103 protein-coding genes (1 of these 103 running past the window's edge) are annotated in these 112,913 nt (G+C 68.4%); 60 read left to right on the forward strand and 43 right to left on the reverse strand.

All coding sequences use genetic code 11. The annotated features are described in order from the left end of the window. The 5 genes from glgX to glgA all read right to left on the reverse strand — a co-directional run. Positions 1 to 1,547, reverse strand: a 1,547-nt coding sequence (gene glgX, locus A6745_RS15695) for a glycogen debranching protein GlgX (RefSeq protein ID WP_066131263.1), incomplete at its 3' end; no start/stop codon positions are given. 6 nt (positions 1,548 to 1,553) lie between these two features. After that, positions 1,554 to 3,803, reverse strand: coding sequence for a 1,4-alpha-glucan branching protein GlgB (glgB, locus tag A6745_RS15700; protein ID WP_082853101.1), 2,250 nt, complete (start codon positions 3,801 to 3,803; stop codon positions 1,554 to 1,556). 211 nt (positions 3,804 to 4,014) lie between these two features. Beyond that, on the reverse strand, positions 4,015 to 7,368 hold the full coding sequence (treS, locus tag A6745_RS15705) for a maltose alpha-D-glucosyltransferase (protein WP_082853102.1): 3,354 nt from the start codon (positions 7,366 to 7,368) through the stop codon (positions 4,015 to 4,017). Between the two features lie 18 nt (positions 7,369 to 7,386). Further along, a complete protein-coding gene (locus A6745_RS15710) occupies positions 7,387 to 10,668 on the reverse strand; it encodes an alpha-1,4-glucan--maltose-1-phosphate maltosyltransferase (RefSeq protein ID WP_066128961.1) in 3,282 nt (1,093 codons plus the stop codon). A gap of 15 nt (positions 10,669 to 10,683) precedes the next feature. Continuing rightward, on the reverse strand, positions 10,684 to 12,243 hold the full coding sequence (gene glgA, locus A6745_RS15715) for a glycogen synthase GlgA (RefSeq protein ID WP_066128964.1): 1,560 nt from the start codon (positions 12,241 to 12,243) through the stop codon (positions 10,684 to 10,686). Positions 12,244 to 12,440: 197 nt separating this feature from the next. Here glgA and A6745_RS28730 point away from each other — a divergent pair, with 197 nt between their 5' ends. Then, positions 12,441 to 12,644, forward strand: a complete 204-nt coding sequence (locus tag A6745_RS28730) for a hypothetical protein (protein ID WP_197488171.1) — start codon at positions 12,441 to 12,443, stop codon at positions 12,642 to 12,644. A gap of 339 nt (positions 12,645 to 12,983) precedes the next feature. Here the strand turns inward: A6745_RS28730 and A6745_RS15720 are convergent, their stop codons facing one another. From A6745_RS15720 to A6745_RS15755, 8 genes are all read right to left on the reverse strand, one after another. After that, a complete protein-coding gene (locus A6745_RS15720) occupies positions 12,984 to 13,259 on the reverse strand; it encodes a hypothetical protein (protein ID WP_066128969.1) in 276 nt (91 codons plus the stop codon). A 201-nt stretch (positions 13,260 to 13,460) separates the two neighbouring features. After that, on the reverse strand, positions 13,461 to 14,213 hold the full coding sequence (locus A6745_RS15725) for an alpha/beta hydrolase family protein (RefSeq protein WP_066128974.1): 753 nt from the start codon (positions 14,211 to 14,213) through the stop codon (positions 13,461 to 13,463). Beyond that, on the reverse strand, positions 14,197 to 15,333 hold the full coding sequence (locus A6745_RS15730) for a DUF3182 family protein (RefSeq protein WP_066128977.1): 1,137 nt from the start codon (positions 15,331 to 15,333) through the stop codon (positions 14,197 to 14,199). The genes A6745_RS15725 and A6745_RS15730 overlap by 17 nt, the downstream gene beginning before the upstream one ends. Beyond that, complete coding sequence (locus A6745_RS15735) at positions 15,330 to 16,412, reverse strand: lysylphosphatidylglycerol synthase domain-containing protein (RefSeq protein WP_156513422.1); 1,083 nt, start codon at positions 16,410 to 16,412, stop codon at positions 15,330 to 15,332. The genes A6745_RS15730 and A6745_RS15735 overlap by 4 nt, the downstream gene beginning before the upstream one ends. Before the next feature lie 19 nt (positions 16,413 to 16,431). Continuing rightward, a complete protein-coding gene (clsB, locus tag A6745_RS15740; protein ID WP_066128982.1) occupies positions 16,432 to 17,649 on the reverse strand; it encodes a cardiolipin synthase ClsB in 1,218 nt (405 codons plus the stop codon). Then, positions 17,646 to 18,422, reverse strand: a complete 777-nt coding sequence (locus A6745_RS15745; protein ID WP_066128990.1) for an endonuclease/exonuclease/phosphatase family protein — start codon at positions 18,420 to 18,422, stop codon at positions 17,646 to 17,648. Before A6745_RS15745 ends, clsB begins: the two co-directional genes overlap by 4 nt. A 223-nt stretch (positions 18,423 to 18,645) precedes the next feature. Beyond that, entirely contained in the window at positions 18,646 to 19,095 is a 450-nt protein-coding gene (locus A6745_RS15750; RefSeq protein ID WP_156513423.1) for a MarR family winged helix-turn-helix transcriptional regulator, read from the reverse strand. Positions 19,096 to 19,098: 3 nt separating this feature from the next. After that, complete coding sequence (locus A6745_RS15755; RefSeq protein ID WP_066128996.1) at positions 19,099 to 20,706, reverse strand: MDR family MFS transporter; 1,608 nt, start codon at positions 20,704 to 20,706, stop codon at positions 19,099 to 19,101. 231 nt (positions 20,707 to 20,937) lie between these two features. Here A6745_RS15755 and A6745_RS29570 point away from each other — a divergent pair, with 231 nt between their 5' ends. The 3 genes from A6745_RS29570 (at position 20,938) to A6745_RS15770 (ending at position 26,342) form a co-directional block, all read left to right on the forward strand. Next, a complete protein-coding gene (locus A6745_RS29570; RefSeq protein WP_082853103.1) occupies positions 20,938 to 24,108 on the forward strand; it encodes a response regulator in 3,171 nt (1,056 codons plus the stop codon). Beyond that, entirely contained in the window at positions 24,093 to 24,959 is an 867-nt protein-coding gene (locus A6745_RS15765) for a CheR family methyltransferase (RefSeq protein WP_066129000.1), read from the forward strand. The genes A6745_RS29570 and A6745_RS15765 overlap by 16 nt, the downstream gene beginning before the upstream one ends. Positions 24,960 to 25,133: 174 nt before the next feature. Next, positions 25,134 to 26,342 carry a hybrid sensor histidine kinase/response regulator gene (locus A6745_RS15770; protein ID WP_066129003.1) on the forward strand — a complete coding sequence of 403 codons (1,209 nt, stop codon included), beginning with the start codon at positions 25,134 to 25,136 and terminating at the stop codon, positions 26,340 to 26,342. Here A6745_RS15770 and A6745_RS15775 read toward each other — a convergent pair. From A6745_RS15775 to A6745_RS15790, 4 genes are all read right to left on the reverse strand, one after another. Further along, entirely contained in the window at positions 26,269 to 27,168 is a 900-nt protein-coding gene (locus tag A6745_RS15775; protein ID WP_066131272.1) for a DUF72 domain-containing protein, read from the reverse strand. The genes A6745_RS15770 and A6745_RS15775 overlap by 74 nt on opposite strands. A 273-nt stretch (positions 27,169 to 27,441) precedes the next feature. Further along, positions 27,442 to 27,864, reverse strand: coding sequence for a T6SS amidase immunity protein Tai4 family protein (locus A6745_RS15780; protein WP_197488172.1), 423 nt, complete (start codon positions 27,862 to 27,864; stop codon positions 27,442 to 27,444). Next, complete coding sequence (locus tag A6745_RS15785; RefSeq protein WP_231886030.1) at positions 27,861 to 28,301, reverse strand: type VI secretion system amidase effector protein Tae4; 441 nt, start codon at positions 28,299 to 28,301, stop codon at positions 27,861 to 27,863. The genes A6745_RS15780 and A6745_RS15785 overlap by 4 nt, the downstream gene beginning before the upstream one ends. Before the next feature lie 254 nt (positions 28,302 to 28,555). Next, the gene (locus A6745_RS15790; RefSeq protein ID WP_066129009.1) at positions 28,556 to 29,239 is read right to left on the reverse strand and encodes a DUF2242 domain-containing protein; all 684 of its coding nucleotides are present in this window, start codon (positions 29,237 to 29,239) and stop codon (positions 28,556 to 28,558) included. A gap of 307 nt (positions 29,240 to 29,546) precedes the next feature. Between A6745_RS15790 and A6745_RS15795 the strand changes: the two genes are divergently transcribed. The 9 genes from A6745_RS15795 (at position 29,547) to A6745_RS15835 (ending at position 40,851) form a co-directional block, all read left to right on the forward strand. Next, positions 29,547 to 32,027, forward strand: a complete 2,481-nt coding sequence (locus tag A6745_RS15795; RefSeq protein WP_066129012.1) for a penicillin acylase family protein — start codon at positions 29,547 to 29,549, stop codon at positions 32,025 to 32,027. Positions 32,028 to 32,494: 467 nt separating this feature from the next. Continuing rightward, positions 32,495 to 33,736, forward strand: coding sequence for a SpoIIE family protein phosphatase (locus A6745_RS15800; protein WP_066129016.1), 1,242 nt, complete (start codon positions 32,495 to 32,497; stop codon positions 33,734 to 33,736). 5 nt (positions 33,737 to 33,741) lie between these two features. Continuing rightward, positions 33,742 to 34,305, forward strand: a complete 564-nt coding sequence (locus A6745_RS15805; RefSeq protein WP_156513463.1) for a SiaB family protein kinase — start codon at positions 33,742 to 33,744, stop codon at positions 34,303 to 34,305. 20 nt (positions 34,306 to 34,325) lie between these two features. After that, positions 34,326 to 34,715: a DUF1987 domain-containing protein gene (locus A6745_RS15810; RefSeq protein WP_066129023.1), complete on the forward strand. Its 390-nt coding sequence runs from the start codon at positions 34,326 to 34,328 to the stop codon at positions 34,713 to 34,715. An 8-nt stretch (positions 34,716 to 34,723) separates the two neighbouring features. Then, on the forward strand, positions 34,724 to 35,494 hold the full coding sequence (locus A6745_RS15815; RefSeq protein WP_066129027.1) for a GGDEF domain-containing protein: 771 nt from the start codon (positions 34,724 to 34,726) through the stop codon (positions 35,492 to 35,494). A gap of 192 nt (positions 35,495 to 35,686) precedes the next feature. Then, a complete protein-coding gene (locus A6745_RS15820; protein WP_082853105.1) occupies positions 35,687 to 36,883 on the forward strand; it encodes an HlyD family secretion protein in 1,197 nt (398 codons plus the stop codon). Between the two features lie 88 nt (positions 36,884 to 36,971). After that, the gene (locus A6745_RS15825) at positions 36,972 to 38,561 is read left to right on the forward strand and encodes a DHA2 family efflux MFS transporter permease subunit (protein ID WP_066129030.1); all 1,590 of its coding nucleotides are present in this window, start codon (positions 36,972 to 36,974) and stop codon (positions 38,559 to 38,561) included. Between the two features lie 11 nt (positions 38,562 to 38,572). Beyond that, a complete protein-coding gene (locus A6745_RS15830; RefSeq protein ID WP_066129033.1) occupies positions 38,573 to 40,174 on the forward strand; it encodes an efflux transporter outer membrane subunit in 1,602 nt (533 codons plus the stop codon). Then, positions 40,171 to 40,851, forward strand: a complete 681-nt coding sequence (locus tag A6745_RS15835; RefSeq protein ID WP_066129037.1) for a TetR/AcrR family transcriptional regulator — start codon at positions 40,171 to 40,173, stop codon at positions 40,849 to 40,851. The genes A6745_RS15830 and A6745_RS15835 overlap by 4 nt, the downstream gene beginning before the upstream one ends. A 3-nt stretch (positions 40,852 to 40,854) precedes the next feature. On the opposite strand, the gene A6745_RS15840 is transcribed toward A6745_RS15835, so the two are convergent. Both A6745_RS15840 and A6745_RS15845 read right to left on the reverse strand, forming a co-directional pair. After that, positions 40,855 to 41,859, reverse strand: a complete 1,005-nt coding sequence (locus tag A6745_RS15840) for a Bug family tripartite tricarboxylate transporter substrate binding protein (protein ID WP_066129040.1) — start codon at positions 41,857 to 41,859, stop codon at positions 40,855 to 40,857. Positions 41,860 to 41,880: 21 nt separating this feature from the next. Next, positions 41,881 to 42,933: a Bug family tripartite tricarboxylate transporter substrate binding protein gene (locus tag A6745_RS15845; RefSeq protein ID WP_082853106.1), complete on the reverse strand. Its 1,053-nt coding sequence runs from the start codon at positions 42,931 to 42,933 to the stop codon at positions 41,881 to 41,883. Between the two features lie 357 nt (positions 42,934 to 43,290). Between A6745_RS15845 and A6745_RS15850 the strand changes: the two genes are divergently transcribed. From A6745_RS15850 to A6745_RS15895, 10 genes are all read left to right on the forward strand, one after another. Continuing rightward, on the forward strand, positions 43,291 to 44,193 hold the full coding sequence (locus A6745_RS15850) for a LysR family transcriptional regulator (protein WP_066129046.1): 903 nt from the start codon (positions 43,291 to 43,293) through the stop codon (positions 44,191 to 44,193). Between the two features lie 174 nt (positions 44,194 to 44,367). Next, positions 44,368 to 46,014 carry a thiamine pyrophosphate-binding protein gene (locus A6745_RS15855; RefSeq protein WP_066129049.1) on the forward strand — a complete coding sequence of 549 codons (1,647 nt, stop codon included), beginning with the start codon at positions 44,368 to 44,370 and terminating at the stop codon, positions 46,012 to 46,014. A 56-nt stretch (positions 46,015 to 46,070) separates the two neighbouring features. Continuing rightward, positions 46,071 to 46,829: a succinate dehydrogenase/fumarate reductase iron-sulfur subunit gene (locus tag A6745_RS15860; protein ID WP_066129050.1), complete on the forward strand. Its 759-nt coding sequence runs from the start codon at positions 46,071 to 46,073 to the stop codon at positions 46,827 to 46,829. Between the two features lie 3 nt (positions 46,830 to 46,832). After that, positions 46,833 to 47,168, forward strand: a complete 336-nt coding sequence (locus tag A6745_RS15865; RefSeq protein ID WP_066129052.1) for a succinate dehydrogenase — start codon at positions 46,833 to 46,835, stop codon at positions 47,166 to 47,168. Next, positions 47,165 to 47,512, forward strand: a complete 348-nt coding sequence (gene sdhC, locus A6745_RS15870; protein WP_066129053.1) for a succinate dehydrogenase, cytochrome b556 subunit — start codon at positions 47,165 to 47,167, stop codon at positions 47,510 to 47,512. Before A6745_RS15865 ends, sdhC begins: the two co-directional genes overlap by 4 nt. Before the next feature lie 2 nt (positions 47,513 to 47,514). Then, complete coding sequence (locus tag A6745_RS15875; RefSeq protein ID WP_066129056.1) at positions 47,515 to 49,290, forward strand: L-aspartate oxidase; 1,776 nt, start codon at positions 47,515 to 47,517, stop codon at positions 49,288 to 49,290. A gap of 48 nt (positions 49,291 to 49,338) precedes the next feature. Continuing rightward, entirely contained in the window at positions 49,339 to 50,298 is a 960-nt protein-coding gene (locus A6745_RS15880) for a fumarate hydratase (protein ID WP_066129059.1), read from the forward strand. Then, positions 50,268 to 50,954, forward strand: coding sequence for a fumarate hydratase C-terminal domain-containing protein (locus tag A6745_RS15885; RefSeq protein WP_066129063.1), 687 nt, complete (start codon positions 50,268 to 50,270; stop codon positions 50,952 to 50,954). Before A6745_RS15880 ends, A6745_RS15885 begins: the two co-directional genes overlap by 31 nt. A gap of 70 nt (positions 50,955 to 51,024) precedes the next feature. Further along, entirely contained in the window at positions 51,025 to 51,861 is an 837-nt protein-coding gene (locus A6745_RS15890) for an amidohydrolase family protein (protein ID WP_066129066.1), read from the forward strand. Positions 51,862 to 51,988: 127 nt separating this feature from the next. Continuing rightward, positions 51,989 to 52,870 carry a LysR substrate-binding domain-containing protein gene (locus tag A6745_RS15895; protein WP_066129069.1) on the forward strand — a complete coding sequence of 294 codons (882 nt, stop codon included), beginning with the start codon at positions 51,989 to 51,991 and terminating at the stop codon, positions 52,868 to 52,870. Positions 52,871 to 52,940: 70 nt separating this feature from the next. On the opposite strand, the gene A6745_RS15900 is transcribed toward A6745_RS15895, so the two are convergent. Beyond that, the gene (locus A6745_RS15900; RefSeq protein WP_066129072.1) at positions 52,941 to 54,455 is read right to left on the reverse strand and encodes a CoA-acylating methylmalonate-semialdehyde dehydrogenase; all 1,515 of its coding nucleotides are present in this window, start codon (positions 54,453 to 54,455) and stop codon (positions 52,941 to 52,943) included. Between the two features lie 125 nt (positions 54,456 to 54,580). On the opposite strand from A6745_RS15900, the gene A6745_RS15905 reads away from it, so the two are divergent. Together A6745_RS15905 and A6745_RS15910 are read left to right on the forward strand one after the other, a co-directional pair. Further along, positions 54,581 to 55,330: an IclR family transcriptional regulator gene (locus A6745_RS15905; RefSeq protein WP_066129076.1), complete on the forward strand. Its 750-nt coding sequence runs from the start codon at positions 54,581 to 54,583 to the stop codon at positions 55,328 to 55,330. Between the two features lie 227 nt (positions 55,331 to 55,557). Next, positions 55,558 to 56,358 carry a GntR family transcriptional regulator gene (locus tag A6745_RS15910; protein WP_066129079.1) on the forward strand — a complete coding sequence of 267 codons (801 nt, stop codon included), beginning with the start codon at positions 55,558 to 55,560 and terminating at the stop codon, positions 56,356 to 56,358. A 24-nt stretch (positions 56,359 to 56,382) separates the two neighbouring features. Here A6745_RS15910 and A6745_RS15915 read toward each other — a convergent pair whose 3' ends face one another. The 4 genes from A6745_RS15915 to A6745_RS15930 are packed head-to-tail and all read right to left on the reverse strand — an operon-like array spanning position 56,383 to position 62,180. Continuing rightward, positions 56,383 to 57,723, reverse strand: a complete 1,341-nt coding sequence (locus tag A6745_RS15915) for an amidase (protein ID WP_082853107.1) — start codon at positions 57,721 to 57,723, stop codon at positions 56,383 to 56,385. Positions 57,724 to 57,752: 29 nt separating this feature from the next. Further along, positions 57,753 to 59,198: an MFS transporter gene (locus A6745_RS15920; protein ID WP_082853108.1), complete on the reverse strand. Its 1,446-nt coding sequence runs from the start codon at positions 59,196 to 59,198 to the stop codon at positions 57,753 to 57,755. Continuing rightward, positions 59,195 to 60,544: an amidase gene (locus A6745_RS15925; RefSeq protein WP_082853109.1), complete on the reverse strand. Its 1,350-nt coding sequence runs from the start codon at positions 60,542 to 60,544 to the stop codon at positions 59,195 to 59,197. Before A6745_RS15925 ends, A6745_RS15920 begins: the two co-directional genes overlap by 4 nt. Before the next feature lie 7 nt (positions 60,545 to 60,551). After that, the gene (locus A6745_RS15930; RefSeq protein ID WP_197488173.1) at positions 60,552 to 62,180 is read right to left on the reverse strand and encodes an ABC transporter substrate-binding protein; all 1,629 of its coding nucleotides are present in this window, start codon (positions 62,178 to 62,180) and stop codon (positions 60,552 to 60,554) included. Between the two features lie 21 nt (positions 62,181 to 62,201). Between A6745_RS15930 and A6745_RS28735 the strand changes: the two genes are divergently transcribed. The 7 genes from A6745_RS28735 to A6745_RS15960 all read left to right on the forward strand — a co-directional run bounded on the left by A6745_RS28735 (position 62,202) and on the right by A6745_RS15960 (position 67,706). Then, the gene (locus tag A6745_RS28735) at positions 62,202 to 62,363 is read left to right on the forward strand and encodes a hypothetical protein (protein WP_156513425.1); all 162 of its coding nucleotides are present in this window, start codon (positions 62,202 to 62,204) and stop codon (positions 62,361 to 62,363) included. A 101-nt stretch (positions 62,364 to 62,464) separates the two neighbouring features. Further along, entirely contained in the window at positions 62,465 to 63,547 is a 1,083-nt protein-coding gene (locus tag A6745_RS15935; protein WP_066129082.1) for an ABC transporter ATP-binding protein, read from the forward strand. Continuing rightward, positions 63,544 to 64,530, forward strand: coding sequence for an ABC transporter ATP-binding protein (locus A6745_RS15940; protein ID WP_066129085.1), 987 nt, complete (start codon positions 63,544 to 63,546; stop codon positions 64,528 to 64,530). The genes A6745_RS15935 and A6745_RS15940 overlap by 4 nt, the downstream gene beginning before the upstream one ends. Then, the gene (locus tag A6745_RS15945) at positions 64,524 to 65,477 is read left to right on the forward strand and encodes an ABC transporter permease (RefSeq protein ID WP_066129088.1); all 954 of its coding nucleotides are present in this window, start codon (positions 64,524 to 64,526) and stop codon (positions 65,475 to 65,477) included. Before A6745_RS15940 ends, A6745_RS15945 begins: the two co-directional genes overlap by 7 nt. Next, positions 65,474 to 66,382 (forward strand): ABC transporter permease, encoded by a 909-nt coding sequence (locus A6745_RS15950; RefSeq protein ID WP_066129091.1) that lies wholly within the window; start codon positions 65,474 to 65,476, stop codon positions 66,380 to 66,382. Before A6745_RS15945 ends, A6745_RS15950 begins: the two co-directional genes overlap by 4 nt. A gap of 31 nt (positions 66,383 to 66,413) precedes the next feature. Next, on the forward strand, positions 66,414 to 67,037 hold the full coding sequence (locus tag A6745_RS15955) for an isochorismatase family protein (RefSeq protein ID WP_066129094.1): 624 nt from the start codon (positions 66,414 to 66,416) through the stop codon (positions 67,035 to 67,037). 174 nt (positions 67,038 to 67,211) lie between these two features. Continuing rightward, positions 67,212 to 67,706 carry an arsenate reductase ArsC gene (locus tag A6745_RS15960; RefSeq protein WP_066129099.1) on the forward strand — a complete coding sequence of 165 codons (495 nt, stop codon included), beginning with the start codon at positions 67,212 to 67,214 and terminating at the stop codon, positions 67,704 to 67,706. 76 nt (positions 67,707 to 67,782) lie between these two features. On the opposite strand, the gene A6745_RS15965 is transcribed toward A6745_RS15960, so the two are convergent. Then, positions 67,783 to 68,391 carry a TetR/AcrR family transcriptional regulator gene (locus A6745_RS15965; protein WP_066131285.1) on the reverse strand — a complete coding sequence of 203 codons (609 nt, stop codon included), beginning with the start codon at positions 68,389 to 68,391 and terminating at the stop codon, positions 67,783 to 67,785. A gap of 99 nt (positions 68,392 to 68,490) precedes the next feature. Between A6745_RS15965 and A6745_RS15970 the strand changes: the two genes are divergently transcribed. Further along, entirely contained in the window at positions 68,491 to 69,231 is a 741-nt protein-coding gene (locus tag A6745_RS15970) for an SDR family NAD(P)-dependent oxidoreductase (protein WP_066129102.1), read from the forward strand. A 59-nt stretch (positions 69,232 to 69,290) separates the two neighbouring features. Here A6745_RS15970 and A6745_RS15975 read toward each other — a convergent pair whose 3' ends face one another. Further along, positions 69,291 to 69,932, reverse strand: a complete 642-nt coding sequence (locus A6745_RS15975; protein ID WP_066129105.1) for an HD domain-containing protein — start codon at positions 69,930 to 69,932, stop codon at positions 69,291 to 69,293. Between the two features lie 114 nt (positions 69,933 to 70,046). On the opposite strand from A6745_RS15975, the gene A6745_RS15980 reads away from it, so the two are divergent. From A6745_RS15980 to A6745_RS28740, 3 genes are all read left to right on the forward strand, one after another. Then, positions 70,047 to 71,006 (forward strand): GlxA family transcriptional regulator, encoded by a 960-nt coding sequence (locus A6745_RS15980; protein WP_066129109.1) that lies wholly within the window; start codon positions 70,047 to 70,049, stop codon positions 71,004 to 71,006. A gap of 140 nt (positions 71,007 to 71,146) precedes the next feature. Beyond that, positions 71,147 to 71,593: a hypothetical protein gene (locus A6745_RS15985; RefSeq protein WP_197488174.1), complete on the forward strand. Its 447-nt coding sequence runs from the start codon at positions 71,147 to 71,149 to the stop codon at positions 71,591 to 71,593. Positions 71,594 to 71,609: 16 nt separating this feature from the next. Then, positions 71,610 to 71,786 (forward strand): hypothetical protein, encoded by a 177-nt coding sequence (locus A6745_RS28740; RefSeq protein ID WP_156513426.1) that lies wholly within the window; start codon positions 71,610 to 71,612, stop codon positions 71,784 to 71,786. A gap of 54 nt (positions 71,787 to 71,840) precedes the next feature. Here A6745_RS28740 and A6745_RS15990 read toward each other — a convergent pair whose 3' ends face one another. Both A6745_RS15990 and A6745_RS15995 read right to left on the reverse strand, forming a co-directional pair. Continuing rightward, complete coding sequence (locus tag A6745_RS15990; protein ID WP_197488175.1) at positions 71,841 to 72,905, reverse strand: sensor histidine kinase; 1,065 nt, start codon at positions 72,903 to 72,905, stop codon at positions 71,841 to 71,843. Positions 72,906 to 73,290: 385 nt separating this feature from the next. Next, positions 73,291 to 73,977, reverse strand: a complete 687-nt coding sequence (locus tag A6745_RS15995) for a GntR family transcriptional regulator (RefSeq protein ID WP_066129115.1) — start codon at positions 73,975 to 73,977, stop codon at positions 73,291 to 73,293. Between the two features lie 263 nt (positions 73,978 to 74,240). Between A6745_RS15995 and A6745_RS16000 the strand changes: the two genes are divergently transcribed. The 3 genes from A6745_RS16000 (at position 74,241) to A6745_RS16010 (ending at position 76,720) form a co-directional block, all read left to right on the forward strand. Next, complete coding sequence (locus tag A6745_RS16000) at positions 74,241 to 74,666, forward strand: carboxymuconolactone decarboxylase family protein (RefSeq protein WP_066129118.1); 426 nt, start codon at positions 74,241 to 74,243, stop codon at positions 74,664 to 74,666. 56 nt (positions 74,667 to 74,722) lie between these two features. Then, positions 74,723 to 75,646 (forward strand): NAD(P)-dependent oxidoreductase, encoded by a 924-nt coding sequence (locus tag A6745_RS16005; RefSeq protein WP_066129121.1) that lies wholly within the window; start codon positions 74,723 to 74,725, stop codon positions 75,644 to 75,646. Between the two features lie 102 nt (positions 75,647 to 75,748). After that, positions 75,749 to 76,720, forward strand: coding sequence for a Bug family tripartite tricarboxylate transporter substrate binding protein (locus A6745_RS16010; RefSeq protein ID WP_066129124.1), 972 nt, complete (start codon positions 75,749 to 75,751; stop codon positions 76,718 to 76,720). 14 nt (positions 76,721 to 76,734) lie between these two features. Here A6745_RS16010 and A6745_RS16015 read toward each other — a convergent pair whose 3' ends face one another. Beyond that, a complete protein-coding gene (locus tag A6745_RS16015; protein WP_066129127.1) occupies positions 76,735 to 77,634 on the reverse strand; it encodes a LysR family transcriptional regulator in 900 nt (299 codons plus the stop codon). 108 nt (positions 77,635 to 77,742) lie between these two features. Between A6745_RS16015 and A6745_RS16020 the strand changes: the two genes are divergently transcribed. The 6 genes from A6745_RS16020 to A6745_RS16045 all read left to right on the forward strand — a co-directional run bounded on the left by A6745_RS16020 (position 77,743) and on the right by A6745_RS16045 (position 82,992). Then, positions 77,743 to 78,612, forward strand: coding sequence for an amidohydrolase family protein (locus A6745_RS16020; RefSeq protein WP_066131289.1), 870 nt, complete (start codon positions 77,743 to 77,745; stop codon positions 78,610 to 78,612). A gap of 42 nt (positions 78,613 to 78,654) precedes the next feature. Then, positions 78,655 to 79,206 (forward strand): carboxymuconolactone decarboxylase family protein, encoded by a 552-nt coding sequence (locus A6745_RS16025; protein WP_066129130.1) that lies wholly within the window; start codon positions 78,655 to 78,657, stop codon positions 79,204 to 79,206. A gap of 49 nt (positions 79,207 to 79,255) precedes the next feature. Continuing rightward, positions 79,256 to 80,056 carry an SDR family NAD(P)-dependent oxidoreductase gene (locus tag A6745_RS16030; protein ID WP_066129133.1) on the forward strand — a complete coding sequence of 267 codons (801 nt, stop codon included), beginning with the start codon at positions 79,256 to 79,258 and terminating at the stop codon, positions 80,054 to 80,056. Beyond that, positions 80,040 to 80,993: an SMP-30/gluconolactonase/LRE family protein gene (locus A6745_RS16035; RefSeq protein ID WP_066129136.1), complete on the forward strand. Its 954-nt coding sequence runs from the start codon at positions 80,040 to 80,042 to the stop codon at positions 80,991 to 80,993. Before A6745_RS16030 ends, A6745_RS16035 begins: the two co-directional genes overlap by 17 nt. A 45-nt stretch (positions 80,994 to 81,038) precedes the next feature. After that, complete coding sequence (locus A6745_RS16040) at positions 81,039 to 82,001, forward strand: Bug family tripartite tricarboxylate transporter substrate binding protein (protein WP_066129139.1); 963 nt, start codon at positions 81,039 to 81,041, stop codon at positions 81,999 to 82,001. A gap of 265 nt (positions 82,002 to 82,266) precedes the next feature. Then, positions 82,267 to 82,992 carry a 4'-phosphopantetheinyl transferase family protein gene (locus A6745_RS16045; protein ID WP_197488176.1) on the forward strand — a complete coding sequence of 242 codons (726 nt, stop codon included), beginning with the start codon at positions 82,267 to 82,269 and terminating at the stop codon, positions 82,990 to 82,992. A 33-nt stretch (positions 82,993 to 83,025) separates the two neighbouring features. Here A6745_RS16045 and A6745_RS16050 read toward each other — a convergent pair whose 3' ends face one another. Further along, positions 83,026 to 84,393: a heavy metal sensor histidine kinase gene (locus tag A6745_RS16050; RefSeq protein WP_066129142.1), complete on the reverse strand. Its 1,368-nt coding sequence runs from the start codon at positions 84,391 to 84,393 to the stop codon at positions 83,026 to 83,028. After that, positions 84,390 to 85,088: a heavy metal response regulator transcription factor gene (locus tag A6745_RS16055; protein WP_066131293.1), complete on the reverse strand. Its 699-nt coding sequence runs from the start codon at positions 85,086 to 85,088 to the stop codon at positions 84,390 to 84,392. The genes A6745_RS16050 and A6745_RS16055 overlap by 4 nt, the downstream gene beginning before the upstream one ends. Positions 85,089 to 85,370: 282 nt before the next feature. On the opposite strand from A6745_RS16055, the gene A6745_RS16060 reads away from it, so the two are divergent. Together A6745_RS16060 and A6745_RS16065 are read left to right on the forward strand one after the other, a co-directional pair. Continuing rightward, entirely contained in the window at positions 85,371 to 86,393 is a 1,023-nt protein-coding gene (locus A6745_RS16060; RefSeq protein ID WP_066129145.1) for a LysR family transcriptional regulator, read from the forward strand. Positions 86,394 to 86,441: 48 nt separating this feature from the next. Then, positions 86,442 to 86,750, forward strand: a complete 309-nt coding sequence (locus A6745_RS16065) for a DUF4148 domain-containing protein (RefSeq protein WP_066129146.1) — start codon at positions 86,442 to 86,444, stop codon at positions 86,748 to 86,750. Between the two features lie 48 nt (positions 86,751 to 86,798). Here the strand turns inward: A6745_RS16065 and A6745_RS16070 are convergent, their stop codons facing one another. From A6745_RS16070 to chrA, 4 genes are all read right to left on the reverse strand, one after another. After that, complete coding sequence (locus A6745_RS16070) at positions 86,799 to 87,902, reverse strand: porin (RefSeq protein WP_066129149.1); 1,104 nt, start codon at positions 87,900 to 87,902, stop codon at positions 86,799 to 86,801. Positions 87,903 to 87,914: 12 nt separating this feature from the next. Beyond that, positions 87,915 to 89,078, reverse strand: coding sequence for a DUF1624 domain-containing protein (locus tag A6745_RS16075; RefSeq protein WP_066129152.1), 1,164 nt, complete (start codon positions 89,076 to 89,078; stop codon positions 87,915 to 87,917). 210 nt (positions 89,079 to 89,288) lie between these two features. Then, positions 89,289 to 89,933, reverse strand: a complete 645-nt coding sequence (locus A6745_RS16080; RefSeq protein ID WP_066129154.1) for a hypothetical protein — start codon at positions 89,931 to 89,933, stop codon at positions 89,289 to 89,291. Positions 89,934 to 90,004: 71 nt separating this feature from the next. Beyond that, entirely contained in the window at positions 90,005 to 91,228 is a 1,224-nt protein-coding gene (gene chrA, locus A6745_RS16085; RefSeq protein ID WP_066131295.1) for a chromate efflux transporter, read from the reverse strand. 136 nt (positions 91,229 to 91,364) lie between these two features. On the opposite strand from chrA, the gene A6745_RS16090 reads away from it, so the two are divergent. Beyond that, a complete protein-coding gene (locus A6745_RS16090) occupies positions 91,365 to 91,757 on the forward strand; it encodes a Rieske (2Fe-2S) protein (protein ID WP_066129157.1) in 393 nt (130 codons plus the stop codon). Between the two features lie 72 nt (positions 91,758 to 91,829). Here A6745_RS16090 and A6745_RS16095 read toward each other — a convergent pair whose 3' ends face one another. Beyond that, positions 91,830 to 92,633 carry an alpha/beta fold hydrolase gene (locus tag A6745_RS16095; protein ID WP_066129159.1) on the reverse strand — a complete coding sequence of 268 codons (804 nt, stop codon included), beginning with the start codon at positions 92,631 to 92,633 and terminating at the stop codon, positions 91,830 to 91,832. Positions 92,634 to 92,888: 255 nt separating this feature from the next. Here A6745_RS16095 and A6745_RS16100 point away from each other — a divergent pair, with 255 nt between their 5' ends. After that, positions 92,889 to 93,473, forward strand: a complete 585-nt coding sequence (locus A6745_RS16100) for a GTP cyclohydrolase II (RefSeq protein ID WP_456236471.1) — start codon at positions 92,889 to 92,891, stop codon at positions 93,471 to 93,473. 72 nt (positions 93,474 to 93,545) lie between these two features. On the opposite strand, the gene A6745_RS16105 is transcribed toward A6745_RS16100, so the two are convergent. Both A6745_RS16105 and A6745_RS16110 read right to left on the reverse strand, forming a co-directional pair. Beyond that, the gene (locus A6745_RS16105) at positions 93,546 to 94,475 is read right to left on the reverse strand and encodes a pyridoxal-phosphate dependent enzyme (protein ID WP_066129164.1); all 930 of its coding nucleotides are present in this window, start codon (positions 94,473 to 94,475) and stop codon (positions 93,546 to 93,548) included. 40 nt (positions 94,476 to 94,515) lie between these two features. Continuing rightward, positions 94,516 to 95,454, reverse strand: coding sequence for a DMT family transporter (locus A6745_RS16110; protein WP_066129168.1), 939 nt, complete (start codon positions 95,452 to 95,454; stop codon positions 94,516 to 94,518). 336 nt (positions 95,455 to 95,790) lie between these two features. Between A6745_RS16110 and A6745_RS16115 the strand changes: the two genes are divergently transcribed. Further along, positions 95,791 to 96,804 (forward strand): XdhC family protein, encoded by a 1,014-nt coding sequence (locus A6745_RS16115; protein ID WP_066129171.1) that lies wholly within the window; start codon positions 95,791 to 95,793, stop codon positions 96,802 to 96,804. A 5-nt stretch (positions 96,805 to 96,809) separates the two neighbouring features. Here A6745_RS16115 and A6745_RS16120 read toward each other — a convergent pair whose 3' ends face one another. From A6745_RS16120 to A6745_RS16140, 5 genes are read right to left on the reverse strand one after another with little or no spacing between them, the layout of a single operon-like run. After that, positions 96,810 to 97,355, reverse strand: coding sequence for a MarR family winged helix-turn-helix transcriptional regulator (locus A6745_RS16120; protein ID WP_082853112.1), 546 nt, complete (start codon positions 97,353 to 97,355; stop codon positions 96,810 to 96,812). A 44-nt stretch (positions 97,356 to 97,399) separates the two neighbouring features. Next, entirely contained in the window at positions 97,400 to 97,918 is a 519-nt protein-coding gene (locus tag A6745_RS16125) for an aromatic-ring-hydroxylating dioxygenase subunit beta (protein ID WP_066129174.1), read from the reverse strand. Positions 97,919 to 97,932: 14 nt separating this feature from the next. Next, on the reverse strand, positions 97,933 to 99,222 hold the full coding sequence (locus tag A6745_RS16130; RefSeq protein ID WP_066129176.1) for an aromatic ring-hydroxylating dioxygenase subunit alpha: 1,290 nt from the start codon (positions 99,220 to 99,222) through the stop codon (positions 97,933 to 97,935). A 25-nt stretch (positions 99,223 to 99,247) separates the two neighbouring features. Then, entirely contained in the window at positions 99,248 to 100,522 is a 1,275-nt protein-coding gene (locus A6745_RS16135) for an NAD(P)/FAD-dependent oxidoreductase (RefSeq protein WP_066129183.1), read from the reverse strand. A 3-nt stretch (positions 100,523 to 100,525) separates the two neighbouring features. Further along, positions 100,526 to 100,837 (reverse strand): non-heme iron oxygenase ferredoxin subunit, encoded by a 312-nt coding sequence (locus A6745_RS16140; protein ID WP_066129185.1) that lies wholly within the window; start codon positions 100,835 to 100,837, stop codon positions 100,526 to 100,528. Between the two features lie 373 nt (positions 100,838 to 101,210). Here A6745_RS16140 and A6745_RS16145 point away from each other — a divergent pair, with 373 nt between their 5' ends. The 10 genes from A6745_RS16145 to A6745_RS16190 all read left to right on the forward strand — a co-directional run. After that, positions 101,211 to 102,296 carry a TRAP transporter substrate-binding protein gene (locus tag A6745_RS16145; RefSeq protein WP_066129188.1) on the forward strand — a complete coding sequence of 362 codons (1,086 nt, stop codon included), beginning with the start codon at positions 101,211 to 101,213 and terminating at the stop codon, positions 102,294 to 102,296. A 41-nt stretch (positions 102,297 to 102,337) separates the two neighbouring features. Then, positions 102,338 to 104,767 carry a xanthine dehydrogenase family protein molybdopterin-binding subunit gene (locus A6745_RS16150; protein WP_066129192.1) on the forward strand — a complete coding sequence of 810 codons (2,430 nt, stop codon included), beginning with the start codon at positions 102,338 to 102,340 and terminating at the stop codon, positions 104,765 to 104,767. Next, entirely contained in the window at positions 104,764 to 105,651 is an 888-nt protein-coding gene (locus tag A6745_RS16155) for an FAD binding domain-containing protein (protein ID WP_066129195.1), read from the forward strand. Before A6745_RS16150 ends, A6745_RS16155 begins: the two co-directional genes overlap by 4 nt. Further along, entirely contained in the window at positions 105,648 to 106,838 is a 1,191-nt protein-coding gene (locus A6745_RS16160; RefSeq protein WP_066129198.1) for a xanthine dehydrogenase family Fe-S subunit, read from the forward strand. The genes A6745_RS16155 and A6745_RS16160 overlap by 4 nt, the downstream gene beginning before the upstream one ends. A gap of 66 nt (positions 106,839 to 106,904) precedes the next feature. After that, complete coding sequence (locus A6745_RS16165; protein ID WP_066129201.1) at positions 106,905 to 107,912, forward strand: ABC transporter substrate-binding protein; 1,008 nt, start codon at positions 106,905 to 106,907, stop codon at positions 107,910 to 107,912. Further along, positions 107,909 to 108,697 (forward strand): ABC transporter ATP-binding protein, encoded by a 789-nt coding sequence (locus tag A6745_RS16170; protein ID WP_066129203.1) that lies wholly within the window; start codon positions 107,909 to 107,911, stop codon positions 108,695 to 108,697. The genes A6745_RS16165 and A6745_RS16170 overlap by 4 nt, the downstream gene beginning before the upstream one ends. After that, positions 108,694 to 109,482 (forward strand): ABC transporter permease, encoded by a 789-nt coding sequence (locus A6745_RS16175; RefSeq protein WP_066129206.1) that lies wholly within the window; start codon positions 108,694 to 108,696, stop codon positions 109,480 to 109,482. Before A6745_RS16170 ends, A6745_RS16175 begins: the two co-directional genes overlap by 4 nt. A 46-nt stretch (positions 109,483 to 109,528) precedes the next feature. Then, positions 109,529 to 110,167, forward strand: a complete 639-nt coding sequence (locus tag A6745_RS16180) for a TRAP transporter small permease subunit (RefSeq protein WP_082853113.1) — start codon at positions 109,529 to 109,531, stop codon at positions 110,165 to 110,167. A gap of 2 nt (positions 110,168 to 110,169) precedes the next feature. Then, positions 110,170 to 111,831 (forward strand): TRAP transporter large permease, encoded by a 1,662-nt coding sequence (locus tag A6745_RS16185; RefSeq protein WP_066129211.1) that lies wholly within the window; start codon positions 110,170 to 110,172, stop codon positions 111,829 to 111,831. Between the two features lie 141 nt (positions 111,832 to 111,972). Further along, positions 111,973 to 112,913: the 5' portion of an amidohydrolase family protein gene (locus A6745_RS16190; RefSeq protein WP_066129214.1), read on the forward strand. The gene runs 13 nt beyond the window's last position; only the first 941 of its 954 coding nucleotides appear in the window; its start codon is at positions 111,973 to 111,975; its stop codon lies beyond the right edge, outside the window.

Below are 112,913 nucleotides of genomic sequence, written 5' to 3' on the forward strand. Positions count from 1 at the left end.
AACAGCGTGGCCAGCATCGAGCGCTGCACGCGGGCGCGCAGGTCCAGGATGCCGCCGTCCTCGGTCGGGCCTTCCGCGCCCCAGTTGCGGCTGTAGTTCTCGCCGTGGCCGTCGCGGTTCTCTTCGCCGTTGGCTTCGTTGTGGCGCTGCTCGTAGGCGGTGATGTCGTGCAGCGTGTAGCCGTCGTGCGAGGCCACGAAGTTGATGCTGGCCCAGGGGCGGCGGTGGCGCTTGTCGAACAGGTCGGCGGAGGCGGTGAGCCGGCCGGCCAGTTCGCCGCGCATGCCTTCGTCGCCGCGCCAGAAGCGGCGCACGCCGTCGCGGTAGCGGTCGTTCCATTCCGCGAAGCCGGGCGGATGGCAGCCCAGTTGATAGCCGTCGGGGCCGATGTCCCAGGGTTCGGAGATCAGCTTCAGGCGCGACAGGGTGGGGTCCTGGAGAATGGCGTCGAAGAAGCCCGAGCCGGGATCGAATCCGGTGCCTTCACGGCCCAGCGTGGTGCCCAGGTCGAAGCGGAAGCCGTCCACCTGGTAGGACTGCGCCCAATAGCGCAGCGAGTCCATCACCATCTGCAGCACGCGCGGGTGCGACAGGTTGACGGTGTTGCCGCAGCCCGTGTCGTTGATGAAGTAACGCTCCTCTCCGGGGATCAGCCGGTAGTAGCTGGCGTTGTCCAGGCCGCGCCACGAGAGCGTCGGCCCCAGTTCGTTGCCCTCGCAGGTGTGGTTGTAGACCACGTCCAGGATGACTTCCAGGCCGGCCGCGTGCAGCCGGCGGACGGCGCGGCGCAGGTCGTCGCCGCCGCCCGGCGCATAGCGTGGTTCGGGCGCGAAGAAGTTCAGCGTGCTGTAGCCCCAATAGTTGCTGAGGTTGCGTTCGACCAGGAAGCGGTCCTGCAGGAACGCATGCGTGGGCATCAGTTCGACGGCCGTGACGCCGATGCGCTGCAGGTGTTCGATGAACCAGGGGTCGGACAGCGCCTCGGCGGTGCCGCGCAGCGGCGGCTCCAGGTCGTCGCGCTGCATCGAGGAGCCGCGCACGTGCATCTCGTAGATGACGGTGTTTTCCCAAGGCGTGCCCGGCTGCGACGTGCGGCCCCAGTTGAAGGCCTCGTCCACCACCACGGCCTTCGGCATGGCGGCGGCGCTGTCGCGGCGGTCCATGGCCAGGTCGGCGCGCGGGTGATTCATGCGGTAGCCGAACAGCGCATCGTTCCAGCGCAGCGTGCCCTTCATCTGGCGCGCGTACGGGTCCAGCAGCAGCTTGTGGGGATTGAAGCGATGGCCCGCGTCGGGCTCGTAGGGACCATAGGCGCGCAGGCCATACACCAGTCCCGGCCGCGCGCCGGGCAGATAGCCGTGCCAGACTTCGTCGGTGCATTCCGGAAAGTCCAGGCGCTGCAGTTCCTTGCGGCCCGAGGCGTCGAAGATGCAGAGCTGCATGCGCGTCGCGTTGGCCGAGAACACGGCGAAATTCACACCCAGGCCGTCGCTGCTGGCGCCCAGGGGATAGGGCCGGCCGGCCGTCAATCGTGAGGAGGAGGGCATTTGTTCTTATCCTTCGTGGCGCAGCAACAGGGTGGACATGGGGGGAAGGGTCAGGGACAGCGATTGCGCCTGGCCGTGGGCGGGGACGTCGCCGGTGCGAACCCGGCCGCCATTGCCCATGCCGCCGCCGCCGTAGGGCTCGGCATCGCTGTTGAAGCGCTCGGCCCAGACGCCAGCCTGCGGCACGCCCACGCGGTAGTCGTGGCGCGCCACCGGCGTGAAGTTGCTGACGGCCAGCAGGTGGCGGCGTCCGTCGGTGCGCACGAAGGCCAGCACGCTGTTGGCGTTGTCGTCGCCGACCATCCAGGCAAAGCCGTTGGGATCGGCATCGCGCTTGTGCAGTTCGGGCAGGTCGCGGTAGAGCAGGTTCAGGTCGGCCACGGCGCGCTGCAGGCCGCGATGGCCGGGGCGGTCCAGCAGGTGCCAGGCAACGAACCCGTCGTGGTTCCATTCGGTGTCCTGGCCCAGCTCTGCGCCCATGAACAGCAGCTTCTTGCCGGGATGCGCCCACATGAAGCCGTAGTAGGCGCGCAGGTTGGCCAGGCGCGCGGCGTCGTCGCCCGGCATCTTGCGCAGCAGCGAGCCCTTGCCGTGCACCACTTCATCGTGCGACAGGGGCAGGATGAAACGTTCGGAATAGGCGTAGATCAGCCCGAACGTCATGTCGTTGTGATGATGGCTGCGGTGGATGGGGTCGTGCGACATGAAGCGCAGGGTGTCGTGCATCCAGCCCATGTTCCACTTGTAGTCGAAGCCCAGTCCGCCCTCGGCCACGGGCGCGGTCACGCCGGGCCAGGCCGTGGATTCCTCGGCGATGGTCATGGCGCCGGGGCATTCGCGCGCCACGGCCAGGTTCAGGTCGCGCAGGAAGGCCACGGCCTCCAGGTTCTCGCGGCCACCGTACTGGTTGGGAACCCATTCGCCCGCCTTGCGGCTGTAGTCGCGATACAGCATCGAGGCCACGGCATCCACGCGCAGGCCGTCGATGTGGTAATGGCGCAGCCATTCCAGCGCGCTGGCCACCAGGAAAGCCTTCACCTCGTTGCGGCCATAGTTGTAGACCATGGTGTGCCAGTCGGGGTGGTAGCCCTCGCGCGGGTCGGCGTGCTCGTACAGCGCCGTGCCGTCGAACTGCACCAGGCCGTGCGCGTCGTTCGGAAAGTGGGCGGGCACCCAGTCCAGGATCACGCCCACGCCGGCCTCGTGGCAGCGGTCGACGAACATCGCGAACTCGGCCGGCGTGCCGTACCGCGCGCTCGGGGCGAACAGGCCCAGCGGCTGGTAGCCCCACGAGCCGCCGAAGGGATGCTCGGCCACCGGCAGCAGTTCCACGTGCGTGAACCCCATGGCGCGCGCATAGCCCGGCAGCTTGGCGGCCAGGCGCGTCCACAGGCTGCCCGGCCCCGGCTCGTCCACCCACGAACCGACGTGCAGCTCGTAGATCGACATCGGCGCATCGGGGGCCTGGCGGGCCGCGCGGCCGCGCATCCAGTCCTCGTCGGTCCAGTGGAAGGCGCGGGCGTCGGGCACGACCGACGCGGTGGCGGGCGATTCTTCCGTGGCGCGCGCCAGCGGATCGGCCTTCATGTGCTGGGCGCCGTCGGCGCCGGTGATGGCGTACTTGTAGCGCGCGCCGGCCGGCACGCCGGGGATGAAGATTTCCCAGACGCCTGCCTGGTGGCGGCGGCGCATGCCGTGCCGGCGCGCGTCCCAGCCGTTGAAATCCCCGACCACGGCCACGCGCCTCGCATTGGGCGCCCACACCGAGAACCGCACGCCGCTGATTTCCGCCAGGCACATCGGATGCGCGCCCAGCGAGTCGGACAGGTGCAGCCAGGAGCCGCCGGACAGCAACTGCAGGTCGCTGTCGGAGATGGACGGGCCGAAGGCGTAGGGATCGTGCGCGAGCTGCTCGTGGCCACCGTGCGTGATGAGCAACTGGTAGGCCCCCGGGTCGCCGGGATGCAGCGCGTCGATACGGGCGGCGTACAACCCCTCGGCCTGCTGCGCCAGTGCGATCGAGGTGCCATCGGGCAGCACGGCGCGTACGGCGCTGGCCTCGGGCGCCAGCACGCGCAGGATGCCCTGGCCGTCGACCCGATGGGGACCCAGCACGCCGAACGGGTTGTCATGGGTGCCTGCCTGCAGGGCTTGCACCTCGGACTGCGGCAGCCCGGGTGCTTGCCCATGCGGCGCTGGTCCGGCCGGCGCGGCCCCGCCGGAAGCATCGGACTGAGGGGCGGACGTGCAAATCATGTCGCCCCCTTGGCGCTGCGCGCCGTTTCCCCGAGGGGGATTTCGAACTTCGGGCGGCCGTGCGTTGGCATGCTGCCCCCTTGGCGCCATGCGCCGTCCCCCCGCGGGGGATATGTGAACTTCGGGCGGCCGTGCGTTGGCATGTTGCCCCCTTGGCGCCATGCGCCGTCCCCCCGTGGGGGATATGTGAACTTCGGGCGGCCGTGCGTTCTCATGGTTGACGTTCCTCGTCGATGGCGGCGTCCAACAGCGCCGAGCGGCACAGCTCGCCCAGCGCGCAAAGGGGTATGGAGATCCAGGTGGGGCGGTGCAGGACTTCGTAGCGGACCTCGTAGGCGGCCTTCTGGATCTGCGCCAGGCGCAGCAGGTCGCGTTCGATGCCCTCGGGCGCCTGTATCGAAGCCGCCGCCTCGCGGTAGCCGGCCAGGAAGGCCTGGCCCGCGCTCTGGCGGAAGCGCTCCAGCAAGGCCTCGCGGCGCTCGTGAGAGGCCGTGGCATGGCCGTCGGCATCCACCGCGCCGGCCGCGAAATCGGTGGGCGCGCCGCCCAGCGGATCCGCGCGCGACAGCGTGGCCGACGCGTAGTCGAACGAGCGCAGCATGCCGGCCACGTCGCGATACGGGCTGGCGCGGCCGTGCCGCTGGTCCGCCGTGGCGGCGGGCTCGCCCTCGAAGTCGATCAGATAGGCATCGGTCTGGGCGATCAGCACCTGGCCCAGGTGGAAGTCGCCGTGGATGCGCAAACGCGGCAGGCCGATCTCGGCCTCGGCCAGGCGCCGCAGCATGGCGGCGATGCGGTCGCGATGCTCGAACAGCCATTGCACGCAGGCGTGCGACGCGGGTTCCAGATCGTCCCGCACCTGTTTCAATGCCTTCAGCGCGCGGTCCAGTTCGGCCACCGCCTCGTCGCCCGCGTGGCGCGCCTGGGCCGCGCTGGCCTTGGCCGGCCGGAAGGCCTCGGGCGCCTCCTCGCGCGCCAGCACGGCGTGCAGCTCGCCCAGGCGGCGGCCGATGGTCGTGGCCATCGTCGCGTAGCCGTTCAGGCTCTGTTCGAATTCATCGGCGTCCGACCCGGACAGCGTGGCGTTGTCCAGCGCGCGTTTCAGGAAATCCAGGCTCCAGCCCCAGGCATCGCCCTGGTTGATGATGTACTGGTGCATCAGCGCGACGGTCTGCGCCGGGGCGCCCGCGCCCGTGCGGCGGATCTCGCCCAGCAGCGCGGGCGTGTTGGCATAGCCCGCCCGCGTCAGGTGGCGCGTCATCTCGGCCTCGGGCGTGTCGCCGTGCTGGACGGTGCGCAGCAGCTTGAAGACGGCCTGGCCGCCGACGACGACCGAGCTGTTCGACTGCTCCGCGGTCACCCAGCGCAGTTCGGCATCGCCGGGCAATTCCCACCCCGGTTCGGGCAGGAATTCCAGCGCACCGTCGGCGCCGTCCAGCAGCAGGGTTTCGCCCGCCGCCAGCAGGGACACCAGGCGGCGCACGAAGGCCGGCTCGTACATGGCGTCGCACAGCGTGCCCACCTGGGCCACGCGGCGCACCTTCGCCAGCGCCTGCTGCGGCGTCTGCTCGGCGGTCCAGTACACGGCCAGGGGCAGCAGGTAGCGCTTGCCGTTGTCGCGTTCGATCTCGGCCAGGTACAGGTCGGTGTCGGCCGCCAGCCACTGGGCGTGGGTCAGCCGCACCGGCTCGTCCGCCTTCTGCACGCCCGACCAGCGCTGGCGCGCCAGATAGGCCGGCAGAATCTCGGTTTCCAGCACGCGTCGCGACGGGTCGGTGAAGGCCAGGCCCTTGCCGCGCAGCACCAGCGTGGGGTACTCGGCCGGCGCCTGCTCGGGGGGCAGCGTCTGCCACGAGGGCGGGGCCACGTCCTGGCGCAGGTCCATCCAGTAGAAACCGTAGGGCGGCAGCGTCAGGCGGTAGGGTTGGTCCGTCACCTCCGGGAAGGGGGTGTTGCCCAGCATCTCCACCGGCGTGCGGCCGATGTAGTCGGGCAGCTTCAATTCCAGGGGCTGCGCGGTATTCGACAGATTCGCCACGCACAGGATGGACGTGTCCTCCCAGGTGCGCAGATAGGCCAGGATCTTGCGGTTGCCCGGATAGATGAAGTGCAGCGCGCCGCGGCCGAAGGCCTGTGTCTGGCGCCGCGTGGCCAGCATGCGGCGCGTCCAGTTCAAGAGCGAATGCGGATCGCGCTGCTGGGCCTCGACGTTGACGGACTCATAGCCGTACAGCGGTCCGCGCAGCGGCGGCAGCACCAGGCGCTCAGGGTCGGCGCGCGAGAATCCGCCGTTGCGGTCGGACGACCATTGCATCGGCGTGCGCACGCCGTCGCGGTCGCCCAGGTGGATGTTGTCGCCCATGCCCAGCTCGTCGCCGTAGTACAGCACGGGCGTGCCCGGCATCGACAGCAGCAGGCTGTTCATCAGCTCGACGCGGCGGCGGTCGCGTTCCAGCAGCGGCGCCAGCCGGCGGCGGATGCCCAGGTTGATGCGGGCGCGCCGGTCGGCGGCGTAGATGTTCCAGAGGTAATCGCGCTCTTCGCTGGTCACCATCTCCAGCGTCAGCTCGTCGTGATTGCGCAGGAAGATCGCCCACTGGCAATTGTTGGGGATGTCCGGCGTCTGGCGGATGATGTCGGTGATGGGAAAGCGGTCTTCCTGCGCGATGGCCATGTACATGCGCGGCATCAGCGGAAAGTGGAACGACATGTGGCACTCGTCGCCGTCGCCGAAGTACTCCTTGGCATCCTCCGGCCACTGGTTGGCCTCGGCCAGCAGCATGCGGCCGGGATACTCGGCCTGGATCACGGCGCGGATCTGCTTGAGCACCGCGTGCGTCTCGGGCAGGTTCTCGTTGTTGGTGCCTTCGCGCTCCACCAGATAGGGCACCGCGTCCAGCCGCAGCCCGTCCACGCCCATGTCCAGCCAGAAGCGCATCACCGACAGCACTTCCTTCAGCACCTGCGGATTGTCGTAGTTCAAGTCGGGTTGGTGCGAATAGAAACGGTGCCAGTAATAGGCGCCCGCGACGGGGTCCCAGGTCCAGTTCGACTTTTCCGTGTCCAGGAAGATGATGCGGGTGCCGGCGTAGGCCTTGTCGTCGTCCGACCACACATAGAACTTGCGCGCCGCCGAGCCCGGCTTGGCGGCGCGGGCGCGCTGGAACCACGGATGCTGGTCGGACGTATGGTTGACCACCAGCTCGGTGATCACGCGCAAGCCCCGCGCGTGCGCGGCGCGGATGAAGCGGCGCACATCGGCCATCGAGCCGTAGTCCTCGTGCACGCCGCGGTATTCGGCGATGTCATAGCCGTCGTCGCGGCGCGGCGACGGGTAAAAGGGCAGCAGCCAGACGGCGGTGACGCCCAGCTCGGCGATGTAATCCAGCTTTTCCAGCAGGCCCGCGAAGTCGCCCACGCCATTGTTGTCGGCGTCGAAGAACGACTTCACATGCAGCTGATAGATGATGGCGTCCTTGTACCAGAGGTCGCCGGCGCCATGCTGGGAGGCAGGCGCGGCGGCGGACGGCGCGGGCAGGGCGGGGGAGGTCTTGCGGTGGGTCATGCGGGCAGTCTCCCTGGTTCAGTCGGGCGCGGTCAGGCGCCATATGCGGTAAGGCCTGCCGGGATGCAGCGCGATATCCGACCGGCCGTCGTGCCAGACGGCGGCGCCGCCATCGAGCAGGTCTTCGGCCTGCACGGTGTCCCGGCCGCTGCGCACGGGCGCGTCGAACGGCACTTGCAGGCCCGTGTGCTGGACGTTGTAGGGATCCAGGTTGATGGCGGCCAGCAGCGTGCTGCCCCCGTCGGCGGTGGCCTTCATGAAGCTGAGGATGTGCGGATTGCCGTTGGGCACGGTGCGGTAGCCGCGCTGCGACCACAGCGCCGGATTGGCCTGGCGGATCGCGTTCAGCTGCGCGATCTCGGCCTTGATGTTGCCCGGCGCGTCCCAGTCGCGCTGGCGCAGCTCGTACTTTTCAGAGTCCAGATACTCTTCTTTGCCGGGCACCGGTTGCCATTCGCAAAGCTCGAAACCGCTGTACAGGCCCCACGACCCGGCCCCCAGCGCCGCCAGCGCCGCGCGCGCCAGGAAGGCCGAGCGCGCGCCGCATTGCAGGTAGTAGGGATTGATGTCGGGCGTGTTGACGAAGAAGTTGGCGCGGAAGAAGTCGGCCACGGGTTCGCCCGCCAGTTCTTCCAGATAGGCGGCGATCTCGTGCTTGTCGTTGCGCCAGGTGAAGTATGTGTACGACTGGGTGAAGCCTATCTTGGCCAGCCGGTACATCATCTTGGGCCGCGTGAAGGCTTCCGACAGGAAGATCACGTCGGGATGGCGCATGTGGATGTCCGCGATCATCCATTCCCAGAAGGGCAGGGGCTTGGTGTGCGGGTTGTCCACGCGGAAAATGCGCACGCCGTGTTCGGCCCAGAACAGCACCACGTCGCGCAGCGCGCGCCACAGCGGCAGCACGCGCGCGCGCTTGGCCGTGTTGCGGTAGAAGCTGACGTTGACGATGTCCTCGTACTTCTTCGGCGGATTCTCGGCGTAGCGGATGGTGCCGTCGGCGCGCCGCGTGAACCATTCGGGACGCTGCGCCAGCCAGGGATGGTCGGGCGAGCACTGGATGGCGAAGTCCAGCGCCAGTTCCATGCCGTGTTCGCGCGCGGCCTGCACCAGACGCAGGAAGTCGTCCAGCGTGCCCAGTTCGGGATGGATGGCGTCGTGGCCGCCGTCCGGCGAGCCGATGGCGTAGGGGCTGCCGGGATCGTTCTCGCCCGCCTGCAGGCTGTTGTTGGGGCCCTTGCGGTGCGCGCGGCCGATGGGGTGGATCGGGGGGAAATACAGCACGTCGAAGCCCATGGCGCGCACGTCGGGCAGGCGGGCCTGCACGTCGTCGAAGGTGCCGTGGCGGCCGGGCGTGGCGGATTGCGAACGCGGGAACAGTTCGTACCAACTGGAGAAGGCGGCCGCGCGGCGATCCACCCAGAGCGGGTAGGGGCTGGGGCTTTCATAGAGGAAAGGGCGCGGCGCCACGGCATCCATCGCACGAGCCAGTTCCAGGTCGAGCATGATCGCGACCAGGCTGTCCTGGACCGCATCGGACAGGGCAACCAGGGGTTCGTCCTTGCCGGCGCCGGCGCTTTCGCCGTCCGCCCTCGCTGCCCGAGCCGCCTCGGCCAGCGCCGCCAGCGCAGCGTCCACGCGATTGCGCGCCTCGTCGTGGTGCTGCCGGCCCGCCAGCAGCGCTTCGCGCAGCTTGATGGCGCCCTCGCGCAGTTCCAGCTCCAGCCGCAGACCCGCCGCATGCTTCTTGCGCAGCTCGGTGCGGTAGGTTTCCCATTCGTCCATCCAGGCCACGACGCGGAACTCGTGCGGCCCGTTGCGCCGGGGAAGCACCTCGGCCTGCCAGCGATCATTGTCCACGAAACGCATCGGCGCCACCTGCCACGCGGTCTCGTCGGTGGCGCGCCACTGGATCTCGGCGGCCAGTTGGTCGTGGCCGTCCACGAAAATGTCGGCCTGCACGCGGACCGTCTCGCCGACCACGCACTTGGGACTGAGCGCGCCGTGCTCGATGACGGGACTGACCGCTTCCACGGCGATGCGGGGGGTCTGGCGCGGATCGGGCCTGCCGGTGGCGGGGCGGGTATGGGCTTCGGAGGGCTGAGGCAGGCCGTCGGTGTTCTCCAGCCTGAATCCGCCTGGCGGCAGCAGCGCGGACCCGGGGTCCTGCAGGGTATGCAGCAACGCGCCGGGCAGCAGGCTGGCCGCGCCGCTCCAGCCGGCGCGGGCAGGGCCGGTGTCGTCGGGATTGATCAGCAGCGCGTGCGCGGCGCCTTCCTTGGCCGCGCCGTTGCGTACGCCATCGCGCAGCAGCACCGTGCAATAGCCGCGGTCGCCGACCGCCAGGCGCATCGTGCCGCGCAGCGGGGTCTCCGCCCGCCAGCGCACGGCCTGGCCGGCCACGTCCCACTGGGTATCGCCACGCGGCATGACCATGATGCCGTCGCCGCTGACCGCCGCCGCCCACATGGCACGCTCGAAGCGCCGCGGGTCGGCCTGCTCGAAGGGCGCCTCGGGCATGGCGATGACGGGTGCGACCGCGCGCAGGCGCAGGTCCTCCTGCGCCAGCCACGGCGCGCGCAGGTTCCACCAAGGCAGGGAGGAATACACCGCGTCGAACCCGGCCTGGCGCAGGTCCTGGACCTGCCAGGGATCCAGGCCCGGCGTCCAGGCGAAGAAGCGCGCATCGGAGAACTCCTGGCGCAGCGGCGCCAGCAACTGACGCCAGGCCTCGCCGCCCAGGTGATGCGGATCCAGGCAACGGAAGCCCTTCACGCCGCAACGTATCCAGCGCGACAGGCGGTCTTGCCACTGATGCAGGAACGCGGGCGCGGGCGGCCCGTCGCGCAACCGCAGCACTTCCCATTCGGCGGCCGGCTGCCGCGGATCGCGGTCGTGGTCATCGGCCTGGGTGCGGAACCACGCGGGATCCAGCGTGCCCGGCACGGCGTCCACGGCCACGCGATCGACCATCAGGTCCAGCGCCAGGTCCAGGCCGTGGCGCGCGGCGGCGTCCACCAGCTTGCGCAGCGCGGCTTCCATGGAGAGTCCGGCCTGCAAGGCGGGATCGCATTGATCGGCGTCCAGCGGCGCGAACGAGCGCCCGCCCTCGGGCAGGCGCCACAGCGGCGCGCACATCAGCATGTCGAAGCCTGCGGCCCGCGCGCGCGCACACACGGCATTCCAGGCGGTGTCGTCGTCCGGCGCGCCGATGTCGGCGGCATGGACATAACAGATACGCCACGCACCCGGCGCGGCATACGACGGGCGAACGGCAGGAGCGGGCTGCGCAGCGGTCATCTCGACAATCCCCGGTTACGCGGCGGCTTGCAACGGCGCGACGCCGAGGTCGGGCGCGTGCTGCGGCAGCGGCGCGGCGGGAGCGACCTGGCGCAGGCGAGCCGCGGGCACGCGCGACGTGGCGGGCCAGGCGGCCAGGCGCGCGTACAGGTCGGCATACTGCTGCACCGGTTGGCGCCAGCTGAAATCCGCCGTCATGCCGTTGGCCTGCATGCCACGCCACAGCGTGGACTGGCCATACAGTCGCACGGCGCGGCCGATGGCCTCGGCCATGGCCTGCGGCGTATCGCCATCGAACAGGATGCCGTTGGCCTGGTGCTCGCCGTCGCGCGGATCGCGGATGGTGTCGGCCATGCCGCCGACGCGCGAGCCGATGGGCAGGGTGCCATAGCGCATAGCGTACAGCGGGGTCAGCCCGAACGGTTCGAAACGGCTGCCGTGCAACAGGATGTCGGCGCCGGCATGCAGGCGGTGGGCGGTGTGCTCGTCGTATCCGATGCGCACGGCGCAACGCTCCGGATACTGCGCTTCGATCTCCTGCAACTGGCGCTCGATGGCCGGATCGCCCTGGCCCAGGATCACCACCTGCAGATCGGGATGCGCTTTCAGTACCCGCGGCAGCACTTCCACGACCACGTCGGCCATTTTCTGGTGCGTCAGGCGGCTGCCCATGGCCAGCAGCGGGCCGTCCACCTCGTCGGACAGGCCAAAGGCCAGGCGCAGCGCCGACTTGCAGCGGCGCTTGTTGCGAAGATTGTCCACGTCATAGCGGCAGCGGCCCAGCGCCGGATCCTCGGCAGGGTTCCACAGCACGTCGTCGATGCCATTGGGCACGGGAAGCAGTTCGGCGCTGCGGGCGCGCAGCAGGTCGTCCAGGCCGCAGCCGAATTCCGGCGTCAGGATCTCGCGGGCATAGGTGTGGCTGACCGTGGTGACGCGGTCGGCATAACGGATGCCGGCCTTCATGAAGCTCATCCTTCCCCAGAACTCCACGCCGTCCGGACCGCAATAGTCGGCCGGCACCCCCAGGTCGTGCGCCTGGTCCAGGTCGAACAGGCCCTGGAACGCCAGATTGTGGATGGTGAATACCGTCTTCACATAGCGCAGTCCGACGGCACGGACCAGCAGCGGCACCAGGCCGGCATGCCAATCATGGGCGTGCACGACGTCGGGCCGGCGGCGCCCGGGCAATCCCAGGCACAGCCGCACGGCGGCGTGCGCCAGCGCGGCGTAGCGCATGGCGTTGTCGGGGTGGTCGACGCCGTTTTCGTCCACATACAGGCCGGCGCGGTCATACAGCGCGTCGTTGCGCAGGGCGTGGACCGCCATGCCGGTGTCGCGGCAGTAGCCGCGGTGCAGCGTGGCTTCCCCGCCCGGCAGTCCGGACAGGCGTTCCGGCGGGTGCGTCTCGCGCAAATTGTCGAGTACGCCACGGTACGCGGGCAGCAGCAGTTCCACCGATGAGCCTGCGTCTCGGAGGGCGCAGGTCATGCCCGTCACCGCATCTCCCAGGCCACCGGATTTGGCGAGGGGAAAGGCTTCCGAGGCCACCATCAGCGTGTTGAGCGTCACCATCGTGTCTTCCTTGGAAAAAGGGCCTCGAAAAGGGCGAGGCGAAATAGGCCGGTAGCGCTGTAGAGCAAACAGCGTGCCTGCGGCCGCACAGGGGGACACGTCGGACGGGTGGCGACAGGAATTTGTCAGATCAACGATACGAAAACTTCTTGAATACGGAATGGTTGATACGTATGTGTCGTCAATCCAGGAATTTCATGCTTTTTTTACTTTTGCTGTTTTTTTGTACAGCCAGCGGCGCATCCCGCATTCTCTTGCCTGGCGGCAAGCACGTTCCCCAAAATGCGGCGGCGCGCCAATCGGCAGACGAGGGCGAGCCCTTGGCGATCGCGCGCAAACGGGTTTTTTGCGCGAAGAAGCAGAAAAACCCAAAAAAGTCCCGCGCCGCGGCGGCCGTGTGAAAAAGTTGCCCGCGCAGGGGCGTGTTGCACTGCGTTTGTAATTTTGACACTCGTGTCCAGTGCGGTTTCTTCCAGGCGAAACCCGAGGTCTGGCAAGGGGGGGCGCAGGGCGCGGTCCTTGCTCGCAGGCGCCGCCATTCCGGCCACGCTTCGCCGGCCATCGCGCCTCCCGTTTCTGGAGCGGCCCGCGCCAAGGTCGCCCACCTGCCGCACCCCGAGGACACGGCACGGGGGCAGCGTCTGGCGCGAAGCCATCATCATGGGTGTCAGTGGCGAGCCGCCCTGGTATGACGAAGCGTTCGGCAAGCGCGGCGGGGGAAGGCGCGGAACAGGAAGCCTTCAGGCGGCATCGCCGCCGTTTCTGACGGGATCGGGTCTGGCGTGGGAAACGCCCGCCTCATCTTCGTCGACGATCTCATCGGGCGCCACGTCGGCTGGCCTGCCACCGCGGCGCGGGTTCACGCTGTCCCGCTCGCCGGTGCCCTGGGCATCGGTGTCGCTGTCCATGCCCGGCGGCATGTCGCTGGCGGAGTCGGAAGAGTCGCTGGGGCCGACATTGGGTCGAACGGCCCTGTAGCGCGGCGAACTCAGGTCGGGGTCCGTGAAGGGATTCATGGCTGCTCCTTGGTGGGTCGCGGCCGGCCGCGGCCGGGTTCAGCGCAGTGAAGCAAGCCGCGTACCCGGCCCCGCCTCACGCAGGGGGGAAACCCCCCGCCGCCTGTCCCTGCCGCGGCGGGACCGCCGAGGCAGCCGCCCGAAAGCGGAAGGAGTGCGCCCGGGGGTCGCGGGGGCCTTGCGCGGCAAGGCAGCGGGCCTTCAGCCATTCCTTCCGCCCACCCGGGCTCCCACCACCATCTCGGTGATCCATCCGCTGAGGATCGACGTGTAGGCCTGCTGCGAGACTTTCTCGGTCAGGGCGTGGTCCGCGCCGTCCAGCCGCCGATGGGTCAGCGAGTGCGCCGCCATGAAAGCATTGCGGTAGCTCATGATGGTGGCATGCGGAATGAAATCGTCGTGTTCGGCCTCCACCAGAAGCACGTCCCCGCCGAACGCCTCGCACGCGCTCAGGGCCCGGTTGTCGGAGGGCAGCACGGGACCTTGCCGGTAATTGCGCAGGATGCCGCGATCGAAGCCCGCCTTGGGCATGGCCCAGGTATCGTCGCGATACAGCGCCGGCACGTGCAGGGCCAGCCACCGCACGTGCCGCAATCCGGTCAGGATGGCGGCCAGGTACCCCCCGTAGCTGCTGCCGACCACCGCGATGGCGGACGTGTCCACTTCGGGATGCGATACCAGCGTGTCGTAGGCTTCCAGCACGTCGCGCAGATTGTCTTCGGGCGTGACCTGCTGTTGCTGGGCCTCGGTCGCGGCGTGACCGCGCAGGTCGAAGGTCAGGCAGACGCAGCCCAGGCCCGCGATGCCGCGTGCGCGCTTCAGATCGAAGCGCTGGTCGCCGCCCCAGCCGTGCACGAACAGGATGCCGGGCATCTTGGCCGCCGGCGCCAGCAGGGTGCCCGCCAACTCCTGCCCATTGACCGCGATGCGGATTTCCTCACTCTGCGCCGCCATACGCCGTAACCCTTCCTGATTTGGAAATGAAGCCCACCGCGCTGTCTTCCGCGTGGAACACCAGCGCATCGTCCGCCGGGCGGGCGTGGCCGGAACCATAGCGTTCACGGGTCCGCGCCGTCACGCTGCGCAGCGCGGGGTCGGCCTTGAAGGCCTCCAGCGCGGCGATTTCGGCGAGGCTCGCGCCGCCCGCGCGCCACGACTGCTCCAGTACGCCCATGCGGCGCGCGCCCGTGGCGTCGGCGCCCAGCGCGACGTCGTAGTTGCGGCGCGAAGCCAGAATAGCCGGATAGTGGCGCTGGACGCACGTGTCGTAGTGGCGCGCCAACTGCACGGCCTGGCGTTCGTCGTCCGACAGGCCGCTGTCGAGCAATGCCTCGTAGCCGCCCCGCACCACCCGCAGGGTCGAGCCGCCATACACCTCGGCGCCGCTGTTGTCCCGCGTCACTTCCTGTGTGCCCACATAGACGGCCTGCCACCCGGGAACGCGGACACTGCCCACGCTGAAAGTCTGGACGTCGCCGGCCAGGTTGGTCTCGATCACCAGGCCGTGCGCGCGCACGTCGGCCGGATCGTAGCCCGCCAGCGCGGCCTGCAGCTGTCCGGCGTCGCGCACGACCGTCTGGCCTCGGCCGGCGTTGGCTTGCGGCAGTTTCAGCCGGATGGGGCCATCGCGCAGCAAGGCCAGGGCCGCGGCCGAGGCGTCCGCCAGCGAAAAGGCGGTGTAGCCGGGCAGCACCGCTTCGCCCAGCTCCTCGCCGAGGCCGGCGGCCCAGCCCGGCGGCTGCGCGTCGTGCGCGCGGTGCAGCGGGTGCGAGATGGCCTTGGTCGCGACGTAGGCGTAGGGCACGACTCCGCCATACAGATGATCTTCGCTGGCGATGCCCAGGGCGTCGGCCTGCGCCTGGCCGATCAGCGTATGCGCGGGCACGTAATACACGCGCCGTCCGCTCAGCGTGACGGCATCGTATTCGTCGTAGGCCGCATCCAGCAATCCGGCAAGACGCCTGGCCAGCACGGTATGGCTGGCGATCTCGTGCTCGGATGCCGACGAGCGGCGCGGATGCGCCACGGCGATGCCCGCCGCCTGCCCACGCTCCGGTTCGGGCAAGGGGCTCATGTCGAGGACTCCCGGTTTCGCTGCACCGCGCGCACACCCTGGCGCGCCTCCAGGATCAGGTAGGACGCGCCCGCGATGCACAGCGGCAGCAGGGCATAGAGCGCGCGATACACCAGCGCGGCGCCCAGCACCTGGGACGCCGGCAGTTGTCCCGCCAGGGCGCCCACGAAGATGGCCTCGGTCGTGCCCAGGCCGCCGGGAATCCGCACGATGACCGCCGCCATGCTGGTGCACAGCAGCACGCCCAGCACCGTGGGGTAGGGCACCTTGGCCTGCAGCAGCGTATACATGATGGCGCCCATCGTCGCCCAGGACAGGATCGCCAGGCCGCACTGGATCAGCGCGGTGCGGCCGCTCGGTATCACGATGCGGTGGCCGCGAACCGTCCAGTGCCGCCGCTTCATCCGCCAGCACGCGATGATGTAGGCCAGCCCGCCGGCCATCAGCACCACGCCGGCCGCGCGCAGGGCCGTGCCGCCGACGTTCCACGAAGACGGGATCGGCGTGACCCCGCTTGCGAACACCGCGCCCGCGATCAGCCCGTAGCCAATCCAGTTGGTGGTGACGCTGAATCCGGCGATGCGCAGGATGGTCGAGCGCCGCAGCCCCAGCAGGCTGGCGTACAGGCGCAGGCGCACCGCCAGGCCGCCGATCAGCACGCCCACGTTCAGGTTCAGTGCGTAGCTGATGGCCGCAATGCCCAGCACGCGGCCGGCGGGCATTTTCCTGTCGACATAGCGCCGCGCCAGCAAGTCGAAGCTGCCGTAGGCCACATACCCGACCACCACCAGTCCCGCCGCAAGCAGCAGCGTGGTGGACGGAATCGAATGAATGGCCTTGAGCACGGCTCGCCAGTCGACATTGCGCGCCAGGTTGAAGATCACCACCAGGGCGAACGCGGCCACCACCCAGATGAAGATATTGAACCAACGGGTCCAGCGGCCTTTCTTGCGCTGGCCGCCGGACTGACCGCCTCGTTGGGCGGTAAGCCTGTCCTGGGCGCCGCCATCGCGGCGCGCCGTCGCGGCGCTCATCGCCGGGGCGCCATTGGCAGGGTTGGCCGATGTGATGGTATTCATGTTGTTTGACCTCTGCCGCTCAGGGCGTCGAGCCGTTTTCCTGGGGCAGCGCGGCCAGGGTTTCCGCGTCCACGGACTGCAGGCGGGGCTTGTGGGCGGGCAACGAGCCCGCCCAGGCCGGAAACCGGCGCAGGAAGTGGAACACCACCACGCCGACCCACACTTTGCGCAGGCTGCGGGCCGACCGCGATGCCCGCGGCGCCAATTGGCAATGCTCCCGCAGCAGCGTGTCCAGCCTGGCCCTCAATGCCTGGTTCAAACCGGCGTCGTAGGCCACGACGTTGGCTTCGAGATTCAGCGCCAGGCTGAACGGGTCGAGGTTGCTGGACCCCACCGTCACCCACCTGTCGTCGATGCAGGCCACCTTGCCGTGCAGCGGACGGGTGCAATACTCATGGATCTCCACGCCCGCCTCGGACAGGTAGTCGTACAGCATGCGGGCGGCCACCTTCGCCGCCGGCATGTCCGGCTCGCCCTGCATGATCAACCGTACGCGCACCCCGCGCCGGGCGGCGTTCGCCAGCTCGCGCAGCAACCGGTAGCCGGGAAAGAAATAGGCGTTGGCAAGCAGGATGTCGCGCTTGGCCAGCCGGATCGCCGCACGGTAATGGCGCTCGATGTCGTCCCGGTGCCTGTCGTTGTCTCGTACGACCAGGCACGCCGCGGCCCGCTGGCCGCCGTCCCGCGGCGCCAGCGCGGCCCGCCCGCGGCCGGGCGCGCGCCGCGCCGGGGTGGCGAGCGCCTCGCGGGCATAACGGGCGATGTCGGCGGCCAGCGTGCCGCGCACGGCCACGGCATAATCCTGCTTGGCCTCCGGTCCGGAGGCCAGCAGGTGATCGGCGCCGAAGTTGATGCCGCCCACGAAGGCCAGCGTATCGTCGATGGCCACGATCTTGCGGTGCATCCGCCGGAACACATTGGTGCGCACGCCCAGGCGGCGCGGCTGCGGATCGAAGAAATGGAACCGTACCCCGGCCTCGACCAGGCCTTCCAGGAAATCGGCCGTCAGCGCCTCGCTGCCGTAGCCGTCCACCGTCACGTCCACGGACACGCCGCGCCCGGCGGCCGCGATCAGGGCCTCGCGCAGCGCGCGGCCCACCTCGTCGTCGAACAGGATGAAGGTCTCGACCAGCACTTCCTTGCGCGCGCGGCCGATCTCTTCCAGCACGCGCGGAAAGTACTCCTCGCCGTTCTCCAGCAATTCGAATTCCGTATCGTTGCGCCATTGGGGATTCATGCCGATACCTCCGCGGCAATGGGCACATGGTCGGACAGCTTCGACCAGGGTTGGCCCGACAGCGGCACCGGCTTGCAGTGCCTGACGTTCTTCACATAGATGCGATCCAGCCGCAGGACCGGCCAGCGGGCCGGGAAGGTCCGCGCCGGGCGCGGCCGCACGCCGTGGTGGATCTCGCGGACGCCGCAACCGTGCAGCACCCGGTCGGCCCGCAGCCGCCAGTCATTGAAATCCCCGGCGATCACCACGGGTTCGCCAGCGGGCAGGGTGGCGACGAAATCGCGCAGGCGGCGCAACTGCTCCTGGCGGTGCGTCTCCAGCAGCCCCAGGTGCACGCAAAGCAGGTGCACGTCGGTGTCATGCGGCCGGATCACGCAATGCAGCAGGCCGCGGGCCTCGTGCTTGCCGACGCTGATGTCGTGATTGTCGAAAGAAACGATGGGGAACTTGGACAACACGGCGTTGCCGTGGTGTCCGTCCGGATAGACGGCGTTGCGTCCGTAGGCGTGCGCCGTCCAGATCGTGTCAGCCAGGAATTCATAATGCGAGGTCTTGGGCCAGTCGGCCAGCCGCAGGGCATGCTGCTGGTGCTCGCCCGTGACTTCCTGGAGGAACACGATGTCGGCGCCGACCTGCCGGATGGCGTCGCGCAGCTCCGGCAGCATGAAACGGCGGTTGAAGAAGGTGAAACCCTTGTGGATATTGACGCTGAGCACCCGCAATTGCTGCGAGGGCCCGGCGTGGGATTTCTGCGGGGTATGTTGTTCTGGCATGCGCGCTCCGCGACCTGACTGGCCGACGACTCAGCAAGCCGCGTGCCCGCAATGCCGCGTCGCAGGGCGGGCAGCGCCTAAGCCCTTGAAATTGCTGCGCCGCGCAAGCTCGAGGGCGGCGTCGTGCCGCGCCCGCGCCGGGCGGACCGCTGCCTGTCGGCACGGCCCGCGGGCAAGCGAGGCGAATTTATTACCGCCGGCGGCGGTCAGGCGGGCCCCGGCGTCACGCCGCCGGCCGGCCCCGGCCCGAGGCGGCCTCGGCGTTGCGTTCCAGGGTGCTCAGGGCGTCGTTCAGCATCGCCACCTGTTCCGCGGACAGCCCCTCCAGCATTTCGCGGAAGAAGGCCGCGCGGCGCGGCAGGGCTTCCTCGACCACGTCGCGGCCCGCCTGGGTCAGCGAGGCATTGGTCAGACGGTTGTCGCCGGCGTCCACCGCGCGCTCGATCCAGCCCAGCTTCTGCATGGCCTGCAACTGCCGCGTCAGCGACGCGGGATCCAGCCGGCAACGTTCGGCCAGCACTTTCTGCGAGCTGCTGCCCAGTTCGTACAGGCTATACAGGATGCGCCAGCGCGGGAGCGGGTGCCCGACCCGGCTGCTGAACGTGCTCTGCATGGCGCGGTAGGTCTGGCCCACGTGCTGGACCACCAGCAGACCCTGTTGTGGTGTCGGCAATGCTTATTCTCCGGCGCTTTTCGGGCTCTGGGAACGGCCCGGAAGCGCCAAATGTACCCTGGGCGCGCGATACACGCACCAGAGGGCGGCCAGCGCCACCACCAGGGCGATCACCTGGCCCCCATGAATCGCCGTCACCAGCGCCTGGCGGGCGGTGTCCAGCATGGCCGTGCCGTCCACGCCCTGGCCGGCCCATTGCGTCAGCAAGCGGCCCTGCGTTTCGGCGTCGACCAGCACGCGCGGATCGGACAACTGTTCCAGGCTGGCGGCGTCCACCCTGCCGCCCAGCGTGGCCGCGGTACGGCTGGCATACAGATGGCTGACCACCGTGCCGACCACCGCCGTGCCGACCATGCCGCCGATCATGCGCAGCGATTGCAGCAGCGCCGTGGCGATGCCCAGATGGGCCCGGCCTGCCGCGTGCTGCGTGAAAATGGTCAGGGTCGGCATGACGAAGCCCATGCCCAGCCCGCCCAGCATCATGTAGAGGGCCAGCAGCCAGTGCGCCGTGGCGCGGTCGCTGGCCAGCACGCCCATGCACGACGCCGCAAGCAGCGCGAAGCCCGCGTACAGGATGTGGTTGGGATTGGCCAGGCGGGGGATCACGCGGCCGCCGGCGATGCTGCCCACCGTGATGAAGGCCGCCAGCGGCGTCACCAGCAGGCCCGCCTGCTGAGGCGACAACCCGAAGCCGCCCTGCATCAGCAGCGGCGCGTAGAACAGCAGGGTGAACATGGTGGTGCCCACCAGCAGCGCCATCATGAACAGCATGGCCAGGTTGCGGTCGCGCAGCATGCCGACGGGAACGATCGGATGATCGCAACGCTTCTCCCAGGCGTACAGTGCGAAGAATGCCGCTGCGCTGCCCACCGCCAGCAGGGTGACGGCGCCGCCCGCGTCATCCTGGGGCAGCAGTTCCACCAGCAGTTGCAGCGAGCCCAGGGCCGCCGTGATCAGCAGGGCGCCCGGCCAGTCGAGCCGGATCCTGCCGCCGCTGTGCTGGCGCAGGTGCGGCATGTGACGCAGCACGAACCACGCGCCCAACAGGCCGATGGGCAGGTTCACATAGAACACCGAACGCCAGCCGTACTGCTCGGTCAGGATGCCGCCCAGCGAGGGGCCGACGGCGTTGGCGATGCCGAAGGCCGAGGCCACCATCACCTGCCAGCGCAGCCGCACCCGGGTATCGGGAAACAGATCGGGGATACAGGCGAAGGCCGTGCCCACCAACATGCCGCCGCCCACGCCCTGCAGTGCCCGGGCCGCGACCAGTTGCGGCATGCTCTGGGCCGCGCCGCACAGCACGGAGGCCACGGTGAACAAGATGATGGCCGCCACCACGAAGGGTTTGCGGCCGTAGTAGTCGCCCAGCCGGCCGAAGATCGGCACGGTGATCACCGAGGTCAGCAGGTAGGACGTTGCCACCCAGGCATACAGGTTGAAACCATGCAGTTCCGACACGATCGTCGGCAGCGCCGTGCCCACCACCGTCTGATCCACCGCCACCAGCATGATCACGAAGCACATGCCCAGCATGGCCATCAGCGACTGGCGGAACGGCAATAGCTGGCCCGCCGAATGCGGGGCATCTAGGGTGATGGTTGGCGGCATTTGTGACAAATCAATAATTGACCGATCAACAATTATAGCGTTTTCCCGGATAGGGCTATTACCCGCTCGCGCAGGGGCGTCCGTTTCGCGCAACGATCCGGCGGACGCCCCGTCCGATTCTCACGCGGATGAGACGCGGCCACCGGCTGTGGCCGGCTTCGGCTACTATCCCCCTCACCCGGGCAGACGCCCAGGCGCGACCACGCGTCCGTTCCCGCAAAAAACACCGACATGCCGTATTCCCAACAGCAGAAGCAAGAAGACCTGACGATCGTGGCCGCGGTCTGGGGCCTCACCGCCGTCATCTTCACCCTGGACATGGTGGCGGTCACCGGCCTGACGGTCTGGGTCTTCTACGTGATTCCGCAGTTGCTGTCCGTCAAACAGCGCAACCGCAACCTGCCGTTGATGCTGGCCGCGGTGCAGGCCGTGCTGCTGATCGTGGGCCTGTTCCCGCTGGCCACGACCCTCGTCGAGGTCCGCGTCGCCAATCGGATCATCAACATCCTGTCCGTATTCAGCGTGGCCTACCTGGCCTACGCGGTGATCGGCGCGCGCGAGCGCACCGAGCGCCTCCTGTGGCTGCAGCGCGGGCAGTCGGACATGGCCGCCGGCATGCTGGGCGAACTGGAGCTGGCGTCCGTCGGGCGGGGCATGCTGCAGGTGCTGGCGCGCTACGTCAACGCCCAGGTGGCCGCGCTGTACACCCATGAGCAAGGCCGCCTGGGCTTCGTGTCCGGCTATGCCTTCGACGCCCCGGATGGCGATGCCGGCACCCTGGGCCTGGCCCGCGAGGTGGCGCGCGACGGCAAGCCCCTGGTCGTCGACGACGTGCCGTCGGATCACGTGCGCATCAGCAGCGGCACCGGCGCCGCCGCGCCGCGCCGCCTGCTGATCGCGCCGGTCACGGCCGAGGGCCGCATCGTGGGCGTGGTCGAGCTGGGCTTTGTCAGCACCGACATGGACATGGACCGCGTCATCGAGCTGATGCGCATCCTGGCCGAGGACATGGGACAGGCGCTGAGCGCCGCCATGTACCGCCAGCGCCTGAAGGACGCGCTGGAAGAGACCGAGCGCCAGCGCGAGACCCTGCAGACGCAGCAGGAAGAGCTGCGTGTCACCAATGAGGAACTGGAAGAGCAGAGCCGCGCGCTGCGCGATTCGCAAGGCCGCCTCGAAGACCAGCAGAGCGAGCTGGAACAGACCAATGTCCGGCTGGAAGAGCAGGCCAACCGGCTGGAACGTCAGAAGCAGGATCTGCTGCGCGCGCAGCGCACGCTGGAGGCCAACGCCGACGAACTGACGCGCGCCAACCGCTACAAGTCCGAGTTCCTGGCGAACATGTCGCACGAATTGCGTACGCCGCTGAACAGCTCGCTCATCCTGGCGCAGATCCTGTCCGGGCACGATTCGGCCGCGCTCAGCAGCGACGAGGTGCGCCGCTACGCCCAGACCATCCATGCCTCCAACCAGGACCTGCTGACGCTGATCAACGACATCCTGGACCTGTCCAAGATCGAGGCCGGCCACGTCGACATCGTGGCCGAGCCGGTGTCGGTGGCGAGCGTGCTGCGGCCGTTGCAGTCCGTCTTCGAACCCATCTCGCGCGATCGCGGGTTGGCGATGCACATCGAGATCGACGCCGATACGCCGGCCACCTTCACCACCGATTCGAACCGCCTGCAGCAGGTGCTGAAGAACCTGCTGTCGAACGCGTTCAAGTTCACCGAGAAGGGCAGCGTCACGCTGCGCGTGCGCCCCGCGGGCGCCGACAGGGTGGCCTTCGACGTGCGCGACACCGGCATCGGCATCGCGCCCGACCAGCAGGACATCATTTTCGAGGCCTTCCGCCAGGCCGATGGCACCACCAGCCGCAAGTACGGCGGCACCGGCCTGGGCCTGTCGATCTCGCGCGAACTGGCGCGCCTGCTGGGCGGCGAGATCCGGGTGGCCAGCGAGCCGGGGCGTGGCAGCACCTTCACGCTGGAAGTGGCCACGGATCTGGAGGCCGGCACCTATTCGCGCGATGGTGTGATGGAGAACGAGGCACCGGCCGTCACGCCGGCCGCCAAGGCCGCGGCCGAAGCCGAGATGGCGGCCATCGCGGCCGCCAGCGCCGCGGCCAGCAAGCCCGCGGTCACCGCCTACGCGCCCGGTGGCGCATCCAAGCCCGTGCCGGGCGCGCCGTTGCCGCGCCGCCTGGACGACGACCGCGAGCGCCGCCAGCGGCCGCGCCTGGTCCTGGTCATCGAGGACGACGAACGCTTTGCCGGGGTGCTGTACGAAGTGGCCCACGAACTGGATTTCGACTGCATCCATGCCGTCACCGGCGAGGAAGCCCTGGCCCTGGCGCGCAGCCAGCAGCCCAGCGGCATCCTGCTGGACGTGAACCTGCCCGACCAGTCCGGCCTGAGCGTGCTGGAGCGCCTGAAGCGCGATCCGGTCACCCGCCACATCCCGGTGCACATGCTGTCGGTCCACGATCACCTGCAGACCGCGCTGGAGCTGGGCGCGGTCGGCTATGCCCTGAAGCCCGTGGCGCGTGAATCCGTGCTGGAGGCCTTCCAGAAAGTCGAGGCCCGCCTGCAGCAGCAGGTGCGCCGCGTGCTGGTGGTGGAAGACGATGCCGTGCTGCGCGAAAGCATCGGCCTGATGCTGAAGGCCGGCGACGTGGAGATCACCACCACGGGCACGGTGGCCCAGGCCCTGGAATACCTGGCGGCCGGTCACTACGACTGCATGGTCATGGACCTGATGCTGCCCGACGCCTCCGGCTACGACCTGCTGGAGCAGATGGCCAACGGCGAGAAGTACGCTTTCCCGCCCGTCATCGTCTATACGGGGCGCGCCCTGACCCGCGACGAAGAGCAGCGCCTGCGCCGTTACTCGCGTTCGATCATCATCAAGGGCGCCAAGTCGCCCGAACGCCTGCTGGACGAGGTGTCGCTGTTCCTGCACCGCATCGAGGCGGCGCTGCCGCAGGACCAGCAGCGCCTGCTGGCCCAGGCGCGCCAGCGCGATGCCGTGTTCGAGGGCCGCCGCATCCTGCTGGCCGAAGACGACGTGCGCAACGTCTATGCGCTGTCCAGCATCTTCGAACCGCTGGGCGCCAAGCTGATCGTGGCGCGCGACGGCCGCCAGGCGCTGGACCGCCTGGCCGCGCACGATGACATCGACCTGGTCCTGATGGACCTGATGATGCCCGAGATGGACGGCCTGACCGCCATGCGCGAGATCCGCCGGCAGCCCGCCTACGCGCGCCTGCCCATCATCGCGCTGACGGCCAAAGCCATGGCCGATGACCGCCGCAGTTGCCTGGAGGCGGGCGCCAACGACTACATCGCCAAACCCATCGACGTCGAGAAACTGGTGTCACTGTGCCGAGTATGGATGCCGAAGTAACGCCCCCGAACGACGCGGCGGCGCCGGACGCGCGCCAGCAATCGCTGCCGGACATCGAACTGAAACTGCTGCTCGAAGGCATCTACCAGCGCTACCAGCACGACTTCCGCGACTATTCGCAGGCGTCGATGCTGCGCCGCGTGCAGAGCGCCATGGAGCACTTCGGCTGCGCCACGGTGTCGCGGCTGCAGGACCGCATCCTGCACGAGCCCGCGGTGTTCGCGCAGTCGCTGCAGTACCTCACGGTGCAGGTCAGCGAGATGTTCCGCGACCCGGCCTATTTCCTGGTGCTGCGCACGCAGGTGCTGCCGGTGCTGCGCACCTATCCGTCCATCAAGATCTGGGTGGCGGGCTGCAGCAGCGGCGAAGAGGTCTGGTCGCTGGCCATCCTGCTGCATGAAGAGGGCATGCTGGAACGCAGCCTGATCTACGCCACCGACATCAACACCGACGCGCTGAAGGCCGCGCAGGCGGGCATCTACCCGATCGACCGCGCGCGGCAGTTCAACCGCAACTACGTGCTGGCCGGCGGCTGCCACGACCTGTCCGACTACTACACGTCCGACGATCACTATGTCCGTTTCGACCCGGCGCTGCGCAAGCAGATCGTATTCGCCGATCACAGCCTGGCCACGGACAGCGTGTTCTCGGAGGTGCACCTGGTGTCCTGCCGCAACGTGCTGATCTATTTCAATCGCGAGTTGCAGGACCGCGCCACCGGACTGTTCGTCGAGGCCCTGGTGCATCGTGGCTTCCTGGGGCTGGGCAGCAAGGAGACCATACGTTTTACCGCCCATGCCGACCGTTTCGCGGAGTTCCACGCCGACGAGAAGGTGTACCAGCGTATCTGAACACAATGCGCCGGCCGGGCACATGACCGTGCCCGGCCGGCAGGGAAGCGACGGACGGCGTGTGGCGCTTCGAGACCCGGTCAATGCAATGGGTCGATTGGCGCAATCGCGGCAATATCTGTATCGTCCCGAAGTTTCCTTATTTCCACTTCATCAATAGCGGGAGCCGGCGGAGTGTCCTCCGACATCAAAATCCTCGTCGTCGACGACGTGGAACAGAACCTGATTGCGATCGAGGCGGTGCTTGCCCGCCCGGGCCTTGTCGTGCGCAAGGCTTCATCAGGCGTTGAGGCACTGGAGATACTGCTGGCCGAAGAGGTTGCGTTGGCGCTGGTCGACGTACAGATGCCGCAGATGGACGGCTTCGAACTGGCCGAACTGATCCGCGGCAGCGAACGCACCCGTCACATTCCGCTGATTTTCCTGACCGCAGCCGCGCTGGAGCGCGATCACTACTTCCGCGGCTACGAAGCCGGCGCGGTCGATTTCCTGTACAAGCCGATCGATCCGCGCGTGCTGTGCAGCAAGGTCAACGTCTTCGTCGAGCTCTACACCCAGCGCGTGACGCTGGACAGCCAGTTGCAGGCGCTGCGCCGCGCGCTGCACCTGAACGAACTGTTCACCGCCGTACTGGGCCACGATCTGCGCAACCCCTTGTCGGCGGTCACGACGGCGGCGGCGATCCTGGTCAAGATCTCCGAGAATCCGATGGCGCTGTCGGCGGCTCAGCGCATCCAGCAAAGCACCTCGCGCATGTCCAAGATGGTCGAGCAACTGCTCGACGTCGCGCGCATCCGTTCCAATGGACTGGTGCTGCAGGTCACGCCGACGGACTACGCCGAACTGTGCACGCACATCGTCGACGAACTGGCCGCCACCGCGCCGCAGCGCGTGAAGTTCGAGGTGCGGGGCAACGTGCATGGCGACGCCGACGGAGACCGCCTGGCCCAGGTCGTATCCAATCTGCTGGGCAACGCCTTGCAGCACGGCGAGGCAGGCTCGCCCATCTGGCTCGAGGTCGATGGCAGCCATGCCGATCGCATCACGGTGCGCGTCAGCAACCGCGGCGTGATTCCGCCGCACCAGTTGCACGGCGTGTTCGAGCCGTTCCGCTCGGGCGAGATGGAGCAGCGCAGCCCCGAACGCGGTCCGGGCCTGGGCCTGGGTCTGTACATCGTCAAGAGTTTCGTCGAGGCCCATGGCGGCCAGGTCGGCGCGCACTCCGCCGCGCCGCAGGGCACCGAGTTCCATTTCACCATTCCGCGCCGTGTGCCGCCCGGCGGCACGCGTGGGCTCGATCCGCTGGGGCTCAGGCCGGTGGAACCGGCGCAAGGGGCAACCGCAGCAGGCGCGCCAACGCTCGCGCATCGCCCGGCGCCTTGACCTTCACGTCGTTGTCGAAATAGCAATAGATGTCGCGAGGCCCGGTCTTCGTCTTCGCGGGACCCGCGGCCCGGCGCGCGCCACGCGGTTCGCGCCCCTGCGACCAGGCCACGATACGCCGCTTCCAGTCGCGCAGCGCGTCCGGCGTATAGCCGCTGGCGTACAGCATTTCATCGCCGTGCAGGCGCAGATAGGCGAAGTCCGCCGTCACGTCCTCCATCAGCGGCCATTTGCCCGCCGTGTCGGCCGTCACCAGCGCCACGCCGTGGCGGCGCAGCATCTGCACGAATTCCGGACAGGCAAAGCTGTCGTGCCGCACCTCCATGGCATGGCGCAGCGCGCGGCGCTTGCCCGCCGGCGGCATGGGATGCCCGGCCACGCGCGCGTCGAAACGATGCGCCAGGCGCTCGGCGGCGGCGGTATCGCGCGGCAGGGCCTTCAGGAAGGCTTGCGTGACGCCTGCATCGAATCGCAGCGAAGGCGGCAGTTGCCACAGGAACGGCCCCAGCTTGTCGCCCAGCTCGCATACGCCGCTGGCGAAGAAGCGGGCCAGGGCTTGCTCCGGATCGCGCAGCCGCTTCACATGCGTGATGTACCGGCTGCCTTTCACGCTGAACACGAAGCCGCGCGGCGTGGCGTCGCGCCATTGCGCGAAGCGCTCGGGCCGTTGCAGGGAATAGAAGGTGCCGTTGATCTCGATGGTGGGCACCTGGTGGGAGGCATAGGCCAGTTCGTCGGCTTGAGGCAGATCATCGGGGTAGAACACGCCCCGCCATGGCGGGTAACGCCAGCCGGAGATCCCGATACGGATGGCGGCGTCGGTCATGGCGTGCGGGCGCAATGGGGGAGAGGGCGGGTGTGCTGCATGGAGGACGCCTCCAGACGGTTTGGCCGGGAAGGCCGGCGACGTAATCGGCATGCCAGCAATCATCGTGCCGGGGTGCGCGTGGGGGCTTTGAACGTGGGTGCGTTGTTTGAGCGTCTTGTTCTTGTGGCCGCCGCAGCGGGTCAGCCAGGGGCGCGCCGGCCAAGTCGCTCGGCTCGGGCGTGCCACCAAGCGCCCTCGGCCCCGCTGCGCGGGGGTTGACGGCCGATGGGATCACTTCCGCTTGGCCAACGACCCCGTCAGCTTGTCCAGCTCCTTGCTGTGGAGCAGGTCGATGCACTTCATCGTGTTGAACTCGCTGTCCACCGAGCCGCCGTACGTGCGTGCGGCAAACGACTGCGCCAGCTTCCGCAACTTGTCGTAGTCTTCGACCGTCTGATGGCCGAATTCCATATAGGCGCTGGCGGTCTTGTTCGCATCGTCGCGTTCCTCCGGATGCTTGGCCACCGTGGCCAGGCACACGCTCAAAGCCCAGTTCTTCAGCAGCGTCTTCTGCGAGTACGTGTCGATCAGCGGCTGGCCGGCCTTCGGCGTGTCCGCCGCGTGGGCCGGCGCCATCGCCAGCATCGCGCCCACGCCGGCGGCCGACAGCGTGGCCTTCAGCAGGGCGGTCCTGCCCGGAAGAAAGGTCTTCATTGCAGCTTCCAGATGGCGGCGGTGTCGGGCGTGAACGTGCCGTTTTCCGGGTCGTACAGGAAATGGCAGGTGTCCGAGCACGACGTGCCGTTCCACAGCGTGACGTGGCCGCGCGCATTGCTCCAGCCGTGGCCGCGCACCACGACGATGCCTTTCATGTTGGCGAAATCCGATGGCTTGGGCGATTTGACCGTCAGGTCCGGCTTGCCGAACGTGCGCTCCAGATAGGCCATCATGTCGTTGACGCGATACATGTACTGGCGATTGTCCGCGCCGCTGACGGTGGCATAGGCCCGGTTGCGCGGAATGGGAAACCCGGTGGCGTTCAATACGTAGCTCATGCGGATGGGGCAGGCGTTCTCGAAGCCGCCCGTGGTCATCTCGGTGTTCACCTTGACCTGCCCGCCGATCTTCTGCCCCACCTGCTTCACGGACATGTTGACTGCCGTGAATGCGCTCCACGCACTATTGAATGAGGGTCTTCTGGTAGCCATGTCAACTCAATATCTGAGGGGAAAGGCGCGTTGGCGAACATCCTCATGGACTACGGCTGGATGCAGTCTCGGTCTGTTGCCAGTGCGAGTACGCGTCGCATGGTAGCAGCGGAAAAAGCGCGCCGGGCCGATTGCACGGCCTCGAAACACACCTCTACATCCGAACACATTGGCAGGGTATTTGCGTCAGCTTCCGCTCAGTTGGCGCCAGCGGGCCTGGCTGGTGGCGTGACCCCCGTGTTCGCGGGAGAAAGCGAGGCCGGGCCTGCCGCATCGTCCGCCTGCGCGCCCTGGCCCTGCGCGGGATTCGCGGCGGGTTGCTGGGCGGCCTGCGCGGCGGGGGCTTCCCGCGCCTGCGGCAGGTAGTGCTGCAGCAGATCGAAGAACCCGCCGTAGAAGGCTTCGCGCGTCACCGTCAGGCTGCTGGTCTTGACCAGCGAATCGTCGCTGGAACCGACGGGCAGCGACACGGCGCCCAGCACGCTGACGCCCACGCTGGCCGAGCTGGCGCTCTTCTTCATCGAGAAGTCGTCCTGCACCGCGTTGGCGAACACCAGCGATTGCCTGCCGCCGCCGCCGCCTTCGGCGGTGCAGTTGATGGTGACGGTGATCTGTGTGTTGGCCTTGTCCTCGTCCTGGAAGTTCTTGTGGCCGGCCACCATATCGGCCTGCGTCTTGTCGATGTTGTAGCCCTGGCTCAGCAGGGCGCGGCGGCCCGCGTCGCAGGCGCGTCCGGGCGGCGCGTCGTACTTGCGCGAGAACGTGTTGGTGGTGCTCTGCGCGAAGTTCTCCTGTTCGTAGGCGGCCTTGGGCGATGAACAGCCGGCCAGTACGGCGAGCGCGGCGGCGCAGGGCAGGGCGGCGAAAGAGGCTTTGTTCATGAGCATCCTGGCGGCGGGTGAAAAAGCCAGTATCGATCAGCCGGGCGCCGGGGACGTGCTTCGATCCGTATACGCGGCAATAGGTTTGTAACCCCGCGACGAGGCCCGCCCTGACGAATCCGCCCACCGGGGCGACGCGCATCAACACACCTGTAACCCGTGAAGAAACAACCGCTCGAGGGCAAAACGCGTAGTGTCCTGCGTGGCGGCAAACAGATGCGGCACGTCACACCCATAAGCTTCACGCCGCGCCCGGTTGCGCACCGGCGACAACGGTCCGCCAGAACACCTCGGAGGGAGAAAGAGCATGCATGCACTGAAGCGGTACGCCGGCGTCTGCCTGGCGGCGGGTTTTGTTGCGTTCCTGGGCGGCTGCGCCACCCGGGGCGGCGAACAGGCCGCCATCGACATGCCCGGGCTGACGCAGCCCGTGGAAATCCTGCGCGACAAGCATGGCGTGTCGCACATCTACGCCCAGAACGAACACGACCTGTTCTACGCCCAGGGCTTCGCCGCCGCGCGCGACCGCCTGTGGCAGCTCGACTTGTGGCGCCGCCAGGGCGAGGGCAAGATGGCCGAGCAGTTCGGCCCGCGCTTCGTCGAACAGGACCGCGCCGCGCGCATGTTCCTGTACCGCGGCGACCTGGAAGCCGAGTTCGCCAGCTATCACCCACGTGGCAAGGCCATCCTGACCTCGTTCGCCGACGGCATCAACGCCTATGTCGATTGGGTCAAGGCGCATCCCGACCAGATGCCCGAGGAGTTCCGCATGACGGGCACGCAGCCGGGCTACTGGAGCCCGACCACCTCGCTGATCCGCCTGTACGGCCTGACCCGCAATGTGAAGGACGAGGTGAAGCTGGCGCAGCAGATCGCCACGGTGGGCGTGAACGCCGTGCAATCGCTCAGGGTGTTCGAACCGCCCATCGCCCTGCAGGTGCCGGCCGGCCTGGACGTGCGCCCGATCAACAAGAACGTGCTGGCCAGCTACAACCTGGCCCGCGATGGCCAGGCGTTCATCGCCGCCGACTTCCCGAACAGCCCGCTGGGCATGGCCGACCGCGCCAAGCTGGCGCAAACGCTGTCGTCCACGCGCATGGCGGCGCTGGATCCGCAGTTCGATCCGACCGCGCCGCGCTACGAGAGCAACAACTGGGTGCTGTCGGGCCAGCGCACGGCCACGGGCAAGCCGATCCTGGCGGGCGATCCGCACCGCTCGATCACCATGCCGTCGCTGCGCTACATGGTGCACCTGAATGCGCCGGGCTGGAACATCATCGGCGCGGGCGAGCCGTCGCTGCCGGGCGTGTCGATGGGCCACAACGACCGCATCGCCTTCGGCCTGACGATCTTCGCCTTCGCCGACGAGGAAGACCTGTACGTCTACGACACGAACCCCGCCAATCCCAACCAGTACCGCTACCGTGGGGCGTGGGAGGACATGCGCGGCGTGGACGAGCCGATCGCGGTGCGTGGCCAGGCAGGCGTGCAGGCCCGGGTCAAGTTCACGCGCCACGGGCCGGTCATCCATGAAGATCCGGTCAATCACAAAGCCTATGCGCTGCGCGCCGCGTACCTGGAGTTTCCGGGCACGGCCGCCTACCTGGCCAGCCTGCGCCTGAACCAGGCGCAGAACTGGAACGAGTTCGTGGCCGGCATGCAGCGCCACTACACGCCCAGTGAGAACATGGTCTATGCCGACGTGGACGGCAACATCGGCTGGTTCGGCGGCAGCATCGCGCCGATCCGTCCGCGCCAGGACTGGTCCGGCATGCTGCCCGTGCCGGGCGATGGCACCTTTGAATGGAACGGTTTCCTGAACCCGACCGCCTTGCCGGCCATCCAGAATCCGGCCGAGGGCTACATCGCCACCGCCAACGCGTACAACCTGCCCAACGACTTTCCCTACAAGGAGATGTCGGCCCGTTCGTGGGCCGATCCGTACCGCGTGCTGCGCATCCGCGAGGTGCTCAGCGGCGCGCAGGGCGCGACGGTGCAGACCTCGCAGCAACTGCAGTACGACAACCTGTCGCTGCCGGCGCGCAAGATGGCGCAGTACGCTCGCGGCCTGAACGTCGCCGATCCGCGCGTGGCCGACGGGCTGGGCCTGCTGAAGGACTGGGACGGCCGGGTGGATGCCGATTCGAAGGCCGCCACGGTGTACGAGTTCTGGATGCCCGAGGTCGTGGCGCGCGTCAGCGCGCTGTACGTGCCGCCCAACGGCCGCGAAATCATGGGCCCCCTGGCCACGGTGAAGGTGATGGAGAAGCTTGCCAGCCCGGATCCCGCGTTCGGCGCCCGGCCGCAGGAGGGCCGCGATGCGTTGCTGCTGGCCGCCCTGGCCGACGGCATGGCCAAGCTGCGTGCCAAGGTCGGCAATGACCAGGCGCGTTGGGAGTGGGGCAGCCTGCATCACATCCAGTTCGAGCATTCGCTGTCGCCGCTGCTCGATCCGCGGACCGCCCAGGCGTTCAGCACGCCGCGCTATCCGGTGGGCGGCGATAACGATACCGTGCACCGCGGCACCTTCCGCAAGTCCGACTTCCGCCAGATCAGTGGTTCGTCGTACCGGCAGGTGATCGACGTGGCCAACTGGGACAATTCGATGGCGCAGAACGTGCCCGGCCAGTCCGCCGACCCGCGCAGCCCGCACTACAAGGACCTGCTCGAGGGCTGGGCGACCGGCGAATACTTCCCGATGGCGTTCAGCCGGGCCAAGGTCGAGAGCGAGGCTGGCGACACCTTGCTGCTGCGTCCATCGGGCGGCCGCGCCACGGCGCCACGTTGAAGCCCGGACGGGGCGGCGCCAGGCGCGGCCTCGTCGTGTCCAGGCCGCCCGGTGCCGCCGCCCCTGTTACATGCGTGCGGCCGGGGCCGTCCGGCCTGGCGACGCGGGGCTTATCGCAAAATTCTCGACATTGGACTTGCGGACAGGTGGCAGGCGAAGGCCTGGCCGGTATAATTCCGGGCGGGCAGGTACGGATTTTTGCGGTCAGGCACGGCAGGGCGCGAGGCGCGCGGCCCGCAGCGGGCAACGCGAACAATAACAGGCCGGCCTGCGGTCCTGATCGCTGTCAAGCGCGCCATTTTCGAATGAATTGGGGTGATTTAGTCCGAAATCGCAGGATTTCGGACTAAATCATGTATCCGGCACCTGCATAGATGTATCATTCAGTAGCCAAAACCCATCGGCTGTCACATGGCCTAAATATCGAGGACTTAGCATCCAGCGTAATTCAGCCGGATGATCAGGGTATGCACGCAGCGCTTTCACCTTTCCGTCGTCCCGACACGCCGGGAGACCATCGCTGCGCAGGCGATCTGTCCCAGGATATGCCCACCATCGACGTGTCGGGCACCAACTCCACGGTCATGGAGATCTTCTCGTCTCGCCGCGACATGACCAGCCTGGCGGTGGTCGAGGGCGGGCGGCCCATCGGGCTGATCAACCGCAACATCTTCCTGTCTCAGATGAGCAAGCCGTTCCACCGCGAGCTCTACGACAAGAAGAGCTGCATCGCCTTCATGGACAAGGAGCCGCTCATCGTCGATGCCAACATGAGCATCGAGCAGCTCACCTTCAAGACGGTCGAATTCGGCGAGAAGGCGTTGGCCGACGGCTTCATCGTCACGCGCGAGGGGCACTTCGCGGGGCTGGGCAACGGCCTGCAGCTCATGCGCGCGGTGGCCGCCATGCAGGCCGAGAAAAACCGCCAGATCATGCAGAGCATCGAGTACGCCAGCGTGATCCAGCGCGCCATGCTGCGGGTCTCGCGCGAGGCGCTGACCGGCACGCTGCAGGACGCCACCCTGGTCTGGCAGCCGCGCGACGTGGTCGGCGGCGATTTCTACCATTTCGCGGCGCACCCGGACGGTTGGTTCGGCGCCGTGGCAGACTGCACCGGCCACGGCGTGCCGGGCGCCTTCATGACGCTGATCGCCTCGTCGGCGCTGTCCAAGGCGCTCGAACAGCTCGGCCCGCGCGACCCGGCCGCGCTGCTGTCGGCGGTCAACCGCAGCGTGAAGGGCCTGCTGGGCCAAGTCCACGGCGTGGACGAAACCCCGGAATCCGATGACGGCCTGGATGCGGCCTTCTTCTGGTTCGATGCCGCGCGCCACGAACTGCGCTTCGCCGGCGCCCGCATCGCGGTGCACATCCTGCGTCCCGGCGCCGAGAAGTTCGAGTCGCTGGCGGGCCAGCGCATGGGCGTGGGCTACGTGGACAGCCACGAAGACTACGCCTGGAGCGAAACCCGTACCGAGTTGCCGCCGGGCAGCCTGATGTTCATTACCACTGACGGCCTGACCGACCAGATCGGGGGCCCCCGCAAGATCGCCTTCGGCAAACGGCGCGCCTGCGAGGTCATCCTCGCCCACCGCGACGCGTCCGCCATCGACATCGGCGAGAAGCTCAAGCAGGCCCTCGCGCAGTGGCAAGGCGTCCAGGTTCGCCGCGACGACGTCACCCTATTTTGTGCCCGCATTCAGGAACATTGATGACCATCGAGCATCTGCTAGGCCAGGACAGTGCATTCTTCGATCTGGCCCAGCGTCGCAATGTGATTTTCTATCACAAGGGCTATTTTTCGCACAGCATCATCGCGGCCATGTCCGAGGTCGTGAAGCTGCAGCTCGAGGTGTCGGGCGTCAGCGGTCCGACCCGGCGCAAGCTGTTCTCGTCGTTCGTTGAACTGTCGCAGAACATCATTCACTATTCATCCGACGCGCTTCTGCCCGGCGGCCCCGACAGCGGCGCGCTGCGCGAGGGGGCCGTGTGCATCACCGCCGATGGCGACCGCTACCTGATGCTGTGCGTCAATCCGATCTCCACGGCGGGCGTCGCGGGGCTGCGCGACAAGCTCGAGCCGCTGCGCACCATGTCGCTGGAACAGATCAAGCAGGCATACAAGGTATCATTGCGTGCCGAGACCCCGGAAGACAGCAAGGGGGCGGGACTGGGGTTCCTGACCATGGCGCGAGACGCCAGCGCCCCTCTCGAATTCGCCTTTCATCCGCGTGCCGACGATTCCGGCACGACGCTGTTCTGCCTGAAAGCCATCATCTGAGCAAGTCGACGACCCGAGCCATGGACAATCTGTATATCGCCGCTACGGCAACGTCTCCCGAAGTCGATTTCCGCTTCGACCAACACCAGCTGTCGCTGAAGGGCGAGTCGTACCCCGAGAACGCCGCCGCCTTCTACACGCCCATCATCGAGCAATTGCGCGCCTACCTGGCCGGCTGCGATGGCGCGACGATCACCGCCGACGTGGCGCTGGCCTATTTCAACAGTTCCAGCACCAAGATGCTGTTCAGCATCTTCGACGCGCTGGACGAAGCCGCGCAATCCGGCAACCGCGTGAAGCTCAACTGGTACCGCGACGACGAGGACGAGACGATCCTCGAGTTCGGCGAAGAGTTGCAAGCCGACTTCCAGGCCATCGAGTTCACCGACTGCCCGGTTTCCGCACGATAAGGATATCGATGCCAGCTTCTGGTTCTTCCCAGGATGCCGCTACGAACGGCGCACCGGATCTCTTCAAGAGCGAAAACGACGCGCTCGACAAGGCCCGCTCCGCTTTCGAAAACCCGGATGCCAGTGGACAGGAGTACCGGCAGTCGCTGGGCGAGTTGATCGGGCACTTCGAGCGCCTGATGCGTGAAACCCGCCGGCTCATCGGCCGCAGCGACCGTGCCGAGCGTGAAATGCACGCGTTGAACATGCAGTTGCAGGCCCTGGCCCAGCAACTCGAATACCGGGCCACGCACGATGCCCTGACCGGCGTCTTCAACCGCAGCGCGGTCATCGAACTGGCCACCAAGGCGCTGGCCGAGGGCGACGCGGTCATGGTCGTGCTCGACATCGACTACTTCAAGCGCATCAACGACGAGTTCGGCCATCCCGCGGGTGACTCGGTCATCCTCGGCATCGTCACTTGCCTGCGCCGCATCGTCGGTGACGAGGGCATCATCGGCCGCGTCGGCGGCGAAGAGTTCACGGTGGTGTTGCCAGGCTATCAGTTGCAGCAGGCGGTCGAACTGGCCGAGGCCATGCGCGCCGCCATTGCCGAGCACCGATTCGAACCCCCGGTCGATCGCCAGATCACCGCCAGCTTCGGCCTCAGCGCCAACACGGGCGGCACCGATTTCGATGCCGCCTATGGCCTGGCGGACGAAGCGCTTTACGCCGCCAAGCGCAATGGGCGCAACTGTGTCGAGATCGCACAGCCGGCGCCGCCGGGCGCGGGATCCTGACGCACCACGCCGGCCGCCCACCCGTTGCGCGGGGCCCGGCCGGCTTTCTCCTTTCCCGGAATTTTCGCCTGGTTGCGCCTCGTGGTCGAGGCTCGTCCTTTTACGTGTGGTTGCCTGTTCCGGCTGCGTCTTAGGGTTGCTGTAAGCCCGCCAAAAATAGACTGAACGTCTCAGTTCATTTGGTGAGCCGAAATGCCCACGGAAAGCCAGCGTCCCGCCTCCGATTCCCGACCAGACTCATCGGACCCGTCCGCGCAGGCGCGCAAGACATCCTCGGCGGCGCCGGAACGGCCCAAGGATGACGAAGGCGCTGGCGGCGATGCCGGAGCAGAGGGACGCGAGAATCCGCCCAAGCGGCCCGGCAAGAAGCCGTTGATCATCCTGATCGCCGTGGTGCTGGTCATCGTGCTGGTGGCGCTGGTGTGGTGGTTCCTCACGCGCAACCAGGAATCCACCGATGACGCCTATACCGAAGGCGACGCCGTCAGCATGGCGACGCAGGTCGGCGGCTACGTGCAGGATCTGCAAGTCCGCGACAATGCCTTCGTGCACAAGGGCGACCTGCTCTTGCGCATCGACCCGCGCGACTACGTCACCCGGCGTGACACCGCGCGCGCGCAGGAGGGCCTGGCCGCCGCGCAGTACGAGCAGGCCAAGGTGCAACTGGCGCTGGCGCAGACACAGTACCCCGCCCAACTCGAACAGGCCCGCGCGCAGGAGATGCAGGCACAGGCGGCCCTCAAGCGTGCCCAGCAGTCGTACCAGCGCCAGCGCCGCGTCGATGCGCGGGCGACCACGCAGGAAAGCATCGACGCCGCGGATGCCCAACTGCGCGACGCCCGGGCGGCCGTGCAGTCGGCTCAGGCCCAGGTGCGCATCGCGTCGCAGTCGCCATTGCAGATCGACCAGGCCCGCACGGTGGTCGAGCAGCGCGCCAGGCAACTGGACCAGGCGCGCGCGCAGACCGCGCAGGCCGAGCTGGACTTGTCCCGGACCGAACTGCGCGCGCCCAGCGACGGTTGGGTGACGCGCCGCAACGTGCAACTGGGCAGCTTCGTGCAACCGGGGTCGGCGCTGTTCACGCTGGTGACGCCGCAGCGGTGGATCGTGGCGAATTTCAAGGAGTCTCAGCTGGGGCGCATGAATCCCGGCGACAAGGTCGACATCGCCATCGACGCCTACCCCGACCTGGAACTGTCGGGTCATGTGGAAAGCATCCAGCAGGGTTCCGGTTCGCGTTTCTCGGCGTTCCCCGCCGAGAATGCCACTGGCAATTTCGTGAAGATCGTGCAGCGCGTGCCGGTGAAGATCGTGATCGACAGCGGGCTGGATCCCGGGCAGGCGCTGCCGCTGGGCCTGTCCGTGGTGCCGACCGTGGTGGTGAAATGAGCGGCGCCCGCCGCGCCAAGCGCCCGGCCGCGCGAGTCGCGGGCGGCGCCGCGATCATGACCTCCCGGCGTGCGGCCAGGGAGGCCGCATGACGCGGGCCGCGGGCGCTGTCGGCGGGCAGCTCGGCTGGACGCCCCGCGCGAATCCCTGGGCGGTGGCGGTCATCGTCACGCTGGCGGCCTTCATGGAGGTGCTCGACACCACCATCGTCAACGTGGCCTTGCCGCATATCGCCGGCACCATGTCGGCCAGCTACGATGAGTCCACCTGGGCGCTGACCTCGTATCTGGTCGCCAACAGCATCGTGTTGCCCATCTCGGCCTTCCTGGGGCGGCTGATGGGCCGCAAGCGCTATTTCCTGTTGTGCATCGTGATGTTCACGGTGTGCTCGTTCCTGTGCGGCATCGCCACCGAATTGTGGCAACTGATCCTGTTCCGCCTGCTGCAAGGCTTCTTCGGCGGTGGCCTGCAGCCCAACCAGCAGGCCATCCTGCTGGATTACTTTCCGCCGGAAGACCGGGGCAAGGCTTTCTCGGTTTCCGCGGTCGCCATCATCGTGGCCCCGATCTTCGGGCCGACGCTGGGCGGGTGGATCACCGATACGTTCTCATGGCGCTGGGTATTCCTGATCAATGTGCCGGTCGGCGTGGTCACCACGCTGGCGGTGATGCAGTTCCTGGAGGACCCGCCCTGGGAGAAACAGGCCGGGCGCGGATCGCTGCGCATCGACTACATCGGCATCGGCCTGATCGCGCTGGGCCTGGGCTGCCTGGAGGTGACGCTGGACCGCGGCGAGAACCTGGATTGGCTGTCGTCCGATGTGATCCGCGTCTCGGCGGTGCTGACGGCCGTGGGGCTGGTGGGCGCGGTGTACTGGCTGCTGTACGCCAAGCGGCCCGTGGTGGATCTGCGCGCGCTGAAAGACCGGAACTTCGCGCTGGCCTGCGCGTGCATCTTCGGCTTCGCCACGGTGCTGTACGGCAGCGCGGTGCTGATTCCGCAGCTGGCGCAGCAGCAACTGGGCTACACGGCCATGTGGGCGGGACTGGTGCTGACACCCGGCGCGGCCATCATCATTTTCGTCATCCCCGTCATCAGCAAGCTCATGCCGCACGTGCAGACGCGGTTCCTGGTGGCCTTCGGATTCCTGCTGCTGGGCCTGTCGATGGTGTATTCGCACGGGCTGGCGCCCAATATCGACTACCGGACGCTGGCCACCATGCGCGCCACCCAATCGCTGGGCATCGGCCTGCTGTTCGTGCCGGTGACGACGCTGGCCTACATCACCTTGCCGCAACGCCTGAACGGCGATGGGACGGCGCTGTTCACCATGTTCCGCAACATCGCGGGGTCGGTCGGCATCGCCATGTCCTCGGCGCTGCTGCGCGACCGCACCCAGGTGAGGCAGGCCTATCTGTCGGAGCACCTCTCGCCGTATGACCCGTCTTTCCAGGAGACGCTGCAGCGAATGGCGCGCTCGATCCAGGATTACGCGCATGTGGCGGGCGACGCCACGCAGGCCGCGGCCGGACAGATGTACCGCACGCTGATCAACCAGGCGACGTTCCAGGCCTATCAGGACATCTTTGCGTATTGCGCCATCCTGGCCTTCTGCTTCGTGCCGCTGACGCTGCTGTTTTCCAACGTGAAGAGTTCGGGCGGCGCGCCCGGACATTGAGCCACGACGACATGACCTCTCTACGCCCGATTCCGTTTCGATGGGCCGTCATCGGTCTGGCCGTGCTGGCGGCCGGCTGCACGGTCGGACCCGACTTCCAGCCGCCCGATCCCCAGGCGCCCGCGCAGTATGGCGAGGCGGCGCGGCAGGAAGGCCGGCAGCCGGACGCGCCGTCGCGCGTGACCATGCAGTCCGAACCGGACCCGCGCTGGTGGCGGGGCTTCGGCGATCCCGTGCTGGACAGCCTGATCGAGCGTGCCGTGGCCGGCAATCTGACGCTGCGCATGGCGGTGCTGCGCATCGCGCAGGGGCGGGCGCAGACTCAGGCGGCGCAGGCGGCGGGCCTGCCCAGCATCAGCGCCACGGCCAGCTATAACCGCCAATTGCTCGGGCTGAAGGGCATCCTGCAGTCGCAGGACGCCAGCGGCAAGATCAAGCAGGCGGTCGGCGACGAGAACGCCGGCCAGGTCGATGGCGCGCTGGATTCGCTGAACCGGCCGACGGGCCTGTTCCAGGTGGGATTCGATGCCTCGTGGGAACTCGACCTGTTCGGTCGCGTGCGGCGTGCCGCCGAAGCCAGCGAGGCCCAGACTCAGCAAGCGGTGGAGAGCCGCAACGACGCGCTGGTCAGCCTGCAGGCGGAGGTGGCGCAGATCTATGCGCAACTGCGTGGCGCGCAGGCGCAGCGGCAGGTGCTGGACAGTCAGTTGGACAGCGCGCGCCAGACGCTGGAACTGACGCGCAGCCGCCAGCAATCGGGGTTGGCCAGCGAGCGGGATGTCGCCAGCCAGGCGGGGCAGGTCGCGCAACTGGAGTCCCAACTGCCGGCGACCGATGTCCAGGCGCAGCAGGCGCGCAACGGCCTGGCGGTGCTGCTGGGCCAGCCGCCCGGCGCGCTGGACCATGAGCTGGCCGCGCCCGCGGCGGTGCCCGCCGTGCCGCCCGAGGTTCCGGTGGGTCTGCCGGCGTCGCTGGCGCGCCGCCGTCCCGACGTGCGCCAGGCCGAAGCCGCCCTGCATGCGGCCACCGCGCAGATCGGCGCATCCATGGCGCAGATGTTCCCCGACCTCTCGCTGTCGGGCCAGTTCGGCAGCCGGGCGACCGATGCGGATTATCTGGGCCGTTGGGCCAGCCGCTTCTGGTCGGTCGGGCCGAGCGTGTCGCTGCCGCTGTTCCAGGGCGGCCGGCTGGTCGCCAACGTGCGCCTGGCGCGCGCGCAGCAGGCGCAGGCCGCGCTGAATTACCGGCAGACCGTGCTGGATGCGTTGCGCGATGTGGAGAACGCGCTGGTGGCCTATCGCAGCGACCAGACGCAACGCGCGGCCCTGCAGCGCGCCGTGGACGAAGCCGAGCGCGCGCACGGGCTGGCCCTGGATGCGTATCGCGCCGGGCTGGGCAGTTTCCTGGACGTGCTGTCGGCGCAGACGCGCGCGCAGCAGGCCCGGCAGTCCTGGGTGCGATCCAACCTGCAGGTCACCACCGACCTGGTGGCGGTGTACAAGGCCTTGGGCGGGGGCTGGCAGGACGATGCGCGCGCCCGATCCGCGCCGCCGCCGGTAGGCACCGTGGGCAATGCGGGGCAGGGCGCGCCGCCGCCGGAAACGCCGCAATGACGCATGAGGCTCCCGCACACCAGGCCGGCGTGGGCCGCAAGCAGGGCCAGGTGGTCGCCGCCGCCCGCGAACTGTTCCTGGCGCATGGCTTCGACGCCACGACCATGAACATGATCGCTTCCCGCGCGGACGTCTCCAAGGCCACGCTGTACGCCTACTATCCCGCCAAGGCACAGGTGTTCCTGGCCGTGATCCTCGACGAGAAGCAACGGCTGCACCAGGCGGTGGCCGACATCGGCCGCGACCCGACCCGATCCACCAGGGAGAAACTGCTGCAGTTCGGGCGTACCGCCATCTGCGGCTACAGCACGCCCGAGCACATCGCGTTCTTCCGCATGGTGATCGCGGCCACCTTGCGGTTTCCCGAGATCGGGCGGGCGATCGAGTCGGACATGCGTGCGCCGCTGCGGAACCTGGTCGCGGAGATCGTCGCGGATGGCGTGCGAACGGGCGAGCTGTCCTGCCCGGATCCCGGCGCCGCCAGCCGCATGCTGCTGGCCATGATGCGCGGCGATATGGTGATGACGATGCTGTTCGACCACGAGGCGGCGGAAGTCCTGCAGGCGGATATGGCGAGGCATGTCGAGAACAGCGTGGACGCGTTCATGCGGGCGTGGCACCCATGGCCGCCGGGCCAGAGCCGATCCCTCGACCCTCGGGGTTCCGCCCCGAGGTGACTGTCAATCCAGCTTCAGGCCGATCGTCCTGCCCAACTCCTGGTAGAACCGCACCTGTTCGCCGACGAACGTGCGCGTCTGGTCGGCGGGCATCAGGCGGGGGATGGACCCCATGCTTTCGACGGAGGCGCGCCACGGCGCGGTCTGCCGCAGCGTGTCCAACGCCTTGGCCCACGAGGCGCGCACCGGCGCGGACAGGCCCTTCGGCCCATACAGCGCGCTCCAGCCGCTGACCGCCTCCAGCGCGGGGACGCCGGCCTCGCGCGCGGTCGGCGCACCGGGCAAGTCCTTCAGGCGCTCGGGCGAGGTCGCCACCAACGCCCTGAGCTTGCCGCCCTTGACGGGGCCGACCAGCGACGTGACGTTGTTGCACGTGAAGTCCACTTCGCCGGCCAGCACCGCCGTGGTCGCGTCCGCGCCGCCCTTGTACGGAATCTCCACGGCGGCGCTGCGGGGCAGCCCGGATGACGACAGCAGCGCCTGCGCGGCCAGGTTCAGCACGGTGGCCGGGCCCGAGGTGCTGTAGTTCAGCTTGCCGGGCCGGGCCTTGATCGCGGCGAGCAGGTCCGCCAGCGTGCGATACGGCGAGCTGGCATTCACCACGCAGGCCATGGGATTCAATTCCAGCAGGCCCAGGATGGTGAAGTCGTCCCAGCGGTAGCCCAGGCTGGGCTGCAGCGCGGGCAGCACGGCCTGCGACCCTACGCGGGCCAGCAGCAGCGTGTAGCCGTCGGCCGCGGCCTCGCGCACGAACTGCGAGCCGACCGCGCCATTGGCGCCGCCCTTGTTCACGACGACCAGGGGTTCCCGGTAGACGCCGCGCAGGTGCGCGGACAGGTTGCGGGCGGCCATGTCGGCATCGCCGCCGGCCGAAAAGGGCACGACCACGGTGATGGGCCGGGAGGGATAGGCGTCGGCCAGGACGATGGCCGGGCAGGACAGCGGCAGGGCCAGCGCCAGCGCGCGCAGCGCGGGTCGCAGCCGTGCCGGGAGGGCGGGGCTGTGCATGGGGGCTCTCCGGTGCGCGGCTCAGTTGGCCTTCAGGTTGCGGCGGCTGACCACGGCCTTCCACATGACCGATTCGGTGCTGATGGTCTGCGCCAGTTGCTGCGGCGAGCTGGGCGCGGCGCTGCTGCCCTGGGCTTCCAGCGCCTTGCGCGTGTCGGCGTTGGCCAGCGCCTGGCCGACGTCGTGCTGGATCCTGGCGACCACGTCCTTGGGCGTGGCAGCGGGCGCCATCAAGGCGAACCAGCCCTGCGAATGCAGCTTGGGCAGGCCGGCCTCGGCGGCGGTCGGCAGGTCGGGCAGCATGGCGGAGCGGGTGGCGCCCGTGACGGCCAGCCCGCGCACGCGGCCGCTGGACACCAGCGGGGCCAGCGCCGCGATGTTGCCCACCACGAAATCGATGTGGCCGGCCATCAGGTCGGCATAGGCCGCGCTTTCGCCCTTGTAGGGCACGTGGATGGCGTTCAGCCCGGCCACGTCGGCCAGTTGCTCGGCGGCCATGTGGGTCTGCGTGCCCACGCCGGCCGAGCCGAAGTTGACCTTGCCCGGCCGTTGCTTCACGTAGTCGACCAGGCCTTGCAGGTCCTTCACCGGCAGCCTGGGATTGACCGCCACCACCATCGGGCCGGTGGCCACGTTGCTGATCAGCGCGAAGTCCTTCAGGCTGTAGGGCAGGGTCGAGTAGATGAACGGGTTCACGGTGAACATCGAGCCCGAGGCCAGCAGCAGCGTGTAGCCGTCGGGGTCGGCGCGCGCCACGCTCTCCGCGCCCACCAGGCCGCCCGCGCCGGGCTTGTTCTCGACCACCACGCTCTGTTTCCAGATCGCGCCCAGGCGCTGGCTGACGGCGCGCGCGATGCTGTCGGTGGCGCCGCCCGCCGTGAAGGGCACGATCACGCGCACCGGTTTGTCGGGCCAGTCCGCGGCCCGCGCGGGCACGGCGCCCAGACAGGCCCCCGCCATGGCCAGGGCCAGCGCCAGGCTCCTGATCAGCAGCGCGCGCCGGGGCCGGGCGCGCGCCGGCAGGGCGGCGGATGAGTCGGAAAGTGGACGAGTACAGCCTGGTGTGCGATGCATGCTTGTCTCCGTTGATGTTCTTGAGAGCGCGCCGCGTCTGGGTGCGGCTGCGTGTGCTGCGCGGATGCGGGAAAGCGGATGGCGTGAATGCGCGGGGGGCTGGCATGCGCCATGTCGCACGGATGGGCCGTGCGACGCCCGCGGGCCGTGTGGGCGGCGCCGCCGCGTCTCGTGGCGCGGCGTGCGTGAAAAAGTATTGGTGATTGAACAGGCTTTGCAAAGCGAGTATTTTTCGGCGTGAGCGAAAGCAAAACTTTACGAACGGCGCCCGCACAGGAGACAAATTCCGCCATCGCCATCCGGCGCCGGGGGAATCCATGGCACGGGTCCAAGGCCATCCCGAAGAGGAGCCGCGCCATGTCGTCCATCCGTACCCTCAAGACCTTTCTTGCCGTGGCGCGCCACGGCTCGTTCGCCGCCGCCGGCAAGCACATCGGCCTGACGCCCGCGGCGGTGGGCCTGCAGATCCGCGCGCTGGAGACCGAGCTGCGCTGCCAACTGTTCGACCGTGGCGCGCGCGCCGCCGTGCTCAATCCCTCGGCGCGCAGGCTGCTGCCGCAGATCCAGGAGCTGGTGCGGGATTACGAAGACCTGGCCGATGCCGGAGAAGCCGACGGGCTGTCGGGCTCGGTGGTGATGGGCGCGCTGGTCTCGGCGCTGATGGGTGCCTTTTCCGACGCGCTCTGGAGCCTGAAGCGCGACCACCCGCGGCTGGACGTGCGCCTGTACGCGGGCATGTCCAGCGACTTCGCGCAGCGGGTCGAGGCGGGCGAGCTGGATGCCGCGGTGGTGACGCAGCCGCCGCGCGCGCTGCCCAGCATGATGGTCTGGACCCCGCTCTACAGCGAGCCGCTGGTATTGGTCGTGCCGCGCCAGCCGCACTTCACGTTGCCGACCGATCCGGTGGATGCGCTGCGCAGCGCGCCGTTCCTGCGGTTCGACCATGGCACCTGGACGGGCTATCTGGTGGACGAGGCGGTGCGGCAATGCGGCGCCGCGGTGCAGGTGGGCATGGAGCTGAACTCGGTGGAAGCCATCGTCGAACTGGTGCGCCAGGGGATGGGCATCTCCATCGTGCCCCAACTGGCCAACGTGGCCTGGCACCGCGACCGGGCGTTGCGGGTGATCCCGCTGCCCGGCGTGGAGGTGCACCGGCACGTGGGCCTGCTGGAACGCCGCCAGCATGCGCGCCACCGCTTCACCAACGCCGTGAAATCCTACTTCTCGAACCGATCCCGTACCACCGGCCGGCGGCGGTGACGCCCCGCCCCAACATCGAGGGGGCCTCGCGACCGCCGGCAATATCGACACAAAAATTGAATCAAACATAACTTGATTCAAAATCACAGAACCAATAAACTGCCCCCATCGCAGTCCACATTCCCCGCGCGCCGTGTCTGTCGAGCGGCCCGCCATCGTCGGAGCCACAAACGCATGTCAGGAGCACACCTGGTCACCCGAGCACTGTCGCGTGCCGGCGTCAAGACCGTCTTCAGCCTGTCCGGCAACCAGATCATGCCGATCTACGACGCCTGTATCGACGCGGGCATCCGCATCGTGCACGTGCGCCACGAAGCCGCTGCCGTGCACATGGCCGACGCCTGGGCGCAACTGACGGGACAGGTCGGCGTGGCCCTGCTGACGGCCGCTCCCGGCATCACCAATGGCCTGTCGCCGCTGTATTCCGCCCGCATGGCGGAAAGCCCGGTGCTGGTGCTGTCGGGCGATTCGCCGTTGTCGGCCGATGGCACGGGGCCATTCCAGGAACTGGCGCAGATCGAGATCACCCGGCCGCTGGTCAAGCGATCGCTGCGGCCCACGCGGGCGGCGGCGCTGGACCGCGACGTGACCGAGGCGATGCAGACCGCGTTGTCGGGCCGGCCGGGTCCGGTGCACGTGGCCTTGCCCTTCGACCTGTTGCAGCAAGCGGTGGAGGAAGATGGCTCGCCATGTCCCGAGGCGCCCGCGCGCCAGCGCACCGGCTTGCCGGAACAACAGGCGCGGGCCATCGCGCAGCGCCTGGCGCAGGCGCAGCGCCCGCTGGTGCTGGTGGGACCGATGCTCAATGCCAGCCGCGCGGCGGCGCTGCTGGAGGCGGCGCGGGAAACCCTGCGGGCGCCCATCATCCCCATGGAAAGCCCGCGCGGCCTGCGTGATCCCTCTTTGGGCACGTTCGCCGGCTGCCTGGCCGAGGCCGATCTGGTGCTGCTGCTGGGCAAGCCGCTGGACTTCACGGTGGCGCATGGCAAGACGCCGTCGTTCCATGCCGAGGCGGGCGTCATCGTGGTCGATCCCGACGCCGCCCTGCTGGAACGCGCCATTGAGGGCCTGGGGCCGCGCCTGCGTGAGCACGCACAGGCCGACGCCGACGCCGCCTTGCAGGCGCTGTGCCAGGCGGGCGCCGCGCCATCGCCGCGCGGCGATTGGCTGGCCCGCGTGGAGGCGGCCATCGCGTCACGCCAGTTGGCGGCCGGCGCGGGCGGCTCCTCCGATGCGGCAAAACTCTTGCCGCAGGCCATCTGCGGCGAGGTGCAGAGGGCGCTGGACCAGGCCGACGATCCGATCCTGATCTGCGATGGCGGCGAATTCGGCCAATGGGCGCAGGCTTTCTGCCACGCGCCCACGCGCGTCATCAACGGAGTGTCGGGCGCCATCGGGGGAGGCTTGTGCTATGCCATCGCGGCCAGCCTGGCGCGGCCCGGCGCCACCATCTTCACGCTGATGGGTGACGGCACGGTGGGCTTTCATCTGTCGGAGTTCGAGACCGCCGCCCGCGAAGGCGCGCGTTTCGTGGCGGTGGTGGGCAACGATGCCCGCTGGAACGCCGAGCACGTCATCCAGATGCGCGAGTACGGCGCCGACCGCCTGTACGGCTGCCAGCTCAGCGCCGCAGCGCGCTATGACCAGGCCGCGCAGGCGTTGGGCGCACACGGCGGCTATGCCGACACCCTGGACGATCTACGCCAGGCGCTGGCAGCCGCCGTCAACAGCGGCAAGCCGGCCTGCCTGGACATCCGCATGGACGGCCAGGCAGCGCCGTCCTTCGCCAGTACGGGCGTGGCCGCCAAGGGCCCGCACTGACAGGCTGACCGACGCGGCGGCGCCGCGCTTCCCCCACCAGCACATCGAGGGTAGAGATGGAGACAGATACAGTGCCGGCATCGACCGGCAGGGACGAACTCGCGCCAAAAATGCTGAAGGTGCGCATCTGGCGCGGCGCCGATGAGGGCGAGTTCGTGGCCTATGACGTGCCCTGGCGCGAGAACCAGACCGTGCTGGACGTGGTGACCGAGATCCAGCGGCGCATCGAACCCGGCCTGTCGTACCGCTTCTCCTGCCGGGTGGGCGTGTGCGGCTCCTGTGCGATGACGGTCAACGGCAAGCCGCGCTGGACCTGCCGCAGCCACGTCAGCCGCGTGCAGAAGGACGGCGTGATCCAGATCGAGCCGTTGCGCAACATGCCGCGCATCAAGGACCTGGTCGTGGACATGACCGAGTTCTTCGACAAGTGGCTCAAGGCCGGCGGCCGCTTCATCGGCACGGCCACGCGGGCCGATCCGCCCGCGGCCATCGATCCCGGTAGCCGCAAGCGCAAGCAGGCCGACGCCGCCATCGAGTGCATCAACTGCGGCGTGTGCTACGCGGCCTGCGACGTGGTGCAGTGGGACCGCGACTACCTGGGTCCGGCCGCGCTGAACCGCGCCTGGAGCCTGGTCAACGACGAGCGCCATGCCGACATCAAGGGCCTGATCAAGCAGGCCACCGGCCAGGGCGGCTGCAATTCCTGCCATACGCAAGGCAGCTGCATGACGCATTGCCCCGTGGGCCTGAGCCCGACCGGCAGCATCGCGGGGCTGAAGAAGCGCGCGCTGCTGGAATTCTTCAAGGGGGACTGAGCGATGGAGAACCTGCTGTTCGTCGCCCAGCGGCTGTCGGCCATGGTGATGGGGCCGTTCGTGCTGGTGCACCTGGGGCTGATCCTCTATGCCGTGCGCGGCGGCCTGACCGCCGGCGAGATCCTGCAGCGCACGCAGGGCAATCCGTACTGGCTGGCGTTCTACACCCTGTTCGTGGTGGCCGCCGCCGTGCATGCGCCCATCGGCGTGCGCAACGTCCTGGTCGAGTGGACCGGGCTGGGCCGGCGCGCCGCCGGCCTGGTCTGCACGGCATTCGGCGTGGCGCTGCTGGCGCTGGGCCTGCGCGCCGTGGCCGCCGTGGGCGGGTGGCTGTCATGAAGTCCGCGCGCAACCACAAGGGATATTGGGCATTCATCGGCCATCGCGTGTCGGGGCTGCTGCTGGCGGTATTCCTGCCGCTGCACTTCCTGGCGCTGGGCCTGGCGCTGGAGGGCGCGGCCCGCCTCGACCGCTTCCTGGCCTTTGCCGAACTGCCGCTGGTGAAGGTGGCGGAGTGGGGCCTGGTGCTGCTGCTGACGATGCACATGGCCTTCGGCCTGCGGCTGCTGGTGCTGGAGTTCCTGCCCTGGCGTGACCCGCGCGATGCGCGGCTGGGCTGGGTGGGCTGGGGAACCGGGCTGGCGATGGTGGTCGGCGTGGCCTTTCTGATGGGAGTGTTCTGAGCATGCGTATCGAACGCACGAAAACCGACATCCTGGTGCTGGGCTCGGGCGGCGCGGGGCTGTTCGCCGCGCTGCACGCGCGCCAGGCCGACCCGACGCTGGAAGTGACCGTGGCCGTGAAGGGCCTGATGGGCAAGAGCGGCTGTACCCGCATGGTGCAGGGCGGCTACAACGTGGCGCTGGCCCAGGGCGATTCCATCGAGCGCCATTTCATGGACACGATCTCGGGCGGCAAGTGGCTGCCCCGGCAGGATCTGGCCTGGCGGCTGGTGGTGGGCGCGGTCGAGCGGGTGCGCGAGCTGGAGAACGAGATCGGCTGCTTCTTCGACCGCAATCCCGACGGCACGCTGCACCAGAAAGCGTTCGCCGGCCAGACCTTCGACCGCACGGTGCACAAGTCCGACCTGACGGGCATCGAGATCATCAACCGGCTGATGGAGCAGGTGCGCGGGGCGGGCGTGCGCCGCATGGAAGAACACCGCGCCATCGAACTGGTGCCGGCACGCGACGGCTCGGGTATCGCCGGCGTGCTGTTCATCGACATGCGCGACGGCGGCTACCGCTTCGTGCAGGCCCGCGCGGTGCTGCTGGCCACGGGCGCCGGGCCCACCATGTACCTGTATCACACGCCCTCGGGGGAGAAGACCTGCGATGGGCTGGCCATGGCGCTGCGCTATGGCCTGAAGCTGCGCGACATGGAGATGGTTCAGTTCCATCCGACCGGCCTGCTGGGCGGACCGGACACGCGCATGACGGGCACGGTGCTGGAAGAGGGCCTGCGCGGCGCGGGCGGCCACCTGATCAACGGCGCCGGCGAACGCTTCATGCAGCACTATGACACCCGCGGCGAACGGGCCACGCGCGACGTGGTCAGCCGCGGCATCTACGCCGAGATGCGCGCCGGGCGCACCAGTCCCATGGGCGGCGTCTACATCCAGATGAGCCACCTGGGCCGCGAGAAGGTCGCCAAGACCTTCCCGGGCATGGTGCAGCGCTGCGCCGACTGCGGTTTCGACCTGGCCGGCGGCCGCGTCGAGGTCGTGCCCACGGCGCACTACCTGATGGGCGGCGTCGAGTTCAACGTCGATTGCACCACCGCGTCGCCGGGCTTGTATGCGGCGGGCGAGGATTGCGGCGGCGTGCACGGCGCCAACCGCCTGGGCGGCAATGGCGTGGCCAATTCCACGGTGTTCGGCGGCATCGCCGGGGACTCGATGGCGGCCTTCGTGCGCGGCGGCGCGCCCTGGCGCGATCCGGACGAGCGCGTCATCGACGCCGGCATCGCGCGGGCCGAGTACCCGTTCTCGCGGCCGGCCGGCCCCACGCTGCCGCTGCGCGAGGCCCTGTCGCGCACCATGTGGGACCAGGTCGGCGTGCTGCGCACCCGCGACGGCATCGCGCGCGGCATGGGCGAGCTGGCCGAACATGCCCGGGCCCTGGCCGACGCCGGCGTGTTGGACGGCGAGCGCCGCTTCAACCTCAGTTGGCACGACTGGCTGAACCTGGACAGCCTGACCACGATCTCGCGCGTCATCGCCACGGCGGCGCAGGCCCGCGAGGACAGCCGCGGCGCGCATTTCCGCGAAGACTTCCCCGACACCGGCGACCTGGCGGGCAGCCGCTACACCCAGGTCTCGCAGCACGCGGACGGCGCGCTGGACCTGAAACTGGTGCCCGTGTCGTTCGACATCGTTTCACCCGGCCAGTCGCTGCTGGAGGACGAGGCGGGCACGCAGTTCGTGCCCGGTCCCGCCGCCGCACAGGCCCGGGTGGCCTGATATTCCCCGGGGCCGCAACGCCCCGGATTCATGACGAAGGAGACCACGATGAGCATCCGCATCGACAGGGTCGAAGCCGCGGCGTACGAGATCATGTCGCGCGCGGCCATCGACATTCCCGAAGACTACGAGCGCGGCATCAAGCAGATGCGCCAGGCGGAGACCGGCAAGCTGGCCCGCTTCGTCCTGCATGCCATGGAAGAGAACTGGGAGGCCGCGGGCAAGGACCGCCGCCCGATGTGCGCCGACACCGGCCTGCCGCGCTACTACGTGAAGGTGGGCAACGAGGCCCGGGTGGAGAACGGCTTCGTGGCCGTGGAGCGCGCGCTGCGCTGGGCCACGGCGCGCGCCACGGTGGACGTGCCCCTGCGGCCCAACCGGGTGCATCCGCTGTGGCGCACCGAGCACAACAACAATGTCGGCATCAACGCGCCCGAGATCGAATGGACCTTCGAGCCCGACGCGGACTGGATCGATATCACCACCGTGCACAAGGGCGGCCTGTTCGGCACCGACTACCGCATGCTGTTTCCGGGTGACGGCATCGACGGCATCAAGCGTTTCGTGCTGGATGGCCTGATCGCCTTCGGCAAGCGGGGCCTGGCCTGCCAGCCGGCCATCGTGGGCATCGGCATCGGGGGCTCGAAGGACACCTGTATGCAACTGGGCAAGCAGGCGGCCTGCCTGCGCATCGTGGGCGACCGCAATCCCGATCCGCGCATCGCCGAACTGGAGCTGGAGCTGAAGAAGCTGGGCAATTCCATCGGCATGGGCGCCATGGGCTTCGTGGGCTCGTCGATGGTGGTGGACTGCCACATCGAGGTGGGCTACACGCACACCGGCGGCATGCCCGTCAGCATGCATACCTTCTGCCTGTCGTCGCGCCGCGCGACGGCGCGCATCCACGCGGACGGACGCATCGAGTACCGCACCGATCCGCAATGGTTCACGCCTTACCTGCGCAGGGAGACAGTCGAATGGCCGACCAAAACGACAGTGACGATCTGAAGGTGTTCCGGCTGGACCTGCCCGCCCGCGGCGAGGACATCGCCAGGCTGGAGATCGGCTCGGTGGTGTACATGACGGGCACGGTCTACACGGCGCGCGAAGGCGTCTACCAGAAGGTGCTGGGCGACGGCGTGCCGCTGCCCGCGGACCTGCGGGCCGTCAGCAACGTCAACTTCCATTGCTCGCCGGCGGCCGCGCCCGATGGCCGTGGCGGCTACAACGTGGGCGCCGTCACCGCCACGGCCAGCTTCCGCTTCTCGAAGTGGATGGACCGCTGGCTGGAACTGACCGGCACGCGCATCGTCATCGGCAAGGGCGGCATGCCGCACGAGGACTATGCGCGCGTCATGGTGCCGCACGGCGCGGTCTACCTGACCACCGTGGGCTACGGCACCGGCGCGTTGCTGGGGCGCGGCATCCAGCGCGTGCGCGAGGTGCACTGGCTGGACGAGCTGGGCATCGCGCAGGCCATGTGGATGTTCGACGTGAAGGACTTCGGTCCCTTCATCGTCGAGAGCGACGTGGCGGGCAATTCGCTGTTCCAGCGGCATGGCGAGCAGGTCAATGCCGGCATCGACGCGCTGTACGCCGGGCTGAGACCGCCCGCGCTGCACCGCTACGGCGAGACCGACGATCGCAAGAAGGAAGTGATGTAGCGCCTGTCCGGCGCGAGCCCCGGGGCCGGTGCCGTGAGGCCCCGGCTCATCCGAAAGCACAGGAGACCGCATGGAGATCATCGATTTCAGGCTGCGCCCGCCCGTGGGCGGCTTCCTCGACACCCTGATGTACAACGCCGGCGAGCGCCGCGACGGCTTCACCCGCACGGTGGGCTTCGAGCCGTCTCCCGCCGCGCAGCGGCAGTCCATGGACCTGCTGCTGGCCGAGATGGACCGCGCCCGCGTGGCCCATGGCGTGGTGGTCGGCCGGCTGGCGGGTACGCTGGGCAGCGTCGCCAACGACGATGTGCTGGGCATCATGCGCCAGCACGGCCCGCGCTTCATCGGCGCGGCTTCCATTGATCCGACCTCGCGGCGCGGCGCCTGCGACACCATCGACCGGGCGCTGGAGCAGGGCTTCAAGCTGATCAATATCGAACCCGGCGCGTACCCGGTGCCCATGTACGCGGACGACCGCAGGCTGTATCCCATCTACGCGCACTGCGAAGACCGGCAGGTGCCGGTGATCATGATGGTGGGCGGCACGGCGGGCCCGGACCTGAGCTATTCCGATCCCATCCGCACCGACCGGGTGCTGGCCGATTTCCCGTTGCTGAAGGTGGTGGTGGCGCACGGCGGCTGGCCCTGGGTGAACGAGATCCTGCACATCGCGTTCCGCCGGCCCAATCTGTACCTGTCGCCCGATATGTATTTCTCGCGCATGCCGGGCTGGGAGGAATATGTGCGCGCGGCCGACGGGTTCCTGGCCGATCGCATGCTGTACGCCAGTTCGTTTCCGTTCTGCCCGGTGCAGGGCTACCGGGAGTGGTTCGAGACGCTGCCGCTGCGTCCCGAGAACCGCGAGAAGGTGATGGCCGGCAACGCGCGGCGCCTGCTGGGGCTGTGAGCGCCGATGGCCCGCGGCATCGCGCCGCGGGTCCGTGCGGCGCGGACCGTCGCCAGGACACGCTCGTCTACAATCGCCCGCACACGTGCCCCGGCAGCCGTTCGCGGGCCGCCGAACCCGGAGCCCCATGGACGTCAAGACCCTGTACACCCTCGTGGCCATCGCCGACCACGGCAGTTTCGCCGAGGCGGGCAAGGCGATCGGCCTGTCGCTGTCGGCGGTCAGCATGCAGATGCGCGCGCTGGAAGACGAGCTGGGCATCGTGCTGTTCGACCGCACCCGGCGTCCGCCGGTGCTGACGGCCAGCGGCGTGAACCTGATCGACCGCGCGCGCGACCTGATCGCGCACTGGGAGAGCCTGAGCGACAGCCTCAAGCGCGATGCCGCCAGCGGCGTGCTGAAGCTGGGCGCGGTGCATACCTCGGTGTCGGGCGTGCTGCCCCTGGCATTGCGCCACCTGCAGAAGCACGGGCAGGGCATCGAGATCCGCCTGACCACGGGCCTGACGCACGAGCTGGAGATGGCGGTATTCCATGGCCAGTTGGACGCGGCGGTGGTGACCGAACCCGAAGTCAGCCGGGGCGACCTGGCGTTCCACGCCTTCTTCGAAGAGCCCATGGTGGTGATCGCGCACAAGGACGCCGCGGGTGATACCGACCAGGCGCTGCTGCGCGACAACCCGTATGTGCGCTTCAACCGCATGGCGCGCGTGGGACGCATGGTCCATGCCGAGATGGAGCGGCGCGGCCTGCCGGTGGCCTCGTCCATGGAAATCGATTCGGTCGAAGGCGTGATCGCCATGGTGGCCAACGGGCTGGGCGTGTCGGTCGTGCCCAATCGCGGCGTGGCCAACGAGTTTCCCGCCACCATCCGCACGGTGCCGTTCGGCGATCCGCCCCTCATGCGCAAGCTGGGGCTGCTGATGCCTCGGGACAACCCGCGGGCGCATTTCTCGCAGAGGCTGCTGCAGGCGCTGCGGACGGTGTCGGCGCCGAAGGCGCGGAAGTGAGTTGCACGCCTGAATGGAATTGCCCCGCTTCACGAAGCGGGCGTTCTCGTCGGCGGCGGCGCGCTCACCCTTACTTCGCCGTCGGCATGGCGAACTCCGCGCCCTTGCCGATGCTTTCCGGCCAGCGCTGCATCACCGACTTCTGGCGCGTGTAGAAGCGTACGCCTTCCTCGCCATAGGCGTGCATGTCGCCGAACAGGCTCTTTTTCCAGCCACCGAAGCCGTGCCAGGCCATGGGCACCGGGATCGGCACGTTGATGCCGACCATGCCCACCTTGATCTGCCGCGCGAACTCGCGCGCCACGTTGCCGTCGCGGGTGTAGCAGGCCACGCCGTTGCCGTAGGCGTGGGCGTTGATCAGGCGCACGGCCTCGGCGAAGTCGGGCACGCGCACGCAGCACAGCACCGGGCCGAAGATCTCTTCCCGGTAGACCACCATGTCGGGCGTGACGCGGTCGAACAGCGTGCCGCCGGTGAAGAAGCCCTCTTCATGGCCCGGCACCTTCAGGCCACGGCCGTCCACCACCAGCTCAGCGCCTTCCTCGATGCCGCGCGCGATGTAGCCCTCGATCCGTTCCAATGCCTGGCGCGTGACGATGGGGCCCATTTCGGCGTCGGCTTCCATGCCGTTCTTGATGACCAGCGAGCGGGCGCGGTCGGCCAGCCTGGGCAGGATGCGGTCGGCCGACTCGCCCACCAGCACCGCCACCGAAATGGCCATGCAGCGTTCGCCCGCGCTGCCGTAGGCCGCGCCGACCAGGCCGTCGACGGCCTGCTCCAGGTCGGCATCGGGCATGACCACCATGTGGTTCTTGGCGCCGCCCAGCGCCTGCACGCGCTTGCCGTTGCCGGCCCCGGTCTGATAGATGTATTGCGCGATAGGCGTGGAACCCACGAAGCTCAACGCCTCGACTTCGGGGTGGTGCAGCAGGGCATCCACGGCTTCCTTGTCGCCGTTGACCACATTGAACACGCCGTCGGGCAGGCCGGCTTCGGTCAGCAGGCGGGCCATGAACAGGCCGGCCGAGGGATCGCGCTCGCTGGGCTTGAGGATGAAGGTATTGCCGCAGGCCAGCGCCACCGGGAACATCCAGCACGGCACCATGCAAGGGAAGTTGAAGGGCGTGATGCCTGCGACCACGCCCAGCGGCTGGCGCATCGTCCAGTTGTCGATGCCGGTGGAGACCTGGTCGGTGTAGTCGCCCTTGAGCAGTTGCGGAATGCCGCAGGCGAACTCGACGACGTCGATGCCGCGCATGACTTCGCCCTGCGCGTCGCTGAAGACCTTGCCGTGCTCGGCCGTGATGATGGCGGCCAGCTCGTCGCGGCGCTCGTTCATCAGGGCCAGGAAGCGGTTGAGCACGCGCGCGCGGCGGATGGGCGGCGTGCTGGACCAGCCGGGCAGGGCGGCGCTGGCGGCGGCCACCGCGTTTTCGACTTCGGCGCTGGTGGCCAGCGACACCTGGCGGGCGACGTGGCCCAGCGCGGGGTTGAAGACGTCGGCGGCACGGCCGCTCTGGCCGGCCACTTCGCGGCCGTTGATGTAGTGACCCAGCGTGCCCTGGTGCGCGTATGCCTGCGGCATGGCTTGCTCCTTCGATGCTCGTGCGAGGAAAGGCGGATCGGCTGCAGGACTCGTGATCCGCCTGTTGACCGATAGATGATCGTTCAATATACTGAACGACGTTCATAATCCAGAACAAAAGTACCATGACCGATACCGCGAGTAAAGTGCCGGCCGTCGTGCGCGCGTTCGCCATCCTCGATGCGTTGGCGGGCAGTCCCCGCGCGCTGGGCATCGCCGATCTCTCCCGCCTCCTGGATCTGCCCAAGAGCACCACGCACGGCCTCATCCATACGCTGGTGGCCGAAGGCGCCATCCGGCCCGACAACGGCGGCTACCGGCTGGACTCGCGCGTGCTGCCCTGGGCCACCGGCTTCTCGCAGCAGAACGAACGCGTGGGTCGCTTCCTGCAACTGGTCGAAAGCGAGGCCGCGCTCGAAGGCGAGACCGCCATGCTGTCGGTGGTCGACGGCGTGGACGTGCTGTACGTGGCCACGCGGCCTGGCAGCAAGCCCCTGTCGGTCAATTTCAAGCCGGGCGTGCGCATTGCGCTGCAATGCACGGCCTCGGGCAAGGCCATGCTGGCGCTGCTGGACGAAGCCGATTGCGCCGCGCGGGTGGCGGCGCTGCGCTACGAGGCCCTGACGCCGCACAGCCTGTCAGGACCGGATGATGTGGCGCGCGAACTCGACAGGGTGCGCGCGCAGGGTTACGCCACCGACGACGAAGAAACCGCGCAAGGCCTGCTGTGCCTGGGCGCGGCGGTGCGCGATGCGCGGGGCCAGCCCGTGGCGGGCGTGGCGGTCAGCGTGGTGAAATCGACGGTGGATGCGGCCAGACGGCGGGCCTTGCAGGATGGCATCGTGAATCTGGCGCGGCGGCTGTCGCTGGGCTGAGGCGGGCGGGCTTTTTCCGGCATTATTCATGCACGGCGGTCCTGCCTCTGCGGAATGTCTCCGGAGAAAACCGCCGGCATTGGCCCCGGCATCCGATCCGGCGCGACACATACGCGGTTGCATAGATAATCGCCGCATCGCCGGCAAGCTTCAGGCAAGCCTCGAAACGTATAATCCCGGTTTACCCGCTATTGTTGTTGGCGCAGCCGACGGCAGGTCTCGTCCGTATGAAAAAAACGCAGTCGGCCACGACCAATTCCTTGTCCGGCAATACCGGACTGCCGCTTTACCAGCGCGTGGTCGCGGTGCTGCGTGAAGCCATCCTGCGCGGCGAATTCCCCATCGGCAGCCAACTGCCCACCGAGAATGAACTGTGCGAACGGTTCGACATCAGCCGCCACACCGTGCGTGCCGCCTTGCGTGAGTTGCGCGCGCAGAATCTGGTGACCTCGCGCCGCGGCTCGGGCACCACGGTGATCCATCCCGACGACAACCCGCAGACATACGTGCACCGTACCGGCACCATCGCCGATCTGGTGCAGTATGCGTTGGGCCGCTGGGACATCGTGGACAGCGAAATGGTCGAGTTGGACGAGGCGCAGGCGCGGCGGCTGGACAGCGCGGTGGGCGCGCGCTGGCTGCGCATGCGCGCTTGCCGCTACCAGGACGAACCGGCCAATCCGGTGTCCTGGACCGAGTTCTACCTGCATGCGGATTATGCGCAGGTGGCGCGCCTGATCGGCAAGGACACGCGGCCGATCCACGAACTGGTGCAGGAACTGTACGGCGCGCAGGTCGACGAAGTCACCCAGACCATGCGCGCCGTCGAAGTGCCCGAATATGTGGCGCGGCGGCTCAAACTGAAAAAACGCTCGACCGTGATTTCGGTCGAGCGCATTTATCGCCTGGCCAATGGCAAGGTCATCGAAGCCTCCACCAATCTCTATCCCGCCGCGAATTTCCAGTTCGAGATCAAGCTGCGGCGCACGGGGCAACCCATGCCCGCCGAGGCCTTTCCCGGAAATTGAGTCCCGGGTTCCTGCCCGGCCCGCTCAGCGCAGCATGGGTGCGCGCAGCAGATGAAAGTCCGTCCGCGCCTGATAGGCCACGCCCGCCTGCATCAGCAGGCTTTCGTTCCACCAGGCGGCTTCCAGTTGCAGGCCGATCGGCATGTCGTGGGCGCCCAGGCCGCAAGGCACCGACAGCCCGGGAATCGCGCCCAGCGCGCCGGCATAGGTGTTGCGCGTCACGGCCTTGGTGGCCTCCAGCAGCGAAGCGCCGTCTTCGATCAGCGGCGCGGTGGCGGGCGAGGTGGGCGACAGCAGGATGTCGATGCCGTCGAACAACTGCTTCAGCTTGCGCTGCCATTCGCGGCGGAAGCGGTTGGCTTCCGCGTACTGGACGCCCGTCACTTTCAGGCCCGTGCTCATGCGGTCCACCACCGCGCGCGTGATGGTTTCCGGCTGATGGGTCAGGCGCTCGTGGAACACATTGCAGACGTCCGAGAACACCATGTTGGTCTGGTGCAGGTGGGTCTGCGCGGCCATGGGCACGTCGACGTCCACCAGGATGGCGCCAGCGGCTTCCAGCACCTTGGCGGCGGCCATCACGGCCTCGCCCACGCCGGCTTCCAGGCTCTCGAAATAGTGCTGGCGCGGCAGGCCGATGCGGCGGCCCGCGATGCCATCGCCCAGGCTGGCCAGGACATTGCCGACGGGCTGGTCGGCGGAATTGGGATCGGCGTCGTCATAGCCCGCGATGACGGCATAGATGCGCGCCAGATCGGTGACGCGGCGCGCCATGGGGCCGACGCTGTCGTGCTGCTCGCTCACCGGCACCACGCCGCGGATGGGCACGCGGCCATGCGTCGGACGCAGGCCCGCCACGCCGTTGAAGCACGCGGGCAGCCGCACCGAGCCGCCCGTGTCCGTGCCCAGCGATCCCGTGCAGAAATCGGCGGCGATGCTGGCCGCCGAGCCGCCGCTGGAACCGCCGGGAATGCGCGCGGCGTCCCAGGGATTGCGGCACTGGCCGCCCACCGCGCTGAACGAACGCGAGCCGAAGGCCAGCTCGGCCATGTTGGCCTTGCCGACCAGGACGGCGCCGGCACGCTTGAGGCGCGCGACGACCGGAGCATCCTCGGCGGGCAGGTTGTCGCGCAGGAAGCCCGCGCCCGCGGTCGTGGCCAGGCCCACGGTATCGATGTTGTCCTTCACCGAGATCGTCATGCCATGCAGCAGGCCCAGCGTGTCGCCGGCCTGGGTGGCGCGGTCCGCGCGGTCGGCGGCGGCCAGCGCCTCGTCCGCCGTGATGTGGGTCATGATGCACAGCTCGGGATTGTACTGCCGGGCTTGTGCCAGTTGTGCTTCGGTCGCGCTGCGGTAAGTCGTCATGATGGAGAGGCTCCGGGTAGTGAATGGCGTCAGGCGGCGCGGTTGCGGTCGCGCGCCCACAGGAGAACGGCAATGGCGGTGGAGCAGAGCAGGAACAGCACGGCGAACGCCGTGCGGCAGCCGCCCGTGAAGGCATGCACCTCGCCCTGCGACACCATGGACAGGCGGCCGGCATAGGCGGCCTTCTGGCTGGCATGCGACAGGGGCGCGGTGGCGATGCTCAAGGCCAGCGCCGTGCCGACGACCAGCCCCGTGTTCTGCAGGGCGGAGCGGATGCCGTTGGCGATACCGCGCCGGCCCGGGCGCACGCCCTGCATGATTCCGCTGTTGTTCGGCGTCAGGAACAGGCCGTTGCCGACGCCGACGCAGAACAGCGCGGGCGCCATCCAGGCATAGGGATCCGGCAGGCCGGTCACGCAGGCCAGCATCAGCACGCCCACGGCCGCGAAGCCCAGGCCCCACAGGCATAGCGTCAGGTGCGAGTGGCGGCCGATCAGGCGGCCCGACAGGGGCGAGGCCAGCATCATGCCCACCGGCGTGGGCGCCACGGCCAGCCCCGCGGACACCGCGTCGTAGCCGTGCGCGGCCTGCAGGTACAGCGACACCAGCAGGATGGTCGACACGTTCGCCATCGAGATCAGCATCACGCAGGCATACGAGGCGCTGCGCATGGAGTCGTCGAACAGGCTGAGGTCGACCAGCGGATGATCGCGCCGGCGCTGGCTGTAAACGAACGCCGTCATGCCAATGATGCCGACGGCCGCGCCCGCCAGGACGTGCGTGTCGAGCCAGCCGTTCGGCCCTCCCATCGACAGGGCGTAGACCAGGCCGGCCACGCCCGCCATCGACAGGCCGGCGCCGGCCACGTCGAAACGCTCGTTGTGCGTGAAGGAGGTCTGGCGCAGCGTATGGCCCGCCCAGGCCAGCGCCAGCGCGCCCAGCGGCAGATTGATCAGGAAGATGGAACGCCAGCCGAAACTGTCCACCAGCACGCCGCCGATGACCGGCCCCATGCTCTGCGCCGCGGCCGAGATGGTGGCGTTCAGCCCCAGGCCGAGGCCCAGCTTGTGCACGGGGAAGGCGTCGGCCAGCAAGGCCGTGGTGTTGGTGATGACCGCGGCGGCGCCGATGGCCTGCACGCAGCGGAAGACCAGCAACATGCCGGCGCTCTGCGACAGGCCGCAGCCCACGCTGCCGGCCACCAGCACGGCCAGGCCCGCCAGGTACAGGCGCTTGCGGCCCAGCAGGTCGGCCAGGCGGCCGAACACCAGGATCAGCACCGTGGTCAGCAGCATGTAGCTCAACAGGATCCAGCTGGCCTGGACGGGCGAGGCGTTCAAGTCGTCCGCCACCATGGGCAGCGCCACGTTGAGCGTGCTGGCGTTGATGAAGCACAGCATCACGCCAAGCGTGGTCACCGAAAGAACCCGCCAGCCATATTGCTCGGCGGGTTCGGACTGCAGGATCGCACTCACGGCCGGGCAGCTCCGCTGGCCTGGCCGGGGCGGCGCAGATGGTGGTCGGTCGCCTGCTGGTAGCGTGCGCCCAGCCCCAGCACCCGCGCATCGTGCCAGCGCGGCGCCACCAGTTGCATGGCGGCCGGCATGCCGTTGGCGGCGAAGCCCACCGGCACGGACAGCGCGGGCGTGCCCGCCAATGACCACGCGTAGGTGAAGCGGCTGAGGCCGCGCGTGGTCTCCAGCATGCGCTGCGAATCGCCGGCCAGCGGCGCGGTGACCGGGCAGGTGGGCGTCAGGATGACGTCGACCTGCCGGAAAGTGTCTTCCAGGCGGCGCAGCCAGCGCTCCTTGAAGCGCAGGTGCGCGCCGTACTGAGGGCCGGTCACCGCCGCGCCCACCTGCAGCCGGCCCAGCACATCGGCGCCGAAGCGGCCGGGCTCGCTTTCCAGGCGCGCCGCGTGCACGGTGGCCGCATCGGCATGCACCATGGGCATCAGGGCTTGCTGGGCATCTGGCGCTTCCGGCAGTTCGATGCGCTGCACGTCCGCGCCCAGGTCGGCCAGCACGCGCACGGCATCCTTCACCAGACGCAGCACCTCGGGATCGACCTCGGCATAGCACCAGGCCTCGGGCACGCCGATGCGCAGGCCGCGCACGCCGCGCAGATAGGCCTGTACCCAGCTGGGCGTGTCCCGGGGCGGGCAGCAGTCGTCGCCCGCGTCGTGTCCGGCGATGATCTCGTGCACGCGCGCCACGTCGGCCACCGTGCGGGCCAGCGGCCCGATGGTGTCGTAGGCCGCGCTCACGGGATAGCAGCCCGTGTTGGGCACGGCGCCGTGCGTGGGGCGCAGCCCCGCCACGCCGTTCAGCGCGGCGGGAATGCGGATCGAGCCGCCCGTGTCGGTGCCCAGGGACACTTCGCACATGCCGGCCGCCACCGACGAGCCCGAGCCGCCGCTGGATCCGCCCGGAATCGCGTCGCGGTTCCAGGGATTGCGGCCCAGGCCGTGGTGCGGGTTCTGCGTGGTGCCGCCGAAGGCGAACTCATGCAGATTGGCTTTACCGACGATGACGCAGCCAGCCTCGCGCAGGCGGAGGGTGACTGGCGCATCCCGTTGCGGCACATGGTCGGCGTAGAACGCCGAGCCCATGGTGGTGCGCAGGCCGGCCGTGTCGATGTTGTCCTTCAGGCTGACGACCAGGCCCCCGGCCGGGCCATGGCCGCGCGCGGCGTCGGCTTCGGCGGCGCGCGCCTCGTCCAGCGCCGCCGGATTGATGCTGATCATCGCCTTGAGCGCGGCGTTGTCCTGTTCGATGGCGTCCAGGCAGGCCTGGGTGCGTGTTACCAATGAATCTGTCATGGATGGCTCAGGCAATGGAGATGGGCGTCAGGTCCTGGAACCACGACTGGGCCTGCACGAAGCCCTTGACGTTGGGCGCCAGGGCGCGCGGATTCAGGTCGTGCGCGGCGAACAGGAACAGGGCGCGGTCCACGACCTGGCCGTGGATGGCGGCCAGCATCGCATCCTGCTTGGCGGTGTCCGTTTCCTGCTGCGCGGCGGCGAACTGCTTGTCCAGTTCGGGATCGCTGAAGCGGCTCCAGTTCACGCCCGCGGGCGCGGCCATGTTGGTCTGCAGGATGCGGGCGAAAGCGCGGAACGGGTCGAACGGCCCCTGCGAGATGTTCATCGCGGTGCAGCCGCGGCTGGCGGGCGCGCCGGCGCCGGCCTTCCAGGCCTCGATCAGCGCCTGCCATTCGAACACCTCGAACTGCACCTCGATGCCGATGGCGCGCAGGTTCTGCTGGATGAATTCGTTCATGGGCAGCGGCTGCATCTGGCCCGATCCGCTGCTGGAGATGGCGACCTTGGTGCGCAGCGGCTTGGCCGGGCTGTAGCCGGCCTCGGCCAGCAGCCGCTTGGCTTGCGTGGGATTGTGCTCCAGCTTGAAGGTCGGCTTGCCGTACCAGGGATGGCCCGGCGGCACCACGCCCGCGCCTTCCAGCATCAGCCCGCCCAGCAGCGCCTTCAGGCCGGCGCGGTCGATGCCCAGGTTGGCGGCCTTGCGCACGCGCTCGTCGCGCCAGGGCGAGTCGGGCGTCTGCGACAGGAACCACATCCAATTGTGCGGATAGATGTTGGTGACGATCTGGAAACCGTTCGCGCGGAGCATGTCCACCATGTCGGGCGCTGGCGCCTCGATGAAATCGACCTGGCCGGATTGCAGCGCCGCGGCGCGCGTGTTTGCGTCGGGAATCGGCATCAGCACCAGCTTCTGGCAATGCGGCACGCGCGCGCGGTCCCAGTACGCCTCGTTGCGCGTCATCGTGCAGTGCTCGGCGGGTTCGAAGGCCTGCAGCTTCCAGGGCCCGGTGCCCACCGCCTTCTTCATGTAGGCGTTCCAGTCCTTGCCGGCGGCCTCCCACGCGCCCTGGTGCACGATGCCCAGCCAGGTCAGCGAGTAGGGCAGCGCGCCGTCGATCACGCCGGTCTCGATCCAGAAGGTCCTGGCATCGGAGGCGCCCCAGGCGGCGATGTTGGGCACCTGCGGCAGCATCTGGCTGTAGGCGCGCTGGTCGAACCAGGGCGCGTCGCGCTTGAAGGCGCGGTCGAAGCTGAACACCACGTCCTGCGCGGTCAGTTCATGGCCGTCGTGGAATTTGACGCCCTGGCGGATCTCGAAGATCCAGCGCTTGCGGTTGGCGGGATCGTTGTGCCAGGCCTGCGCCAGGCAGGGGCGCAGCACGGCGGGCTTGTCCGCGCTGGAGAGGTCCCATGCAAGCAATTGGTCGTACAGCGTGATGCCCATGAAGCGCAGGCCTTCGCCCCCCTGGTCGGGCGCGCCGTTGGAATTGGGCACGGCGGCTACCGTCATGCCGACACGCAGGGTGCCGGAGGACGTTTGCGCGTGGGCCAATTGCGAGCGCAGCAGGGCGGGTGCGAAAGCGGCGGCGGCGATGCCGCCCAGGACTTGTCGCCGGCGATTGTCGATCGGCATGCGGATTCCCCAAGAAGTGTTTTGGCATTGATGACCGGTGATTGCCGGCTTGGTCATGATAAAGATGTGCGTACAACTTTTGCAAAGGAAATTTGGGGATTTTCTGAGAATCCGTGGCGCCGCACATCGCTGGTGCAAATGGCGTATTTTGGTGCAACTTGGCACTTTTATGGGGAAAAATGAAGAATTCCGCGCGATATAGGGATTTCGCTATTGCTGCCTTTGCTGCATTGCGATCAGAATGTTGTACGTACTAATTTTCAGAAAATACTAAGGGGAATGCGATGGTTTATGCGACGCCGGCCAGCGTGGCGCCTCCGCCGCGCGACGGGCTTGCGCCCTTGCCCGACGTGGGCGGTCCCGCGCAGCCTTTGCTGTCCGTGCGTGGCTTGTCCAAGCACTTTCCGTTGCCATCGGGCGCGGGCCGGGCGGTGCGCGCCGTGGATGGCGTCAGCTTCGATGTGGTCAAGGGCGAGACGCTGGGCATCGTCGGGGAGTCGGGATGCGGCAAGTCCACCACCTCGCGGCTGATCATGGCGCTGACGCAGCCCACGGCGGGCGAACTGGTATTCGACGGCCAGCCGGTGGGCGGCATACGCGGACTGTCGTTGAAGGAGTACCGCCGACAGGTGCAGATGGTGTTCCAGGATAGCTACGCTTCGCTGAACCCGAGGCTGACCATCGAGGACACCATCGCGTATGCGCCGCGGGTGCATGGCGTGCGCCGCCGCGCCGCGTTGCAGACGGCGCACGAACTGCTGGACGCCGTCGGCCTGTCCCCCGTGCAATATGCGCGCCGCTTTCCGCACGAACTGTCCGGCGGCCAGCGCCAGCGGGTGAACATCGCCCGGGCGCTGGCCCTGCGGCCGCGCCTGCTCATCCTGGACGAACCCGTGTCGGCGCTGGACAAGTCGGTCGAGGCGCAGGTGCTGAATCTGCTGGCGGACCTGAAGGCGCAGTACGGCCTGACCTATATGTTCATCAGCCACGACCTGAACGTGGTGCAGTACCTGGCCGACCGCGTACTGGTCATGTACTTGGGCAAGGTGGCGGAGATCGGTCCCGTGCGGGAAATCTACGAGCGGCCCGCGCATCCCTACACGAGCGCCTTGCTGTCCAGCCGACCGTCGATGGATCCCGACCAGCGGCGCACCATCGCGCCGCTGTCGGGCGATCCGCCCAATCCCATCGATCCGCCACCGGGCTGCCGCTTCCACACGCGCTGCGGCTATGCCGAGCCGGTGTGCTCCGCGCGCGAGCCCGCGCTGATCCCGGCCGGCCAGTCCTGGCACGAGGTGGCCTGTCTGCGCGCGGACGCCGCCAGCGGCCATGGCCAGCCCGCGGCTTTCCTGGCGAGGGCGGCATGACGGAACCCTTGTTGGACGTAGCCGACCTGCGGGTCGGCTTCCACAGCCCCGATGGAGTCGTGCGGGCCGTCAACGGCGTGACGTTCTCGCTGGCGGCGGGCGACGCGCTGTGCCTGCTGGGCGAGTCGGGCTCGGGCAAGTCGGTGACGCTGCGCGCGCTGATGCGCCTGAATCCGGCCCGCAGCACGCGCATGAGCGGCACCCTGCGCCTGGACGGCCACGACGTCGTCACCGCGCCCGAGCGCACGATGAATGCCTTGCGTGGCGGCGTGGTGTCGATGATCTTCCAGGAGCCCATGAGCGCGATGGACCCGGTGTTCACCATCGGCGACCAGATCGCCGAGAGCGTGGTGCGGCACGAGGGCAAGAGCTGGCGCGAAGGCCGGGCCAGGGCGCTGGAGCTGCTGGAACTGGTGCAGGTGCCTTCCGCCGCGCGGCGCCTGGCCGCGTTTCCGCACGAACTGTCGGGCGGGCTGCGGCAGCGCGCCATGATCGCCATGGCCCTGGCGTGCCGGCCGCGCCTGCTTCTGGCCGACGAGCCCACCACTGCGCTGGACGCCACCGTGCAGATCCAGATCCTGTTGCTGTTGCGCGAACTGCAGCGAGAGATGGACATGGCCATCATCTTCGTCACGCACGACCTGGGCGTGGCCAGCGAGATCTCCGACCGTATCGCCGTGATGTACGCGGGACGCATCGTGGAGCAGGGCGGCGTGCGCGACATCCTGCGCGCGCCGCTGCATCCCTACACGCAGGGGCTGCTGGGCGCCACGGTACATGCCGGGCTGCGCGGGCAGCGCCTGACCGTCATTCCCGGCGCGCCGCCGCGTCTGGACGCCTTGCCCGAGGGCTGCGCCTTCGCGGCCCGCTGCGAGCGCGCCGCGCCGGAATGCCTGGCCGCCGTGCCCGAACTGCATACGCTGGCCGCCGGCCGCGCGGCCCGTTGCATACGCCTGACGGAACAGGAGGCCCTGCCATGCTGAAGTATCTGTTGCGCCGCGTTTTCTACGCGCTGCCCATCGCGCTGGCCGTGGGCCTGGTGTGCTTCATGCTGGCCCACATCGCGCCCGGCGACCCGGTCAACGCCATCGTCTCGCCCGACGCGCCGCAGGAGGTCGTGCAGGAGATCCGCAAGCAGTATGGCCTGGACGAGCCGCTGACCACGCAGTTCGGCCTGTGGCTGTCGCGCGTGGCGCAGGGCGACCTGGGCACCTCGCTGGCCACGGGGCGGCCGGTGGCGGAGGACCTGTTCAAGGCCTTCGTCAACACGCTGCGCCTGTCGGTGGTGGCGGCGTTCCTGGGCTTTCTGGCGGGCACCTTGCTGGGCACCGCCTGCGCCGTGTGGCGCGGCAGTTGGCTGGACAAGGCGCTGTCGGCCTTCGCCGCGGGCGGCGTGTCGGTGCCCCATTACTGGCTGGGCATGCTGCTGGTGGTGCTGTTCAGCGTCAAGCTGATGTGGCTGCCGTCGATGGGCGCCGGAGCCGGGGGCTCGCAGAACTGGGCCTGGGACTGGGCGCATCTGCGCTTCATGATGCTGCCGGCGCTGACGCTGGCCATCATCCCGATGGGCATCATCACGCGCACGGTGCGCGGCGTGGTGGTCGACGTGATGGCGCAGGAGTTCACCACGACCCTGCGCGGCAAGGGCCTGAGCCGCCGCCGCATCGCGGTGCACATCGCCAAGAACGCGGCCCCGGCCGTGGCCGCCATCATGGCGCTGCAACTGGGGTATCTGATGGGCGGCTCGATCCTGGTCGAGACCGTGTTTTCCTGGCCGGGCACCGGCCTGCTGCTCAACCGCGCGATCTTCCAGCGCGACATTCCGGTCCTGCAAGGCACCATCCTGATTCTGGCGCTCGTATTCGTGGCGCTGAACCTGCTGGTGGACCTGTTGCAGACCACTCTGGACCCAAGGATCCGCCGCGCATGACGACCCTAGACCTGACGACTTCCGTCCTGCGCGCGGCGCCCGCCGCGCCGGCCACGCCCGTGCGCGGGCAGGGCTACTGGCGCGGCGTGGCCCGCCGGCTGCGCCGCGACAAGACCTCGATGGTGTGCGCCACCGTGCTGGGGCTGATCCTGCTGGCCATCCTGCTGGCGCCCTTGCTGGCTCCGCACGATCCGTACCAGGGCAGCATGGCGATGCGCCTGAAACCCGTGGGCACGCCCGGACACCTGCTGGGCACCGACGAACTGGGCAGGGACCTGCTGTCGCGCCTGCTGTATGGCGGCCGGCTGTCCTGGTTCCTGGGCATCGTGCCGGTGCTGATCGCCTGCCTGATCGGCTCCACGCTGGGCATCGTCGCCGGCTACGCGGGCGGCTGGGTGAACATGGTGATCATGCGCACCACCGACGTGTTCTACGCCTTTCCGTCGGTGCTGCTGGCGGTGGCCATCAGCGGCGCGCTGGGGCCGGGCATCTTCAACGCCATGCTGTCGCTGACGCTGGTGTTCGTGCCGCAGATCATCCGCGTGGCCGAAACCACCACGACGGCGGTGCGCAACCACGACTACATCGACGCCGCGCGCTCCAGCGGCGCCGGGGCGCTGTCGATCATGCGCACGCACGTGCTGCCCAACGTGACAGGGCCCATTTTCACCTATACCACCAGCCTGGTCAGCGTGGCCATGATCCTGGCCTCCGGCCTGTCCTTCCTCGGGCTGGGCACCCGGCCGCCCGAAGCCGAGTGGGGCCTGATGCTGAACACGCTGCGTTCGGCCATCTACAGCCAGCCGCTGGTCACGCTGCTGCCGGGCCTGTGCATCTTCCTGACCAGCCTGTGCTTCAACATGCTGAGCGATGGCCTGCGCGGGGCCATGGAAGTCCGCCGCTGATCCCTTCTTCCTCGTCTCTACAGGAAAGCGCATGTCCGACATCTATCAACGGCAGGCATTCGGCCAGACACTGGGCTTCGGCTCGGCCACCGCCATGCTGATCATCGACTTCCAGAGGGGCTACACCCGGGAAGACAAGCTGGGCGGCTACAACATCAACGAGGCCATCGCCGCAACCGGCGTGTTGCTGGAGGCCGCGCGCCAGGCCGGCATCCCGGTGGCGCACGTGCGCTTCGTCAGCGCGCCGGGCGGCACGGACATCGGCACCTTCGGCATGAAGGTGCCGACGCTGCGGAGCATCACCGAGGATTCGCCCGACGCCCAGTTCGTGCCGCGCGTGGCTCCCATCGAAGGCGAATACGTGTCGATCAAGCGCCATGGCTCGGCTTTCTTCGGCACGACGCTGGCCTCGTGGCTGATGGGCTTGCGGGTGGACACCCTGCTGGTCACCGGCTGCACCACCAGCGGCTGCGTGCGCGCCAGTGTGTGCGACGCCTCGGCATACGGCCTGCGGCCCATCGTGGTGCGCGATTGCGTGGGCGACCGCGCGCAGGCGCCGCACGAGGCCAATCTGTTCGACATGCAGCAGAAGTACGCCGACGTGATCGGGCTGGACGAAGCCCTGTCGCACCTGAAGGTGGCGCAGGCCGCCTGATATGGCTTGGCCGGGACCGGATTACGAAATATTCCGGACTTCGGTCTGCTTCTGCAAAAACGTCCACACATTTGCAAACATTTAGGTCTTCAATGTCGCAAGCCGCCCGGCTGCGACATTGCTGCGCCCCGGCGGCGGGTACTTACCGAAAAAATCCTGAAGCCGAGGTTTCCCATGTCGGAAAAAATCTACAACGTGCTGTTCGTTTGCACGGGCAATTCCGCCCGCTCCATCCTGGCCGAGGGCCTGCTCAACGGGATGGGCCGCGGCCGGTTCGTGGCCCATTCCGCCGGCAGCCACCCAAGGGGCGAAGTGCACCCCATGGCCTTGGCCACGCTGGAACGCCTGCGCATGCCCGCCACGGGCTATCGCAGCAAGAGCTGGCTCGAGTTCGCGCAGGCCGATGCGCCTGCCGTCGATTTCATCATCACCGTGTGCGACAGCGCCGCCGGCGAAGCCTGCCCCGTGTGGCCCGGCAAGCCCATGTCGGCGCACTGGGGCGTGCCCGACCCGGCGGCGGTCGAAGGCTCGGAGGAAGTGCGCATGCGCGCCTTCCAGGACGCCGCCGTCATCATCAAGCGCCGCATCGAGCTGTTCCTGTCGCTGCCCATGGCCAGCCTGGACGCCATGTCGATGCAGCGCGAACTGCACGACATCGGCAAGTCGTAAGCCGGGCGGCTAGCCCTGAGCCGGGCCAAGGGCGGATCACCTCGGATCCGCCCTTGGAAAGGCCGACGTCCTTTGCTTACCCTGCGGATACCAGCGCGGGCCACGCGGCCAGCGCCGCCTGCGCGACGGCTTCCAGTTCCGCCTGCCTGGCGCCATCGCGCGCCTGGATCGACATGCCTTGCTGCACGGTGACGTAGAAGCGTGCAATGACCTGCGGATCGGCCTGGCGGGCGATCTCGCCCGTTTCCATGGCGGCCGCCAGGCGGTTGGCCAACAGGCCGATGTTCTGCATGCGCATGTCCGACAGTTCGGCGCGCACGGCCTCGTTGCCCCCATTGGCCTGCAGGGCCGACAACACCACCAGGCAGCCGTTCGGCCTGCCTTGACGCGTATAGACGCGCGCCGAGCCCATCAGCAGGGCTTCGACGGCCTCGCGGGCCGAACGGGCCCGCTGCACTTCCTGTCGGATCTCCGCGCCTTCCGCCGTCACGTACAAGGCCAGGGCCTCGCGGAACAGTCCGTCCTTCGAGCCGAACGCCGCATACAGGCTGGGCGCCGCGATGCCCATGGCCGCCGTCAGCTCGGCCATCGACGTGCCTTCGTAGCCACGTTCCCAGAAGATCTCCATGGCGCGGCAAAGCGCCTGCTGGCGGTCGAAAGCGCGTGGGCGCCCACGTTCGGCCATGATGTGCTCCATTTATTTAACGATCATTATATAATTCGTGCCACGGCTGGCCAGCCTGCATTCCGAACCATATCGATCACTTGAAGAAGGGAGTTTGCCATGTCGTCACTCGCTGGGAAAAAAGCATTCGTCACCGGCGCCAGCCGGGGCATCGGCGCGGCCATCGCGCGCCGCCTCGCCGCCGAGGGCGCGGACGTCGCCATCGGCTATGAACGGTCGGCCCAGGCCGCCGAAACCCTGGCGGCCGAGCTTCGACAGACCGGGCGGCACGCGGCCATCGTGCGCATGAGCGCCGCCGACCCGGCCTCGGGCAGGCAGGCGGTCGACCAGGCCGCTTCCGGACTGGGCGGCCTGGACATCCTGGTCAACAATGCGGGCATCTTCCGTGGCGGGCCCATCGAGGGCCTGACGGTGCAAGAGGTGGACGAAGTGCTGGCCGTGAACGTACGCGCCGTCGTGCTGGCCTCCCATGCCGCCCTGGCGTATCTGCCCGAGGGCGGGCGCATCGTGTCCATCGGCAGCAACCTGGCCACCCGCGTGCCGGAGGCCGGCGTCAGTCTCTATGCCCTGAGCAAATCCGCGCTGATCGGCTGGACGCAGGGCCTGGCGCGCGACCTGGGGCCGCGCGGCATCACCGTGAACCTCGTGCATCCGGGCTCCACCGATACCGACATGAATCCGGCCGACGGTCCGCAGGCCGCGCAGCAGGCCCAGCGCATGGCGATCAAGCGCTATGGCAAGGCGGAAGACGTGGCGGCGCTGGTGGCTTTCGTCGCCGGCCCGCAGGCCGGGTCGATCAACGGGGCGGGGCTGACGGTGGACGGCGGCGCCAACGCCTGATGGCGCCGGATGCGGCATGAGCCGCGCAGCCCGGGTTCACGGGCCACGCCGCCGGCATGTCAGGCATCCCATGCCGATCGGCGGATCACGTCGCAGAAGTTGCCTGGCTGGAAGGCCGGGTCCTTGTCGGCGATGACGTCCGCCTTCACGTTGCCGAATGTCGTGCGGGGCTTGTGGCGGATGCCGTCGTAGAAGGCCTGGATGATGTCTTCCTTGAACCGGCCGCCGCGCGGATGCGCCGCCACGATGGCCTCGCGCTGCGCGTCGGTGTAGTCCGGATAGCTCAGGCCGAGCACGTCCATCTCCACCCCGGCCGTCACCAGCGCCACGACGGGATGCATGTGCTGCGGAATGCCCGGCGTGGTGTGCAGGGCGATCGCCGTCCACACGGTATCGATGTCCTGCTGCGCAATGCCCCGCGCGCTCAGGAAGTCGCGCGCGCAGTTGGCGCCGTCCACCTCGAAGCGTTCGCAGGCGCTGCTGTGGCGGTGCGTCAGGCCCAGGTCGTGGAACATGCAGCCGCAATAGAGCAGTTCGGGATCGAAGGCCAGGCTGCGGCGCTTGCCCGCCAGGGCGCCGAAATAATAGACCCGGCTCGAATGATGAAAGAGCAGGGGTGAAGCCGTATCGCGCACCAGCTCGGTGATCTCGCGGGCAAGCTGGCTGTCGGGAATGCCGATGCCGTCGACGTCGAAACGCATGGTTGGAATCCAGGTGAGAAAAGAAGGACCCATTCTGGGTCTTCAGCCTTCCGTCTCTAACTGACTGGATACGTCATATACTGCCATTTTGCGTGAGCGAGCGACATACGCACCATGACCCGCACCATCGTCATCCTCGCGCTGCCCGGCGTGCAACTGCTGGACGTGTCCGGCCCCCTGGACGTGTTCGCGCAGGCCAATGCCGAGACGGGGCGCGCCGTTTATTCGCTGCGCGTCGCGGCCTGCGAGCCGGGGCCCGTGCGCAGCTCGTCCGGGGTTCGCCTGCTGCCCGACATGGTGGTGGGAGCGGCGTGTCCCGCCATCGACACCTTGCTCGTCGCCGGCGCCCCGCATGCCATGCACTCGGTATTGAGCAACGGCGTGGCGCAATGGCTGCGGGACGCGGCCTCCCGGTCCAGGCGTTATGGGTCGATTTGTACCGGGGCGTTTCCTCTGGCGGCCGCGGGCCTGCTGGAGCGGCGGCGCGTCACGACGCATTGGGCCGCTGCGCGGGCGCTGGCCGCCGCCTGTCCCGGCGCGACGGTCGAAGAAGACGCGCTGTACGTCCGCGACGGCAAATTGCGCACCGCGGCCGGGGTCACGGCGGGCATGGATCTGGCCTTGGCGTTGATCGAGGAAGACCTGGACCGCGAGATCGCTGCGCGTGTTGCATCCCAACTGGTCATGTATTTCAAGCGTCCCGGCGGACAACTGCAGTTCAGCCGCACGGGACAGGCGAGACCCGTCGGACGCACCGTGCTGCAGGAAGTGCAGCGCTGGGTAGCCGCCCATCCCGCCTTGCCGTTGTCGGTCCAGGCCCTGGCGGACCATGCGGGAATGAGCCCGCGGCACTTCGCGCGGCTGTTCCTCGCCGAAGTCGGCATGACGCCGGCGGCCTGGGTCGAAATGACGCGCGTGGCCGCCGCGCGGACCTTGCTGGAGCAGGGCGTGGCGCCCAAGGCGGTGGCGGATCGCTGCGGCTTCGCCAATGCGGATACGCTGCGCCGCGCATTCGCCCGGCACGTCGGCGTGAGCCCGGCGGAATATCGCAAACATCACGGCAAATCGCCCTGATACCTACGCAGCACCTGCTTACGAACGCTCATCCCTTGCTTACGCCTGCGTGGGTAAGATGGTTTTGCCAGATTCCGCAACGAACAACAAAGGTCAAGGCCACCCGCGCCCGAGCCGGACTTTCTGACGGAGAACTATCCATGCACAAGCGTTTTCAAGGCCTGATGATTCCGCTGCTGATGGCAGCGGCGCTGGGAACAGCCCATGCTCAACAGATGCAGACCCGGGGCGAGAACTCGGGCGGCAGCGCCACCCAGCAGACCGCGCCGGTCACCAGCGCCAGCGGCAAGCCCGCGCGCAGCCCCATCGTGGTGGACGGCAAGGGCTGGATGGCCGCCAGCGCCGAGGAGCGCCGCGCTTTCCTGATCGGCATGGCCAACATGATCGTGGCCGAGGCGGCCTACGCCAAGCGGCACAACCAGGCGGCGCCCGGCGCGGGCACGCAGATCACGGAAACGCTGCAGAAGATGAATCTGTGGCAGGCCTCCGAACGCATCACCGCCTGGTACGGCGCCAATCCCGACAAGATGGGCGCGCCCGTCATGGGCGTGGTGTGGCGCGATCTGGTTGAACAATCCTCCAAGTAATCTCAAGGAGAACGCTATGAGAAAGACTGCCTGCAAACTCGCGGCGATTGCCCTGGTTGTCGTCCTGAACGGTTGTGCCACGGCGGCCGGCGGCCTGATCGGCGGCGGCGTGGATCGTGCCTCGGGCGGCGACGGCTCGGCCGGCGCCATGATCGGCGCCGGTACCGGCATGATGGTCGACATCTTCCGTTGACCCGCCCGGGCGGCGTCTCGCTGCGTGCCCGGCCTTCGTGGCCGCGGCCACGGTCTAGCCTTGGCCGGCGCCGCCCGATCTGGAAACCGGAAGAACCAGCCTTAGCGTGGCGCCGGGCGTTTCCGGCACCACCAGCAATTCACCCCCGTGCCCGAGCGCGATGCGGCGGCACAGCCACAATCCCATGCCCATGCCTTCCGGCCGCGTGCTGAAGAACGGCTCGAAGATCCGTTCCTTCAGATCGGGGGGAATGCCGGGACCGTTGTCGCTCACGTCCAGGAACAGCCGTCGGCCGGGGCCGACCCGGCCGTTGATCGCGACGCGCGGCGCCTGCCGGCCCGTGTTGCCGCGCACCGCCTGCACGGCATTGATCAGCAGATTCAGCAGCACCTGTTGCAACTGGATGGGATCGCCTTGCACGGCGGGCAGCGTCTGCGGCACGTCGGCCTCGATGCGCACGTCGTTGTCCGAGGCCAGCCATTGGACCAGCAGGCGCGCATCGCCCAGCAGGGTATGCAGCCGCAGCGTCTGGTAGGTGGGGCTGCCGCGCTGCACCAGTGCCATGATGCTGTCCAGCACGCCCTGGGCGCGGAGACTGTCGCGCTGGATCGATTTCATCGATGACGCGGCTTCGGCGTAGTCGGGAGGGCTGCGGTCCAGCCAGCGCTGCGCCGCCCCCGCACCGATGCCGATGGCGGCTAGCGGCTGGCGCATCTCGTGGGCGATGGCCGCGGCCAGCTTGCCCAGGGTCGAACTGCGCGACAACGCCTCCAACTGTGCCTGCAGATGCCGCAGGTCTTCCTTGCTGCGCATCTGCGCGGTCTCGTCGAGCAGGATGCCGACGTATTCCAGCGTGCCGGCAGGCGTGCGGCGCGCGTGGGCGGCGTAGCGCAGGTGCCGCGGGCTGCCGCGCCGCGCGCCGACCCGGGCCGAGAAGCCGATGCAGGGCGCGCCGAGCCGGGCCTGGTCCAGGGCGCGCGCCACGGCGGCGCGATCGTCCTGGTGGACCAGCGCCAGCAGTTGCTCGGGATGCGTGGTGGGCAGGTGGATGCCGCCCAGCATGTCCGCCGCGCTGGGCGAACCGTGCCATCCGTCTTCGAGCGGGAACAGGCAAAGCAAGGCGGATTCGGCCGTAGGGGCCGGGGCCGCCGGCTGCAAGGCTTGGCGTTGCCGGTCGCCGCCCGGACCGTGCAGCGGCCCGCGCGCGAGGGCAGCGCGTGCGCGCCTGCGGGAGCGCACCGGCGGCATAGCTGTGCATGACCTCATCGCGCCTCCTGGACGTCAGGCGCGCCGTCCGGGTGTCGGGCGCGCGCTTCACGGGCTGCACTCTATCCGGCCGAGCCCCGCTACGCTTGGACGTTTGTGCGGTGCTTGTCCATTTGTGCGGTGCTTGTCCGTTTGTGCGGTGCTTGTCCGTTTGTGCGGTGCTTGTCCGTTTGTGCGCTGCTTGTCCGTTTGTGCGCTGCGGCCAGCCCCCGGTGCGATGAGGGAGGCACGGACAAGGCTACGCCGGTTTCGCGTCCTGCTCGCGCAGCACCTCGAGGGCGGCGCGTTCGGCGTTCGCGATGTGGTCTCGCGCGGCCTGCTGCGCGCCGGCCGCGTCGCGCCGTTCGATACAGGCGAGCAGGTGGTCGATCTCGGCCAGGCTCCGCGGCAGGCGCCGGGGACTGGAGAACGACGTGGCGCGCAGCAGGTTGATGCGCGACAGCATGCCAGGCAGCATGTCTTTGACCAGTTCGTTGTCGCAACCGGCCAGCAGCACGTCGTAGAACGCGCGCTTGGCCGCCAGCAGCGCCCCTTGATCCGCCTGGGCGGCGCAGCGGTGCAGGGCCTGGACGGTGGCGCGCAGCCTCTGGATGTCGGCTTCGCTGGCCAGGCGCGCGAATTCGTGCGCGGCATAGCCTTCCAGCAAGGCACGCAAGGCATACAGGTCGCGCGCCGCCTTGGCCGTCAGCGTGGCCACGGTGGGGCCGCGATGCGGCTCGATGGTGATCAGGCGCTCGGCCTCCAGCGTGCGCAGGGCTTCGCGCAGGGTGGGGCGGCTGATGCCCAACTGCTCGCACAGTTCCATCTCGCGCAGCTTCTCGCCGCCCTTGAGCCGGCCCTGCATGATCGAAGTGCGCAGATAGTCCTCGACCCGCGCACGCAAGGTGCTGGGCTTTTCGAACACGGAATCGGACGGCTTGGCCATGAAATCCTCGGCTGGCGAAACGGGCCGCGCGCGCGGGCGGCATGGCCAGCGGCCACGCGCGCGGCGGCAAAGGCGGAACTATATCCCGCGGCACACCGGTTCCAGGGACGCGGTTGTCACGCCAGTATGTCCGCATTTTCAGTTGACTGACATTCAGATTGTCTGACAATATAAAAAGACCGGAGACGACCGAGAGGTCCGGCATCGCTGCGTCCGCGGCTGTCCGCGCGCGCCATCCCACCGAAAATTGAAGGAGACATCCCATGGCAGACAAGCAGAACCCCGTGCAGGCCCTGTTCGACCAGGGCCTGGAACTGCGCCGCGAAGTGCTGGGCGCCGAGTACGTGGACGGCTCGCTGGCGCGCGCCAACGATTTCATGATGGCCTTCCAGCGCATCACCACCGAATGGTGCTGGGGGTATGCCTGGGGCCGTTCCGGCCTGGACAAGAAGACGCGCAGCATGCTGAACCTGGCGATGCTGACGGCGTTGAACCGCCCGGCCGAGATCAAGCTGCACGTGAAAGGCGCGCTGAACAATGGCGTCACGGCCGACGAAATCAAGGAGATCCTGCTGCACGCCACGGTGTATTGCGGCATTCCCGCCGGCCTGGACGCCTTCAAGGTGGCCAACGGCGTGCTGGAGGAGGCGGGCGCGTTCGAGGAACAACCCGCCCGGGGGCCGCAATGAGCGCGCCGGAGCGCCTCGGAGGCGCATACCGGAGTGCGCCGCACGAAGGTGATCCCATGAACGCGGCGGCAGTGCGGGTCGGCTTCATCGGCGTGGGCAGCATGGGGTGGCCGATGGCCAGCCGCCTGTTGCAGGCCGGCCACGGCGTCACGGCCTGCGACGCGCAGCCGGGACAGGCCGCGCGTTTCGCGACAGAGGCCGGCGGCCAGGCCGCGTCCAACGGGCGTGAACTGGCCGCGCAGAGCGACGTGGTGATCACCATGTTGCCGACCAGCGCCATCGTCGAGGCGGTGCTGCAAGGGGCCGACGGCGTATTGGCGGGCATGCAGCCCGGCACCGTCATCATCGAGATGAGCTCCGGCGTGCCCGCCCATACCCAGCGCCTGGCGCGGGCCGTGGCCGAGGCGGGCGGCGAACTGGTGGATGCGCCGGTCTCGGGCGGCGTGCCACGCGCGCGCACCGGCGAACTGGCCATCATGTTCGGCGGCGAGGCCGCCACGCTGGAACGCGTGCGTCCGGTGTTGCAGGCGATGGGCACGTCGGTCCTGCATACCGGCGCGGTCGGCAGCGCGCATGCCATGAAGGCGCTCAATAACCTGGTGTCGGCCGGCGGCTTCCTGATCGGCGTCGAGGCCATGCTGATCGGCCAGCGGTTCGGCCTGGATCCCGAGGTGATCGTCGACGTGCTGAATGCCTCGACCGGCACCAACAACTCCACGCAGAAGAAGTTCAAGCAGTTCGTGCTGTCGCGCGCCTTCGACTCCGGCTTCGGCCTGGACCTGATGGTCAAGGACCTGAGCATCGCCCTGGGCATGGCGCAGGACACCGGCACGCCGACGCCGTTCGCGGCGCTGTGCCGCGAAATGTGGGCCTCGGCCGGCAAATCGCTGGGCAAGGGGCAGGACCACACCGCGGTGGCGCGCCTGTCCGAACACCTGGCGGGCATCGAACTGCGGCCGCGCCAGACGCGGCAGTCCTAGCCGGCGGGCCGGCCACCGGGTTGGCCCGTCATCCGATCACGACAAGACATCGGCCCGGTGAGGCCGAGGGGCGCGGCTTTGCCGGCGCCCGGGAGACAGACAATGAAATCACTATCCTTGCTGGCGCTGTGCGCCACGCTGGCGGCCGGCCCCACGCTGGCCCAGGACTATCCGTCGCGCGCCATTTCGATGGTCGTGCCTTATGCGCCGGGCGGTTCGACGGACGGGCTGGCGCGCATCGTCGCCAACGCCATGGGCAGGAACCTTGGCCAGACCCTCGTGGTCGAGAACCTGGGCGGCGGCGGCACCATGATCGGCAACCAGCGCGTGGCGCGCGCCGCGCCCGACGGCTACACCATCACCTTCGGCAACATGGGCTCGCTGGCGATCGCGCCGTCGCTGTATCCCCGGTCGAAGTTCGACCCGCGCCGGGACATGGTGGGCATCGGGCTGGTGGCCACCGTGCCGATGGTGCTGTCGGCCAGCAAGGCCAGCGGCATCACCAGCGTGAAGCAGATGCTGGACACGTTGCGCGCCAGGCCCAATGCGCTGAATTTCGGCAATGCGGGTTCGGGGTCGACCAGCCACATCGCGGCGGCGAACTTCCTGTTCGTGACCCGCACCCAGGGCACTCAGGTGCCGTATCGCGGCGCGGGACCGGCCATCGCGGACCTGATGGCGGGCACCGTGGACGCGGTGATCGACCAGACGGTCACGATGATTCCGCTGCACGCGTCGGGCCGGGTGACGGCCCTGGCGGTTGCCGCCGGCAAGCGGCTGCCGCAGTTGCCCGGCGTGCCCACGTTCGCCGAGGCGGGCGTGCCGCAGTTCGACCTGAGCGTGTGGAACGGCATCGCCGCCCCGGCAGGCACGCCCGCGTCCGTGATCGCGCGGCTGGAGCAGGCCTTGGACGCCGCGCTGCGGGATCCCGAGGTGATCGCCTCGCTGGCAAACCTGGCCGCGGTGGCGCCCGCGGGCAGCGAGCGGGGATCGGCGGCTTTCCAGGCGTTGATCGCCAAGGACGTGCCGCGCTTCGCGGAACTGATCGAGGCGGCCAACGTGACGGTGAACTGAGCGCCGTCCGGCCCTCAGACGAACAGCCGCGCCATCTCCAACCCCCGGATGATCGCCGCGGTGGCGCCCACCAGCGGCGGCAGCGGTTCGCGCACCGGCAGCGCCAGTGTCAGGTTGTTCATGATGACCGGCTCGGCGATCTCCGAATACCCCAGCGCGTCCTGCCCCGGCATGTCGTGCAGCGCCGACCTGGGAAGAATGGTGTACAGCGTGTCCTGCGCCATGGTCTGCAGGATGGTGTGCACCACGTCCACCTCGGCCACGATGTCCAGCGTCACGTCCAGCTCGCGGCAGGTCCTGTCCACCAGCATGCGGATGGTGTTGGGCGCGCTGGGCAGCACCAGCGGATAGCGGTTCAGGTCGCGGGCCCGCACGCGAGGCGGCGGCAGCGGCCGGCACGTCTTGCTGTAGGCCAGCACCAGGTCTTCGCGGTACACCGATTCGAAACGCACCAGCGACGAGGGCGGCGGGTCGTACAGCAGGGCCAGGTCGACGCGGTCTTTCACCAGCCACTCGTTCATCTCCGAACTCAGGCCCTCGGCCAGCGTCAGCGCGGCGTCGGGATGCAGGCGGCGGAAGGTCTGCACGATGTGCGGCGCCAGGCGTCGCGCCACCCGGTGGGGCATGCCCAGCCGCACCTTGTCCTGCGTGGTGGACGCGTAGGCGCGCATGTCGTCCTTGGCGTGCAGGGCCAGCGCATCCAGCGCCTTGGCGTGCGCCAGGAAGCGCAGGCCCGCCGGCGTGGGTTCTACGCCCCGTCCGGTGCGCAGCAGCAGGTGATGGCGCAGTTCGGTTTCCAGCAGCTGGATCTGCCGGCTGAGCGAGGGCTGCGACAGCCCCAGCACGTCGGCCGCGCGCGACAGGCTGCGCATTTCGCAAGCCATGATGAAGTAGCGGATTTGCTTGAGATCCATGCGCGCAATGGTATACGTTTTTTCTATATCAGAAGTCAGCTTTGCGCCATTGCCGGGCTGGCGCGCGGTGCGGATGATGCAGGGATTCCAATCCCTCCGATGCCGTCCATGCCCGATTGCGCACCGCCGCTCGCCACGATCACCCCGCCCGGCCAGGCGCTGCCGGCGGGCGCCTGCGACACGCATTTCCATGTGTTCGGCCCGGCGCACGTGTTTCCGTATGCCGAAGGCCGCCCCTATACGCCGCCGGATGCGCCGTTCTCGCAGGCCCGCCATCTGCACCGGCAACTGGGTTTCACGCGCGGCGTGATCGTGCACCCGGGCTGCCATGGCTACGAGCTGGCGCCCACGCTGGATGCGCTGGAGCAAGGGCAGGGCCAATACCGCGCGGTGGCCTTGCTGCCGCCGGATGTGGCGACCGCGCGCATCGCCGAGCTGGACCGGCTGGGGGTACGCGGCGTGCGCTACAACTTCGTGGCTCACCTGGCCAACGGCGGATGGGATGAGCTGGCCGCCATGGCGCCGCGCATCGCGCCGTTCGGCTGGCACCTGTGCGTGCATTCCGACCAGGCCTCGCTGCCCGGCCTGTTGCCCCGGCTGGCCGCCCTGGGCGTGCCGTTCGTGATCGATCACATGGGCCGCGTGGCGGCCGGGCAGGGCGTCGCCAGCGAGGCCTTCCAGGCACTGCTGGCGCTGCAAGGGCATCCGGGGGCCTGGGTGAAGATCTCCGGCCTGGACCGCGTGTCCAGCCTGGCCACCCGCCCCTTCGGCGATGGCGAGGCGCTGGTGTCCGCGCTGCTGGACGCGATGCCCGACCAATTGCTGTGGGGCACCGACTGGCCCCATCCCAACGTGGCGGGCGACATGCCGGACGACGGCGAACTGCTCAACACCTTCCTGCGCCTGTGTCCCGATGACGGGATGCGGCGGCGCATCCTGGTGGACAACCCGCACACGCTGTACCGCTTCGCGCCGTAGCCCCCCGCGGACGCTTCGAGAAAAGATCAAGGAGACTGACTCATGCCCCGTTTGAACGCGCCCGACGCCGCCCGGATGTCCGAGCACCAGCGCCGTGTATACGACGCCATCGCCAGCGGCCCGCGCGGCCGCGTGCGTGGGCCCCTGGCCATCTGGCTGAATCGTCCCGGACTGGCCGAGCATGCCCAGGCGCTGGGCCAGTACTGCCGCTACGACTCCAGCCTGGAGCCGCGCCTGTCCGAACTGGCCATCCTGACGATGGCGGCCTGGTGGCGTTCGTCATTCGAATGGTGGGCGCATCATCCCATCGCCTTGAAGGCGGGGCTGGACGAGCGGGTGGCCGAGCAGATCCGCCTGGGCGACGCGCCGGTCTTCGAGAAAGAGGACGAGTCGGTGGTCTACCGCTTCGTGCAGGCGCTGCTGGAGACCCGGCAGGTGCCCGACGCCCTGTACCAAGAGGCCGTGCGGGTCCTGGACGAGCCGCGCGTGGTGGACCTGGTGGGCATCGCCGGCTACTACACGCTGATCTCGATGACGATCAACGTCTTCGAGGTGCAGCCGGACGACGGCAGCACGGTGACGTTCGGACGCTGAGTCCGAAGCCCCGCGCCGGCGATACGAACGACAACGAGGAGCACACATCATGACGGGCCGTTTGCAGGGCAAGGTGGCGATCGTCACCGGCGCGGGCAGCGTGGGGCCGGGCTGGGGCAATGGCCGGGCCATCGCCTGCCGCTTCGCGCAAGAGGGCGCGAGGATCTTCGCGGTGGACATGGACCCCGACGCCATGGAAGAAACCGTGGCGCGCGTGCGCGAGGCGGGCGGCGAGATCCGGACCTGGCAGGCGGACGTCACGTCTTCGGACGCCGTGCGCGATCTGGTGCAGGCCTGCATGGACGCCTGGGGCCGTATCGACATCCTGGTCAACAACGTGGGCGGGTCGCGCAAGGGCGGCCCGGTCGGCCTGGACGAAGCCGCCTGGAACCAGCAGATCGACTTCAACCTGAAAAGCGTCTACCTGGGCTGCCGCCACGTGCTGCCCCTGATGGAAGCCCAGGGCGGCGGGGCCATCGTCAACATCGCGTCGACCTCGGGCATCCGCTGGACCGGCTCGGCGCAGGTGGGCTACGCCAGCGCCAAGGCCGGCGTGATCCAGCTGTCGCGCGTGGTGGCGCTGGAATACGCCAAGAAGAATATCCGCTGCAACACGGTGATTCCCGGGCAGATGCACACCCCCATGGTCGAGGTGCGGCTGGCCGGCCAGCGCGCCGGCGGCGACGTCGAGACCCTGCTGGCGCAGCGCCAGGCGCGCATTCCGCTGCCGTTCATGGGCGACGGCATGGATACCGCCAATGCCGCGCTGTTCCTGGCTTCGGACGAGGCGCGCTTCATCACCGCCACCGAGATCGTCGTCGACGGAGGCATGAGTGCGCGCTGCGACTGATCCCGCCACGCCGGGACGCTATCCCGATCCGGCCGTCATCGCGCTGGACCCGCGCTTCGAGAAACTGGTGCTGCCGCTGGCGGCGGTCGAGCGCCTGGCCACCGGCTGCCGCTGGGCCGAAGGCCCCGTGTGGTTCGGCGATGGCCGCTACCTGCTGTGGAGCGACGTGCCCAACGACCGCATCATGCGCTGGGACGAGACCAGCGGGCAGACTCATGTGTGGCGCCATGCGTCGAACCACGCCAACGGCAACACGCGCGACCGGCAGGGCCGGCTGGTGACCTGCGAGCACCTGGGCCGGCGCGTGACGCGCACCGGGCACGACGGCCGCATCACCGTGCTGGCCGACCAGTACGACGGCAAGCGGCTGAACTCGCCCAACGACGTGGTGGTGAAGTCGGATGGCTCGATCTGGTTCACCGATCCGCCGTTCGGCATCGTCGGCTACTACCAGGGCGAAAAAGCCACGCAGGAGCTGCCCGCAGCGGTGTACCGCATCTGTCCCGACAGCGGCGCGGTGACCAAGATGTGCGACACCATCAATGGGCCCAACGGGCTGGCGTTCTCGCCCGACGAATCGAAGCTGTACGTCATCGAATCCCGCGCGCGTCCCCGCAACATCGTGGCCTGCGACGTGCTGGACGGGGGCCGCGCGCTGGGCGAGCCGCGCGTGCTGGTCGATGCGGGCCACGGCACGCCCGACGGCTTCCGGGTCGACGTGGAAGGCAACCTGTGGTGCGGCTGGGGCATGGGCACGCCGGAACTGGACGGCGTGCACGTGTTCTCGCCGCAGGGCGAGCGGCTGGGCCGCATCGCCTTGCCCGAGCGTTGCGCCAACCTGGCTTTCGGCGGCAAGCACCGCAACCGGCTGTTCATGGCGTCCTGCACGTCCATCTATTCCCTGTTCGTCAACACCCAAGGGGCCACGCCCCTTTGATGCGCGCGCGCATCCATCGATAAGTAAACAAAGAGGAGAGAAACCATGCATAAGCGAATGTTGAAGTGCCTGGCGGCGGGGCTGCTGAGCCTGGCCGGACTGGCCGGCGCGCAGGCGCAGCAACCCACCAGCCTGGTGGTGGCGTTCCCGGCGGGCGGTCCGGCCGACTCGCTGGCGCGCATCGTGGCGCAGCAGTTGGAGAAGGCGCTCAAGCATCCCGTGCTGGTCGAGAACAAGCCCGGGGGCAACGGCGCCATCGCCGCGACCTACGTGGGCCGCTCGCGTCCGGATGGCAATACGCTGTTCCTGAGCTCGGTGGGCGCCATCTCGATCAACCCCGGCCTGTATCCCAAGCTGATCTACGATCCCATCGAGGACTTCACGCCGGTTTCGCTGCTGGTGTCGGTGCCCGAGGTGCTGATCGTGGGCGAGAACAGTCCGCTCAAGACCGCCAAGGACTTCGTTGCCAAGGCAAAGGGCGATGGCCTGTCGATGGCCTCGTCCGGCGTGGGCAGCATGCCGCACATGGCCATCGTGCAGCTGAAGAAGGCCACGGGCGCGAATCAGATCCTGCACGTGCCGTACAAGGGCGCCGCGCCCGCCATCACCGACACCATCGGCGGACAGGTGGCCGGCTTCATCGGCGACGTGTCGGGCCTGATGCCGCAGATCAAGGCGGGCAAGGCGCGCGCGCTGGCGATTGCCGCGCCGAAGCGGTCGCCGGTGCTGCCGGATGTGCCGACTTTCGACGAGTTGGGCATTCCCAACGTGTACGCCAACAACTGGTATGGGCTGTTCGCGCCCAAGGGCACGCCGCCGCAGAAGATCGCCGAACTGAACGAGATGGTGGCGACGTTGATGGCGTCGCCGCAGATGAAGGCTTACGCCGAGGCGACCGGGGTGGAGCTTTCGCCGACGACGCCGCAGAAGTTCGCCGAGATCGTGCGGGACGACATGAAGAAGTGGGGCGACCTGAGCAAGGCCGAAGGGATCCAGATGGATAATTGATCCGGCAGCGGGTCGAGTTGATCGATGGGCTCCTGCGGGAGCCCATCGTCCATGCTGCGCGCCGGCAGGCGATATAGGACAATCCGGCTCGTCCTTTCCGGAAATGCGCCGCGGTCTCGCTGGCGCCTCACATTGGTGCAAGTTCACTCGCCTCGTCCCGCCATGAAGGTCCTCCTGCATGATTTGCCGGCTGCGGCGCCGACCGCGCGATCAACGCGCGGAGCGGCCCGCCATGCCATGCCGGGCCGCTCCGGGGTCCGACGCCATGCTTGATGCCTTGCGACGCACCCTCGCGCTGCCGGACTGGGTCGGCCTTTCGTCCCTGCGCATCGATCCGGATGGCATCGCACAGGCAACGCGGACGTTGCCGCCACGGGCCGCGCAGACCTTGGCGGGGCTGACGGCCAACATGGCGGACAAGCGCCGCAACGAGTTCGTGGCGGGCCGCGTCTGCGCCGCGCGGGCGTTGCATGGCGCCGGCGTGCGTGCGGCGGACATGCCCGCTGACGGCATCCTGCCCATCGATGGCCGCCTGCCGGTCTGGCCGGCGGGGTGGGTGGGCAGCATCAGCCATGGCAACCGCTGGGCCATCGCGGGCGCCGCCAGCGCCTCCCGCTGCGAGGGCCTGGGCCTCGATCTGCAGGAGCTGATCGGCGTCGAGACCGTGGCGCAAGTGCAAGCCCTGATCGCCACCGAGGCCGAGCTGCGGCGCCTGGATACAGGGCTCGACAGGCAGCAGGCCCTGACGCTGCTGTTCTCGGCCAAGGAGGCGCTGTACAAGGCCCTGTATCCGCGCCTGCGCGTGTTCCAGGAGTTCGACGCGGTGGAAGCGACCGCATTGGAGCCGGCAGCGATCCGGCTGACCTTGACGCGGGACTGGCACGCGCGGGACTGGCGCGCGGGGCAGTCCATCCGGGTGCGCCACGCCTGGGACGGCGGCCAGGTGCTGACTGCCTGCTGCCTGGCGAGGGACGAGCGGGCGCCGGGTTGAATCCGCCAGGCCTGACCTGGCCGTCGCGCTGGCTCAGGGCTTCAGCAGCAAGCGGAAGCCGAACGTGTTCACCCCGCCTTCGCTGCTCATGAACACATCGCCGCCGTGCATGCGCGCGATGCCGCGCACGATCGACAGGCCCAGCCCGTGATGCGCCCCGCTGCGGGTGCGGGCCGCATCCGCGCGATAGAACCGCTCGAACAGCTGCGACTGCTGCGAGACGGGGATCGGGTCGCCGTGGTCCGACACCTTCACGGCGGCATATGCGCCATCCCGCGCGATGGTGACGGTGACGGTGGAGGGCGCGTTCGCGTAGCGCGCGCTGTTGGACAACAGGTTGGCCAGCGCGCGATGGAACAGCCGGCGGTCCGCGCACACCTGCGCGTCGCCGCGCAGCACCACGTCCATCCGCCGCTCGCTGAAGGATTCTTCCAGATATTCGACGGTTTTCTCGGCCTCTTCGCGCAGCGAGATGTTGCTCAATTCGGACGCCCGCGTGCCGTTGTCGGCGCTGGACAGGAACAGCATGTCGTTGACGATGCCGCTCATGCGCTCCAGCTCTTCCAGGTTCGAGGCCAGCAGGTCCTGCAGCTCGCCGGCCTGGCGTGGCTGGCTCAGGGCCACCTGGGTCTGGCCGATCAGGTTGGTCAGCGGCGTGCGCAATTCGTGCGCCACGTCGGCGTTGAAGCCCTCCAGCTGCCGCCAGGCCGCCTCGCGGCGCGCCAGCGAATGGTTGATCGACTCGGCGAGTTCGCGGATCTCGTCGGGCGCGGGGTCGATGGCCAGCCGCTGGCGAGGATCGTTCGGGGGGAGGGCGTTGGCCTGCTTGCTCAGGCGCCGCACCGGGCTGAGCCCCACCTTGGCCACCCAGTAGCCCAGGATCGCCACCAGCAGGATGCCCAGGCCCGACGCCACGCGCAGCATGTGGACGAAGCGGTCCTTGGTGTGCAGGTACGAGGTGGAGTCCAGGGCGATGACGAAGCGCACGGCCGGGCGTTCGCCGCGGCCCGCGATCTTGCGCGACAGCAGGCACCAGATGCGTTCGTTCTCGTCGTGCACGGTGTGCACGACGTCGTCCTTGAGCGGGCCGTCGTCGTTGATCTTGGGCGTGGGGCCGTGGCGCCAGCGTGCATCGTCCGACAGGATCCAGTATCGGATGCGGCCGTTTTCCTGCATCGCGTTCAGCTTGGTGTGGACGACGCCCCAGTCTTCCAGCCGGTCGCGGTAAGAGATCAGGGGGTCGAGCAGCGTATGCTGCAGGGTCAGTTCGCCACGGATCTGGTTGCGCACGGCCTCTTCGAGCACGTGGTAGAGCACCATGGCCACGCTGCCGAACACGACCGCGCCCGTGATGGCGATCATGGCCGCCAGGCGGCCCGCGATGGACAGCCGGCGGATCATGCGACGGCGGCAGGCAGGCCGTCCGCGCGCGCCTCCAGCACGTAGCCCATGCCGCGCACGGTGTGCAGCAGTTTGTTCTCGTACGGAGCATCGACCTTGGCGCGCAGGCGCTTGACGGCGACTTCGACCACGTTGATGTCGCTGTCGAAGTTCATGTCCCAGACCTGCTCGGCGATCATCAGCTTGGACAGCACCTCGCCCTGGCGGCGCGCCAGCAGGGTCAGCAGCGAGAATTCCTTGGCCGTGAGTTCCAGGCGTTGCCCGGCCCGCACCGCGCGGCGCGCCAGCAGGTCGATGGACAGGTCGTCGATGTTCAGGACGGTGGCTTCCAGCGTGTCGCTGCGGCGGCGGGTCAGCGCCTGCAGCCGGGCCACCAGCTCGATGAACGAGAAGGGCTTGGCCAGGTAGTCGTCGGCGCCCTTGCGCAGGCCATCGACCCGGTCGTGTACGGTACCGCGCGCCGACAGCATGATGACGGGCGTGGATTTGCGGCGGCGCAGGTTGTCCAGCACGGCGTGGCCATTCATCCCGGGCAGCATCAGGTCGAGCACGATGGCGTCGTAGTCGGACTCCAGCGCATAGTGCAGGCCGTCGGTGCCGTTGGCGGCCGTATCGACCGTATAGCCCTGTTCGACCAGGCCGCGAAGAATGTAGGAAGAGGTCTTTTCCTCGTCCTCGATGATCAGGACACGCACGGGAATCATTGCCTTTCTTATGGACACGCCACGGGCGCAATGGCCCAGTTCGGGGGGAACTGTAGGCAATGTAGCGGGTCGGGGGGCTGTCCGCCAACTGACAATTCTGTCAGGCATCACGGCAGGGGGCGAGTTGCTGTCATTCTGTCAGCAGCGCGTCAAGGCACTGACAGGCACGGACGCCTAAAGTTCGGCTGGCTTGTTGCTTGCGGCGTACTCGGGATGTCGGGGCTGCGTCCCGCAGCCGCCTCGTTCGCCGCCTGCCAACCGGCACAAGGACGAATGATGAGACTGTCCGGCAACGGCTTCAATTTCAACGACATCGTGTTCTTCGTGGAGGTCGCCAAGCGCCAGAGCCTGTCGCGCACGGCCGAGTCGATCAACGTCCCGCCCTCGACGCTGTCGCGCCGCCTGCAGGTGCTGGAGCAGCACCTGGGCGTGGAACTGCTGGCGCGCAGCACGCGCAAGATCGCGCTGACCGAGGCGGGCAAGTTGTATTACGAGCGTTGCCGGCAACTGGTCGAACAGGTGTCGGACGCGCAGGACGTGCTGCTGCAACAGGGCATCAAGCCCGTCGGCACGCTGAAGATGCTGCTGCCCGATCCCCTGGACGCGCTGCGGTTCTCCACGCTGGTCCAGGCGTTCGCGCAGGACTGGCCGTCGCTGGATTTCCATTGCGACTACACGGGCGGCCGGGGATGGGATGCCAGCCGCGAATTCGACGTGGCCCTGCGTTGGGGCGCGCAACCCGATTCCGACCTGGTGGCCCGGTGCCTGGGCTTCGTGCCGTTCCGGCTCTATGCCTCGCGCGACTATCTGGCGCGGCACGACAACCCGCTGACACCGGAAGATCTCGACAGCCATGAATGCCTGCGCTGCGACGTCTGCCCGGAGCTGATGTCATGGACGCTGGTGCAGGACGATGAGCGCGCCGCCGTGCGGCCGCAGGCAAGGATGCGCGCCAATGACCTGGAGATCGTGCGGCGCTTCGCCTTGGCGGGCATGGGCATCGCCGCCTTGCCCGCCACGGGGATATCGGACTCGCGCCTGGTGCCCATCCTGCCGCACTGGCGGCTCGATCCCGTGGGCATCCATGCGCTGTTCGGCAGCCGCACGCCGCCGGCGCGCGCACGTGCCTTCGTGGACTTCCTGGTGGACCGCCTGGCGGTGCTGTCGCGTCGTTCCAGCGTGCTCGATTCGGTGTCCGAGGTGTTGCCAGGCATGCCTGACAGCACTGACCCGTTCGCGTCCCGAAAGGGTCAGGCGTGGATCCCTAAAGTGGAGGCATGGACGCTCAGCGCCTAGATCCGGGCCACCCCGGGCGTCCTTGTCCAAACTTCGTCGAGGTACACCATGCAGAAAGCCCAATCCCTGAAGATCGTCGCCACCCTGATGTTGTCGATGCTGGCCATCGGCGCCGCGCACGCCCGGGAAGAAACCGTTGTGCCCAAGGGCGAGAGCACGCTGTCGCGCGCCGACGTCGTGCGCGACCTGCAGGCATGGAAGCAGGCCGGCCTGGACGAGGAGTGGCGCACCGAGAGCACGCCCGACGTCTACAGCCCCGCGTACCGCGCGAAGTACGAAGCGTACGTTCGCCTGACGCAGCGTCCCGGCGTGCCGTCGGCCTCGCCATCGCAAGCCCGGCCCGAACCGCGTGGCTGATCGGCCTGCGCGGCCGGGCCGTGCAGGGCATGCATGGCCCGCCAGGCTTCAGAAGCGGTGCCGCAAGCCCACCGCATACTGCGTCTGCCGCCACCCGGCATCTTCCCAGGCGCCGCGCAACTGGCCGAGAATGGCGTACACGTTCGTGCGGCGCGACAGGTCGTGCGAGTAGCCGACCGAGGCGATGTGCTGCGCATGCGTCGCGCCTTGCCGGGCCAGTGCGCCCTCATGCTCGGGAATGCTGGATTGCCACGAGGCCATGATCGTTCCCGCGCCGACCTGCCAGCCCAGGCCCGCCAGCAGGCCGTGCACCGTGCCGCCAGGAAAGTAGGGCGTCTGGCCGGGTGACGGCGCGGCGGGCAGCGTCGAGCCGTGGCGCATGTGCGAGTACGCCAGGTAAAGCGTGGCGGGGCCGATCTTGCGCCGTCCCGCCAGCGAGACCGCCCATGGCTGCTCGGCGCCGCCCGCCGCGGCCATGGCGCGGCCCTCGGCGGTGTCCGCGGCCCAGCGCCCGCCTTCGTAGGTCAGGGCCACGGCCGACGTGCCGTCGTCATAGCCCAGCGCGGCGCTGTCCAGGCGATTGGCGCTGTTCGTGGCGAAGCCGCCGCCGCCCGTGGCATCGAAACTGTGGTCGACCGCCACGCGCCAGGGGCCAGGCATCGGCAGGCGCCAGGCCAGCGTGTTGTCGGCGCGGTTGGCGTTGAAGGGCAGCAACGCGGTCTGCGCGCCCAGGTTCAGGTAGGAGGCCAGGAACGGATCGAACTCGCCCAGCCGTTCCGACGACACCGAGGTCTGCCGGCCCGCGCGCAGTTCGCCCCAGGCGCCGCCCACGCCCAGCCAGGCGCCGCGGCCGAACAGGCGGCCGCCTTGCGCGCTGCGTCCCGTGGTGGCCAGCACGCCGCTTTCCAGGTGATAGCGGGCATAAAGGCCGTCGCCCAGGTCTTCGCGGCCGCGCAAGCCCCAGCGCGAGCCGGACTGCATGCCGCTCTGCATGTTGTGAGAACTGCTGCGTTCGCGGTCGTGGAAGCCGGCCAGGCCCAGGTCGACCACGCCGAACAGGGTGGGACCGTCAGCTTGCGCTGCGAAGGCCGGCGCGGCCGAGGCCAGGCCCAGCGACAGGCAGGCCGCGCGCCATCGGGATACGTGCGTCATGGCGTGCCCGTCTTACAGGTACTTCAGCCACGCGATGTCGCGGCGGCGGGCCTTCAGTTGTCCGAAGGCGCGCACCGGCCAGTACAGGGCCACGCCCAGCACCACCGTCAGCACCCACAGCATGCCCACGCCGTCCACGCTGAAATACTGCCCCTGGTTGGGGCCCCACATCGCCCTGGCCGCCAGGTACAGCGCCTTCAGCACATACAGATGCAGGATGTAGAAGAACAGCGGCGCGGCGCCGTACACGCACATCACCCGCACGGCGGGGCGCGCGTCCAGGCGTTCCAGCCAGGCCAGCAGCAGCAGGCCCAGACCCAGGGTCAGCAGCAGGAAGAACAGGGAGGGCGGATACTTGGTGATGTTGATGAAGCTCATGAGCGAGCGCACCGCGTCGTCCTGCGGGCTCCAGCCCTGCGCCTGGCCATAGGCGTTGAACGTGCGCAGCGCCACGAACAGCGCCAGGGCGCCCACACCCGCCAGGCACAGGCGCCGCCGGCGTTCGGCGGGCGCCACCGTGCGCGCGAACCACGGACCGCACGCATAGCCCAGGGCGATCACGCCGATCCAGGGCAGCAGCGGATACGACGTGCGCAGGCGCAGCGATTCGCTGACCTCGATCCAGCCCCGGTCATGCAGGATGGCCCAAAGCACGAAACCGGGTTCGCCCACCGCCACGTGGATGCCGTCCAGCAGGTTGTGGCCGGCCACCAGCGCCACGCCCACCGCGATCAGCGCGGGACGGGGCAGGCGCACCAGCAGGGCCAGCGCCAGCATCGACAGGCCGATGGCCCAGATCACCTGCAGGTAGACCACCGAGGGCGGGAACTGGAACGTCCAGGCGAAGTTGACCAGCGTGAACTCCAGCACCACCAGGAACAGGCCGCGCTTGGCCAGGAAGGCGCTGGTGGCGCTCAGGCTGCCCGCTTTCTGGCCGTAAAGCCAGGCGGACAGTCCGGTCAGAAAGACGAAAACGGGCGCACACAGATGCGCCAGCACGCGGGAGAAGAACAGCTCGGGCGGGGTGTTGGCCACGTCCATGGGATCGGTGACCTGGGCATGCAGATACACGGTTTCGCGCACGTGATCCAGCAGCATGATCAGCATGACCAGGCCGCGCAGGGCATCGATGGACAGCAGGCGGGAAGAGGGAACGGAGGAAGAAAGACCAGTCATCGGGTACGGCAACGGCAAGCCGGCGGGCGGCGGGGGAAGCCTGGCGCCGGTCGAAGCGTCGGCCCAGGGCGTCGAGGGTCGGCAGTGTAATGAAATAACATTTCATCATCAAGCGAAATGTCAGCTTGAGCGCGCGGAACTGCCCCGCCGTCCCCCGCCGCGGCCTGGCGGGGCAGCCGATGCCGTCGGGCGGCCGTGCTTCGGCCCCCGTCAGGGGCTGGGCTTGAGCCACCCCGCGATGGCGCCCGGCCTGGCCTTGCCGGACTTGGCGGCCGCGTCGATGGCGGCCTGGATCGTGCTGGCGCCCGGCGAGGGTTTCAGGGCCTGGGATTGCGCGATGGCCTTCAATGCCTGCGGATACTGGCGCTGTTCCGCCAAGGCCACCGCCAGATAGACCAGGACACTGGGAGCGTGCTCGTAGGCGCTGCTGGGCTCGTGGGCCTCCCACGAGGTCTTCCACCGGGACAGGTGCTCGACGGCGTTGCCATACTGCCCGGCCAGCACCGCCGCCATGCCGATGTGCTGATGCAGGGCGGGCAGATCCCGGGGCATTGTCGTGGGCAGCGCCAGGGATTTCTCGAACGACGCCACCGTCTTCGCGAAATCCAGTTTCTGCCGGTAGGCGTGCCCCATGCCCTCCAGCGCCAGCGCCGCCATATCGGGGTTGGCCGACGTGGACAGGCCACGGAACGTATCGACGGCGGCATCGGGCTTCCTGGCTTCCAAGGCCGCGAAACCGCGCTTGAGGGCGGCGATTTCCGCCTGGGGCGGATCCGCGGCCGGTTCGGCCGCCTGGGCGCAAGCGGCAAGACACAGTAGCAGGGCGCCCGCATGGGCCTTGAGCAGGGTCGGCACGACGATCTTTCCGGTTCGGAAAATCCGATATTGTGCCCGTTGGACGGCCGGGCCGCCGCCCGTCGTACCGGTCAGGCCAGCCATGCCCCCGCGGCCGCCGCCAGGCCGACCACGATGACCGGCGACACCCTTGCCACGGCCAACAGTCCGAATGCCGCCAGGGCCAGCCCGGCGTCTGCCCGTGTGTGGATCGCACTGGTCCAGACCGGGTCGTACAGCGCCGCGCCCAGGAGGCCGACCACCGCCGCGTTGATGCCCGCCAAGGCGCGCTGGATTCCCGCGCGCTGGCGCAGCGCCTCCCAGAACGGCAGCGCGCCGGCCACCAGCAGCACGGCGGGCGCGAAGATGGCCAGCAGCATCGCGAGGGCGCCGGCCCAGCCGCCCAACGGCGCGGGCATGAGGGCGCCCAGGTAGGCGGCGAACGTGAACAGCGGACCCGGCACGGCCTGCGCCGCGCCATACCCGGCCAGGAACGCCTCGCTGCCGACCCAGCCCGTCTGCACCACACCGGCCTGCAACAGCGGCAGCACCACGTGCCCGCCGCCGAACACCAGGGCGCCCGCCTGGTAGACGGTGGCGATGGCGGGCAGCAGCATCGACCGGGCGTCCGCCGCCAGCACGGGCAGTGCCACCAGCAAGGCGCCGCACAGCATGAGCAGCGCGGCGCCCATGCGCCGGGAAACGCCGTAATCGCGGTGTTGCGACGGCGGCAGGCGGCCCAGGCGCAGCCCCCATCGTCCGATCAGGCCGCCGGCGACGATGGCGCCGATCTGGCCCGGGGCGCTGGGCAGCGCCAGCGCCAGCAGCGCGGCGGCGATGCCGATGCCGGCCCGCATCCGGTCGGGGCACAGAGACCGGGACATCCCCCAGACCGCCTGGGCGACGATCGCCACGGCAGCCACCTTCAGCCCATGGGCGAGGCCCGACGCAGCCAGCCCCGCCCAATGCTCGATGCCGAACGCGAACAACACCAGCAGCAGGGCGGAGGGCAGCGTGAAGCCGGCCCAGGCGGCCAACGCGCCGAGCCAGCCGGCCCGGCCCAGCCCCAACGCGAAACCGACCTGGCTGCTGGCCGGCCCCGGCAGGAACTGGCACAGGGCCACGAGATCGGAATAGCTCCGGTCGTCCAGCCAGCGGCGGCGCTCGACGAATTCGGCGCGGAAATAGCCCAGGTGCGCCACCGGCCCGCCGAACGACGTCAGGCCCAGCTTCAGGAAGGCGCCCAGTACCTCGCGCGGCGACCCTGGACGGCCAAGGTGTCCGGTATCGGGATCGTGCGCCGGGAAGTCGGTCATGCTGGTCTGCCGCATCGTGGAATCGGCGGATTGTCACCGATAAGCCGATGCGGCGGGAAGCCGGCGCGCGCCCTCGGGTACCATCCAGGGTCGTGCGTCGATCTCACGGCTTCGAAAAACCAAACGGGAAGGTGGCATGTCAGAGACAACCGCGGTGCGCGTGTGCCGCAGCGACGAACTCGTCAATGGCGGGCTTTGCGTGAAACTGGCCGCGCAGGATCGGCACGGCCCGACCTCCGTGTTCTTCATCCGCTATCAGGACCGGGTGTACGGCTACCTGAACCGCTGCCTGCACATGGGCATCGCCATCGACTGGGAAGGCAGCGTCTTCACGCGCGCGGGCGACCAGCTGATGTGCGCGCAGCATGGCGCCACGTTTGCGCCCGACACCGGCGCCTGCATGGGCGGCCTCAACATGAAGGGCCGGCTCAGTCCCTTGCAGGTGCAAGAGCGGCAGGAAGGCGGGGACAGCGTGGTGTACTGGCTGCCGGACGAGCGCGTCTGGCCTGCCGCGCAGCCGGCGGCCTGATCGGCACCCTGGACGGACGGCACGCCCGCCCGCCGCGGGCGCCGGATTTTCCCGGGCGCGCCGATGGCGTGTCTACGGCTTCACCGTGTCCAGCCAGGCCTTCACATATCCCAGCACTGCGTCTTCCTGCTCCCGATGCGGCACATGCCCGCAAGAGGGCAGGATGTGCAGCGTGGTGTCCGCCGGGGCCAGGCTGGCGATGCGCCTGGGATGTTCGGTGGAACCGTATTCGTCGGTATCGCCATGCAGCGACAGGATCGGGCTGCGCACCTGGCGCAGTTCCTCGTCCAGGTTCCAGCGGGCGAACTCGGGCGCCAGCCAGGAATCGATCCAGGCATGCAACACCCATTCGGCCTTCTCGCCGTGGTACTTCGCCAGCCGTTGCAACTGGGCGGGATCGGCGAACGCCTGCCTGGCGTCGCGGATGCCGTTCAGGGTGCGGTCTTCGGCGTACATCTGGGCCGATTCGCATATGAGTCCCGCGCAGGCCGACGGATGGCGCGCCGCGCAGGCCACCGACATGCCGCCGCCCACGCTGTGCCCGAACAGCACGAAACGCTCCAGCGCCAGGGCCTCGCGCACGCTGCGAAAGCCTTCGTCCGCCTCGGCCTGGATGAAGTGCAGGGGGGGCAAGGTGCCGGGGTTGGGATCGGACCGGCCGAAACCCAGGCGGTCGTAGGCGATCACGTCACGGCCGGTGGCCGAAGCCAGGTGCGCCGGAAAATCTCGCCACAGGTCCACGCAGCCCAACGAGTCATGCAGCATCACGATGGGAGGCAGGGCGCCGAAGCCCTCCTCGCCTGGCGTCCAGCGCCGCACGAAAAGCCCGCCTTGATCGGTGGGCACCCGGTAATCGTTGGTTTGAATCGTGGACATCCGCTTCCTTTCCCGTGAAATGCCGCAGCGCGCCCGCCGCCATGCCGATGCGTACACAGCCCCGTGCGCGGCCTGCCTGACGGCGGCAGTGCTATCGTACCAATCCTCGACCCCCGGCAAGATCAAGCCGGTTCACCGTGTTCGCCCGCGCCAGGCCCGTTTTCATTTCCACCGAGTTGGTTTTCCGTTTTGACTGCCGTAGCCCCTCAGACCCCACCCGTGCAACCCGCCGCCTCGATCCGCGTGACGGTGCAACTGCCTGTCCGCCTGGCCGATGGCACCGACACGCTGGCGCAGTCGTACAGCTTCAACGGCCTGGCCGATGGCAAGGAGCACGTGGCGCTGCGCCTGGGCAAGCCGGGCCCCATCCCCGTGGTGCGGCTGCATTCCGAATGCCTGACGGGCGATGTGTTCGGGTCGCTGCGCTGCGATTGCGGCCCCCAGTTGCAAGAGGCGCTCAGCGTGCTGAACGAAGAGGGCGGCTATCTGCTCTACCTGCGCCAGGAGGGGCGCGGCATCGGCCTGTATTCCAAGCTGGACGCCTACCGCCTGCAGGAACAGGGCCGCGACACCTACGCCGCCAACCTGGAACTGGGACATGGCGTGGACGACCGCGACTACACCGCCGCCGCGCAGATGCTGAAGGCGCTGGGCATCACCCGCATCGAGCTGGTCACCAACAATCCCGACAAGAAACAGCAGCTGGAGCAACTGGGGATCGAAGTGGCCAGGTGCCGCCTGACGGGCGTGCACGCCAATCAGCACAACCTGGCGTATCTCAAGGCGAAGATCGACCGCACCGGCCATCTGCTGAGGATGGACGGCAGCGACAAGGAATAGCGGCACGGCGTCAGGCGCGGGCCGCCAGTCCGCTGCCTGGCGCGGGTCTTCCTGGCGGGGCGAACGCAGGCCTCAAGCCGACAGCCGCTCGCGCCACGCCTGGATCTGCGGCAGGTCGGCCGTGGCGCCGCCGCACACGATCACCAGCGGCGCGGACACCTCCGCGATCATGGCCTGGTCTCGCGCATAAATGGCCGCCAGCGACGCTCCGCACGCGGGCTCGACCAGGATGCGATGATCCGCCAGGAAGCGCTCGCAGGCGTCGACGGCCTCCAGGTCCGTCACCACCACGCTGCGGATGTCGTGCGTCCTGCTCAGTTCATAGGCGTTTTCGCATACCGCCTTGGCACCCAGCGAGGTGGCCACGCTGGTGATGGCGTCCAGTTCGACGCGCCTGCCGGCCCGCATGGCCTGGGCCAGCGAATCCGCGCCCACGGTCTCCATGGCCAGCACCGGAAGCTGGGCCAGCGCGTTGCGCCGCAAGCCCTCGACCACGCCAGACAGCAGGCCGCCGCCGCCCACCGACAGGATGACCGAGTCGAACGCCACGCCCGCCTGCACGGCCTCGTCGATCATGCTGGCATGGCCCGTCCACATCAGCGGATCGTCGAACGGATGCACGAAGGCCACGGCCGGGTCGGCCAGCATGGACTGGGCCAGCGCGTTGGCTTCCATCCACGAGGCGCCGTGCACGATCACGGTGGCGTCTTCCTGCTCGATCAGCGCCTTGGCGCGCGCCGTGGTGGTTTCGGGCACGACCACCGTCACGGGAATGCCCAGTTGCCGGCCGGCGTAGGCCACCGCGATCCCGGCGTTGCCGCCCGAAGACGAGACGAGGCGGGTCTTGCCATTGCGGGCATGCGCCTCGCAGGCCGCGCCCACGCCGCGCAGCTTGAACGACCCCGATGGCTGCAGGGCTTCGAGCTTCAGCCAGACCGGCTTGCCGGCGAGACGGCTGAGGGCGCGGGATGCCAACAGCGGGGTCTGGATGTGCAGGGGCATGGGAAGTCTCGAAGCGCAAGAGTGGATGAGAAGGGGCGAGTCAGGCGTTTTGCGCCGGAGCGTGGCGGGCGCCGGCCGGCGGCGCCGTGCGGGACAACGCCAGCCCGGCGATGATCACCGAGATGCCCACGGCGTGATACGGATGCAGGGCCTCGCCCAGGAAACCCACGGCCATCAGCGATCCGTACACCGGCAGCAGATGGATGAACAGCGAGGCCTTGGCCGGCCCGATGCGCGCCACGCCGATCGCGTACAGCAGGTTGGCCAGCAGCGAGGCCACGATGCCGACGTACAGGATGGCCGCGACAGTCGTGCCGCTCCAGTTCGTGCGGGCGCCGGACAGGTATTCGATGACGGCGAACGGCAACATGGCCGCCACCGTGATGCCCAGCTGGATGCTGAGCATCCCGATGCGGCTCAGGTCCGCGGGCACCGCGCGCAGCCACAGCGAGAACAAGGCGAACGACGCCATGGCGCCGAAGACGATCAGGTCGCCTTGCGAAAACGACAGGGACAGCAGGTCCTGCAGGTTGCCGTGCGTGATGATGGTCAGCACGCCCGCGCAACTGAGCGCCAGGCCCAGCACCTGCCGGGCCACCAGTTTCTGGCCGAAGAACAGGGCGGCCAAGAGCAGCACCAGCACGGGAATGGTCGAATTCAGCAACTGGCCGTTGGCGGCCGTGGTGTAGTGCAGGCCCACGTACACCAGCGCGCTGAACAGCGTCAGGCCCGAGATCGCGGTGCGCACCAGCAGCCAGCGCAGTTCCCAGTAGCGGCGCCAGTCGCGCCGGATGGCCGGCAAGCCGAAGGGCAGCAGGCAGGCAAAGGCCACCACGTGCCGGGCGAAGGCCAGCATCATGGGCGGCACGTCGTCGCGGATGGCGCGGCCCACGATGAAGTTGCCGGCCCAGAACAAGGGGGGCACCAACAGGATCAGCCAGCCGCCTGTGTCCGCCTTGCGGCCCGTGTGGATGTTCATGTCGATGATTTCCGTTGCGCTTCTGCTTGCGTTGTGTAGGGGTCCCGCGAGAGCGCAAGAATACCGCTGTTGCGCCAGGCGGCCCAATCCTGGCCCGATCAGGCTTTCCGCCGTGGCAAGGATGTCGTCCTTCCGGCTGGACGGCGGCCAGCCGGGCAGGGGGGGCTGTTTTATTGGCATACTGCTTACCTGGCACAATTTCAGCGAAGCCCGGTCCAGCCTTGCGCCTTGCATCCATCCTCGATGGACGTACCGTCCTGGCAGGGCCGCGGCAAGGCTGCCCGAGCACGATGCGGCGCATTGTTCGTGCGACGGCGGCACGGACCGAGGGTAAACATGGACACGATCGACACATTGGTGCTGCGCACCTTGCAAAGCTGGCGGGCGTCCGGGCGCCGCGCCGTGCTGGCCACGGTGGTGCGCACCTGGGGGTCGTCGCCGCGGCCCGTCGGCGCGATGATGGCGCTGTGCGAAGACGGCGGCGTGGTGGGATCGGTATCGGGCGGCTGCATCGAGGACGACCTGATCGACCGCTACACGCAGGCCTATGGCCGCGGAGCGATTCCCGAGGGGCCGCCGGAACTGCTGCGCTATGGCGTCAGCGCGGATGAGGCGCACCGTTTCGGGCTGCCTTGCGGCGGCACGCTCGAATTGCTGCTGGAGTTCGATCCCGACCCCGGGTCGCTGGACAGGCTGGTCGTCCGCCTCGACAACGGCGAACTGGTGTGCAGAGAGGTGGACTGCCGCGACGGCGCCGTGCAACTGCTCGGCGCGGATGCGCCCAGCGACCTGAAGTTCGACGGCGCACGCATGGCGAACACCTTGGGACCGGGTTATCGCATGCTGCTGATCGGCGCGGGCGCGCTGGCGCAGTATCTGGCCACCATGGCCATCTTCAATGGGTTCAAGGTGACCGTGTGCGATCCCCGCGTCGAGCATCGCAGCACCTGGGCCATGCCCGACGTACCCCTGCTGACGGAAATGCCCGACGATGTGGTGACCGCGTTCCGGCCGGATTCGCGCACCTGTATCCTGGCGCTGACCCACGACCCCAAGCTGGATGACCTGGCCTTGCTCGAGGCGCTGGAAAGTCCGGCCTTCTACGTCGGGGCCATCGGATCAAGGCGCAACAGCGCCGCCCGGCGCGCGCGCTTCATGGAGCACTTCGATGCGACCGAGACCTCGCTGACCAGGCTGCGCGGTCCCATCGGGCTGTATATCGGCAGCAAGACGCCCGCGGAAATCGCCGTCAGCATCATGGCCGAGGTGCTGGCCACCAAGAACGGCGTAGTGCTGGCGCCGGAAATGGACATCGAGGCAGCCAAGGCCCACCGTGAACTGAACCCCTAGGCTGGTCAGAATGCCCGCAGCAGGGCGCGTCCGTAGTGATTGTTGGATTCGACCAGGATACCCAGCAAGCGCATGAACACCTCGCGGTTGCGGGCATTCAGGGGTTCGAGCAGGCGCGCCTGCGCGCGCGCCATGCCCTCGTGCAGCTCTTCCACGATCTTGGCGCCGGCCTTGGTCAGCTTGGCCTGGCGCGACCGCTTGTCTTCGGGGTTGACGCGACGCTCGAGCAGGCCGCGCTCTTGAAGCCGCTTGATCACATCCGCGGTGGTGGTGCGGTCCAGGCCCACGTCCATGCCGATCTCGGTCTGGTCCATCCAGGGCAGCAGCGACAGCGCGGTCAACACGCCATACTGGACCGGCGTGATGTTCTGCGAATGGCATTCCTCGAAGAACATGGCGTAGTGGATCTGGTTCAAGCGGCGCACCAAGAAGCCCGGGCGCTCCCAAAGGACCTCGCGCGCGACGTCTCCGTCGTCGTCCTGGGCGGGCGGGCGTGCGTTGAGGGTTGCCGACTTGCGCGCCGCCAGGGCGGATTTCTTAGGAGACGTCATGCACACTTCCCGTGTGGGCAAAAATAACAGTGTACTGAATAAAGTCAGACGGGATAGACCAGATCGTTGGCCAGGATGTTGGTATCGTAGATCACGTCCCGACGCTTCAGGCGCAGCGCGCCGTCCTCGCGCACGAACACATCCTGGTACGCCCCGGCCAGGTGCACGGTGGTGGGGCCTTCGACCAGGGTCTGCATCAGCAGGAAGCTGGCCTGGGCGGCGATCTCGCCGGCTTGCGTGGCGTCGATGACGCGCACGCCGCTGACGATGTGCAGCAGGTAGCGCGGCGCGAACATCTGCGTGCGCGAGATCGCCACCGCCCGATCATGCATCATGTCGCGGCCTTCGGCGTAGACCAGCCCCACGGGCAGGTTCAGCTCGGCGTTTTCGCGCGCGGTGACGCGGTACACCGCATCCTCGACGAAGAACTCCGGCCAGCGCTCGACATCGCCGCCGTCCAGCGCGGCGCAATATTCGGCGTGGAACAGCTCGATCCCGGCCTTCAACGCCAGGGCCTGCTCCAGCGGCAAGCGGCTGGGCACGTAGGTGTTGCTTTGGTTCATCTCGGCAGTTTCCTTCAGAAGCCCATGACCTGACGGTAATACTGATACATCGAACGGATGGCCGCCTCGGAGATCAGCGTCTCGGAGGTGCCGAGCTTGCCGCTTTCCAGTTTCAGCACGTTCAGGTCGGTGCTCGAACGCCGCACGCCTTCCTGCACGAACTTCATGGCCTCGTTGTCTTCCAGCCCGAGGAATCCGGCGGGGCCCATCAGGTTGCCCTGGCGCAGGCGATGGCGCTGCATCTCTTCCGTGTCGTCCTCGTAACCGAACATGGTCCATTGCATGATCATGCTGTTGGGGCCGTTGGGGATGATGTGGCGCACGCCGAGCGTATTCATCTCGCGCTGCACGATGAGGTTCGGCCAGATGGTCTGCATGGTGACCGACCAGGGCGAATCGAACTCCTTGACGTATTCCAGGAAACGGTCGTCGCGCAGCCGCAGGCCATCGTGGAACGAGCGCATTTCCTTTTTGTTCTCTTCACTGACCGTGGCGTACTTCTCCTCGCTCTTGGCCGATGCCATGGTGCCGTGACGGCCGTGCACCGTATCCACGGTCATCGCCGACTTGTTGCCGGCCACCAGCAGGCCGAACACCACCAGGAACGAATGCAGCAGGGTCGCATGGTACGGATCCTTCAGGTTCTCGTGGTACATCTTCCAGTTGCAGGGCAGCTCGTTGCGGTAGTAGCCCAGCAGTTTCAGCGGACGGCCGGGAAATACCGCATCGAAGTCCACCAGCATCTCGGGCGTCAGGTATTCCTCGATCGGCTCGACGTCGTCGGAATACGACGCGAAAATCACGCCGTGGCGCGTGGTGACGTTCAGCTTGCGCAGGCCGTGCTCTTCGTTGCGGAAGTCACGCGGCATGCCGCCGGCCTTGTTCACGCCGCGCTTGAACGGCACCCCCTGCAGATTGCCCTTCAGGTCATAAGACCACTGGTGGTAGGGGCACACGAACTCTTTGGTCTTGCCCTGGCCGTGGCGGCAGAACTCCGCGCCACGGTGCGCACACCGGTTCTCGAAGACATGCAGGCCGCCGTCTTCCGCGCGCGACACCACCACGGGCACGGCGCCCACATACGACCGCTTGTAGCTGCCGGGCTCGGGCACTTCGGCTTCCAGCGCCACATAGTTCCAGGTCTTGCCGCGAAAGATGCGGTCCTGCTCCTGCTCGTAGACCGCCTGGCTGGTATAGACCCAGTCAGGCACGAAATGCAGGGCGTCCTCGGGCCAGGTGCAGCCTTGCAGCGGCGGATCCTTGCGGGCGGGAGTGATGCCGATCACGGTTTGCGATTGATACATGAAAGAGCTCCGATGAGCCGCGCGTTCAGGCGAAACGCTGCAGGCAGGATTTGACGAGAGGCTTCAGGGCGCAGGCAGGATCGGCGAACGCGTGCGCGTCGATGGCGGCCGCCTGCTCGAACAACGGGCGCAGCACGCGCAGGTCGCCACCGGCATTGATGGCCACGCCGTGCACCGGCACGCCCTCGCGCAGACCCACGGCCAACAGCCTGGGGGCATCGTCGGTGGGCTGCGCCGTGCCTCGCATGACGTACTGCAGGCCCGGTTGCGCAGCGCCCAGGATCTGGATGTTGCAGCCGAGCTGGTCGGTCCAGAACCAGGGGTAGGGCGTCACGGGGCGTTCGGCCTGCAACAGGGAAGCGGCGGCGATGGCGCCGTGCGTGTTGGCGTTCTGCCAGGACTCGGTGCGCACAGCCTGCGCGTCCGGTTCGCGGCATTGGCTGGCGCAATCTCCCGCGGCCCAGACATGCGGGTCCGCCGTGCGGCAGTCCGCGTCCACCAGCACGCCCGCCGTGGCCGCGCACAGGGGCAACCCCGCCGATGAAGCCAGTTCGGTATTGGGGACGAGGCCGATGGCCACCAGCACCTGGTCGGCCTCGATCTGGTTGCCGTCGGACAGCGCCAGCGTGGTGCCGGCGGCGGCGGTGGCGCCCGGCACCGCGCCGCAGACCGAGACTCCCAGGCGCACGTCCAGGCCCGCTGCGCGGGCGCGCAGCAGCAGCCACTCGCTGAGCAAGGGCGGCAGCACCCGCCCCAGCAGCGCCGGCGCGCCTTCGATCACGGTGACGGCCGCGCCGCGCTGGCTGGCGGTCCATGCCGCTTCGAGTCCGAGGAATCCGCCGCCGACGACCGCCAGCCGCACGCCGGGGGCCAGGGCGGCGCCCAGCACCATGGCATCGTCCAGGGTGCGCAGCACATGCACATTGGGCAGGCGCTCTGGCAGCAGCGGCAGGCGCCGCGCACGGCCGCCGGTGGCCAGCAGGCACGCGTCATACGGCAGGCGCCTGCCATCGGCCAGCACGACTTCGCGCTGCGCGCGGTCTAGCGCGCTGGCCACGGCCCCCGAGACCACGCGGATGTCGTGGTCCGCGTAGTACTGCGCCGGGTGCAGGCGCCCCACGCCGGCATCGACGTCCGCGCCCAGGGCTTCCTTGGACAGGGGCGGGCGTTCGTACGGCAGGTGCGCCTCGTCGCCCACCAGCGTAATGGCGCCGACGTAGCCCCGTTCGCGCAGCGTGCGCGCGGCGACGGCGCCGGCCTGTCCCGCGCCGACGATCACGATGGAGGCGGGTACGGCCATCGTTCAGGCCTCCAGTTGCGCAAAGATCGCGCCATCCTCGACACGTACCGGGTACACGCTGATCGGAACGGTCGCCGGCGCGCACGCCGGCTCGCCGGTACGCAGATTGAAACGGGCCTGATGCAGAGGGCATTCGACGCAGCCGTCTTCCACATACCCCTCGGCCAGCATGGCGTGGCCATGGGTACAGACACCGTCGGACAGAAAGTACTCGCCATCGCATTTGTAGAGGGCCAGTTGCATCTGGCCGACGGTCAGCGCGATGGCGCTGTCGTCATCGACCTGATCGGTGGAAGCTATGCGTATCCAGTTCATGGTTTTCTCCGGAAATTAATCAGTACACTGAGCAAAGTCTAGCAGCGATGCATCGATTCTTCCAGCGTTTGTGGCAGGAATGAACTACGGGAAAACACGGGGCTCCGCGGGGCGTACAACACTGGTGCAGGCATGCATTTTCCTGGGCATCGCATGCGCCGATACGGTGCGTGAAAAACGCCGGAAATTTGTCCGTATGCTGAGGATTCAACCTATTGACGAACCTGCAAAGTAATCAGCATACTGATTAATAGCACGACGGCTGACAGTCAGTGCGATGCGCTTCACGCGAGATGGCACGATCCCTGCATGGGTAAGGTTGCCGCTCGCAGAACAGGGCCGGTCGGCCTCACGAATCAAGGGGAATTGAGTTATGCAACGTCGTCGTTTCCTGACCCAGGCGGCAGGTATGGGAGCCGCCATCGCGGCCGTTCCGGCAATTGCGCAGGAAGGCGCCACTGTGCGCTGGCGCATGTCCACCAGTTGGCCCAAGAGCCTGGACGCCATGTACGGCTCGGCCGACGAACTGGCCAAGCGCGTATCCGAACTGACGGGCGGAAAATTCGAGATCCGCGTCTTTCCCGCGGGCGAGATCGTGCCTCCGGCGCAGAACATGGACGCCGTCAGCAACGGCACCGTGGAATGCAACCATGTGCTGAGCACCTTTCACCTGGGCAAGAACACCGCGCTGGCGTTCGACACCGGCCTGTCGTTCGGTCTCAGTGCGCGGCAGCACAACGCATGGATCCACTACGGCGGCGGCCTGGAAAAGCTGCGGGCCCTCTACAAGAAATACAACATCGTCAATCACGTCTGTGGAAACGTCGGCGTGCAGATGGGCGGCTGGTTCCGCCGCGAGATCAAGACGGTCGATGACCTGAAAGGCCTGAAGATGCGCATCGGCGGCATCGGCGGCATGGTGCTGTCCAAGCTGGGCGCGATTCCTCAGCAGATTCCACCGGGCGATATCTACCCCTCGCTGGAGAAGGGCACGATCGACGCGGCCGAGTGGATCGGTCCTTACGACGATCTCAAGCTGGGCCTGAACAAGGTGGCCCCGTTCTACTACTCGCCGGGCTGGTTCGAGGGCAGCGCGTCCATCACCACCATGGTCAACGCCGCGGCCTGGGCCGCGCTGCCGCCGCTGTTCAAGGCCGCCTTCGAGTGCGCATGCTCCGAACAGACCATGAAGATGCTGGCCAAGTACGACGCCAGCAATCCCGGCGCGATGAAGTCGCTGCTGGCGGGCGGCGCCAAACTGTCGTTCTTCCCGCGCGACGTGATGGACGCCGCCTACAAGGCGTCGCAGGAACTCTGGAAGGAACAGGTCGCGGCCAATGCCGATTTCGCGGCGCTGTTCCCACAGTGGTCGGAATTCCAGCGTGACCAGGCCAGTTGGTTCCGCGTGGCCGAAAGCGCGCTGGACAATTACACGTTCCAGGCGGTGACGCGTCGTTGAGCCACGGCCGGCCAGCCGTCTCATCACCATAGAGGTGTTTCATGCAAGACAAGCCCCACGCCGCCCACGGCGCCAAGCCCCAAGGCGTCGGCGCGCGTGTTCCCCGCAAGGAGGACACGCGCCATCTCATGGGCCGCGGCCAGTTCGTCGGCGACATGTCCATGCCCGGCCTGCGCGAGGTCGCCTTCCTGCGCAGCCCGCTGGCCCATGCCCGCGTGGCCGATGTCCGCATCCCGCCGGCGCTGGACGGCAAGGTGTTCACGCGCGAGCACATGCAGGTGCTGGACATCGTGGCCGACTCGACGCTGCCGACGTACCAGCGCTCGGCCCAGCCGCCGCTGGCGCGCGGCAAGGTGCGCTTCGTCGGCGAACCGGTGGCCATGGCGGTGGCGGCCACGCGCGCCGAGGCCGAAGACCTGATCGAAGAAGTCGGCGTGGATTACGACGAGCTGCCGGTCTACGCCAGTGCCCAGGCCGCGTTGGCCGCGCAGTGCGATCTGGTGCATGAGGAATGGCGCGACAATCTCTTCGTCACGCTGAAGGCCGAGAAGGATTTCGCGCCCGAGCAACTGGACGCGCCCGTGGTGGTGCGACGGCGCGTCGAACTGGCGCGCCAGTGCATGGTTCCCATGGAAGGCAAGGCGGTGCTGGCGTACTGGGATCACCGGGAAGACCAATTGGTGGTGGTCAGCGCGACCCAGGTGCCGCACATGATCCGCACCGGCTTGGCGCAATGCCTGGAGCTGGACCAGGCCAAGGTGCGCGTCATTTCTCCGGACGTGGGCGGCGCCTTCGGCTACAAGTGCGTGCTGCAGCAGGAAGAGCTTTGCGTGGCCTGGCTGGCCAAGACTTACAAGAAACCGTTCCGCTATCTCGAGGACCGCCGCGAACACCTGATCGCCGGCGCCAACACGCGCGAACACGGCTACGAACTGACGGCCTATGCCGACCGCGACGGACGCCTGCTGGCCCTGGACGCCCACATCGTCATCGATGGCGGCGCCTATTCGGTCTGGCCGTTCACCATCGGCCTGGAGCCCGGGCAGGCCACCGGCAATCTGCCTGGGCCCTACGACTTCCAGCGCTACCGCTGCCTCACCCAGTGCGTGGCCACCAACAAGCCGGGCTTCGTCCCTTATCGCGGCGTGGCCCGCACCGGCGTCTGCTTCGCCATCGAACTGATGATGGACAGCATTGCCTACCAGGTCGGCAAAGAGCCCTGGGAGGTGCGCATGCTGAATCTGGTCAAGCCCGAACAGATGCCCTACGTGAACGTGGCGAACAAGCATTTCGACAGCGGCGACTATCCGGCCAGCCTGCGGCGCGCATTGCAGATGATCGACGCGCCCGCGGTACGCCGACGCCAGGCGCAGGCGGAGGCCGATGGACGGCTGATCGGGCTGGGCGTGGCGACCTATACCGAGCAGTCCGCGCACGGTACCTCGGTCTTCGCGGCCTGGGGCACGCCCGTGATTCCTGGCTATGACCAGGCGGCGGTGAAGATCACGCCCGATGGCGGCCTGGAGGTTCGCGTGGGCGTGCATTCGCACGGGCAGGGCATGGAGACCACGTTCGCGCAGATCGCCAACGAAGTCCTGGGCACCGATATTTCGCGCATCAAAGTGCTGCACGGCGACACCGGCCAGACGCCGTTCTCGACCGGCACCTACGCTTCGCGCGCCCTGGTGATGTCGGGAGGCGCGGTGTCGCAGGCCTGCAAGCGCCTGGCGCCGCGCCTGCTGCACATCGGCGCGCACATGCTGAACGCGACGCCCGACCGGGCCGAGCTGCGCGACGGATCGGTCTGGGTGGGCGAGCACTCGGTCAGCGTGCGCGAGATCGCCGACGCCTGGTACATCAACCCGCACAAGCTGCCCAGGGACGCGGACATCGGCGGCCTGGAGACCACGGTGGGCTACAAGCCCAAGGTGGACACCGGCTCGTTCACCTACGCCAGCCATGCGGCGGTGGTGGCGCTGGATCCGGGCACGGGCGCCGTCGAAATCCTCGATTACGTCGCGGTCGAAGACTGCGGCACCATGATCAACCCCATGGTGGTCGAGGGCCAGACCTTCGGCGGCATCGCCCAGGGCCTGGGGACGGCGCTCTACGAAGAAACCCCTTACGACGAGAACGGCCAGCCGCTGGCCTCGACGTTCGCCGACTACGTCATGCCCGGCGCGACCGAAGTCCCGTCCATCCGGATCGACCATTTCGAGACCCCGTCGCCGCACACGGAATTCGGCGCCAAGGGCATGGGCGAGGGCGGCGCGATCGCCCCTCCCGCCGTCATCTACAACGCGGTCAACGACGTGCTGCACCGGCTGCACGCGCCGCTGGTGCACCGCACGCCGCTGACGCCCCGGCGCCTGATGCACGCGCTGGCCGGGGCGGGCCGCGCGGCCGTCGCACCGGCGGGATCTTCGTCCGTCGCAACGCCGTCCGACGCCCTGATGGAGGTGGGCCAGTGAAAGCAGCCCGTTTCGATTACGCCCGCCCCGCCAGCCTGGCTGATGCGCTGAAGGGCCTGATGACCGCTGGACACGGGGCCAAGCCCATGTCGGGCAGCCAGTCGCTGGGGCCGATGCTGAACCTGCGCCTGGCCCGGCCCGGCGCCGTGGTGGATGTGTCCGGCGTCCCGGAATTGCGCAAGGTGGAGCAACGGGGCGAGCGCCTGCGGGTGGGCGCGGCGGTGACGCATGCCGAGATCGAGGATGGCGTGCACGCGCCGCTCAGGAACCATCCCATGCAGGGCGTGGCCGGGCGCATCGCCTACCGGGCGGTGCGCAACCGGGGCACGCTGGGCGGCAGCCTGGCCCACGCCGACCCGGCGGCGGACTGGGTGGTGGTGTGCGCCGGCCTGGGCGCCAGGCTGGAGATCGCGGATGCCGACGGCGCAGTGCGCCACGAAACCGTGCAGCGTTTCATGGCTGGCGCCTATACCACCTCGCTCCAGGAGGGCGAGCTGATCGTGGCGGTGGACGTGCCGGCCGCCAGCGCCGACAGCCGCTTCGGCTACTACAAGTTCTGCCGCAAGACGGGCGAGTTCGCGGAGGCCAGTTGCGTGGCCTGGTTCGATCCCCGCAGCCGCACCGCGCGTCTCGTGCTGGGCGCGCTCGACGCCACGCCGCGATCGCTGACGGCGCTGGCGCAGGCCTGTGCGCGGCAGGGCGGGGCGGCGGTGACCGCGGCGGCGGTACGCGGCGCGGTCGAACAGGCCCTGCCCGAAAAGGATGCGGTCGAACGCCGCCTGTACGAAACCGTGGTGGTCCGCTGCCTGGCCCAGGCGCTGGGCACGCCCGCCAACCTGATCGACGACATGCCGCCCCGCGGGGCCGGCGAGGCAAAGCCATGAGTCTGGTTTCAATGAAAGTCAACGGCGAAGCCGTGTGCCATGACGTCCCGGCGCGCATGCACCTGGGCGACTACCTGCGCGACGAGGCGCGCCTGACGGGCACGCATCTGGGATGCGAGCACGGCGTATGCGGGGCGTGCACCGTGCTGGTGGACAACCGGCCGGTCCGGTCCTGCATCACCTTCGCGGTCGCCTGCGAGGCACGCGAGGTCGTCACGGTCGAAGGCTACGACGAGGATCCGGTGATGCGCCGCCTGCGTGCCGCATTCACCGCCCACCACGCCCTGCAGTGCGGTTTCTGTACGCCAGGCATGCTGGCCACCGCGCGCGACATCGCGCTGCGCCTGCCCGACGCCGACGAGAAGCGCGTGCGTATCGAGCTGTCCGGCAACCTGTGCCGCTGCACGGGCTACATGGGAATCGTGGCGGCGGTCCTCTCGGTGTTGCACGACCTGCGGGAACAACCCGATCCGGCCGTCGAGGCATTGCGCCGCGCACTGCCCGTCGCGCCGCCGCTGGCCGCGCTCGCGGACAGGCCGCTGCAGGTCTTCGAAGCGCGCCACGACGAGGACGAGGTCGCCGCGCCCACGCCGCCGGGCAGGCCCTCCGCCGGCGGCGCCAGGGAAGCAAAGGGCAAGGGGCAGCACATCGACGGCGAATTCAGCGTCCCGTTCCCGCCGGACGAGGTATGGACGTTCATGGTGGATCTGCCGCGCGTGGCGGGATGCCTGCCCGGCGCGCAGATCGTCTCCCGGCAGGGCGATGAAGTCCAGGGCCGGATCGGCATCAAGTTCGGTCCGATGCAGGCGGCGTTCGAAGGCAAGGCCACGCTCGAACGCGATGACGCGGCGCGCGCCGCCATCCTGCGCGGGGCGGGCAAGGATACGGTCAGCCAGTCGCGCGCCCAGGGCGACATCGGATACCGCCTGGAACAGGACGGGCAGGGCACCCGCGTCGTCATCGACATGGATTACGCCCTGCAAGGACCGCTGGCGCAGTTCTCGCGCTCCGGCCTGGTGCAGGATTTCGTACGCCGCATGATCGCCGAGTTCGGCCGCAACGTGGCCAGGCGCATGCAGAACCCCGACGCCGCCGATGACGCGCCGGTGGCCGCCCTCAATCCCCTTGCCCTGTTCTTCGGGGTGCTGAAGGACCGCATCATGCGCCTGTTCCGACGCCGGACGTAGCCCGGCCCCGATTCACCCCGGTTTTCCTGTTGGTTTTCAGATATCCCGTTTTTGTTGGGAGGCACCATGTCGCTCATACGCAAGCCATTCCTGTTGTGGGCCGCCCTGGCCAGCCTGCTGCTGGCAGGCCCCGGACAGGCCGCCGAGACCGTCCGCGTCCGCCTGGACTGGACGCCCTGGGGCGTGCATGCGCCGTTTCATCTGGCCGCCCGGAAAGGCTGGTTCAAAGAGGCGGGGCTCGACGTCCAGCTCGAAGACGGCAATGGTTCCGTGACCACCGTGCAGATCGTCGGCAACGGCGACTCCTTCGACGTCGGTCATGCCGCGCTGGCCTCCATGATGGTCGCGCGCGACAAGGGGTTGCCCGTCAAGGCGCTGGCGGTGTTCGCGCGCCAGGGCGACATCGGCGTGCTGGTGCCGGCGGACTCGGGCATCGATGGTCCCGCGGGCCTGAAGGGCAAGAAGGTGGCCTACACCGCCGGTTCGCTCGAAGCGCCATTCATCGATGCCTTCCTGGCTCATGGCAAGCTGCGCCGCGACGATCTGGAACTGATCAACGTGGATGCCGCCGGCAAGGCCAGCACGTACGCGGTGGGGCGCGCCGACGCGGCCTTCTCGACCATTCCGTTTTTCCTGCCGGTGGTGTCCCAGAGCCGCGCCTCGCGCGCCGTGCGCTTCGCGGATTACGGCCTGCACATGCCGGGCTTCGGGCTGTTCGCCAGCGAAAGCAAACTGGCGCAGCGGGGCGAGGTGCTGGGGCGCTTCGCCGGCGTGGTCGCTGCCGCGTGGGAATACATCTATGCCGGCCACCAGGACGAGGCGGTCGCCGCGATCCTGGCGGCGCGTCCGCAGGCCCGGCTGAACGCCGACGTTCTGCGTGGCCAGATCGACGCGTTGCGCGACTACTTCGGACCGCTGGACGGCGCGCGGATCGGGCCGCCGGTGGCGCAGGACTGGATCCAGGCCGTCCAGACCCTGTCCTCGGTCGGCCTGGTGTCCGCGCAACGCCCCGCGGCCGATTACTACGCCGAGGGCCGCATGGTTCTGCATGCTCCCTACGGGAGCGCCAAATGAGCGACGTCACGATCGCCGCGCGCGGCGTGGGCAAGCGTTACGAAGGCGAGCGCGGGGTGCAGGCGCTGGCCGGCGTCGACGTGCAGGTGCCGGCGGGACGATTCGTCAGCCTTCTGGGCCCCAGCGGCTGCGGCAAGAGCACGTTCCTGCGCTGCGTGGCCGGACTGGAATCCGTCACCGAAGGCAGCCTGGCTGTCTATGGCCAGCCGGTCCGCTGCGCGCCGGAAGGCATCGGTTTCGTCTTCCAGCGCGATGCGTTGCTGGAATGGCGCTCCATCCGCGACAACATCCTGCTGCCTATCGAATTCGCCGGCAAGAAGCGCCAGGATTACCAAGCCAAAGTGGACGCCCTGCTGGACATGACGGGCCTGTCGGCCTTTGCCGGCAGCTACCCCCGCGAGTTGTCGGGCGGCATGCGGCAGCGGGCGGCGATCTGCCGCGCGCTGGTGGATGCCCCCCGTCTGCTGCTGATGGACGAACCTTTCGGCGCGCTCGATGCCATGACGCGCGACCAGATGAACGCCGAGCTGCAGCGCCTCTGGCTGGGCACGCGCAATACCGTGCTGTTCGTCACGCACGGCATTGCCGAGGCCGTATTCCTGGGCGACGAGGTGATGGTGTTCTCTGCCCGGCCGGGCACGGTGCGGGAGGTGATCACGATCGACCTGCCGCGGCCACGGCCGCTGTCGATCCGGGAAACGCCCGAGTTCGGCGCGTACGTATCGCGATTGCGCGGGCTCTTCCAGGAAATGGGCCTGTTCCAGGAGCCGGAGGTGGCGCGATGACAGCCCCGCGTTCCGGCCCGGCGCGCCGCAAGGGGGCCGTCGGCAAGCTCGCCGCCGGCGCCGTGTCCATCGCGGCGATGCTGCTGTTGTGGGAAGCGGCGGGGCGGTTGCTGCACGTGCGGCCCATCATGCTGCCGCTGCCCTCGGCCGTGCTGGCCGACCTGGCCAAGGATTGGCACTGGTATCTGGACCACGCCCTGTACACCCTTTTCACCACGCTGTGCGGCTTCGTGCTGTCGGTCGTCGGCGGCGTGGCCATCGCGCTGTTGCTGGTCGGATCGAGCGGGTTCGCGCGCTTCGGGTATCCGCTGATCGTGGCGCTGAACAGCGTCCCCAAGGTCGCCGTCGCGCCGCTGTTCGTGATCTGGATGGGCACGGGTGCGGAACCCAAGGTAGCCATCGCGTTCCTGATCGCCGTGTTCGCCATCATCGTCGACGCCGCCCACGGCCTGCGGTCGGTGCCGCAGGACGTCCAGGACCTGGGCCGCGTGCTGCGAGGCTCGTGGCTGCAATTCTTCCTGAAGGTCCGGCTGCCCGCCGCGTTGCCCTCGCTGGTCGCCGGCATGAAAGTCGCGATTTCGCTGGCGCTGGTCGGCGCGATCGTCGGCGAATTCGTCTCGTCGCAGCGCGGCCTGGGCTACGTAATCATGAGCGCGCAGGGCACCTTCGACACCGTGCGGGTATTCGCCGCGGTGTTCGTGCTGGCGGCGCTGGGCCTGTTGCTCTATGGCGCGCTGGCATGGATCGAGCGGCGCGCCATGCCCTGGCGCGCCGCCGAACACTGACGGCTCGCGCCCACCGATTCCATTGTTTTCAAGATCAGAGACTGCCATGCAATCCTTGCTCCGCCTCTCTCGCATGATCGATGCACTGAACGTCCGGGTAGGGCGGGTCGTGGCCTGGTTGATCCTGGCCATGGTGCTGATCAGCGCGGCGAACGCCTTCGGGCGAAAGTTCTTCCACGCCAGCTCCAACGCCTGGCTGGAGATCCAGTGGTACATGTTCGGCGCCTTGTTCCTGCTGGCGTCCGGCTATTGCCTGCTGCGCAACGACCACGTGCGCGTGGACATCATCGCGCAGCGTTTCTCGCCGCGCGCGCAGGTGCGCCTGGAGATCTTCGGCATCCTGTTCTTCCTGCTGCCCGGCTGCACCATGATCATGTGGCTGGCATGGCCCATGTTTTGGGAGTCCTATAGCAGCGGCGAGATGTCCTCCAACTCCGGGGGCCTGATCCGCTGGCCCGCCAAGCTGCTGGTGCCCGTCGGTTTCACGTTGCTGATCGCCGCCGCGCTGTCGCACCTGGTCAAGTGCGTCGGCTTCCTGCGGGGCGCGTGCGGCGATCCGCGCCAGCGCGAAGCCACGGCCGACGAAAAGGCGCTGGCCGAGGAGATCGCGGCCCGCCTCGGGGAACACGGCGTGCCCGCCGGGCAGACGGCGCCGTCCGGCAAGCAGGCAGCGAAGGCGGACTGACCATGGAATTTTTCGTCGCCAACCTGGCGCCCATCATGTTCGCCACCTTGATCGTGCTGCTGCTGTCGGGATTCCCGGTGGCCTTCGCGCTCATGGCCAATGGCATCCTGTTCGGCCTGATCGGCATGGAACTGGGCCTGCTGTCGCCCGCGCTGTTCCAGGCCCTGCCGCAACGCGTCTTCGGGGTGGTGTCCAACGACACCCTGCTGGCCTTGCCGTTTTTCACGTTCATGGGGCTGATCCTCGAACGGTCGGGCATGGCCGAGGAATTGCTGGAAACAGTCGGCCAATTGTTCGGGTCGGTGCGCGGCGGCCTGGCCGTGGCGGTGGTGGCCGTAGGCGCCGTCCTGTCGGCCACCACGGGCGTGGTGTCGGCTTCGATCATCTCGATGGGGTTGATCTCGTTGCCCATCATGCTGCGCTACGGGTATGACCGCAGACTGGCGACCGGCGTCATTGCCGCCTCGGGCACGCTGTCGCAGATCATCCCGCCATCGCTGACGCTGATCATCCTGGCCGACCAATTGGGCCGCTCGGTGGGCGACATCTACCGGGGCGCCATCCTGCCCGGCCTGCTGATGATCGTCATGTACATGGCCTATGTGCTGTTCCTGACATGGGCACGCCCCTGCGCCGGCCCGGCCATGCCCGCCAGCGCCCGCCAGACGGCCGAACCCAGCGGCGCTTCCGGCACGCGGTCGCTGATCGTGCTGATGCTGCTGTCCAGCCTGTCCGCCTACTTTCTGGCGGTGGAGGTGCTGGACCCGGATGCGCCGGTCGACGAGACCGTGGTGGTGTCCATCCTCTGCTGGGGCACGGTCGCCTTCGCGGCTGCGTCGGTCAACCGCGTGCTGCGCCTGGGCCTGCTGTCCGGAATCGCCGAGCGCGTCACGTTCGCGCTGATCCCGCCGCTGGCGCTGATCTTCCTGGTGCTGGGCACCATCTTCATCGGCCTGGCCACGCCCACCGAGGGCGGGGCGATGGGCGCTGTCGGCGCCTTGGTCATGGCGATCGCCAAGCGCCGCCTGACGCTGCCGCTGCTCAAGCAGGCCATGGATTCCAGCACGCGGCTGACCTGCTTCGCGCTGTTCATCCTGATCGGCTCGACCGTGTTCGGCCTGACTTTCCGCGCCGTCAACGGCGACCTCTGGGTCGAACACCTGCTGGTGTCCGTGCCGGGCGGGGAGACCGGCTTTCTGGCCTTCGTGATGATCTTCGTCTTTATCGCGGCGTTCTTCCTGGATTTCTTCGAGCTGGCGTTCATCGTCGTGCCCCTGCTGGCGCCAGTGGTCGACAAGCTGGGCATTGACCTGATCTGGTTCGGCGTGCTGCTGGCCCTGAACATGCAGACCTCGTTCATGCACCCGCCGTTCGGGCTGGCGCTGTTCTATCTGCGTTCGGTGGCCCCACGCGAGGACTACCGCGACCGGGTCACGGGCCACGTCATTCCCAAGGTGACGACCGGCCAGATCTATTGGGGCTCCCTCCCGTTCATCGGCATCCAGCTGCTGCTGGTGCTGATCGTTCTTTGCTTTCCCTCGCTGGTGACGCACTACAAGGATGACGTCGTGAAGATCGACACCAAAGATGTGAGGATCGAAATGCAGGGAGGAGGCTTCGACAGCAATTACGGCGGGGAAATGGGCAACCCCTTCGGCAATTGAGAACACCGGCCGCCGCCAAGTGGGGAAGGGCGGCCGGCCACAGGACATAAGCCGGGCCAGCCGGTTGCCGATTCTCGGCGCGGCGCGGCGCGGCACTGAATATTCAGTGCACTGACCATAAACAGGACAAGAGGTAGAACCATGCGCAAGATCGCTTTCGAGGAGCACTACACCGCGCCGGGCTTCCAGGACTATTCCAAAGTCTTCGCCCAGCACATCGACGCGCAATCGCTGGCCGAACTGGGGCGCCGGCTGACCGACTTCGACCAGTTGCGCCTGCAGGACATGGACGAGAACGGCATCGACTACGTCATCCTGTCCCAGACGGGGCCCGGCGTGCAGGCCGAGCGGGACCCCATGGTGGCGTTGCGCCGCGCCCGCGAGAACAACGATTTCCTGGCCGAACGCGTGGCGCGCAACAGCCGCCGCTACGGCGGCTTCGCCGTGGTGCCCATGCACGATCCGCGCGTGGCGGCCGACGAACTGGAACGCACCGTGCGCGACTATGGCTTCAAGGGCGCGCTGATCAACGGCCACACCAACGGCACGTATTACGACGGCCGTGAATACGACGCCTTCTGGGAGCGCGTGCAGGCGCTGGACGTGCCGATCTATCTGCACCCGTGCGACGCCTTTGTGATGCCGCACGCGTACACGGGCCATCCCGCCATCGAACGGGCCACATGGGGCTGGGGGGTGGAGACCGCCACGCACGCCTTGCGCCTGCTGTTCGGCGGCGTGTTCGACCGTTTTCCGCAGGTCAAGCTGATCCTCGGCCACATGGGCGAAGGGTTGCCGTTCCAGCGCTGGCGCTTCGACAGCCGCTTCGCGGTCTACCCCCACGGCGTCACGCTCGACCGCATGCCGTCGGCCTATCTGGGAACGAACATCCTGATCACCACCTCGGGCGTGTGTTCGCATCCGACGCTGATCGGGGCCATCGCCGAGATGGGCGCCGAGGCGGTGATGTTCTCCGTCGACTACCCCTACGAGTCCAGCGCGATCGCATCGCGGTTCATCGACACCGCGCCGCTGGACGACGCCACCCGCGCCCTGGTGTGCCACGGCAACGCGGAACGCCT

Source organism: Bordetella ansorpii (assembly GCF_900078705.1).
Lineage (GTDB): Bacteria > Pseudomonadota > Gammaproteobacteria > Burkholderiales > Burkholderiaceae_B > Bordetella > Bordetella ansorpii_A.

Coding starts and splice junctions, on each gene's coding strand:
- glgB (WP_082853101.1), bottom strand. CDS start 3,803: ATGATTTGCACGTCCGCCCCTCAGTCCGATGCTTCCGGCGGGGCCGCG.
- treS (WP_082853102.1), bottom strand. CDS start 7,368: ATGACCCACCGCAAGACCTCCCCCGCCCTGCCCGCGCCGTCCGCCGCC.
- A6745_RS15710 (WP_066128961.1), bottom strand. CDS start 10,668: ATGACCGCTGCGCAGCCCGCTCCTGCCGTTCGCCCGTCGTATGCCGCG.
- glgA (WP_066128964.1), bottom strand. CDS start 12,243: ATGGTGACGCTCAACACGCTGATGGTGGCCTCGGAAGCCTTTCCCCTC.
- A6745_RS28730 (WP_197488171.1), top strand. CDS start 12,441: ATGCTTTTTTTACTTTTGCTGTTTTTTTGTACAGCCAGCGGCGCATCC.
- A6745_RS15720 (WP_066128969.1), bottom strand. CDS start 13,259: ATGAATCCCTTCACGGACCCCGACCTGAGTTCGCCGCGCTACAGGGCC.
- A6745_RS15725 (WP_066128974.1), bottom strand. CDS start 14,213: ATGGCGGCGCAGAGTGAGGAAATCCGCATCGCGGTCAATGGGCAGGAG.
- A6745_RS15730 (WP_066128977.1), bottom strand. CDS start 15,333: ATGAGCCCCTTGCCCGAACCGGAGCGTGGGCAGGCGGCGGGCATCGCC.
- A6745_RS15735 (WP_156513422.1), bottom strand. CDS start 16,412: ATGAATACCATCACATCGGCCAACCCTGCCAATGGCGCCCCGGCGATG.
- clsB (WP_066128982.1), bottom strand. CDS start 17,649: ATGAATCCCCAATGGCGCAACGATACGGAATTCGAATTGCTGGAGAAC.
- A6745_RS15745 (WP_066128990.1), bottom strand. CDS start 18,422: ATGCCAGAACAACATACCCCGCAGAAATCCCACGCCGGGCCCTCGCAG.
- A6745_RS15755 (WP_066128996.1), bottom strand. CDS start 20,706: ATGCCGCCAACCATCACCCTAGATGCCCCGCATTCGGCGGGCCAGCTA.
- A6745_RS29570 (WP_082853103.1), top strand. CDS start 20,938: ATGCCGTATTCCCAACAGCAGAAGCAAGAAGACCTGACGATCGTGGCC.
- A6745_RS15765 (WP_066129000.1), top strand. CDS start 24,093: ATGGATGCCGAAGTAACGCCCCCGAACGACGCGGCGGCGCCGGACGCG.
- A6745_RS15775 (WP_066131272.1), bottom strand. CDS start 27,168: ATGACCGACGCCGCCATCCGTATCGGGATCTCCGGCTGGCGTTACCCG.
- A6745_RS15780 (WP_197488172.1), bottom strand. CDS start 27,864: ATGAAGACCTTTCTTCCGGGCAGGACCGCCCTGCTGAAGGCCACGCTG.
- A6745_RS15785 (WP_231886030.1), bottom strand. CDS start 28,301: ATGTCCGTGAAGCAGGTGGGGCAGAAGATCGGCGGGCAGGTCAAGGTG.
- A6745_RS15790 (WP_066129009.1), bottom strand. CDS start 29,239: ATGAACAAAGCCTCTTTCGCCGCCCTGCCCTGCGCCGCCGCGCTCGCC.
- A6745_RS15795 (WP_066129012.1), top strand. CDS start 29,547: ATGCATGCACTGAAGCGGTACGCCGGCGTCTGCCTGGCGGCGGGTTTT.
- A6745_RS15800 (WP_066129016.1), top strand. CDS start 32,495: ATGCACGCAGCGCTTTCACCTTTCCGTCGTCCCGACACGCCGGGAGAC.
- A6745_RS15810 (WP_066129023.1), top strand. CDS start 34,326: ATGGACAATCTGTATATCGCCGCTACGGCAACGTCTCCCGAAGTCGAT.
- A6745_RS15815 (WP_066129027.1), top strand. CDS start 34,724: ATGCCAGCTTCTGGTTCTTCCCAGGATGCCGCTACGAACGGCGCACCG.
- A6745_RS15820 (WP_082853105.1), top strand. CDS start 35,687: ATGCCCACGGAAAGCCAGCGTCCCGCCTCCGATTCCCGACCAGACTCA.
- A6745_RS15825 (WP_066129030.1), top strand. CDS start 36,972: ATGACGCGGGCCGCGGGCGCTGTCGGCGGGCAGCTCGGCTGGACGCCC.
- A6745_RS15830 (WP_066129033.1), top strand. CDS start 38,573: ATGACCTCTCTACGCCCGATTCCGTTTCGATGGGCCGTCATCGGTCTG.
- A6745_RS15835 (WP_066129037.1), top strand. CDS start 40,171: ATGACGCATGAGGCTCCCGCACACCAGGCCGGCGTGGGCCGCAAGCAG.
- A6745_RS15840 (WP_066129040.1), bottom strand. CDS start 41,859: ATGCACAGCCCCGCCCTCCCGGCACGGCTGCGACCCGCGCTGCGCGCG.
- A6745_RS15845 (WP_082853106.1), bottom strand. CDS start 42,933: ATGCATCGCACACCAGGCTGTACTCGTCCACTTTCCGACTCATCCGCC.
- A6745_RS15850 (WP_066129046.1), top strand. CDS start 43,291: ATGTCGTCCATCCGTACCCTCAAGACCTTTCTTGCCGTGGCGCGCCAC.
- A6745_RS15855 (WP_066129049.1), top strand. CDS start 44,368: ATGTCAGGAGCACACCTGGTCACCCGAGCACTGTCGCGTGCCGGCGTC.
- A6745_RS15860 (WP_066129050.1), top strand. CDS start 46,071: ATGGAGACAGATACAGTGCCGGCATCGACCGGCAGGGACGAACTCGCG.
- A6745_RS15865 (WP_066129052.1), top strand. CDS start 46,833: ATGGAGAACCTGCTGTTCGTCGCCCAGCGGCTGTCGGCCATGGTGATG.
- sdhC (WP_066129053.1), top strand. CDS start 47,165: ATGAAGTCCGCGCGCAACCACAAGGGATATTGGGCATTCATCGGCCAT.
- A6745_RS15875 (WP_066129056.1), top strand. CDS start 47,515: ATGCGTATCGAACGCACGAAAACCGACATCCTGGTGCTGGGCTCGGGC.
- A6745_RS15880 (WP_066129059.1), top strand. CDS start 49,339: ATGAGCATCCGCATCGACAGGGTCGAAGCCGCGGCGTACGAGATCATG.
- A6745_RS15885 (WP_066129063.1), top strand. CDS start 50,268: ATGGCCGACCAAAACGACAGTGACGATCTGAAGGTGTTCCGGCTGGAC.
- A6745_RS15890 (WP_066129066.1), top strand. CDS start 51,025: ATGGAGATCATCGATTTCAGGCTGCGCCCGCCCGTGGGCGGCTTCCTC.
- A6745_RS15895 (WP_066129069.1), top strand. CDS start 51,989: ATGGACGTCAAGACCCTGTACACCCTCGTGGCCATCGCCGACCACGGC.
- A6745_RS15900 (WP_066129072.1), bottom strand. CDS start 54,455: ATGCCGCAGGCATACGCGCACCAGGGCACGCTGGGTCACTACATCAAC.
- A6745_RS15905 (WP_066129076.1), top strand. CDS start 54,581: ATGACCGATACCGCGAGTAAAGTGCCGGCCGTCGTGCGCGCGTTCGCC.
- A6745_RS15910 (WP_066129079.1), top strand. CDS start 55,558: ATGAAAAAAACGCAGTCGGCCACGACCAATTCCTTGTCCGGCAATACC.
- A6745_RS15915 (WP_082853107.1), bottom strand. CDS start 57,723: ATGACGACTTACCGCAGCGCGACCGAAGCACAACTGGCACAAGCCCGG.
- A6745_RS15925 (WP_082853109.1), bottom strand. CDS start 60,544: ATGACAGATTCATTGGTAACACGCACCCAGGCCTGCCTGGACGCCATC.
- A6745_RS15930 (WP_197488173.1), bottom strand. CDS start 62,180: ATGCCGATCGACAATCGCCGGCGACAAGTCCTGGGCGGCATCGCCGCC.
- A6745_RS15935 (WP_066129082.1), top strand. CDS start 62,465: ATGGTTTATGCGACGCCGGCCAGCGTGGCGCCTCCGCCGCGCGACGGG.
- A6745_RS15940 (WP_066129085.1), top strand. CDS start 63,544: ATGACGGAACCCTTGTTGGACGTAGCCGACCTGCGGGTCGGCTTCCAC.
- A6745_RS15945 (WP_066129088.1), top strand. CDS start 64,524: ATGCTGAAGTATCTGTTGCGCCGCGTTTTCTACGCGCTGCCCATCGCG.
- A6745_RS15950 (WP_066129091.1), top strand. CDS start 65,474: ATGACGACCCTAGACCTGACGACTTCCGTCCTGCGCGCGGCGCCCGCC.
- A6745_RS15955 (WP_066129094.1), top strand. CDS start 66,414: ATGTCCGACATCTATCAACGGCAGGCATTCGGCCAGACACTGGGCTTC.
- A6745_RS15960 (WP_066129099.1), top strand. CDS start 67,212: ATGTCGGAAAAAATCTACAACGTGCTGTTCGTTTGCACGGGCAATTCC.
- A6745_RS15965 (WP_066131285.1), bottom strand. CDS start 68,391: ATGGCCGAACGTGGGCGCCCACGCGCTTTCGACCGCCAGCAGGCGCTT.
- A6745_RS15970 (WP_066129102.1), top strand. CDS start 68,491: ATGTCGTCACTCGCTGGGAAAAAAGCATTCGTCACCGGCGCCAGCCGG.
- A6745_RS15975 (WP_066129105.1), bottom strand. CDS start 69,932: ATGCGTTTCGACGTCGACGGCATCGGCATTCCCGACAGCCAGCTTGCC.
- A6745_RS15980 (WP_066129109.1), top strand. CDS start 70,047: ATGACCCGCACCATCGTCATCCTCGCGCTGCCCGGCGTGCAACTGCTG.
- A6745_RS15985 (WP_197488174.1), top strand. CDS start 71,147: ATGCACAAGCGTTTTCAAGGCCTGATGATTCCGCTGCTGATGGCAGCG.
- A6745_RS28740 (WP_156513426.1), top strand. CDS start 71,610: ATGAGAAAGACTGCCTGCAAACTCGCGGCGATTGCCCTGGTTGTCGTC.
- A6745_RS15995 (WP_066129115.1), bottom strand. CDS start 73,977: ATGGCCAAGCCGTCCGATTCCGTGTTCGAAAAGCCCAGCACCTTGCGT.
- A6745_RS16000 (WP_066129118.1), top strand. CDS start 74,241: ATGGCAGACAAGCAGAACCCCGTGCAGGCCCTGTTCGACCAGGGCCTG.
- A6745_RS16005 (WP_066129121.1), top strand. CDS start 74,723: ATGAACGCGGCGGCAGTGCGGGTCGGCTTCATCGGCGTGGGCAGCATG.
- A6745_RS16010 (WP_066129124.1), top strand. CDS start 75,749: ATGAAATCACTATCCTTGCTGGCGCTGTGCGCCACGCTGGCGGCCGGC.
- A6745_RS16015 (WP_066129127.1), bottom strand. CDS start 77,634: ATGGATCTCAAGCAAATCCGCTACTTCATCATGGCTTGCGAAATGCGC.
- A6745_RS16020 (WP_066131289.1), top strand. CDS start 77,743: ATGCCCGATTGCGCACCGCCGCTCGCCACGATCACCCCGCCCGGCCAG.
- A6745_RS16025 (WP_066129130.1), top strand. CDS start 78,655: ATGCCCCGTTTGAACGCGCCCGACGCCGCCCGGATGTCCGAGCACCAG.
- A6745_RS16030 (WP_066129133.1), top strand. CDS start 79,256: ATGACGGGCCGTTTGCAGGGCAAGGTGGCGATCGTCACCGGCGCGGGC.
- A6745_RS16040 (WP_066129139.1), top strand. CDS start 81,039: ATGCATAAGCGAATGTTGAAGTGCCTGGCGGCGGGGCTGCTGAGCCTG.
- A6745_RS16045 (WP_197488176.1), top strand. CDS start 82,267: ATGCTTGATGCCTTGCGACGCACCCTCGCGCTGCCGGACTGGGTCGGC.
- A6745_RS16050 (WP_066129142.1), bottom strand. CDS start 84,393: ATGATCCGCCGGCTGTCCATCGCGGGCCGCCTGGCGGCCATGATCGCC.
- A6745_RS16060 (WP_066129145.1), top strand. CDS start 85,371: ATGATGAGACTGTCCGGCAACGGCTTCAATTTCAACGACATCGTGTTC.
- A6745_RS16065 (WP_066129146.1), top strand. CDS start 86,442: ATGCAGAAAGCCCAATCCCTGAAGATCGTCGCCACCCTGATGTTGTCG.
- A6745_RS16070 (WP_066129149.1), bottom strand. CDS start 87,902: ATGACGCACGTATCCCGATGGCGCGCGGCCTGCCTGTCGCTGGGCCTG.
- A6745_RS16075 (WP_066129152.1), bottom strand. CDS start 89,078: ATGACTGGTCTTTCTTCCTCCGTTCCCTCTTCCCGCCTGCTGTCCATC.
- chrA (WP_066131295.1), bottom strand. CDS start 91,228: ATGACCGACTTCCCGGCGCACGATCCCGATACCGGACACCTTGGCCGT.
- A6745_RS16090 (WP_066129157.1), top strand. CDS start 91,365: ATGTCAGAGACAACCGCGGTGCGCGTGTGCCGCAGCGACGAACTCGTC.
- A6745_RS16095 (WP_066129159.1), bottom strand. CDS start 92,633: ATGTCCACGATTCAAACCAACGATTACCGGGTGCCCACCGATCAAGGC.
- A6745_RS16105 (WP_066129164.1), bottom strand. CDS start 94,475: ATGCCCCTGCACATCCAGACCCCGCTGTTGGCATCCCGCGCCCTCAGC.
- A6745_RS16110 (WP_066129168.1), bottom strand. CDS start 95,454: ATGAACATCCACACGGGCCGCAAGGCGGACACAGGCGGCTGGCTGATC.
- A6745_RS16115 (WP_066129171.1), top strand. CDS start 95,791: ATGGACACGATCGACACATTGGTGCTGCGCACCTTGCAAAGCTGGCGG.
- A6745_RS16120 (WP_082853112.1), bottom strand. CDS start 97,355: ATGACGTCTCCTAAGAAATCCGCCCTGGCGGCGCGCAAGTCGGCAACC.
- A6745_RS16125 (WP_066129174.1), bottom strand. CDS start 97,918: ATGAACCAAAGCAACACCTACGTGCCCAGCCGCTTGCCGCTGGAGCAG.
- A6745_RS16130 (WP_066129176.1), bottom strand. CDS start 99,222: ATGTATCAATCGCAAACCGTGATCGGCATCACTCCCGCCCGCAAGGAT.
- A6745_RS16135 (WP_066129183.1), bottom strand. CDS start 100,522: ATGGCCGTACCCGCCTCCATCGTGATCGTCGGCGCGGGACAGGCCGGC.
- A6745_RS16140 (WP_066129185.1), bottom strand. CDS start 100,837: ATGAACTGGATACGCATAGCTTCCACCGATCAGGTCGATGACGACAGC.
- A6745_RS16145 (WP_066129188.1), top strand. CDS start 101,211: ATGCAACGTCGTCGTTTCCTGACCCAGGCGGCAGGTATGGGAGCCGCC.
- A6745_RS16150 (WP_066129192.1), top strand. CDS start 102,338: ATGCAAGACAAGCCCCACGCCGCCCACGGCGCCAAGCCCCAAGGCGTC.
- A6745_RS16160 (WP_066129198.1), top strand. CDS start 105,648: ATGAGTCTGGTTTCAATGAAAGTCAACGGCGAAGCCGTGTGCCATGAC.
- A6745_RS16165 (WP_066129201.1), top strand. CDS start 106,905: ATGTCGCTCATACGCAAGCCATTCCTGTTGTGGGCCGCCCTGGCCAGC.
- A6745_RS16170 (WP_066129203.1), top strand. CDS start 107,909: ATGAGCGACGTCACGATCGCCGCGCGCGGCGTGGGCAAGCGTTACGAA.
- A6745_RS16175 (WP_066129206.1), top strand. CDS start 108,694: ATGACAGCCCCGCGTTCCGGCCCGGCGCGCCGCAAGGGGGCCGTCGGC.
- A6745_RS16180 (WP_082853113.1), top strand. CDS start 109,529: ATGCAATCCTTGCTCCGCCTCTCTCGCATGATCGATGCACTGAACGTC.
- A6745_RS16185 (WP_066129211.1), top strand. CDS start 110,170: ATGGAATTTTTCGTCGCCAACCTGGCGCCCATCATGTTCGCCACCTTG.